The sequence below is a fragment of the Kineosporiaceae bacterium genome (assembly GCA_016713225.1).
Classification (GTDB): domain Bacteria; phylum Actinomycetota; class Actinomycetes; order Actinomycetales; family Kineosporiaceae; genus JADJPO01.
Genome location: JADJPO010000002.1, coordinates 807400 through 922742, shown reverse-complemented (window position 1 = coordinate 922742; position 115343 = coordinate 807400). Strand labels below are relative to the sequence as shown.

Here is a 115343-nt window from a genome sequence, read left to right as displayed (position 1 = left end):
TGTTCTCGCCCTTGACGATCGCCTCGTAGACCTTGACCCGGCCGACCACGTCGTCCGACTTGATGGTCAGCAGTTCCTGCAGCGCGTAGGAGGCGCCGTAGGCCTCGAGAGCCCACACCTCCATCTCGCCGAACCGCTGACCGCCGAACTGCGCCTTACCACCGAGCGGCTGCTGGGTGATCATCGAGTACGGGCCGGTCGAGCGAGCGTGGATCTTGTCATCCACCAGGTGGTGCAGCTTGAGGATGTACATGTAGCCCACGGACACCGGCATCGGGAACGGCTCACCGGTGCGGCCGTCGAACAACCGCGCCTTGCCGGTGCCGTCGACCAACCGGACCCCGTCACGGGTCTTGCGGCTGGAGTCGAGCAGGCCGACGATCTCCTCCTCCTCCACGCCGTCGAAGACCGGCGAGGCCACCCGGGTCCCGGGAGGGGCCTCGAGCATCTCGGCGGGCATGCCCTCGGACCAGGACGGCGAGCCCTCGACCTTCCAGCCCCGGCTGGCCACCCAGCCGAGGTGGGTCTCGAGAACCTGGCCGACGTTCATCCGGCTCGGCACCCCGAGCGGGTTGAGGACGACGTCCACCGCGGTGCCGTCCTCGAGGAACGGCATGTCCTCGACGGGCAGGATCTTGGAGATGACGCCCTTGTTGCCGTGGCGACCGGCGAGCTTGTCGCCGTCCGTGATCTTGCGCTTCTGGGCGACGTAGACCCGCACCAACTGGTTCACGCCGGGGGGCAGCTCGTCGCCCTCGTCGCGGTCGAAGACCTTGACGCCGATGACCGTGCCCGACTCGCCGTGCGGCACCTTCAGCGAGGTGTCGCGCACCTCGCGCGCCTTCTCACCGAAGATCGCGCGCAGCAACCGCTCCTCCGGGGTCAGCTCGGTCTCACCCTTCGGGGTGACCTTGCCGACCAGGATGTCGCCGGTGACGACCTCGGCACCGATGCGGATGATGCCCCGCTCGTCGAGGTCGGCCAGCACCTCCTCGGCGACGTTCGGGATGTCGCGGGTGATCTCCTCCGGGCCCAGCTTGGTGTCGCGGGCGTCGACCTCGTGCTCCTCGATGTGGATCGAGGAGAGGACGTCGTCCTGCACCAGACGCTGGGAGAGGATGATCGCGTCCTCGTAGTTGTGGCCCTCCCACGACATGAACGCGACCAGCAGGTTCTTGCCGAGTGCCATCTCGCCCTTGTCGGTCGAGGGACCGTCGGCGAGCGGCGTACCGATCTCGACCCGCATGCCCTCGTCGACCAGCACACGCTGGTTGTAGGAGGTGCCCTGGTTCGAGCGGCGGAACTTGGCGATGCGGTAGGTCGAGTGGGTGCCGTCGTCGTTCATCACGCTGACGGCGTCCGCGGAGACCTCGCTGACCACACCGGGCAGGGTGGCGACCACGACGTCACCGGCGTCGACGGCGGCACGGAACTCCATGCCGGTCCCGACCAGTGGGGCCTCGGCCATCACCAGCGGAACCGCCTGGCGCTGCATGTTGGAGCCCATCAGCGCACGGTTGGCGTCGTCGTGCTCCAGGAAGGGGATCATCGCGGTGGCGACGGACACCATCTGGCGCGCTGCGACGTCCATGTAGTCGACGTCGACGGCGGGCACGTACTCGACCTCGCCGCCCTTGGCGCGCACCAGCACGCGCTCCTCGGCGAACCGCCCGTCAGCTCCCAGCGGCGCGTTGGCCTGGGCGATGACGTGCTCGTCCTCCTCGTCGGCGGTCAGGTAGGCCACCTCGTCGGTGACCAGGTCGCCGTCGACGCGGCGGTACGGGGTCTCGACGAAGCCGAACGGGTTGATCCGCGCGTAGCTGGCCAACGAACCGATCAGGCCGATGTTCGGGCCTTCCGGGGTTTCGATGGGGCACATCCGGCCGTAGTGCGAGGTGTGCACGTCGCGCACCTCGAAGCCGGCGCGCTCGCGGGACAGACCACCCGGACCCAGCGCCGACAGGCGGCGCTTGTGGGTCAGACCCGCCAACGGGTTGGTCTGGTCCATGAACTGCGACAGCTGGCTGGTGCCGAAGAACTCCTTGATGGAGGCGACGACGGGCCGGATGTTGATCAGGGTCTGCGGCGTGATCGCCTCGACGTCCTGGGTGGTCATGCGCTCGCGGACGACGCGCTCCATGCGCGACAGACCGGTGCGGACCTGGTTCTGGATCAGCTCGCCGACCGTGCGCAGTCGCCGGTTGCCGAAGTGGTCGATGTCGTCGACCTCGACCCGGATGTCGACGCTCTCGCCGCCACGGGTACCCGGCATGGTGGTGCTGCCGGCGTGCAGCGAGACCAGGAAGCGGATCGTCTTGACGACGTCCTCGAGGGTCAGCGTGCCGGCCGACAGCGGCTGCTCCAGCCCCAGCTTCTTGTTGATCTTGTAGCGACCGACCTTGGCCAGGTCGTACCGCTTGGGGTTGAAGTAGAGGTTGTCGAGCAGGTTCTGCGCGGCCTCACGCGTCGGCGGCTCGCCCGGGCGCAGCTTGCGGTAGATGTCGAGCAGCGCCTCGTCGGTGCCGGCGGTGTGGTCCTTCTCGAGCGTGGCGCGCATCGACTCGACGTCGCCGAACTCCTCGAGGATCTGCGCCTCGGACCAGCCGAGCGCCTTGAGCAGCACGGTGACCGACTGCTTGCGCTTGCGGTCGATGCGGACGCCGACCATGTCGCGCTTGTCGATCTCGAACTCGAGCCAGGCGCCCCGCGACGGAATGATCTTGGTGGTGTAGACGTCCTTGTCGGAGGTCTTGTCGGCGGTGCGCTCGAAGTAGACACCCGGGGAGCGGACCAGCTGCGAGACGACGACACGCTCGGTGCCGTTGATCACGAACGTGCCGCGATCGGTCATCAGCGGGAAGTCACCCATGAACACCGTCTGGCTCTTGATCTCGCCAGTGGTGGTGTTCATGAACTCGGCCGTCACGAAGAGCGGGGCCGAGTAGGTCATGTCCCGCTCCTTGCACTCGTCGATCGAGTACTTGGGCGGCTCGAACCGGTGGTCCCGGAACGACAACGACATCGACCCGGAGTAGTCCTCGATCGGGGAGATCTCCTCGAAGATCTCCTCCAGACCCGAGGTACTCGGGACGTCCTGCCGGCCCTGCTCGAGGGCGGCGGCGACGCGGTCCTGCCATTTGGCATTGCCGAGAAGCCAATCGAAGCTCTCGGTCTGCAGCGCGAGGAGGTTCGGGACCTCCAGCGGCTCGCGGATCTTTGCGAAGGAGATACGGCCTGAGGCCGTGCGGACGGAGGAAAGCGACGCTGTGCGCGAGGCGGCCAAGAGGGGTCCTTCCACGGGCCTGCGAACGTTACCGGCGCACGCCTGACGCCCCGAGGCAAATCCACGGGTCGTCAATGGTGAGCGCAAAAAGGCAGGGTAGCCCGCTTCAGGATCGTTGTCCAAACGGCGCTATCAGATGACCACCGGGCCCGCACCTCGCCGCGCCGAAACCCGCGGATCGGATCCCCGATGGCCACGCTGAGACTCTCGCGCGCTCACCAGACCCTTCGAGCATGGCTCTGCACCCGGGCTCCGTCAAGATGTTCACCCCATCCAGATGCACGTGACCTGCATCAACAGCGGATGAATCACGCATCCCTGACATCCCGGCGGGCACACAGAAGGGGCGGTCCGAACCCTGGAACAGGGTCCGAACCGCCCCTTCGGCGTGATCAGAGCGAGATCAGAGCGAGATCAGAGCGAGTCACTTGACCGAGACGGTGGCGCCGGCGCCCTCGAGGGCAGCCTTGGCCTTCTCGGCGGCTTCCTTGGTGACCTTCTCCAGGACGGGCTTGGGGGCGCTGTCCACGAGATCCTTGGCCTCCTTCAGGCCGAGCGAGGACACCAGGGCGCGCACCTCCTTGATGACCTGGATCTTCTTGTCACCGGCAGCCTCGAGGACGACGTCGAACTCGTCCTTCTCCTCGGCGGCCTCGGCGCCACCCGCGCCACCGCCGGCGGCGGGGGCAGCGGCCACGGCCACGGGGGCGGCGGCGGAGACCTCGAAGGTGTCCTCGAACTTCTTCACGAACTCGCTCAGCTCGATCAGCGTCATCTCCTTGAACGCGTCGAGCAGGTCGTCGGTGCTGAGCTTCGCCATGGTTGGCGTGTCCTTCCGTTGTCGATCACGCGGCTGGGGCGATCCCGCCCGCGTTGTGGGTGGGCGGGGCGATCAGCCCTCTGTGGTCTCCGCTGCAGCCTGGGCGGGCTCGGCCTGGTCGGCCGGCACGTCGTCCGCAGCAGCGGCTGGTGCGCTCTCTGCCTGCTTCTGGCGCAGGGCGTCCAGCACACGGGCAGCCTGCGACAGGGGGGCGTTGAACAGGTAGACGGCCTGGGTGAGCGAGGCCTTCATCGCGCCGGCCAGCTTGGCCAGCAGTACCTCGCGGGACTCCAGGTCGGCCAACGTGCGCACGTCGTCGGCCGTCAGTGCCCGGCCGTCGAGAAGCCCACCCTTGATCACCAGGGCGGGGTTGGTCTTGGCGAAGTCACGCAGCCCCTTGGCCGCCTCCACCGGGTCACCGGTGACGAAGGCGACGGCCGTCGGGCCGGCGAGCTGCCCGTCGAAGGCAGAGACTCCCGCCTCCTTGGCCGCGATGGCGGTGAGCGTGTTCTTCACCACGGTGTACGTGGCGTGGCCGCCGATGCTCTTGCGGAGCTGGCTGAGCTGCGCCACGGACAGCCCGCGGTACTCGGTCAGCACGGCGGCGTTGGAGGCACGGAACCTCTCCGTGATCTCGGCCACCGTTGCGGCCTTGTCGGGCCTGGCCATGGCACTCCTTCCAGGATGTGCCGGTCGATCCCGTCCGAGAAACACGAACGCCCCGGCGCAGGGGCGCACGGGGCGTCAGGGCGGTGCGCACCTTCACGGACGCACACTGAGCCCATCGACTCGTTCACACCTGCGCAGGTCGCCCGCCTCGGCGGGACCTTCGATCACCCCGGGTTGGGGCAATGACCGGCGGTCTTCGGCACCCACCAGAGTAGGTGCCCGCGCGCCGTCCGACAAAATCGAACCCGCTCATGCTCCGCGGGTGACCGCCCATGCTCCGTGGGTGGACTGATTTCGGCCCGCTGAGGCCAAAGACTCGGTCACCCGCGGAGCATGGGCGGGTTGGGTTGGAGTGTCACGAGCCGTCGGGCGCTCGGCGACGACGATGCCCGGCGTCGCGTCGCGGGGAGCGCCCGGGCATCCCACCGCGGCCGGCGCCGAGCAGGCTCTGACCACCAAGGGCGAGACGGTCTCGGACGCCGCGGCGCGCCGTCCGACGTCGACATCGGTCGCACGTGTCCGCTCGCAAACAGCTCATGCTCCGCGGGTGACCGAGTCTCGGCCCTCGAGGGGCCGAAATCGGTGCACCCACGGAGCATGAGCGGTCACCCGCGGAGCATGAGCGGGTTTGGGGCTGGGTTTTGAGGCTGGGTTTGGTCAGGCGTCAGCGGAGGGGTCGTCGGAGTCCAGGCCGCGGGTCTTGTTGACGTCGACCGGGATGCCGGGGCCCATCGTGGTGGCGATGGTGCCCTTCTGCAGGTAGCGACCCTTGGCGGCCGACGGCTTGAGCCGCAGCACCTCGTCGAGCGCAGCGGCGTAGTTCTGCACCAGCGCGGTGTCGCTGAACGAGGACTTGCCGATGATGAAGTGCAGGTTGGCGTGCTTGTCGACCCGGAACTCGATCTTGCCGCCCTTGATCTCCTCGACGGCCTTGGCGACGTCCATGGTCACGGTGCCGGTCTTGGGGTTGGGCATCAGGCCACGCGGGCCGAGGATCTTACCCAGGCGGCCCACCTTGCCCATCAGGTCGGGGGTGGCGACCACGGAGTCGAAGTCGAGCCACCCGCCCTGGATCTTCTCCAGCAGGTCGTCGGACCCGACGTAGTCGGCGCCGGCCGCCTCGGCCTGCGCGGCACGCTCACCGGTGGCGAAGACCAGGACCCGGGCGGTCTTGCCGGTGCCGTGCGGCAGGTTGACGGTGCCGCGCACCATCTGGTCGGCCTTGCGGGGGTCGACCCCGAGACGGAAGGCGACCTCGACGGTGGCGTCGTACTTCGTGGTGGACGTCGCCTTCGCGAGGCGGACGGCCTCGAGCGGGGCGTAGAGCTTGTCGCGGTCGATCTTCTCGGCCGCGGAACGGTAGGCCTTGCTGCGCTTCATGGTGCTGCTCCCTCTCGGAGTCGTGGTCTGCGGGCCGCGCTCGGCCCTGCCACTGGGTATGGATGGAACGATGAAACGAGGGTGAGCGAACTCAGCCCTCGACGGTGATTCCCATCGATCGAGCGGTGCCGGCGATGATCTTCGCGGCCTGCTCGACGTCGTGGGCGTTGAGGTCCTCGAGCTTGGTCTGAGCGATCTCACGGACCTGCGCCTGGGTCAGCTTGCCGACCTTCTTGGTGTGCGGCTCGCCCGAACCCTTGGCCACACCGGCGGCCTTCTTGATCAGCTCGGAGGCCGGCGGGGTCTTGGTGATGAAGGTGAAGGAGCGGTCTTCGTAGACCGTGATCTCCACCGGGATGACCTGGCCACGCTGCGCCTCGGTCTTGGCGTTGTACTGCTTGCAGAACTCCATGATGTTGACGCCGTGCTGGCCCAGCGCGGGGCCGATCGGCGGCGCCGGCGTGGCTGCACCGGCATTGATCTGCAGCTTGATGTAGCCGGCGATCTTCTTCTTGGGGGGCATGGTTCTCCGGGTCCTTACGTGAACGGGACGATCTGGGCAGGTCAGCTCAGATCTTGGCCACCTGGTTGAACGACAGCTCGACCGGGGTCTCCCGGCCGAAGATCGAGACCAGCACCTTGAGCTTCTGTGCGTCCGGGTTGATCTCGGAGATGGTGGCCGGGAGGGTCTCGAACGGACCCTCCATGACGGTGACCGATTCGCCGACCTCGAAGTCGACGACCTTGACCTCGGCCTTGGTCGGCTTGGTGACGCCGTCCAGCTTCTGCAGCGTGGGCGCCAACATCGAGAAGACCTCGTCGAGACTCAGCGGCACCGGCTGGTGCGTGTGCCCGACGAAGCCGGTGACCCCGGGGGTGTGCCGGACGGCGCCCCACGACTCATCGGTCAGGTCGATGCGCACCAGCACGTACCCGGGGATGCGGACCCGACGCACCAGCTTGCGCTGGCCGTTCTTGATCTCGGTGACCTCTTCCATGGGCACCTCGACCTGGAAGATGTAGTCCTCCATGTTGAGGCTGGTGATCCGGTTCTCCAGGTTGGCCTTCACCCGGTTCTCGTACCCGGCGTAGGAGTGGATCACGTACCAGTCGCCGGGCAGGCTGCGCAGCTCGCTGCGGAACGCCGTGGCCGGGTCGACCTCTTCCTCGGCAACCTCGGCAACCTCGGCGGCCTCGGCAACCTCGTCGGCCGCTGCGGTCACGTCGGCCTCGTCGGTGACGTCCACCTCGCCGACCTCGGCCTCGGCCGGCGCCGCGGCAGCTGCCTCGGTCTCGTCCTCGGCGCCTGCCACGGCCACGTCGGCAGACAGGTCGGAGTCGATCTGCTCGTCTTCGACCTCGGGGTACTGCGACTTCTGCTCGGACACGCTCTTCCCTACTCCTCGAGATATTGCTCGGCCGACCGGCACCGGGTGAGACCCCGACTCGGCGCCACCGGGGCGGAACTCAGTCGCTGAAGACCCACAACACGAGCTTGCCCATCCCGAAGTCGATCGCGGAGACGAAAGCCATCACCGCGATCACGAAGATCAGGACAACCCAGGTGTAGGTCAGCAGCTCGTTGCGGGTGGGCCGCACGACCTTCTTCAGCTCGGCGACGACCTGGCGCAGGAACAACCGCAACCCGCCCTTGCGTCGAGGCGTGGGAGCGGATTCCGTGCTGCTTCTGGTACTGGTCGTCACGATCTCACCCGGTCTGGAGACGGTTGCTGTCGGTCCGACGTGCCCACGGTGCGGGTACGCCGTCCCTTCGCGGCCAGGCCACGAAGATGGATCGCAGGGCAGGAGGGACTCGAACCCCCAACCGCCGGTTTTGGAGACCGGAGCGCTGCCAGTTGCGCCACTGCCCTGTGCGGCTGCTCCCCCGCCCTACCGAGCCATCTCGCAGACCCGATCGGGCCGTACGAGGCAGGCGTCAGTATGGCGGTTCGCAACCACCGCGATGGAGTGTACGCGTGCCGAGACGGTGGGTCGAACCGGTAACCGGGCGACCACTGATCGCGGCGGACTGCGCTGGACTCTGGCGGACTGCGGCGGACCCTGTCCGACTGTGCCAGCATCGCCCGATGCGATTCACGGCTCTGCCCGCCCCTCTGCCCCGCGGCGTCCGGTCGGCACGCCCTCAGGACTACGACCGGATCGCGCCGCTGCTCGACGCCTGGTGGGGTCGCCCGATCCTGGAGGCGCTCCCCCGGCTGTTCCTCGACCACTTCCACGCCAGCAGTCTGGTCGCCGAGCATCCGGACGGCGCGCTGCGCGGCTTCCTGATCGGATTCGCCTCGCCGTCCCAGCCGGCCGAGGCCTATATCCACTTCGTGGGCATCGCGCCGTCCGAGCGCGGCAGCGGGCTGGGGCGAGTCCTCTACGAGACCTTCTTCGAGGCGGCCCGGACGGCGGGCCGCACCATGGTCAGTGCAGTCACCTCACCGGTCAACACACCGTCGATCGCCTTCCACGCCGCTCTGGGGTTCGAGGTGAGTTCCCCGGTGGCCGGCTACAACGGTCCCGGCCACGACCTGGTGACCTTTCGCCGCCGGCTGTGATCATCGCCCGGTGGACGAGGCCGTCCACCGACCGGTGGACGGCACGACCGCCCGCCGGTTGATGCCCCGCAGGTCGGTCTGCGTGAGACTCGACCTCATGGGAACAGCGATCACCGTCCGAGGACTGGTGAAGACCTACTCCGGAGTCCGCGCGGTGGACGACCTCGACCTCGAGGTGATGGAGGGCGAGATCTTCGCCCTGCTCGGGCCGAACGGCGCCGGGAAGACCACCACCGTGGAGATCCTCGAGGGCTACCGGCGGCGCGACGGCGGCACCGTCAGCGTGCTCGGCGAGGATCCTCAGCACGCGGGACGCGACTGGCGCGGTCGGATCGGCATCGTGCTGCAGACCAGCCAGGAGAGCGCCGAACTGACCGTCGTCGAGATCGTCCGGCACTTCGCCGGGTACTACCCCGACTCTCGCGACCCCGATCAGGTGATCGACGCGGTCGGCCTGACCACCAAGCGCAACGCGAGGATGCGAACCCTGTCCGGTGGACAGCGCCGCCGACTCGACGTGGCCCTCGGCATCGTGGGCTCGCCTCGGTTGCTGTTCCTCGACGAGCCGACGACCGGCTTCGACCCGCAGGCCCGACGCTCGTTCTGGGATCTCATCGACGGCCTGCGTGACGGGGGAACCACCATCCTGCTCACCACCCACTACCTGGACGAGGCCGAGTACCTGGCCGACCGGGTGGGAGTGATCAACTCGGGTCGACTGCTCGCGGTCGACACCCCCGAGCGGCTCGGCGGGCCGGCTGCCCAGGTGCCCCAGGTGCAGTGGCTGGACCGGGACGGCGTCCCGCACCGCGAACAGACCGAGACCCCCACCGCTCTGGTTGCCCGTCTGGCGGACCAGTTCGGCGGCGAGGTGCCCTCGCTGCAGGTCGTGCGGCCCAGCCTCGAAGAGGTCTACCTGTCCATGATCGAGAAGTCGGAGGTGGCCCGATGAGTACCCCGTCCGTCACGGCATCCTCGCTCCCCGCGACCCTGCCGGTGGGTCTGGCCCGCACCGTGATCGAACTGCGTCAGTTCTTCCGCGAGCGCGACAGCATGGTCTTCACCTTCGCGTTCCCGGTGATCATGCTGTTCATCTTCGGTTCGGTGTTCTCGGGCTCCGAAGTCGCCCCTGGCGTCGACTTCACGCAGTACTTCGCAGCCGGAATGATCGCCTCGGGCGTGGTGCTGTCGAGCTTTCAGTCGTTGGCCATCGGCATCGCCATCGAGCGCGACGACGGCACGCTCAAGCGGTTGCGGGGCACCCCGATGCCTGCGGCGTCCTATTTCCTGGGCAAGATCGGCCTGGTGCTGGTCACCAGCGTGGTGCAGACCGCCGTCCTGCTGGTCGTGGGTGCGCTGCTGTTCGGACTGGATCTGCCGAACACGGCCGAACTCTGGGGGCGGTTCGCCTGGATCTTCCTGCTCGGCACAACCTCCGGCACGGTGCTCGGCATCGCCTATTCCAGTGTCCCCCGCTCGGCCCGCAGCGCCGGGGCCGTGGTCTCCCCCGTGGTGATCGTGCTGCAGTTCATCTCCGGCGTCTTCTTCGTGCTCGGCGACATGCCCTCCTGGATGGTCAACCTGAGTTCGATCTTCCCGTTGCGATGGCTGGCACAGGGCATGCGCTCGGTGTTCCTGCCACCGTCCTTCGAGCAGGCCGAAGTGGGTGGCTCGTGGATGCTCGGCCAGACCGCGGCCGTGCTGGGGGCCTGGACCGTGATAGGTCTGCTGTTGTGTCTGTGGACCTTCCGATGGGCTCGACGCGGTGACCGCTGAGCTCGACGCGAGTGCCGGGCCCGAGGGTCCCCGGACGCGAGTGAGTGCCGGCCCCGAGGGTCCGCTGGCCCGGGCCGACGGGATGTGGGCGAGCACCATCACCGGGTGGCACTACGCCATGTGGGGCATCACCGCGCTGGGCATCCTCACCGCGCTCACCCTGGACGAGGTGTCCCGGGGCGAGCGCCTGACGGCCGGGGTGACGTTCCTCGTCCTGCTGGCCCTGTACGTGATCGAGATCCAGCGGGTGCCGTGGTCCGAGCGCGAGGCAGCGTGGGCCTATCTCACGGCGGCCGTGATCGGGCTGGGGGTGGCCTGCGCGATCCATCCCACGTTCACGCTGCTGCTGTTCATCGTGTACCCACAGGCCTGGCTGTTCACCCGCACCCTGCGTCAGGGCGCCGTCGTGACCGCGTTGCTGACCGGTTCGGCCCTGTTCGGCATGCTCGAGGGCTATGGGTTCACCTGGGCCAACGCCCGCGCCCTGGCCCCTCAGATGCTGGTCTCGATGGGCTTCAGCCTGCTGCTCGGCTGGTGGATCTCGCGGATCATCGAGCAGTCCCACGATCGCGCCGCGCTGATCGCCGAACTCGACCGCACTCGGGTTGCGCTGGCCGAGGCCAACCACCAGGAAGGTATCGCCCAGGAGCGGGCGCGGATGGCAGGCGAGATCCACGACACCCTGGCGCAGGGGTTCACCAGCGTCGTGATGCTCGCGCAGGCCGCGGCCGCCCGGCCGCAGATCCCGGACGCCGTCCGGGAACGGCTGACCGCGATCGAGGACGTCGCGCGGGCGAACCTGGCCGAGGCGCGGGCGCTGGTCGCCGCGTTCTCACCCGCCGACCTGGACGGCGCTGGCCTGGCGGACGCCGTCCAACGGCTCGCCCGGCGATTCGAGCGCGAGACCGCGACCCCGGTGACCGTCGAGGTCACCGACGCCGTCGACGGTCTGATGCCGAGCACGCAGGTGGTGCTGCTGCGCGCCGTTCAGGAGGGGCTGGCCAACGTGCGCCGGCATGCAGCGGCGCACCAGGTCAGCGTGCGTCTGACCCGGAGCGAGAGCGAGCCGGGTACGCGGGGCGGGCGAGTGGGCATCGAGGTCCGCGACGATGGTGCGGGGTTCGACCCGACCTGCGCCGCAGGCGGTTTCGGTCTGGCGATGATGCGCCGCCGGGTGCACGAGGCCGGCGGCGAGGTCGAGCTGACGAGCGCGCTCGGCCGGGGAACCGTTCTGCGCGCGTGGGTTCCCTTCGGCGAGCAGGAAGAGTCGTGATCACTGTTCTGGTGGTCGACGACCACCCTGTGGTGCGGTCCGGTCTGGTGGGCATGCTCGACGTCGAGGACGACCTGGTCGTGGTCGGTGAGGCGGGAGACGGCGAGGAGGCCGTGATCCGCGTGGGCGAGCTGAATCCGGACGTCGTGCTGATGGACCTGCGGATGCCCCGACTGGACGGTGCCGCGGCCACGGCCCGCATCATCGCGGCCCACCCCCGCACCCGGGTGCTGGTGTTGACCACGTACGACACCGACGCCGACATCGTGCGCGCCGTGGAGGCCGGGGCCACCGGCTATCTGCTCAAGGACACCCCACGCACCGATCTGGTGGACGCCGTCCGCGCCGCGGCCCGCGGTGAGACGGTGCTGGCGCCCCCCGTGGCCGCCCGGCTGGTGTCGCGGATGCGCACTCCCGCAACGGATCTGTTGACCGAGCGGGAGGTGCAGGTACTCGCCGCAGTCGCGCGGGGCCTGTCCAATCCCGAGATCGGGCGCCGGCTGCACATCGGTGAGGCCACGGTGAAGACTCACCTGCTCAGGGTGTTCACCAAACTCGAGGTGGACGACCGGACCCGCGCGGTCACCGTGGCGATGGAGCGCGGCATCCTGCCGCCACCCACGGTCGGCTGACCGGCTCCGAAGCGCACCAGGCCGAGGCGCGCGAGCGCGTCGTCCACGTCAGGGGCCGTGCCGGTGGTGCGGGCCAGGGTGCGGCCCCACCTGACGGCGTCCTGACGCCATGCCTTGACGAAGGCCGGCAGATCGAGCTCCCACTGATGGCGGTGCTGCATCAGGGTGTGCCGAGCCACCGTGACGCAGTCCAGGGCCTTCTGCCGGTCGGCCAACCGGGCCCGCGAGCCGGCCGCAGGCGCCTGCATCAACTGCGACTCCACCGCGTGCAGGAAGCGCCGCCGCACATTGAGGTAGTCGGCCCAGTACCCCGAACTGGACGCCGCACTGAGTGGTTTGCGCCGGTGGAGCAGGGCGAACAAGCCCTCGCCCAGGAGATCCCCGAACTCCTGCACCCGGGCATGGTCGGGATCGGCGAAGGGATCGAACGCGCGTTGCCGCAGCGTCCCCCCGAGGGCCAGCCCGCGCTCACGGCGCACCAGGAGATCGGCGAAGAAGAGCCAGTCCTCGTTGTACACCGTCGGGAAGTGCGGCAGCCGTTCGTCAACCCTCAGCAGCAGACCCCCGGCCCCGACGAACGTGCCCTGTCGCCCCCCGGCGAGCCGGTGGGCATGACAGGCCACGGAGTTGTCCGGGAAGTCATCGAAGGCCCACCCGATGGCACCCGGCCCGCCGCGTTCGGCCAGACGACGGCGCGATGCGCGCAACACCGAGTCCGGTGGCGCGCTGACGTCGTCGTCCATGAACAGGATCTGCCCCCAGCCCAACAGGACCGCCAGCCGGAGGCCGAGGTTGCGCTTGAGCCCGGTGTCACGAGTGCCGGAACCGCCGGTGTCGATGCGGTCGGTGGCCAACGCCGGCATGCCGTCCGGGCGCCGGTCGGGGAGGTCCACCGCGACGATGCGCTCGGCCGGCAGGCGGCGCCGGGCGATGCGGTGCACCTCGGCCGCCGCGCTGGCCCGGCTGCTCAACACCACCAGGGTGGCCTCGTGCAACCGGGCCACCTCGATGGCCGCCACGATGGACCGTGACGCCCGCGCGGCCGGCACCACCACGGCGTCCAGGGCGGGGGTGGACTGGCCGGCGGAACCACCCGACCGGGGCAGGAGCACCCGGTGATCGGCGATGTGACCTGCGGTCATGGTGCGGTGGACTCCTGGGTATCGGGTGAGTGCTGGGCGAGTGTCGGGTGAGTGCCGAGCTGGGGACGGGACGTCGAGCGGGTGCTGCTCAGCCGGGCGAGGGACTGTGCCGCAACACGTGCATCGGTCGGGTGAGGTCGGGGGTCAGGGTCTCGAGCCCGTCGCGGCCCTGGAACACGGGCACGTAGCTGAGCAGCCAGAACCGTTCCGGGTCGACCAGAGCGGACAGGTATTCCTCATTGCGCACCCGCATCAGCGGATCGGTGAAGGCCCGCACGGCACCGTAGGTACCTCGGCTGAAGATGCCCGAGCAGATCGTGACCGTGGTGGTCAGGTTCATCTCGTTGGGCAACCGGGCGATGAGGGCGACGTCGTACTCGAGCATCGGGTGCCCGTCGAGGCTGCGGCGGTGCTCGCCGGTCAGGCCGTCGAGCAGGAACCGTGGCGGATGGGCCTCACGCCGGCGCCCGTGGTAGTCGAACTCGCCGGCGTCGTTGGAGGTCACCACGTACTGCCGGTCGTACTCCGGGTCGCCACCATCGACCGTCTCGACGAACACCGGCAGGTCCAGACGGCGGCGGTAATAGGCCAAGGCCTCGGAGTAGGGCCGCGCGCCGCGCGGGTCGTCCCCGCGAACGTCATCGCCGCCGCCGAGGATCACCACGTGCGCAGCGAAGGTCTCGGCCGTGACCTCGTCCCCGCGGACGAAGGCGACGTCACTGGTCGGATTGTCGGCGCGGATCTGCCCGTAGGCCTCGATCAGGGCATCCATGTCGGCATGACGCAACGAGGCGATGTGGTTCGGGTGCCAGGGGCTGGTGTACTGCGAGTTGATCTCGTGCGGCGGCAGGATCGAGCTGATGATGCGGATCGGCTGTCCGTCGGGGAAATGCCAGAACGAGCGCGATCGCTCGGCCACCCGTTGGGCACTCATGGCGGCCGCCCGCAGCTCGAGCAGCTCCTCGAGCAGGACGACGCGGCGCTGCTCCTCGTCGGCGGTGAGCTGGTCGTGAGGCAGCAGCCGAGCCCGGTGGCCGTCGAGCGAACGGACGGTGGCGAAGAACTGCGCGTAGGAGTGGAGCCGCTCCTCGGGGGGAACGGTGTCGGTACCGGTGTTCTCCCAGGAGGAGACCAACGGTGCGCTGGCCCCGAGGGCGTCGGCCAGTTGCCGTTGAGTGACGGTCACCCCGGGCCAGGCCGTGGTGCGCAGGGTGCGCAGGCGCTCGGCGAGGCGCCCGCGCGCAGAGATCGCCAGGCGCGTCCGGGCCGAAGCCGAGTCGATCATGATTCGATCAGCTCCCCTCGGGTGTTCACTCGCATCGACTGATGTGAACTGAAGTTACTGATGACACGACCATACCCTGTCCGGGACACCGCAGGCATGCACCTCTGAACCTGGTCCAGATTGATGGTCGAGGAACCTTGCGTCAGGAGGATGAGAGAGCTTTACTGAAGTTCAGTCACAAGCACTGATGCGCACTTGTATTCATCATTGGTCACCGCCCCAGCGGTATCGGCGTCCTCACTGGCGGCTTCCGCCACCAGCCCGACGTCTCTCACACCGTCGGCGACGCGCATCCAGCGTGCCGCCCTCCCCGGGGAGGTTTCGCGATGGTCACCATGGCGATCCACACCGCACCGCTTCTACGCTCCGCCCTGGCCGACGTCCTGCCCCAAGCTGCCGGCGTCATCATCGTGATCTTCCTGATCCTGGCCCTCGGCTTCGTGATCACCGCGTATACCGAGGCCGCCTCGCGTCGGATCAGGCCCAGGATCGTCCTGACCCGGGAGCGCCCCGAGGGCGACCTGGGTGCAGCGGTGATGCCGTTCCTCTTACTGGCACTCCTGGTGGCCATCGCGGTGGTCATGGATCGCGGGCTCTGAACCATCGGCTGCCCTTCCCCCGAATCGGAGCGCCGGGCAGTGTCGTCTGGGGAACGGCTGCCCGGCGCTCCTCGTTGTGGCGCAAGGCTTTTCCGCTGGACGCCAGAGCGTAGCCCGGCTCCGGTTTGGTTCCTGACGGGTTTCGCCGCTACCCTGCGTCACCATCTGCGGATCACCGCCTTCGGCGCGGTCCGACGCGCAGAAGTTGAGATCCTTCGAACGCAGGAGTCCTCATGCCGGGAGCCGCAGGGTCGCACACCGCTGTCGGGCGAATCCGACTCTCCCCCGATTCTCCGGCCCTCGGCAGCGCCTGGCGACAATCGTCCTTCTGCAGCATGGGGAATTGTGTTCGCGTTCGGCGCGAGGGCGACGACGTGATCGTGGGTGACTCGAAGGACCCTCACGGCCCTCAGCTGCGGTACACCAGCGACGAGTGGGTCGCGTTCGTCGCCGGCGTCAAGGCAGCCGAGTTCGACCTCTGATCACGCCTCGGGTTCTGACTCCACCGCACGCCAGGCACGCATGATGTCGCCGATGATCGCGCGGGAACGCGAGGTGTCGAGTGCACGCTGGGTCAACGACGCGAAGGCCTGCCGGTAGCTGGCCACCTGAGCGTCCTGTTCAACGAGCAGTTCCCCCCAGAGACCCTCGACGAACACCACGTCACGCTGATTGGCGTGCTCAAAGACCTGAATCACGAAGGAGCCCCACAGGCCAGGGTGGATCCCCGCCGTGAACGGCAGCACCTGGATCATGACATTGGGCCGAGCTGCAGCGTCGAGAAGAGCCCGGCACTGTTCGATCATCACCTGCGGTGTACTCACCACTCGACGCAGCGCCGCCTCGTCGATGATGAAGTGAAAGCGCTTCTCCTCACGCGGCAAGAGCAAGGCCGACCGCTGCATCCGTGCTGCAACACGTTCTCGCAGCACCGAGTCCGGCAGCCTCTCGGCGAACTGCGCATCGAAGAACGTCGCGGAGGCATAGGCCTCGGTCTGCAAGAGCCCCGGAATCACCAGGGCATCGAATTCCTCCACCCGGCTGGCGGCCATCTCGAGGCCGAAGAACATGGGCGCCGTCTCGGGTAGGCCGCTGAACTCGGTCCACCATCCGGGCTCTCGGCTGGCCCGGGTCGCCGCGATCAGCTCGCGGGTTTCCTCCTCGGACAACTCGTACACGGCGCAGAGCGACCGAACGTCACCGATCTGCAGGCCGCGCAACCCTCGTTCGAGCCGAGAGAGCTTCGCCGCTGAGACACCGACCCGGGCGGCGACCTCGACCGCCGTCAACCCCACCCGCTCGCGATGAGCGCGCAACAGGCTGCCGACCTCGCGGCGTTGGGCGGTCGGACCGATCTCGCTCATGCAGCCCTCCGTGAGCCGGTGCCCGAATCCCGCGAAACGAGCCGAGTGTCTGGCAATTGCCACCCTATTGCACTTGTCATCCATCTCTTGCCTGCGGGACGATATCGGTGTAACGCGACATCGACGAGCAGAGGCAATCTGCTCGACAACGTTGGCAGGTCAACGGGTCGAGATGCCGCCGCACACGGGGAGGGGGGCCTGCCGATCAGCTGACCAGACGCGCCACCGCCTCGGGCACCACCACAGCTCGCACCACGGTAGGCCGGGGATCGCCCCTCCGATCCCCACATCCCATTCATCGATTCACAGCTGACGCGCTCAGCGGACGACGACCTCACCGAGGCCGCAAACGTCACTGAGCGGGCGCTGCAACGCCCGCTCAGCTGTGAGTCATCGCCGGAGAGACGAGGGGATCACAATGCGTGATGGTACTCCTGAGACAGCTGCAGTTCCATCGATAGGCAGCGCTTTTCACCTGACGTCGGGTGAACCCGCTGACGACGACCACCCTCCCCAACGCCACCCGTCACCCCTGGCCGGTGGCCTCGGTGCCCCCGCACCACGGCCCCTGCGCACCCACGCTCTGACGACGTTGTTCGTCGTCCCGCTGCGTGACCTGGGCCTGGTCGCCGACTCCGCCGTGGCGCTGACCGTCACGATGTTCACGCTGATGCTGCTGATCGCGGCGGTCGCGGCCTTCAGGGTCTTCAGCGACTTCATGTACCGGCGTAACCGTCCGCTGGTCTTCGCGATCACCGCCGAGCCCACGACGGAGCACCGCAAGAGCACGACAACTCCACTGCTGCAAGCGATTCTGCTGCTGATGGCGCTGGCGGTCATCGCGGCCATGATCGGGGTGTCATCCCCCTCGACCTGACGGGCGGAGTCGGCAGCAGCGGGTCGGGGTCCCGCCGGGCCGACTCGGCCCGGCGGGCACTCCGCTCGCCCGCCGCGCCCCGACACGAAGCACGGCGGCCGGGCTGGCAGACTCGGTACATGGAGGGGATGATCCGAACCGTCGAGTCCCTGCCGAAGGCTCACCTGCACCTGCACTTCACCGGCAGCATGCGCTCACGGACTCTGAGCGAGCTCGCGGACAAGCACGGGATCCGCCTGCCGGAGACCCTGCGGGAACACCACCTGGTGCGGCTGACCGCCGACGAACGGGGATGGTTCCGGTTCCAGCGGCTGTACGACGCCGCTCGCGCCTGCGTCCGCGATGCCGACGACATGCGCCGCATCGTGATCGAGGCCGCGCAGGACGACGCCGCCGAGGGTTCGGGCTGGCTGGAGATGCAGGTCGACCCGACGTCCTACGCCCCCTTCGTGGGCGGATTGACGCCGGCCCTCGAGATCGTGCTGGACGCCGCGCGCGAAGCCAGCCGGACGACGTCCTGCCAGGTCGCGATCGTCGTGGCCGCCAGCCGCATCCGTCACCCGCTCGACGCTCGCACCCTGGCCCGCCTGGCCGCCCGGTACGCCGGTGAGGGCGCGGGCCAGGTGGTCGGGTTCGGGCTGAGCAACGACGAGCGCCGCGGCGACACCGCCGAGTTCGCCGCCGCCTTCCGCATCGCCACCCGGGCCGGGTTGGTCAGCGTGCCCCACAGCGGTGAGCTGCTCGGCCCGGCTCAGGTGCAGACCACCCTGGACACCCTGCGACCGGGTCGGCTGGGGCACGGGGTTCGTTCGGCCGAGGACGCCGCGGTACTCGCCCGCGTGGTCGAGGCGGGCATCACCCTGGAGGTCTGCCCGGCCAGCAACGTGGCACTGGGGGTGTACCACGACGACGCCGACGTGCCACTGCGTTCGCTGCTGGACGCCGGAGCGCGGGTGGCGCTCGGCGCGGACGACCCGCTGCTGTTCGGGTCACGGCTGGCGGAGCAGTACACCGCGGCCCGCGGCGTCCACCACCTGAACGACGAGGCCCTGGCTCAGCTCGCCCGGTACTCCATCGAGGGGTCCACGGCACCGCCGGACGTCACCAAACGCCTGCTGACCGGCGTCGACGACTGGCTGGCGGGCCGACCGGCCGCAGCGACCGGCCCGGCGACGTCCTGACTCAGAGGGCGCAGCCCACCAGAACCGGCTCGGGCACCAGGATGACACCGAAGGCGTCCCGGACGCCGTCGCGCACATCGCGCGCCAGCGCCAGCACGTCGTCGGCGGTGGCCTCGCCCCGGTTGGTCAGGGCGAGGGTGTGCTTGGTCGACAGTGAGGCCGAACCGGGCAGTCCGAAACCCTTGCCGAAACCGGCGTGCTCGATCAGCCAGGCCGCACTCACCTTGACCTGGCCCTGCCCACCCTCGACCGGCCAGCGAGGAGCGTGATCGGGCAAACGAGCCGCCACCGTCTGATCCAGGATCGGATTGGTGAAGAAGCTGCCGGCACTCCAGGTGTCGTGGTCGGCGGCGTCGAGCACCATGCCCTTGCCGCGGCGCAACGCGAGCACCGCCTCGCGCACCGTCTCGAGAGGCGCGCGAGCGCCCACCTCGATGCCCAGGGTGCGCGCCAGCTCCGCGTAGCGCACCGGCGCCGACAAGGCCCCGAGCCGCCATTGAAAGGTGACCTCGAGCACGACGTAGCGTGGCCCGCCCCGGAACCGCTCCTCCTTGAACCGGGAATGCCGATAGGCGAACTCGCAGTCCGCCGCGGCCACCGTGCGGACCCGGTTCTGCTGCCGGTCCCAGGTGCGCACCGACGCGATGGTCTCGGAGACGTCCTGACCGTAGGCGCCGACGTTCTGGATCGGGGTGGCGCCGGTCGAACCCGGAATCCCCGACAGGGCCTCGACCCCCGACCAGCCCGAGCGGACGGCGAGCGCCACCACGTCGTCCCAGTTCTCACCGGCCGCGATCCGCACCGTGGCACCGGAGCAGGCGTCACGGGACTCGAGATCGATGCCTCGGGAACGGACGTGGACCACGGTGCCGGGGAAGTCCCGGTCGCCGACCACCAGGTTCGATCCACCGCCGAGGATCAGGAGATCATGACCCGCGGCGTCGGCGGCGCTGACCGCGTCGATCACCGCATCGGTGGTCTGTGCGCTGACGTAGGACACGGCTCGACCACCCACACGAAGGGTGGTCAGGTCGGCCAAACGGACGGTCACCTGGGAAACCTATCCTCGTTGTCAGCGTTCGATGTCGACGGCACGCGCAGCACCGGCACATACCAGGCTGAGAACCGCGGCCAGGCTCACCCCGAGCATCGCCCGGACGATCCCGACACGATCGGCCAACGTGCCCAACACAGGCGGCCCGGCGAGGAAGGCGACGTACCCGATCGATGAGACCACGCTGACCCGAGCGGCCGATCGCGCCGGATCATCGGAGGCCGCGCTGATGCCCACCGGGAACCCCAGAGCAGCGCCGACTCCCCAGCCGAACACGGCCAGCCCGGCCAACACCAGCGGCACGGCGTTACGGGCACCGAGCCCCGCAGTGGGGTCCGCCCACTGCGCGCCCAGCACGTAGACGACGAGCGCGACCAGCACCAGAGCAGCCCCCGACCGCACCACCCGCACCCGGCCGAACCGGGCCAGCACCACCGGGCCGGCGAGCCGGGAGACCGTCATCGCGGTGAGGAACAACCCCAACCCGACGGCGCCGGCGGCATGGGGTACGCCGTACCCGTCGACCAGCCCGAGCGCGATCCAGTCGTTGGCCGAGCCCTCGGCCAGGGCCATGCCGAGCATCATCAACCCCACCAGCACGGTGCGTGGCTCGCGCCAGGCCGCCAAGGCCCCCGAACCGGTCGGGGTCTGACCGGTCTCTGGCTTCGACACCGGCAGGAAGTACCGGGTGGCGATCACGATGGCCACCAGCGACATCGCCGCCGCCACGGCGAGGTGCACCGACAACGCGAGCTGCAACGCGGCCGCGGCCGCCCCGGTGAGCGCGCCGGCCACGGTGCCCAGGCTGAAGCCGGCGTGGAACCAGGGCATGATCGCGCGTTCGACCCGGCGTTCGACCTCGGCACCCTCGACGTTCATCGCGACGTCCCACATGCCCACGCCCACGCCGTAGGCGAACAGGGCCGGCACCAGGGTGCTCACCCCGCCCAGCCGGCCGGTTCCGGCCACGCCGACCAGCACCATGGCGCCGGTGCTCAGCGCAGCACAACCCAGCACCGTCGGCGCCGGGCTGAACCGGTGCACCACGGGGCCGGACAGGGGCAGGGCGAGGACCGAGCCGACCGACAGCGACAGCATGATCACCCCGAGCCGCCCGGGCGTCACCTGCAGCGCGTCCCGGACGGCGGGCAGGCGGGCGAGCCAGTTCGCCATCAGGAAGCCGCTGACGGCGAACACCACGGACACACCCACGACGGAGGACCGCCGATACCTCGTGGCAGGCTTGCGAGAATCCGTCACGAGAGCCGGACGACCGCCTGGGCCTTGCCGAGCACCCGTTCGCCGAGGCAGACCACGACCAGGTCGACCCGCACTGTCTGGGCCGACTCGTCCCGGGAGGCCACCGTGCCCGTGACCGTGACGGCGGCCCCCACCCCGTCGTCCGGCACGACGACCGGGTTGGTGAACCGGGTGCCGTAGTCGAGCACCGCACCGGGATCGCCGCACCAGTCGCTGACCAGCCGGACGGCGGTCGCCATGGTGAGCATGCCGTGGGCGATCACGTCGGGCAGGCCGACCTCGGTGGCCACCCGCGGATTCCAGTGGATCGGGTTGAAGTCACCACTGGCACCGGCGTAGCGCACCAGGTCGGCACGCTGCAGCGGGAAGGTCCGCTCGGGCAGCACGTCGCCGACCTGCACGGTGGCGAAGCGCGGCCGCTCACTCACCGCGCACCACCAGCATGGACGTGACCGTGGCCACCGCGTCACCGGCCTCGTCGGCGATCTCGACCCGGGTGGTCACCATGCCGTGCCCCCCGGCCGAGCGCACCATGTCGACGTGCAAGGTCGGCACCAGCCGGTCGCCGGCCACGATCGGGCGGTGGTGGCGGAACTTCTCCTCACCGTGAACCACCCGGCTGAAGTCGATCCCGGACGCCGGGTCGGCCACGTACTGGGCCTCACAGCGTTGGGCGACGATCACCGCGAAGGTCGGCGGCGCCACGACGTCCGGGTGGCCCAGGGCGCGGGCGGCGTCCGGGTCGAGGTGGGCCGGGTCGTTGCTGCCGATCGCCGCGGCGAACTCGGCGATCTTCTGCCGACCCACCTCGTACACGGACGAGGGGGGATAGACCTTCTTCGCGAAGGAGGTGTCCAGGGCCATCCGACGTTTCTACCTCATGCGCGGGCCGGCGCGTGGCCCGCACCCCGCCTCAGCCCATGCCGCCGATCTGGCCACCCGTGACCGGGATGGTCACCCCGGTGACGTAGTCGGCATCGGGCGAGACCAGGAACGCGGTGACGTTGGCGATGTCCTCCGGCTGGCCGAGGCGGCCCATCGACACCAGCGAGAGCGCGGCATGACGCGCGGCCTCGGGGATGCCCAGCCCGGTCTCGGCGTGCGAGTCCGAGCCGTGGGCGGCGGTCAGCCGGGTCTCGACGAAGCCCGGGGCGACCGCGTTGACGTTGATGTGGAACGGGCCGAGCTCGCGGGCCAGGGTCTTGGTGACCGACATGATCGCGCCCTTGGCGGCGGTGTAGTTCCACTGCCCCGGGTTGCCGGTGAACGCCACCACCGAGGAGGTGTTGACGATCTTGCGGTTGTGGGACGGCGCACCGTACTGCTCGATCTCGGCCTTGGCGACGTGGCGCAGGTGCGGGATGGCGGCCTGGGTCGCGTTGAACGCCGTGCGCAGGTTGGCGTTGATGACGACGTCGAGCGTCTCCTCGTCCATCTGGTGAAAGATCTTGTCGCGCGTGGTGCCGGCGTTGTTCACCAGGATGTCGAGCTTGCCGAAGGCGTCGACGCAGGCGTTCACCAACGTGTCGGCATCGGCGCGGATGGCACAGTTGCCCACCACGGCGATCGCCTTGTGCCCACCCGCGATGATCTCTCGAGCCACCTCGTCGGCCACGTGGCCGTCGATGTCGTTGACCGCCACGGAGGCCCCGTCACGGGCCAGCCGCAGGGCTGTGGCGCGGCCGATACCGCGGCCGGCCCCGGTCACGATCGCCACCCGGTCGTCGAGTCGTCCCATGGAATCTCCTTCGATCGCCTGGTCGAGACGTCCCACGACGGTCACCGCCGCAGGTCCGGATGCGACTTTCTCATCGAGACCGGCCCGTTACCAGGGACCTGCGCCAAACGTGCCAACGGCCGCCCCCAATGGTGGGACGGCCGTGGGAAGCGTCGGTGAACGGCGCTCAGCGGGTCTCGCGGTGCGCGACGTGCTTGCCGCAACGGGGGCAGAACTTCGCCAGCTCCATGCGGTCGGGATCGTTGCGCCGGTTCTTCTTGGTGATGTAGTTCCGCTCCTTGCACTCCGTGCAGGCCAGGGTGATCTTGGGGCGGACATCCTGCGACTTGCTGGCCACGGTGTACTGCCTTCTCTCGAGCTTCTGGGAACGGTGCGGGCGAAACGATGGGGCTGGTAGCGGAGGCGGGACTTGAACCCACGACACAGCGATTATGAGCCGCTTGCTCTACCGTCTGAGCTACTCCGCCCTCTGGCCGACCGACCGGCCCAGGGGCCGGAGTAGACCGGAGAGCCCCGATAGGGAATCGAACCCTAGACCTTCTCCTTACCATGGAGACGCTCTGCCGACTGAGCTATCGGGGCCTACTGCAGGTCGCTGACCGACGAACCGGGCAGCGGTTGACCAGGGTACACGGGCACGGCGCGCCTCACGAAATCGCGTTCTCCCGAGCCCGCCACGGCCGGCGGATCGCCCCGGCTCGGCCGCAGGATCGGCGGGTGCAGCGCCGTGGCCGGACCGGCTCGGAACAGCTGCGCCGGACGCCCCGCGCCCGCCGAGGCCGTCCGTTCGGCGACCGGCTCCAGGAACCCCGGCGCACCGGTGGCCTTGCGGTGGAAGTTGCGGGCGTCGAGCTCGGAGCCCCAGACCAGGTCGTAGACCCGGCGCAGCTGGGCCACGGTGAACCGGGGTGGACAGAACCTCGCCGCCAGGGTGGTGTACTCCAGCTTGGCCCGTACCCGCTCGACCCCGTCGGCCAGGATGCGGCCGTGGTCGAACGCCAGTCGCTGCGGGTCGGCCAGGAGCGGCGCCACCGGGACGAAGGCCGTCTGGTCGGCGTCGCCGCCGGGCCGGGGTTCGGGCAGATCGGGAACCAGGGCCACGTAGGCCGCGGAGACCACGCGCAGGCGGGGGTCACGGTCCGGGTCGCCGTAACAGGCCAGCTGCTCGAGGTGCGCCTGGGCTCGCGGTGGGCCCGCCGTGGCCAGGTCCAACCCGGTCTCCTCCGCGAGCTCGCGTCGGGCAGCGTCGTCCAGCGACTCGTGCGGCTGCACGAAACCGCCCGGCAAGGCGAGCCAGCCGGCCTGCGGCGCTTCGCCGCGTCGCACCAGCAGCGCCTGCAGCGCGTCGTCCCGCACCGTGAGCACCACCAGATCGACGGCGACCGCGAAGGCCGGGTACTGCGTCGCGTCATACGCCGGGACCATCCGGGTGACCCCTTTCTCGTCGACTTGACGATAACAGGATGATTATTTATCGTCATTCTGACGAGAATCTCTGGAGGACCTCATGGCCGACATCACCCGCCGCCTCGGCTGGCGCCACCTGCGCGGAACCCCCACCGCCCATGTCGTGCACCTGCGCCGAGGCCGAACCGTTCACGCCGGGACCGGGCAGGCGTTCTGGTTCCGAAGCCTCACCGCCTCGCTCAGTGAGATCCCGGTCGACGACCGCGAGTTGTCGACGGTCTTTCACGCCCGCACCGCCGACCTGCAGGACCTGACCGTGCAGGCCTCCGTGGGCTACCGGTTCGCCGATCCCGAGCTGGCCGCCACCCGCATCGACTTCGGCATCCACCCGGACACCGGTCTGTGGCGGGCCACACCCCTGGATCAGGTGGCCCTGCTGCTCACCGAACTCGCGCAGCACCACGGTGCAGCCCTGATGGCCGGCCAGACCCTCGGGCACGTGCTGGCCGGCGGGGTCGAGGGGGTGCGCACCCGGATCGAGCAGGGGCTGCAGGCCGAGCCCCGGCTGAGCGGGATCGGCATCGAGATCGTCGGCGTCCGGGTGATCGCCGTGCGCCCCGAACCGGCCATGGAACGAGCTCTGCAGGCCCCCGCTCGGGAGGCCGCCCAGACCGAGTCCGACCGGGCCACCTTCGAACGCCGCGCCCTGGCCGTGGAACGCGAACGGGCGATCAGCGAGAACGAGTTGCAGTCCCGGATCGAACTGGCGCGCCGCGAGGAACAGCTGGTGGCCCAGCAGGGCACCAACGCCCGGCGCGAGGCCACCGAGGCGGCTGCGGCGGCACGGATCCAGGCCGAGGCGGCCGCCGAGCGCGACCGGATCACCGGCCAGGCGAGCGCCGATCGGGTGCGGTTGCTGGGCGAGGCCGAGGCGGACGCCGTCCGCGCCGGACTGGATGCCCACCGCGACGTCGAACCACGAATCCTGGCCGCCCTGGCCCTGCAACAGCTGGCCGGCCACCTGCCCGAGATCGGCTCGATCACCCTCACCCCCGACCTCGTCAGCGGTGGGCTGTCCCGGCTGCTGGCCGGAGCAGCGGTGGCCTCGTGAGGAGTGAGCCGGCGGGCACCCTGGCGCCCCGGGTGGTCGTCGTGCACCGCCGTACCGAGCTGGACGACCTGATCGATCGCCACGCCACCCGGGGTCAGATGGAGTTCTTCCTGCGCGAGCGCGGCCGTGATCTGGCCGAGGTGCAACGCCGCCACGATGCCCTGATGCAGGCCCGGCGCCGGGTGAGCGCCGCCGTCCCGGTCGACTGGCGTCACGGCGAGGTCGAACGTGCCGATCTCGACCGGTTCCGGTTCGACGCGGGCGACATCGTGGTGGCCCTGGGCCAGGACGGATTGGTGGCCAACGTCGCCAAGTACCTCGACGGGCAGCCGGTGCTCGGCGTGGACGCCGACCCGGGGCGCGGCGTCGGCGTCCTGGTGCGCCACCTCGCCGGGCAGGTTGCCGCCGCGCTGGCCGACCTCGCCGCCGGGCGGGCCGTCGTTCAGCGGCGCACGATGGTCAGCGCCCTGCTGGACGACGGGCAACGGCTCACCGCGCTGAACGAGATCTACCTGGGTGATGCCGGGCACCAGAGCGCTCGCTACGACCTGGCCCTGCCCGATGGCCGCCTCGAGAGCCAGTCCTCCTCGGGCGTGATCGTGGGAACCGGCACGGGTGCCACCGGGTGGTTGGCCTCACTGCGCCACGACCGCGGCCATCAGGGGGACCCACCCACCCCCGAGCAGCACCGGCTGGCCTGGTTCGTCCGCGAGGCCTGGCCGTCACCCACCAGCGGAACCCGCTGCACCGCAGGGCATCTGATGGCCGATGAACAACTCGAGGTGATCGTGCGCTCCGACCGCCTGGTGGTCTTCGGGGATGGCCTGGAGCGCGACCACCTGAACGCCACCTGGGGTCAGCAGGTCACGCTGCGCCGAGCCGAGCAGGTGTTGCACCTCGTGGTGCCGTCAGCCTGATCCGCCCAGGGTGTCGGGTCGGAGCAGGTCAGAGCGCGTCCGATCCGGTCAGAGCTGGTCAGAGCTGGTCAGAGCACGTCGGTGCAGGTCAGTGGAACAACCGCAACTCGTCCAGGCCGATCCCCACCACATCACGTTCGACCAGTTCGATCCGACGGCCCGCCACGATCCGGAACAGTCCGGGTGCATCGACCCGAAGCCAGCCCACGGGTTCGGCGCCCGGATCGCCCAGGCAGACCTGCGCCGAGTCCAGGCCTCGGTCGGCGGCGTCCGTCAGGGTCACGTCGACCGCGGGGGTGCCGCGAGCGATCGACCGCTCGACCAACAGGGTCAGGGCATCGGACAGTCCGGGGGCGGCATAGGCATTCGGGATGCCCAGGGCGTCCCGGATGTCGCTGCCGTGGATCCACAGGCCCAGCACGATCGGCGCCACCGCCGGCGAGCCGACCGCCAGATCATGGGCCTGTTTCAGTTCGGCCAACAGCGCATCGAGTGACCAGCGGCGACGTTCGTCGACATCGCGCTGGTTCTGCTCGGCGGTGAAGGTACGGCCCGACTCACCCGAGGCCAGGGCCATCAGGATCGCCGAGCAGTGGGCCACGATGTCGCGCACCGACCACTCGTCGCAGACGGTGGTGCGGTCGAAATCGGAGCCGATGGTGCGGTCGAGCAAGGGCAACAGCACCTCGCGCTCGGCCTGGAGCAGCCGGGCATGGATCTCGCTCACGTGATCGAGGCTACCCGCGGGTCGGGCCGCGTGGTTCATACTCGCGGCGTGAGTGAGGTTCTCGGCCCGCGCGGGGTGCTGGGCGACGGATGCCCGTGCGGCAGCGGCGACCTGTTCGCCGTCTGCTGTGGGCCGGTACTGGACGGCGCGCGCCCGGCTCGAACCGCCGAGGAGCTGATGCGCTCGCGGTACACCGCCTTCGCCGTCGGGGACGTCGGACACCTGGTGCGCAGCTGGCACCCGCGCACCCGCCCCGGCGAGGTGGAGACGAGCGATCGGTCGTGGACCCGGCTCGAGATCGTGCGCACCGAGGCGGGTGGCGCCGAGGACGACGAGGGTGTGGTGGAGTTTCGTGCCCATTACGCCCATCCCACCCACCCATCCCACGGTCGGTGCCGCCTGGGCAACCCGGGGGCGGGGTGCAGCACGAGGTGAGTCGCTTCGTCCGTCGCGGTGGACGGTGGGTGTACCTGGACGCCGCGACCTGACGAACCGAGGGTGCCGCGGGGCTCGACGCGCGGCGTCCGGCACCGCTTGGATGGCCCGATGAAGGTCACCGTGCTGGGTGCCGGGTCGTGGGGCACCACCGTGGCGTCGCTGCTGGCGCTGAAGAACGAGACCACGCTGTGGGCGCGCAGCGCCGAGGCAGCCCACGAGATCACCACCGCCCACGCCAACACCCGTTACCTGGCCGGCTACCCGCTGCCGGAGTCGCTGCGAGCCACGGCCGATCTGGCGCAGGCCGTCGCCGAGGCGGATGTGCTGTTCGTCGGGGTGCCGACCCACGGCTTCCGGGCGGCGATCGAGGCGGCCGCACCGCACGTGCGGCCGTGGATCCCGGTGGTCAGCCTGTCCAAGGGGTTCGAGCAGGGCAGCCTGCTGCGGATGACCGAGGTGATCACCGAGCTGATGCCCGGCCACCCCGCCGGCGTGCTGTCCGGGCCGAACCTGGCCAAGGAGATCATGTCCGGCGCGGCCGCGGCCAGCGTGATCGCCACCCCCGACCTGGGCGTGGCCCAGCAGCTGCAGCGGATCCTGCAGTCGGCGCGGTTCCGGGTGTACACCAACCACGACGTGATCGGCTGCGAGGTGGGCGGGGCACTCAAGAACGTGGTGGCCATCGCCACCGGCATCGCCCAGGGACTCAGCGCCGGCGACAACACCCGCTCCGCGGTGATCACGCGCGGGCTGGCCGAGCTGAGCCGGCTCGGGGTGGCCATGGGAGGCGAACCGGCCACCTTCGCCGGGTTGGCGGGCATGGGCGACCTGATCGCCACCTGCGTCAGCCCGCAGAGCCGAAACCGTTACGTGGGTGAGCAATTGGGGCTGGGCCGTGAGCTGGCCGAGATCCTGGACGAGATGCACATGGTGGCCGAGGGTGTGAAGACCGCGGTCACGGTGCACGAACTCGCCGCCCGGCATCAGGTCGCGATGCCGATCAGCGAGGAGATCTATCGGGTGGTCTCGGGCCAGATCCGCCCCGCCATGGCCTATCGCGGGTTGCTGCGCTCGGGCCACGAGTCCGACCCGGGCTGAGCGCTCACTGGGCGCTCACTGGGCACTTCACCCGGCAGCCACCCGGCGACGCTGACCGCGCAGTGCCAGCGCCGTCGCTGCGCCGACGAGCACCGCCAGGACGACGGTGCGCTGCCGCCAGCCGTCCGCGCTGACCCCGGCGTCCATGACCCCGCCCCGACTGCCCGCGGACATCACCGAGCCGATGCTGCCCGCCGACATCATCGAGGCGGCGCTGCCGGCACTGGCCACGCCGAACACCGACCCTGCCGAACCGATCGAGAAGATCGAGGCGAAGCTGCCGACCGACCCGATGCTGAGCAGTGAGTCGCGGCTGGCGATGCACAGCACCGAGTTGTGTGAGGCGAGCGACCATGACCTGGGCATGCCACCAGCCTGCCACGCATGCGCTCAACCCGGCTGCCGACGGCGGTGTGACCTCAACTGCGGCTGAGGATCTCGGTCAGCTCGGCATCCGACAGCGGAATCGGGTTGGCCTTCATACTGCTGGCCTGCTGGGACGCCGCGACCACCGCGGGGAGGTCGGCCTGCGACAACCCGAAGCTGGTCAGGGACGGCACACCCAGCGCCGCGATCAGGTCGCGCAGCCAGTCCTCGCCATCGACCGCGCGTGCCTCGGGCCGGCCGGTGAGCAGCACCGCGAGTTCGTCGAACCGGCCGGCCGCCGGATGGTTCGGTGCCCGGTCGGCCAGGGCTGCACGGTTCGTCTCCAGAGTGGCGGCGAGCAGTGCGGCGCAGAGGGCGCCGTGGGGGGCGCGCAACCGGCCCCCGAGCACCCCGGCCAGCCCGTGCACCGCCCCCAACCCGGCATTGGCCAGACACAGCCCGCCGGCCAGACTGGCCAGGGCGAGGTCGTCCCGGCGGTCGGGATCGTCGTCCAGGCCCTGGGTGACGGCGGCCCGCAACGAACGCGCCGAGCGGACGATCCCGTCGCGGGCCAGCGCATCGGTGACCGGGTTCGCCCGCACCGACAGGAACGGTTCGATCAGTTGCGCCAACGCATCCAGGCCACTCGCCGCGAGGGTGGCCGGCGGGGACCCGATCAGCAGGTCCGGGTCGACGATGGCCAGGCGCGCGAGCATCAGCGGACTGCGCAGACTCACCTTGACCTCGCCGGCGGCCAGCACGGCGTTGCGCGTGACCTCCGACCCCGTTCCGGCCGTGGTGGGGACGGCGATCCAGGGCAGCGCCGGTCGGGTGAGGGGTTCGCCGCGGCCGATGACCTCCAGGTGGTCCATCGGGTCGCTGTCGTTGCCGGCCAGGATCGCGACTGCCTTGGCGACGTCCAGCGCGCTGCCACCCCCGAAGCCCAGGACGCCGTCACACCCGTTGGCGCGCAAGGTTTTCAGGGCCTCCCGCACGATGTCGACCGAGGGCTCCTCGGTCACGGCGAACGAGGTGACAGCCACGCCCGCGGCCTGCAGGGCAGCACGGATCGGCGCGGCTCGCTCGGTGCTGCGTCCGGTGACCAGCAGCGCATGCCGGACGCCGAGCCCGGCCAGCGCCGGGGCCGACTGCGTGGCGCGGCCCCGGCCGAACCGGAGGTCGGCGACCATCGCGAGGTCGAAGCTGCTGCCCACCGGCTCACCAGCCTGCGTCGTCCGGGGAACGATTGATCAACTTCGCACTGGATCGGGGCCGGGCCATCATCGGGGCCACGGTGTCGCGCCAGGTCGCGTAGTGGGCGGTCTGCTTGTGGTCGGCGGCGGCCCGCTCGTCGCGGTAGATCTCGACGAGCACGACGTGGCCCGGATCGTCGCGGTCGGTCAGCACGTCGAAACGGACCACGCCCGGCTCCCCACGGCTGGCGGTGGCGTTGAGCTCGGTGGCGGCCAGGAAGTCCTCGACCCGGTCGGGGACGACCGCGACGTCGACGTGAACGATCAGCAGGCTGTGAGCAGAGCCGGTCATGGCGCCAGTATCGACCCCGAGCCGCGCTCCGGACAGGACACCCACCTCCGTGATCATGCAATCCGCGCACAAAACGTGCACGGATTGCATGATCACCGCGTGGGGGTGTGGGGGCGGGGCGAGCGGAGATAGACCACGAGGGCGGCGACCACGAGCACGGCGGCGGCGGTGAGCAGCGCCGTGCTCACGCCGTCCATGAAGGCCTGGCGGGCGACCTCGGCGACCTGCCGGCCGGTCTCGCCGAGGCGGGCGATCATCGGTGACTGGGTGAACGCGATCGAACCGGTGACCCGCTCGGCGGCCTCGGGCGGCAGCTGAGTCACCACGCCGGCCACGCCGTCGCGGTAGGTGTTGGTGATCGCGCTGCCCAGCACGGCGATGCCCAGAGCGGACCCGAGCTCACGGGCGGTGTCGTTGACCGCCGAGGCCACGCCCTGCTTGGCCGGCGGCAGAGCTTCGGTGATCGCGGTGGTGGCGGGGGTTCCGGCCAGCCCCATGCCGGCGCCGAAGATCAGCAGTCCGGTGACGAACTGGGTGTAGTTCAGCTCGACGTCCAGCATGGCGATCACCACGAAGCCGACTGCCATCAGCAGCAGGCCGAGCGGCCCGACCCGCCGAAACCCGACGCGCTGGGCGAGCCGCGGGGCGGTGCGTGCCAGCGGAACCATCACCAGCGGCAACGGCAACAACCGCAACGCGGCCTGCAGTGGCGAGAGCCCGACCACGAACTGCAGGTATTGCAGGGCGGCGAAGAAGAACCCGAACGCGGCGAAGAACTGCACCGTGATCGACAGCGAGCCGGCGCTGAACCCGCGCAGCGCGAACAGCCGTGGGTCGAGCATCGGACGCTCGAGGTGTCGTTCCCAGACCACGAAGGCGACCCCGGCGAGCAGGCCCGCGATCAGCGCGATCAGCGTCATCGGGTCGGTCCAGCCCTGGTCGGGGCCTTCGATGACCCCGAACACCACCCCACCCACGGCCAGCAGCGACAGCAGCGAACCCACCAGGTCCAGCGGGGGTGCGTCCGCGTCCCGCGAGGCCGGTACCACGGCCAGGGTGCCGAGCAACCCCAGGACGGCGAGGACGACGTTGAGTGCGAAGAAGGAGTTCCAGCCGAAGTACTCGAGCAGCAGGCCCGCCCCGAACAGACCCAGGACGGCGCCACCGCCGGCCACGCCGACCCAGACGCCGATGGCCCGAGGACGTTCGTGCTCGGGGAACGAGGTGGTGATCACCGACAGCGTGGTGGGCATGATGCCGGCCGCCCCGACGCCCATCGCGGCCCGCAGGATGATCAGCAGCATGGGGTCGCTCGTCAGCGTGGCGAGGCCCGCAGCAGTACCGAAGGTGGCCAATCCGGCGAGCAGGATTCCCTTGCGGCCGAACCGGTCCCCCAGCGCGCCCGCGAAGAGCAGGAGACCGGCGAAGACCACGGTGTAGGCATCGACGATCCAGGTGAGCTCGGTCTGGGTGGCGGCGGTGTCGCGCGCCAGGCTGGGCAGGGCCACGTTGAGGCCACTGACCGCCGAGACCACGGTCATCAGCGAGAGCGCCATGACGACGAGCACGAGGCGGGTCCGGCGCGGGGACAACACCCCGGACGCCGGGTCGTTCGGTCGGGACGGGTGGACGAGGGTGGGCGGCATGAGTGCCTCCGTCACAGGGGAACAGTGGTGGACGCGGGTAATTCCCCGCATGGGGAATAGTCATTCGCCATGCGCTGAAATGTCAAGAGTGGCCCGGCGCGTTACCGTCGAGGGATGTGCCGCAACATCCGAACCCTGCACAACTTCGAGCCCCCGGCCACCTCACAGGAGGTGCTGGCAGCGGCCACCCAGTACGTACGCAAGGTGGCCGGCACCACCAAGCCGGCACGCGACAACCAGGCGGTCTTCGACGAGGCCATCGCCGCCGTGGCCGCGGCGACCCAGCAGTTGCTGGACAGCCTGGTCGCCCACGGCGCCCCCAAGGACCGCGAGGTCGAGGCGACCAAGGCACGGGCGCGAGCGGCCCAGCGCTACGCGACCGGCTGAGTCGAGCTCACTTCGGCGGCAGGCCACCGACGTAGCCCACACCCTGGGCGACCCAGTCGCGCAGGGTGTCGTCGTCGTCCAGGCCGGCCGGGTCGATGCTCAGCCAGCCGTTCATCGCCCGGCCGCGCATGGCGAACCGCTGCGCGTGGGGGCGCTCGGTGAGGGCCTCGACCTGGGCCGGGTCGATACGCAGCAGCAGTCCCCCGTCGCTGGCGGCGGCCACGGCCATGTGCCCGTCGAGCATGAATCCCAGGCCACCGAACATGCGCTGCTCGGTCAGTCGGACGCCGTCCGGCGCCAGCTCGTGGAGCACCATCCGCAGCCGGTCGGCGAGTTCAGGGTCGAAGGCCATGACCGAGTTTGACACGTGGCGGCAGGCAGCGCCGGCAGCGTCAGTGGCTCCTCAGCGGCTGACGCTGCCCATCCGGACCACTTCGAAGGCGTTGCCCGGCACCTGTTTCAGGGCGCCGAGCTGGTCGTCGTCCCAGCGGCGATCGGGCGCACCCGACACGTACCAGCTCGAGCCGTTGTCGGCGACGATCATGCCGTAGGTCTTCAACGCCTGCAGCACCACCCGAGCCTGCTTCGGGTAGCTCGAGATGTCGAAGCTCGCCTTCAACCGCACCCGCATCCCCATCGGCGGCAGGCTGGTGTCGGTGCGGCTGCTGGCGGCGTGCCGTGCTGGAGCGACGTAGCCGGCGCGGGTGGCCGAGACCGTGAACCTCAGCGCATGCCGGATCTGCCCCGAGGCCACCTCGTCGTACCGCACCAGGCCGGGCAGGATCGGCAGCCCGGCGGCGTCCGCACTGGTCCAGCCCGCCGGGCGAGAAGCGTTGCTGCGCAAGTCGAACACCGCTCCCGACCCGGCGGTCCACGACGTCCCGCCGGCGACCGGGTGGGCATCGAAGAGCTCATAGAGCCGCCAGGCATCCCGGTCGACGACGATGACGTGACGGTCGCCGTCGGCGGCGGCACCACCCTCGATCGGGGCGTTCGGTGGAATCGGGTACGGCCCGGGGTCGCTCTCGTCTGCGTACTCGAAGCGGACCGGAACCTTCTTCTGCGTGCCGGAGACGACCACGTAGGGGATGCCGAAGGGTCCACCGTTCCAGTTCGCCCCGAAGTCGGGGTGCAGGTGGCCGGTGGCGCCGATGGCCGCGATCAGGGTGGCCGAGGCGGGATCGACCGGGGCATCGGCGACGGGTGTGTTCCAGGGGTTGTCGGCCGGGAACAGCCGGCGCCCGGCCAGGCTCGCTCCGGCACCCAGACCCACGGCCCCAGCCGGTGCGGACGGCGGCCTCGTGCGCGACGGCGTGGCCACCCCGCTGCGGGACGGCGTGGCCGTGCCGACAGCCGATCCGGACGCCGAGCCGGAAGGTGCGGGCGAGGTCGAGTTCGGCGCGCTCGGCGCGGGCGCGGTCGCTGCGATGGACGGGCTGGGCGCGGGCGGGCTCGGGGTGAGCGTGGCGTCCGGGCCGCTGCAAGCGACCAGGGCGAGCAGCAGCGCTGGGCCCAGCACCGAAGCCGGACCTGAACCCGATCGGAGGACGGTTCGCGACATGCCCGGCACCGTATCGGGGCGCTCTGGCAGACTCCCGCCCATGACGGACGGATCGGGGCCCGTCCCGGGGATCACGCTGCTGGAGGAGATCGGCCACGGCGGGTTCGCCACCGTGTACCGGGCTCACCAGCACTCGGTGGACCGGCTGGTCGCGGTGAAGATCGACAACCGTCGACTGGTCGATCCGACCGACCGGCGCCGGTTCGTCCGCGAGGCGACGTCCGCCGGGCGACTCTCGTCCCACCCCAACATCCTCACCCTGTACGACTGCGGCACCACGGACGACGGCCGGCCCTACCTGGTGATGGAGTACTGCCCCGACGGCAGCTACTGGTCGATCTGTGCCCGTCACGGACCTCGGCCGACGCAGGAGGTGGCCGACGTCGGCGCCGCCATCGCCGATGCGCTCGCGGCCGCCCACGCCCAGGGCATCCTGCACCGGGACATCAAGCCGGCCAACCTGCTGCTGAACCAGTACGGCTCGGTGCTGCTGTCGGACTTCGGCCTCGCCACGTTGCCGCGTGGCGAACCCGGGCACTCGGTGACACTCGAGGCCCTGACCCCCGACTACGCGCCACCGGAGGCCTTTCACTACGTCGAGCCCTCGGCAGCGGCCGACATCTACTCGCTCGGCTGCACGTTGTACGCCCTGCTCTGCGGGCGGGCGCCCCGGGCGGACAGCTCGGGCCGCTCGCCCTCGATCCCGGTACTGCTCGCGCAGCACCCGATGCCCCTCGCCCCCGTGGGGGTTCCGGGCTCGTCCGCACTGATGGACGTGATCTGGCGGGCGACCGCTTACGAGCCGGCGCAACGGTTCGCCTCGGCGGCCGACCTGCGCGACGCACTGCGATCGGTGAGCGCCGGAGGGCCTGCCCCGGTCCCGGCCCCGGCCCCGGCCTCCGGCGCCGGCCCGGTCCCCGCCATCAGCCCGGCGATCGCGCAGACCGACTGGACGACGGGTCCCGGCGTGCAGCCCTCGCCCGCGGCCGTCGTCCCGGGCCAACGCCGCGCTCTGACCGTGGGCCTGGTCGGGCTGGCCGTGCTGCTGGTGGCGGGCGTCGGCTGGTGGGGGCTGAGACGTTCCGCGGGCGCCGGGACCAACACCGCCGCCGCGCCATCCGCCGCGCCATCCGCCGCGCCGTCCGCCGCCTCGAACCAGGCCGTGGCTCCGGTGGTGAGCGGCACCGCATCCGCGCCGACGGCGAGGTCCTCGACGGCAGCCTCGGCACCGACGACCAGGGGTGCCACCGCCCGACCCAGCCCACGGGCGACCCGGGCCACACCGGCGAGTTCCCCACCGCCACGAACCCGGACCACGACTGCCGGTGGCGGTGGCGGTGGCGGTGGCGCCCAGTGCTACGCCGGTCTGGTGAACATCAGCGGGATCCAGACCGCACGCGGCGCCCCCTGCGCCGAACCGCACTACTGGGAGGTCTATGCCCGAGGCATCCTCAGTGCCACCACGGCGAGCGTCGACCTGGACGTCGTCATGGCCGACCCCCGGGTCGCCGCCACCTGCTCGGCAGCGGCCCTGCAGCGCTACCTGGGCGGGGCCTCCCCCGGTGGGTTCGACCGCGAGGTGCTGCCGCCGACCGAGGCCTCGTTCGCCGCCGGCTCCAAGGGATTCACCTGCTTGGCCGCGCGCTCGGGCGCCGGCGAGGTGACCGGCTCGCTGCGCCAGGGGTGAGTGGTGAGCACCGGGGCAGGCAAGCCCACGGTGATGACGTGATGAGACTCGCCTCATTCGGCGGTGAACCGAACCCGACGCAGACCACTCTCACACACCGAGGCCGGATCGATCGGCCCACCGACAACCACCGATCCACCGAGGAGACCCACATGAACCCCGTCCGCCGCAGCCGCAGCCGCGCGGTCGTCGTCCTGGGACTGGCCGCCACCCTCACTGGCGCCCTGTCGGCCTGTGGCACCTCGGACCCGGTGCAGTTCGGGGCGGCACAGCCGGTCGGCGCGACGGCCACGAACGGCGCCGTGGGCGGCAGTGCGTCGAGTCCCGCGGGCGGCAGCGCTCCGAGTGGCACCAGCGCCCTGATCTCGGGCGACATCGACGAGGAGACGGCCGCGCGCATCGCGACGGCGTTTCCGGCCTTCCCGCCGGTCGTGATCCCGGACGTCACGGCGCTCACCGGAGCCTCGAAGAAGTTCACCTCGGCGCTGGCCACCCTGACCACGCCCACATCCGGGGTCACGGTGAGCGGCGCCCGCTGCGACACCACCGGCAAGGTGGTCAACCGGGGCAGCCTCACCGAGATCAACAACGGTGACGGGTCGGGCACCTTCCGGGACGGCTCGCTCGAGGTCACGAATTCCGGCGACGGGTCCGGGGTCTACCGGAACGGGGCGTTGCAGATCACCGTTGCTGCGGATGGCTCGGGTGCCCTCAGCGACGGGTCGCTGCAGATCGCCATCGCGACCGACGGCTCGGGGGTGTACTCCGACGGCGCCTTCGAGATCACGCTGGACGGCAAGGGTGCCGGCACCCTGAGCGACGGATCACTGCAGATCGCCGTGGCCGGTGACGGGTCGGGCACCTACTCCGACGGCTCGCTGCAGGAGACCAACAACGGCGACGGCACGGGCACGTTCTCGGACGGTGCGCTGCACGTGATCAACAGGGGTGACGGCACCGCGAGCTTCGAGGACGGCGCGGACTCCGGCGTGGTGCGCATGGCGCCGTTGCCGCCGGTGCCCGATCTGGGCAAGTTCCCGCCGGTGCGTTCGCTCACCCCGGTGGGCAAGGCCTGCGGCACGTTGATCCGGCTGAACAGTGAGGTGTTGTTCGACTTCGACAAGGCCACGTTGCGTCCGGCCGCCGACAAGATCATGGACCAGTTGGCCGGTGCGTTGAAGGGTGTGAACTCGCAGGTGCGCATCGAGGGTCACACCGACGCCAAGGGGGACGACGCCTACAACCAGGACCTGTCCGAGCGTCGCGCCGAGGCCGTGGTCACCGCGCTGAAGCAGCGATCGGTGACTGGTGCCCTGGAGGCCGCGGGCTTCGGCGAGGGCCGTCCGATTGCCCCGAACACCAAGGGCGGCAAGGACTACCCCGCGGGGCGGCAGCTGAACCGACGCGTCGAGATCGTGATTCCCGCCGGGTCGTGAGGGGACGGCGCGCGAGCACTGGCCTGACGCTCAATTGGTCACGGGCAGGGGATGGTAACTCTTCTCCGATCGGGGGCACTGCCCTCGGGTTGAGGTCACTGTCCTCGGGTTGAGGTCACTGAGTGCCCAGCACAACAGGGCAACAGTGGCCCACCGGGGCAACAGTGACTGCCGGGTGCGCATGTACAGACCCCAGTCAGCACTCTCCGTGATCGCCTGAACTCGATGTCCTAATGTCTCAATCATTGGGACATTCAGGCGTCTCAGGGCCGCCTCCGGCCCGGTGATCGTCGTTTGGAATCCGGATTCGGCACCAAGACCCAGGAATGTGGATTCCAAATGATGATCATGTGTGGTGGTTGGAGTGCCTCAGATCAGGGTGCTCAGGTCGGCATCGGGGCCGAGAAGCTCGAGGCCGACGTCCAGTTCGGCGCGGACCTCCTCGATGGTGCCGTCGTGGCCCAGCACCTCGGGGATGTCGTTGCTGATCGCCAGCTGCTCGAGCATGTCGTAGGCCTCGCCCAGCGTCGAAGCGCCCAGCGCGAAGGCCCAGCCCAACGTGTTCCGGGCGCTGGTCGAGGGATCGAACTCGTCCCAGGGGTCGCTCACCCGGCCGATCCAATCATGGGTCTAGAACCTTCGTGTCATGGCCGGTACGACCGCGGTCGCGGGAGAACTGAGGTGTCGACGAAACACCCCACCACCTCACTCAGGAGATTCCGATGAAGCGCACCGCCCTCGTGACCGCAGCAGCTGCCATCGCGGCCGTCCCCGCCGTCCTCGGGGTCGCCGCCCACGCCACGGTCAACCAACCGACCCCCACCATGGCCCCCGCAGCAGCCACCGTGGTGACCACCGCCGAGCCCGGCGACGACTCCTCGGACCGTTCGAGCTCGACCCCCACCGCCAGCCCCACCTCGCACTCGATGACCGAGACCCACCACCGGTCGACGTCCACCCTCGAGGCGAATCACCGCTCGACCCACAGCTCGATCCACGCCACGGACGACCACGGCCGCGGCACCGAGATCGGCAACGACTCCGGCGGTCACGGTGGCCATGGCCGCAAGGGCAACTCCGGCAAGGGGTGAGCGCGAGCGCCCATCCACGCGCTCCGCGTCCCGCACGAGCAGAATGTGCACGAATTGCATGATCACCAAGAGGTTGTGTTCAGCGCTGAGACGCGGTGATCAGGGACTGCAGTCGAGCGCCCGGCTCGACACCGAGTTCGCGTAGGGCGATGTCGCGGTACGTGAGGTAGGCGCGTCGAGCTTCCACCAGATTGCCCTCGCACAAGTGGGCCTCGACCAGGGCACTCTGGGCGCTCTCACGCAAGGGACCGGCAGCCACCGCAGCGGTGGCCGCCAAGACCGCCTCGGCGCCGCGACCGCGGACGGACAGCTGGCGCGACAACGCCTCCAGCGCATGCAGCAGCAGCTGACGCTGGTGCTCCCGCTCGAACAGCGCCCAGTCGTCGTACCAACCGGGGAACAGCTCCACATGGTCGGCGTGCCAGGGGAAGACATCCAGATCGCCGGGACGAGGACGCCCGGCCACCAGCCGCTCGGCCCAGGCCCCCAGGACGTCGACGTCCACCACCGTGGTGGGACGCAACCACAGGCAGACCTTGTCGCACTCGATCACGTCGATCTCGCTGCCCTTGAGTCGCCACAGGGCCGATCGCAGGTTGCCCGCCGCCCGGACGTCGTCCACCAGCGGCCACAGCGTGCCGGCCACTCGGCGACGTTCCACCGGGCCACGACTGAGACTGACGAAGGCGAGCAGTCGTTTGCTGCCCTCGGGGACGTCGAACCGACGACCGGCAACGGTGACGCTGGGCCCGGCGAACAGGTTCACGTACGTCTGGTCGGCCGAGCGGGTTTCGGCGGACAACAGGACACTCGGATGGCTGGCCATGGGCGACCCCCAATCGCTCACGTGCGCCGGTCTGCGCGGACGTCTGTGGCGAGTTGGAGGACGTTCGGCACTCCGGTGATACGCACGATCTCATGAAGGTTCGGCGGACGCAGGGTCAGTCGGCGCCGCGGCGCCGTCCAGGCCGGCCCCTGACAGACCGGCCCCTGACAGGAACTCCCTCACACGGTGGAGTACCTGATCCGGTTCGAGGTGCCGGCTCCGTTCGACCCCCTCGCGGTCCGCGGAGAGATTCGTCGACACCAGAGCCCATCGCTGCCCGCCGGGACCGTCGTCCACGGTGATCACACACAAGGCCGCCGGCTGCCATTCCATGGCACCAGGTCACGCCGGACACCGTCACCGCACTGTCGCCGGAGGCCGGTTGCCGTGCGGGGAGACGAGGGCTCGGACGTCGTGACGGTGAGGTGACGCTCGCCGGGTGAGAGTCGCCGCAGATCCGCCGCACACGGACCAGCCGAGGGAGTGAGCCATGACGGTCACGCCGACCTACCCAGGCGTGTACATCCGGGAGATCCCCAGCGGGAGCCGGACCATCACCGGGGTCGCCACATCGATCACCGCGTTCATCGGCACCGCACGTCGCGGCCCGGTGAACGACCCGGTGCCCATCGCGGGCTTCGGCGACTTCGAGCGCACCTTCGGCGGGCTGTGGCGTGACAGCGGCCTCGGCTACGCCGTCCGGGACTTCTTCACCAACGGCGGCAGCTCCGCGCTGGTCGTACGGGTGGTGCACACGGCCGACGCGGACAATGCGACCCAGGACGTCGGTGCCCGCTCGGCCACCCTGACCCTGCCCACGGGCTCGGGAACCCTCACCCTGATCGCCTCGGGTCCGGGTGCCTGGGCCAACACCCTCGAGGTCGAGGTGAGCCACCCGACCGGCGCCGACGCCGACGACATCGCCCGCGCCCAGGGGGTGAACGCCACCGACCTGTTCACCCTCGAGGTCCGCGACGGCCCCGGCCCCGAGGCGCCGACCGAGACCTTCCGCAATGTCACCCTGGTCGATGGCCCGGCTCGACTCGACCTGGTGCTGGCGGCCTCGAACCTGGTGCGGGTCAACGGAGTCCTCCCCACCGGCCGCCCTACCGAAGGCCTGCACGCCGTGGCCCATCTGGTCGTCGGCGGCCTGCACCTGCTGGCCACCGACGCCACGGTGTGGGATCCCGGGTTCACCGCCCAGGTGGTGCATCCGGATCCGCTGGCGCTGGCGACCATCGACGAGGCGGCCCGTCAGCACGTCACGGTCGAGGATCTGTTCGACCTCACCGTGACCCCGACCGGTGGCACCGCCGTGACCCACCACTTCCTGACCGTGGTTCCCGGCCCGAACCGGGTGGACGCCGTCCTGGCGACCTCGCCGCTGGCACACATCGTCGGACCACTGCCGGAGGCTCGCCCCGACGAGGCCGACCAGACCGTGCTGGACGCCGCGATCGTGACCGGCCTGGACGGCACCGCCCCGACGGCCACCGACTACGTCGGCAACGAGGCGGCCAAGACCGGCATGTACGCCCTGCTCCACGCGGACCTGTTCAACCTCCTCTGCATCCCGCCGATCACCCCCGCGGGTGATCTGCCGGACGCCGTGTGGGCCGAGGCAGCCGCCTTCTGCACCGATCGCCGGGCGTTCCTGATCGTCGATCCCCCCGGCGCCCAGACCGCCACCACCGTGGCCGCCTGGATAACCGGGGCAGGCGGCCTGACCGGGTCGAGCATGCGCAACGCCGCCGTGTACTTCCCTCGGATCCGGCGGCCCGATCCGCTACGCGGGGGCTCGACGGCGACCTTCGCCGCCTGCGGTGCCGTGGCCGGCACGTACGCGCGTACCGACGGCGCTCGCGGGGTGTGGAAGGCACCCGCCGGCACCGAGGCTGGTTTGGCCGGTGCCGTGGGACTGCACGTGTCGCTGACCGATGACGAGAACGGCGCCCTGAATCCCCTGGGAATCAACTGTTTACGGACGTTCCGGGGTATGGGATCGGTGGTCTGGGGTGCCCGGACGCTGCGTGGCTCGGACGTACTCTCGGATGAGTACAAGTACGTTCCGGTGCGCCGGCTCGCCCTGTTCCTGGAGGAGACCCTCTTCCGCAGCACGCAGTGGGTCGTCTTCGAGCCGAACGACGAGCCGTTGTGGGCGCAGATCCGGCTGTCGGTCAACGCGTTCATGCAGAGTCTGTTCCGCCAGGGGGCGTTCCAGGGCATCACACCCAAGGACGCCTACTTCGTCCTGTGCGACCGCGACACCACGACGCAGTACGACATCGATCGCGGCATCGTCAACGTGGTGGTCGGGTTCGCCCCACTCAAGCCGGCGGAGTTCGTCGTCATCGGCATCCAGCAGAAGACCGCGTCCGCGAGCGCCTGAGCGGGCACCCAGGCCTGAGCGGGTCCAGAAGAAGAGGTGGGGAAGAGATGTCCGAGTTCACGGTCAACGCGACGCGGTTCGACCCGTACAAGAACTTCAAGTTCCGGTTGAAGTGGGACGGCATCTACGTCGCCGGCGTGAGCAAGGCGGGAAAGCTGTTGCGCAAGACCGAGGTCGTCACCCATCGCAGCGGCGGCGACCCGAGCAGCAGCCGCAAGTCGCCGGGCCGCACCGAGTACGACGCCATCACGCTCGAACGCGGCGTGACCCACTCGGTCACCTTCGAGCAGTGGGCCAACAAGGTGTGGAACTACGGCTCCGGGCTCGGGGCCGAGACCTCGCTGCAGGACTTCCGCAAGGACATCATCCTCGAGGTCTACAACGAGGCCGGACAGCTCGCGATCGCCTACAAGATCTATCGCTGCTGGGTGTCGGAGTTCCAGGCGCTGCCCGACCTCGACGCCAACGCCAACGCGGTGGCGATTCAGAGCATCAAGCTCGAGAACGAAGGCTGGGAGCGCGATTACGAAGTCGGCGAGCCGAGCGAGCCGACCTTCGTGGAGCCGTGAGCCCCGCCGCCACCCTGGGCGATGCGGCACTGTTGCTCACCGCCTGGGAGCACGCCGAGTCGGTGCCGGCGTGCGCCGTGGGCGCCGTCCTGCTGCACCGGGTGGGCCTGGTCGACGACCTGGCCGGGGCACTGGACCTGCCACTGTCGACGGCGACGGCGCTGCTGGCGCGGCTGTACCGCGACACCTTCGGCGCGACGGACCAGGCGCTGGCCCGCTGCCCCGACTGTGGACTGCAGCTCGAGGTGGACCTGCCGCTGGACCAGCTGGGCGCCCTGCCGAGCACCCCCCAGCAGGCGAGCCTGGCCGGGCCGGACGGCACCACGATGGTGGTGCGCTGCCCGACCACCCGCGACCTGCTCGAGGCGGCCCGATCGGACGATCCGGCCGCAGCCGTCTCGGCCCGATGCGTCCAGACGCAGGACGGCGGGTCCCTCGACCCGGCGGCCCTGGACGCCCAGCAGCTCGAGGCGATCGAGGCGACTGCCGAACGACTCGCGGGGGCGGCGGCCGCCGTCCTGAGCTCGCTCTGCCCCGAGTGCGGCGGGCAGGTGCGGGCGGACGTCGACATCGCGGCCCTGCTGTGGCAACGCGTGCGGAGCGAGGTGCCGGCCGTCCTGGCCGAGGTGGCCGAACTCGCGGCCGCCTACGGCTGGAGCGAGACCGACGTGTTGGCGATGAGCGCGATGCGTCGCGGGGTGTACCTCGAGCTGGCCCGGGGCGGATCATGAGCGACTTCTTCGCCCGCCTCGCCGGGCGTGCCGTGGGCGCCCCCAGCGCACTCACCGCCCGAGCGCCGCATCGGTTCGAGAGTGCCCGGGGCACCTCCCCTCGCGGCGTGACGGCGGCGTTTCTGGAAGCAGTGGTCGAGTCCGTCGCCCCGGCGCTCGAGGACACCGCCCGTCGCGCGCCCACGCGGGACGTACTCCGCGAGCGCCGGGCGATGGCGCAGGAGCCGAGAAGCCGGCCACGCTCATCGAAGACCCGGGAGACCGTGCCGCAACCGCCTGGGCTGCCCGAGGCGGGTCTCGCGAAACCCGGTGGCACCGAAGCGGTTCATGCCACACCAGCGCCGATGACGGTTCGTGACGTCCGACCGACCCTTGCCAACGCGACACCCCCCTCACCCGGCCCCGCGGGAGCCGGCGGCGATGGCGTGACACCGCCCGCCGCGTCGCGGGCACCAACACCGGCTCACGGCAACGACTCTGCGTCCTCTCGTGCCCGCAGCGCCGCGGGACACCCGGACAGCACAGACGGTCGGCGACTGCTCACCGAGGCGATCACGACCATCGATCCCACGCCCCCGCGGGCGGCGCCCGCCCGCCGAGCCTCGGACGACGACGCGCCCCGCCCGAGCGCCGGCGTCGCCGTCCCGGATCTGAGCGAGCTCGTGGCACAGCACGTGCTGCCGGCGCTGCTCGCCCGGGGCCTGACAGGTACGCGCGACCAGGTGCAGGTGGTGCTGGACGATCACTCCACCTCGGAGAGCGGGCCACGGATCTCGACCGGGGCGGACCCGAGCACCGTCAGCGTGAGCGCATCGCCGGCCCGGATCGAGGTCACACCGGAGGAGGCATCCACCGGGCACCGCGACCAGGGACGCGGGGTACGGGCAGGATCGTCGGATCACCACGGCATCGGTCCTCGGCGGCGTGAGCCGGCGCCGCCCACGGTCACGGTGAACATCGACCGCGTCGTCGTGGCCCGGCCCTCTCCCGCACCCCGGCCCGTCCCGCCGCCTCCCGCTCCCCGCGTCCGGGCACGGACGCCGTCCGATCATGCCGCCTATCTCGCGCGGCGCCGGGAGGGACGATGAGCAACAGCCTGGCCATCGCGGCGGTCACCTCGACGGTGCGCTATGTCCTCGAACGCTCCTTGCAGGCAACCCATCTCGGCCCGGTCGGCGGCGCTCGGGTCACGACGTTGCGGCCCGGAGACCTGGGCGATGCGGACCTGGCCGGTCCGGCCGGGATCAACGTCTTCTGCTACCTGGCGACGCCCAACCACGCCTGGAATCTCGACGATCTGCCGACCCGGCGCAGTAACGGGTCGCTCGCCTCGCGCCCGGTCGCCGCCGTCGACCTGCACTACCTGCTCACGTGTTACGGGCAGGAGGAGAGCCTGGACGCCCAGCGCTTGCTGGGCCGGGCCATCGTGGCCCTGAAATCGACCTCGGTGCTGACCCGCGACGTGGTGGTCGATGCGATGACGCATTTCGGCGCGCAGAGCGAGACCTCCTTCCTCACCGAAGCCGACCTGGCCGACGAGGTCGAGCTGGTCAAACTCTCACCCGTTCCGCTGTCGCTGGAGGAGATGTCGAAGCTGTGGGGAGTGCTCGATGCGCCCTACCAGCTGTCGCTGACCTACCTGGCGACCGTCGTGCTGATCTCGGCCTCGGCGCTGCCCACGGTGGCGCTGCCGGTGCAGGCTCGTGGCTTCACGGTCGGGCCGGTCCAGCCGCCCCGGATCGCTGCGGTGGCCACCGATCCGGCTCATCAGAACGTGACGGTGGGCGCCGAGCTGGTGGTGACGGGCAGCGGCCTGGTGCCCTCGACCGCCGCGTCGGTGCGCGTCGGCATCGGTCCGGCCGAACTCGCCCCGGCCTCGGACGCCACCGCGTCGCAGTTGCGGGTGACGGTCGACGACACGGTGCCCGCCGGTGTGCACGGGGTCGACGTGCGACACCGGTCGGTTCCCGGCCCCGCCGGTTCACCCCCGCCGCGCAGCACCGCGGCGTCGAACCGGCTTCCGGTCGTCGTCCACCCCACGGTGTCGATCGGCGCGATCGACCCGGCCACGGTCACCTTGCCGGTCACGCCCGCCCTGCAACCCGGGCAGGAGGTCAGCGTGCTGCTCACCCGGCTGGTCGCGGCCGACCCGGACGACCCGAACGAGCTCACGGTGCTGCTGCCGCCGCTCACGGCGGGATCGGCTGCGGTGCATGCCATCACGTTGCGCCGGGCGGACCTCGCCCTGGGCACCTGGCTGGTTCGAGTGCAGGTGGACGGCGTCCAGAGCGTTCCCGGTCTCGTCGACGGGGTGTACGCGACCCCCGCACTGACCCTGGCCTGAGGCCGCGCCGTGCCCGACACGCACCCCGACCCGAACCCGGCGGCCGAGGCCGAACCACCGGCACCACCCCAGAGCGTCCTGCTCGCCGAACTCGACGTGACGCGCTGTCTGGTTCGCGGCGAGGACGCCACTGCCGCGACGTCCCGGCTCGAGCAGGCACGGATGGCCGCTCCCGACCCGACTCCCCTGGACCGGATCGCCGCCGGGTTCGGGCTGAGTGAGTTCGAGCGGTCCGTGCTGCTGCTCGCCGCCGGCCCCGAACTGGTGGGCCAGTGCGCCGCCGAGCTCGCCGCGGCCTCGGGCAGTGCGCACCTGACCTTCGCCCTCGCGTTGCGGGTTCTGCCGCAGGCCCATTGGAGCGCCCTCACCCCGGTGGCGCCACTACGCCGCTGGCGCCTGGTCCAGCTGCTCGACCCGACCTCACCCTCGCGCAGCCCGATCGTCGTCGACGAACGGGTGCTGCACGAACTGCTCGGCGTCGGCTATCTCGATCCCGAGGTGGCCGCTCTCGCCCAACACACCGAACCGCTGCGTGTCCCGGCGGCCTCGTTGATCGATGCCGCCGCGACGCTGGCGACGTGTTGGCAGGCCGGGCACCAGACGGTGCTCGTCGGCGTCCAGCCCGCCAACCTCGAACCTGTCGCCGCATCGGCCGCACGGGCCGTCGACCGTGCGCTGTGGATCCTGGCTCCGGAGGACCTCCCCCGCGAACCGCCCGAGCGTGAACGCCTGCTGCGGCTCCTGGAACGAGAATCGGTGCTCTCCAGGGCGGCCTGGGCGTTCGACCTGCGCGATACGTCGGGTGCCGGCCAGGACGGCGCCGCGTGGGCGCTGCGGGCCATGACCTCGCTCGATGCCCCGACCGTTGCCCTGGCCGGACCCGGGACAGCGCTGCCGACAGCGGCGACCCGCGTCACGGTGCCGCGGTTGCCGGTACCCGAGCGGGTCGAGGTGATGACCGCCCTGCTGAACCATCACGGCGTGGCCTTGCGGCACGGGAGCGACTCCGCGCTGCGCTGGGGGTCGGTCTCGGTGCACATCGACACGGTGCGCTCGGCCGCTCGGGCCTTCGATCTGTCCGTGACCGACCTCGAGGCAACCACCACCGAGGCAGCACACGGCGGCGACCTGTGGGTGGCCTGCCGCGAACGCGCTCGGCGTCGGTTCGACGGCCTGGCCCGGCTCGTGACCCCGCACCACCAGTGGGACGACCTCGTGTTGCCGCCGGCACAGCTGGCCCAACTACACGGCCTGGTCGACTCGGTGCGTCACCGGACCATGGTGAACGACACCTGGGGCTTCGCCGTCCGTCACGGCCGCGGGCTGGGGACGGCGGCTCTGTTCGCCGGGGCCAGTGGTACCGGAAAGACGCTGGCGGCCGAGGTGGTCGCCGGCGAGCTGGGGCTCGACCTGCTGGTGGTCGACCTGAGCCAGGTGGTGAACAAGTACGTCGGCGAGACCGAGAAGAACCTCGCGCGGGTGTTCGAGGCGGCTGAGGACAGTGGCGCCGTGCTGCTGTTCGACGAGGCGGATGCGTTGTTCGGCAAGCGAACCGAGGTGCGCGACAGCCATGACCGCTACGCCAACCTCGAGGTGGGCTACCTGCTGCAGCGGGTGGAGTCGTTCCGCGGGTTGGCGATCCTGACGACGAACGCCCGCAACGCCCTGGACTCGGCGTTCCTGCGACGGCTGCGCGTCATCGTCCCGTTCCCCTACCCGGACGCCGCGGCCCGCACCGAACTCTGGCGCCGAGCGTTCCCGGCACAGACCCCCACGGCCGACCTGGACCCGGCGGCGCTGGCGGCGATCGACCTGGCCGGCGGTGGGATCGCGGCCGCGGCACTGACCGCCGCATACCTGGGAGCCGCGCGGGGTGAGGTCACCCCCGAGGACGTCGCTGCGGCCACCGCGTGGGAACTCGCCAAGAACGGCCGGACGTCGACAAACCACACACGAATGCCGTCATAGCCGACGTGCCTGGTGACACCGGGTGGCCGGAGCATTCGAGTCTGTCTCGCACCACGGGATCGCCCGGCGAGATCGATCGTGGAGGAGGCTGAGGAGGGCGCCTCACCGAGTGGGCACAGGAGCATCGCTTCTGTTCGGCGGATTCATGGCGCACTATTCGCCCACTCGATTCGTTGGGAGGACGAACACCCGGCTGCGGTGTGTGGTCACGATGGCCTGCATCGCCATCCATCTATGGGCATCCTGCCGACTTATGCAGCCGACCTGCGGCTGCGTACCGCAGCATCACTGCCCCGGTCGAGATCCCTGTCAGGCTGGCCGGAACTCAGCCGCCAACTTGCGCGAAGCATCAGCAAGGATCTGCCCGAAAGGCTTTAGTTTAGGGGCGACCTGCAGGGCTCGGATATCCCAGCCGGCCACCACCAAGTCTTCGAGATCCTCCCATTTGGTCGCCGCCAAACGATCGAGACGCGTCACCAAGACACGGCGCTCGAGGTATCTATCTACCTCGGCTTTTGTTGTCAGCCCCCGCGCATGTGCCCAAGCTGTGTACAACGCCCGGTCAGCGTCGATTTCCTCTTGACTGGCGTCAATCAGCGGTTCATATGTACCTGTTGCCGCCAGAACAAACACTGGAGCCACGATGTTTGCGGCACGTAGGTCCCTCACCACAATGGCCAGAGCTTCGGCCACGTGATCCGCGCAGAAGGAGCACGGGGTTCGGTTGATTGCCAGCGCCACTTGCCCTACCGGTGCACCCGGCGGCGCCTGAACGATCGCGTCGATCGCCTCCTGCCACATCGGCCCATCGACGAGAATCCATTCAGCGTGATCTGGTGGATCTGCTCCCCTACTCCGCGAAACAGTGCCGAGCATGCGACCGTCGACTGAGATCGCCGCGACGGTTGCCCGGCCCTGCTCCTCGAACTGATCGGGATCGGGCGCCGGGCCTACACTGAACACCGTCGTGAACGGAATCATCCCGGTATCTGGCGCAGAGGCTGATGCCGATATCTCGAGATCCATCGACTCTTCATCCGGAACAGACACCCCTAGATCGTGGAGGCCGCTGCTGCGGTTTGCTTCGAGGATCGCGGCGATCGTAGTTGCGACCTCCTTGGGCGTCTCGAAGTCCCGACTTATCAAGAGCTGCTCGACGAGTCGTAAGGCTTGTTGTTTGATCGCCTCCGGCGGGAGACCTTCAGGAATTCGATTGGCATCGGCATCGCTCGTCACCGTCTGCTCGGCGGCGGGAGCGATAGGGCTGTCGTCAGTTGTCACACCAGTCACGGCGTCCAGTGCGGCGCGTCCCAGCTTCAGGGCTTGTTCGATCAGCCAGTCGATGGCCGCCTCGACCACGCCGCGGATACTCAGGATGATCTCGGCGATCTTGTTTGGCACGTTGCCGATCCCGATCAGGGCGGCCAGGAAGCCGATGCCGACCGGAACCGCTTCGGCCAGACCGCGTTCGATCAGTTGCGCCCCGGGTGTGACGTCGCCGCGGGCGATGGAGGCGATGGTCGAGACCACGGTGTCGATGATCTGCAGGATCTCGTTGATCCACTCGATGGTGGCCTGGACGCCCTGGTAGAAGGCAATGCACCCGTTGACGATCGACATGATGAACGTCGGATCGAGGAAGGTCAGCAACTTGATCGTCCCCTGGACGATGAGGGTCTCGAGGATCCAGGTGGTCGCCATCTCGAGGATCGTCGTCCAGAGCGTGCTGAGCTGGTCTTGCACCCGCTCCCAGATCGCCACCAGCCCGCGCTCCTCGACGTCCCGGATGAAGTCCCAGACCCCGCCCAGGGTGTCCAGTGCCTCGCGGATCTGAGCGACCTTCTCCTCGCCGAGGTGCTCGCCCAACTTGCGCCACAGGAACTCCGCCGACAGCCCCAGCACGTCCAGCACCAGTTGCAGGATGGAGGGCAGCGACAGGTCCTGGGGGATGGTGACACCCAGCTTGCCCAGACCGTGGAACAGCCACCCGACCAGGCCCTCGACCAGATACCCGCCGATGCCGTCGAAGAAGGACATGAAGCCCTGTTTGAGGGCCAGCACCAGGTTCTGCAGGAACCCGATCGGGTCGTTGCGAATGTCCTCGATCGCCGACATGGTCTCGGAGATCACGTGCTGCAACAGCTCGACCGGGAAGCCCATCAGCCGCAGCACGAGCTCGACGACGACACCGATCACCACGGTGACGAACCGAAGGATCCGCGCCAGCGGGTCACCGAACAGGGCCACCACGCGCTCGAACGCGGCAAACGGATCGAGCAGGTCCTCCAACGAGAGGGTGTCCCACAACCCGATGAACGTGGCGGTGATGAGCTCGGCGGTGATGCCGAGCTCGGTCATCGCCGAGCTGATCCGCGCCGCGGCATCCGGAATGACGCCGCTGGACGACAGCTCCTGATAGATCGCCTCGCCCCCCGGCAGCAGGGTGATGAACCCGGCGATGAGCGTCTCGGGGGTGAGGAGCACCGGCTCGAGCGTGAACGGGTTGTACCCGATGATCACCGAGATCATCCGGAACCCCGGGATGTCGTAGGCGTGCTCGCTGAGCATGCCCAGCAACGAGTTCTTGACCAGCGCGAGCACCTTCGCCAGGACGGATCCGGCGAACGCTCCGATGCCGGCCACCAGGCCCAGCTCCCGCTGCACCAATCCCGGCAGGGTCTCGGGCAGCGAGGCGAGGTTCTCCGGCTGAATCGCCTCCCACGCGTCGGCGAACAGCATGGTGGCCTGCTCGAGCAGCTGAAGGAACGTGGCGAGCTGCTCGTCGAGCCAGGCCGCCGTCGTCTCGAGGGTGCCGCGTTCGCGCATCTGCTCCAGCGCGGCGTCCTCGCCGACCAGGTGCATGAAGTCGGCCAGGATGTCGACGGTGTCCGCCTCGACGTCCACGCCGCGCAACGGGTCGTGATGGAAGATCTTCGTGGCCAGCGACCACACCGGGCCGAGCGCCCCGTCGCCGGTGAGCAGCGGCTCGACCAGATCGACGACCGCGTCGCGCACGATGGCGATGATCCGGTCGGCGAGGTCGGTGACGAACCGCCGGACGTCGGCCAGGATGCCGTCGACGACGCCCTGCAGGATCGCGAAGTTGCCCTCGACGCCGCCGGCCAGACTGAGCCGGCTCCAGGCGTCGTCCACGTCGGCCGTGATCCGGCTCAGGGTGAGGCCGTACCGCGCCAGGCTGTCGGTCACCTCGGTGACCACGGAGTCGAAGGCGTTCAGGGTGTTCAGTACGGCGCCGACGGCGGCCCCGAACGGGCCGTAGGCCAGCAGCTCGTCGAGCACCGCCTGCCAGTCCGTGCGCACCGGCGCGCTGGTGAGCGGGTCGACGCCGATCACCTGGGTGAGCATCGTGTACCCGGGGATCGAGCGCACCAGATCGCGGATCTGGTCCTGGACCCACGCCGGGACGAGGTCGTCGACACTGATGCTCGGCAGCGAGGGCAGGGTGATGCCGTCGAGCAGATCGCGGTGAATCGTGGCGCGATGGGCGGCGAGCGCACCCAGGTCGGCGAACATCGCCACGTGCGCCGCCTCGTGCGCCATCAGCCGGGTGTCATGGGCGGACTCCCCCTGGCCCAGCACGATCGTCGAGCCGGCGGTGAACGCGCGTGCCTGCACACTCGCCGCCGCCACCGCGGCGTTCGGGCCAGAGAGCACGCGGGCGCTTGCCAGGTCGACGCCCAGGTGCGGCTCGATCCGCGACCGCACGGACGGCGGCAGCGGCGTGCCACCCCAGGGTGCGCCCAACACCCGGTTCACGGCCGGTGGCACGCCCTGCGGAAAGGGGCCACCGGACGGTTCCGCGGTGCCCACAGCCGAGGGTGGCATCGTGCGAACCACCTCGTGGGCAATGGTTTCGGCGTTCTGCTCGGCGACGTCCGTGGGCGCACTCACCGCCTCGGCACGCATCGGCCGCGGGCCGGGTACGGCAGGTCGGACGGCGACCCGACCGACGTCGTGCCGCGCGTCCACTCCTGCCTCGGTAACGGCCCGCTCACCCCGGGCGGGTGACTCACGCTGCGCGGACGCCGGGCGGCGGGTCGGTTGCCGATGGGCCGGCGCCCGCGCCTCGGCGTCCGACTCTCGCTCCCGGACACGCTGCCCGGCCGCGCCCCGCGCCATGACTAGAGTCGACCGCTCGAGACCACGACCTCGACGGTCGACGCCGGTGCCAACGACGTCCCTGGCTCGGGCACGGTGCGAATCACGATTCCCTTGCGGACCAAGGGATCTGGCGCCGTCACCACGGATACCCTGAAACCGGCCGTCTCCAGTTCGCGCTGCGCCACGGCGGCAGTGCGTCCCACGACCGGAGGCACGTCCCGGCGCTGCCGCTCCACGACCCGTTGCAGGCGGAACCACTGCAGGAACTGTCCGCCGGCGACGGTGTCGTCGGTCGGCAGATCGATCAGCGTGCGCTGTGAGGCATTGACCACGACGGTGTTCGCGTGACAGTTCACGTGCCACCGGGGGTTCTTCTGAGCCACGATGGCCCAGCCCTCCAGCACGAACCAGCCCGTGATCGTCTTCAGGCCCATCGGCTCGAGGAGCTCGAACAGGACCTGCGTCAGCCACGTAGAGGTGCCCTCCTGAGGTGTCCAGATGATGCTGTCGCGGCTGACGTCGAGCGTTGCGTCGAGCGTGACCCGTTGCGTGCCCAGCGGAACGGGCCACTTCCAGGCATCACCGTCGGCACCGATCGGCCAGGGCAGGTCGAGCTCGACCCGAACCACCGGCTTGCCCTGCACGGTGTCGGGCACCACGGGACCATCCAGGACCACCTGGATCCCCGTGGCCAGTTCGTTGGCCCCGATCGTGTCATCGTTCTCGAACGTCGTGGGGTTGGGGGTACGGAACACCAACCGATGGATGTTCAGCCCCTCGGTGAGATTCGACCCCCCGCCGCCCGGTGGGTCGAGCTGGGCCGTCACGCGGATCGATGCCTCGCCGGCACCGTCCAGCAGCAGGTCGAGGGCCGCGGTCCCGGCCTCGTCGAACTCCTGCGGCTGCCACCAGAACGAGGCCACGCCGTCCGGGCCGGTGGGCACCGCGTCGTCCACGCCCGGCCTGCCCTCCAGCGAGTCCGGGGTCGGCTCCCCCTCGACGGCACCGGCCACGCGCCCCGACTCGGGCTTGGCGATGACCAACACCTTCTCGACCGGCCCGCATCCGTCGTCCAGCACCACCCGCACCGGCCGGGGAACCACCGTGCCGCGCTCCCGAACCACCTGGCCGTCCCCGCCCAGCAAGCGCAGCTCTCGCCGGTCGATGATCGCCTCGAGCGCCTGCTGCACGGTGCGGGTCCCGGCGAACCGGGCGCAGTCCGGCGGCTGCCAGGCGACCTGGCTCGCGATGCTCAACCGCCCCGTGAAGACCACTGGAGCATCGATCGGCTGGTCGTGGTCATCCAGGCGCCGAGCCGTGACCCGTTGTGTCGCAGGGTTGGGCCGGACCGGCGTGCCGGGAGCCAACATCCAGCGGACGTCGGCGACCCCGGCGGCGTCGGTGCCCACCACGAGCACGGACGGACCCCCTGGCGCCGGGGTCCTGGATTCGGCGGAGAGCACTCCCCCGTGGCTTGCCGTGAACTGCACTCGGGCACCCACCACGGGTCGGCCGCCGGAGCGCACCGCCACGCGCAGCGGCTCGGGTAGCGGGTCGCCGGGCATCGCCTCCTGACCATCACCGCCGACCTCGTCGATCGCCACCAGTTCGGTCAGTGCGGGGAACAGCAGCCGGCAATCGGATTCCAGCGACCAGGTGCCACCCGAGCGGCTGAGAATCGCCAGCGGCGTGAGGTGGTGCTGCGGGCCGACCGGCGGTTGCGGCAGCGGGACCGGTGGCACGTCCGCCGTGGTGGGCCATTCGATCGTGCCGCTCAGTGCGGTCAGCCCGTAGACCTCGCGCACGGTGCGCGCCGGGATCAGCCAGTGGTCGCCAGTTCGGAGCGTGCCACCGGCAGGGAAGGCCACCTGGATGCCGTCCTCGAGGTCGACTGCGGCGGCGCCGATCGGGATCGGGCCGCCCTCCCAGCGACGCACGATCGGATGGCTGCCCAGCTCGGCCTCCTCGGCAGGGGCCACCGGAGGCGTGCCCAGCCAGGTGATGGGCAGGTCGGCTCCGGTCGGAGCTGCGGTGTGGGCCAGGAAGCCCGGCAGCCCACGCAGCTCGCGATCGGCACTGGTCACCTCGACGAGCTGGCCCTCGCGGAAGGACAGCTCGTCGTCCCGACCGAGCCGGTCGAGGGTCAGGACGGCAGTGGCGCCGTCGAGCGTCAGCTCCGCGATCCCCGCGACCACGCTGCCGTTGTCCCGAGAGAACAGGAACGTGCCGGTTTGCGGCCGCGGCGCGGTCGGGTCCGGCTCGTCGTGCACCTGCACCCGGTAGAGCTGGTTCTCGAGTCGCTGGTAGCCACCGGTGGCACTGATCTCACACGGGTTGGCCTCGTCCTCCGGCTCGGCGAGTGAGGCAACCAGCCGGCGCGCCGTGCGCCCGGCGGCGGCCAGGGCGTGCAGATCCGAGCAACGGACGGCGTTGTTCGCGATGGGCTCGAGCCGCACCTGCCAAACGGTCTGAGAGCGGGTCGTGGTGTCGGGTCCGCCGAGCGCCGACTCCAACAGCAGTGGATCGTCGTCGAAGGTGACCTGCCGCTGCCAGACGTCGAGATAGGCGGCGTAGCGGCCATCGGTCGACGGCTCGGCGAGCCCGCCGGTGCGCTCGGCCTCGCTGATCGGGGGCAGGTACGGCTGCCGCGCCAACGGCCAGCCGCCGGCCGGTGCGCCGTCGCTCTCGGCGAGGACGCCGTCCACGGAGTACCGGCCCGGGGTGAGGCGCAGCGCCGTCCAGGCCTCGTCCCGGAAGCGCCACCGGTTCGCGGCGGTCGCGCTCGGCCCGACGATGGCGAACGGCCCCGGCTCGTCGCCGGACGGGGCCGGCCCGCCGCTGCGCCCGACGATGTCGCGGGTACGCACCTCGTCGTGATGCGTGGTGATGTCGGCCTGCTCGTTGACGTCGGCGTCCAGCAGCACCCTGCCCTGTTGCAGCAGCACCGCCCGGTAGTGGTCAGCGGCATCGAACGTCCTGCGCGAGAAGTCCCCGTGCATCGTCAACTCCCTCCTACGGCGACCGGCGCGCGAACGCCGAGCTCCAGTCCGACGGGCACGTACGCGTCCAGCAGGCGGGCAGCGGCGCGCACTCGTACCGGGCGCCCGAGGTGGTGGTGTACACCCATCTCCGCACCGCCCTCGCCCCCCTCGGCGATCTCGGCCGGGCAGCCCGGATCGAGCGCCAGATAGGACGGCGAGCCCCGGTCGATCGAGACGTAGCCGGGGCGAGTGAGGGGATCGGCCGTCGGGGTCGGGCTGCAGCGATAGCGTCGCGGCACCCGGGACGACCTGGGAGCGAACGAGTAGCGCAGACAGCCGACCTGGCGGTTCTCGACGACGACCCGGCCGTCCAAGATCGCGTTGGAGCCCTCCAGCGTGCGGACGAGCACCTGTCCGAGCACCGTCGATCCCTGCACCGACAACGCCAGGGCGGCACCCGCCACGGCAAGAGCCCTGGGGTCCACCGAGCCGGCATCGACGGTCGAGTCCTCCACGTACAGGCTCGCCGGCTCCCGACCGAACAGGATCGGGCCGCACTGGGATCGGAGCACGCGCACCATCAGGGCGGCATCACTTCCGGTGCCCCCGAATTCGCCGCCCCGGCCGTCCTCGATCCGGACGGCGCCGGCAACCGTGCAGCCGCTGAGGGTCAGCGATCCGAGATCGCCGGCGCGCACCACCACGTCGCCCTCGATGACGAGACCGTCGAGGACGACGCTGCTACCGCCCGCACCTGTCAGGCTGAGGTTGCCCCGCAGTCGGGGCCGCACACCGCTGGCGTCGTAGACCCCCGGAACCGGGTCGCGGGTCTCACCGGGAGCCACCACCAGCGAACGCCAGGTGGCTGCCACCAGCACCAGCCGGGTCGCGGCCGGCACACTGGCCGCGACGTCGGCCGGGTCGGCGGCGTCCGCGGGATATCGAGCGCTGTCGCCGATCGAGATCACGTAGGTGGCCCCGGGCGCGGGATCGTCGGCGGCCCAGCCACTCTCGGCGGTCTGCACCGCCGCCGCGACGCTGCCGACCACCGGGGCGACGGCACCCTCGGCGATGACCGCGACCTGCTTGGTCACACCCGGGCCGCCGTGCAGCGGATCGCCTCGATAGGGGTCACCGTCCAGGGCCGCCTGGTGGGTCGCCGTCCGGTCGTACGCGCCGGCCCCGACGTCGGCGACCCCGCCGTAGCTGTGCCGAACCTGCAGGGTGTCCGGCTCGGCGGGAAGGCCGTCCCGGAAGGGGTGGATCCGGCCGGTGACGGCGTCCACCATCACCTGCCATCCGTCCAGTGGTGCGCCACCCGCGGCGCGAGCGAGGTTCTCCAGCCCGCAGACCCGCACCCGCAGCGGGTCGAGGCCGTCGCCGACGGCGGTGTCGACGCGGATCGCGATCGGCAGCGCCGAGGTCGACCCGCGCGCCTGGGTCGATCCGGGCTCGGCGGTCCGGGCTGCGGTCAGCAGGGTGAGCAACCGGCGCGGGCGCAACGGCACCGGCAGGCTCGACTCCTGCGCGAGCCGCTCGATGGACTCCTCGCGGACCGGCGCTGCGAACAGGGGCGTCGCCAGGCCCAGCGGGTGCACCGTCCAGCCCTCGCCCGCTGCAGCCGGCGAGGTGGCAGGCGACCAGCCCAGGTCGTAGACCTGCTGGGGAAACAGGAACGCACCGATGTTCGGGATGCCGTAACGCCCACGGCCCGAAGCGATCCGACGGACCTCGACGGTGTGGGCGAGCGTGTCCAGGGCACCCTGGGCGACCTCGCTCGCGCCGAGTTCGAGCGGGCCACCGGTGGCGATCGGGGTGCGCAGCGAGGCGGTGGCGGGCCGATCGGTGCGGACATGGTTGACCTGGGCCGTGGTCGCCAGCAACCGGAAGAACTCGACCGCTTTCGCCGGCCAGCCGGCGGTGTCGCGGGCGACCTGTTCGACGACGGCGACGGTGCCCTTGCGGCGCCGGTAGGCGACCGTGTTGGCGACGAACCCGCGCCGACTCAGCACCCCCGGCAGCTCCGGCGGCAGGTCGAGCACACCGACCAGATCGGCGAGATAGGGCACCACCCACTCGGGGCAGGTCTCGATGAACCACGACGCGTACAGCGTGTCGAGGTCACGCTCGAGGATCTCGAGTTCCCCGCCGACGGCATCGGCCAGGGCCGCGAGCAACCCGCCGAGTTGCTCGTCGCGAGCACGGACGTGCCCGGGCAACCGGTCGAACAGGCGGTCGGACAGGCGGTCGGACCCAGTGGCGGTCACGGTGTCATCTCCCCGATCTCGACGGCCCCGGCGGCCAGGGCGAGCAACTGCGCCGGCAACACCGCGCCGTCCCACCGGCCCGGCAGCGCACCCACCACGTCAAGTCCCTCGGCGTCCGGGGGCAGGACCGGTTGGGCCGGTGGAGGATCGGCCAGCCGGAACAGCCGGGGCACGGTGCACGCGGCCACGCCGGCCACCGAGCGGACGGCCAGCAGCACCGCCGCACTACTGACCGGCGCGGCGAAGGCCCGTACCGGCGCACCGAACGCGGCGCTCATCGCCAGCTGGACGGCGTCCAGCACCGCAGGGCGCTCGTAGGCCGGATCGTGGGCGACCTCGACGCGTGCCCCGAACCACAGGGTCTGCCCGGCGCGGACCTCGAGCAGCGTGCCGGGGTCGCGGGCCAGATCCAGCGCCGTGTGCAGATCGTTGACGAGATCGGTACTCGGCACGGTGGCCGATGCCCCGAGCACGCTCACCAGCACGCGGTACGACCGCCCGTCCCAGAGCAGATCGGCGCGGGCCGGGCCGACCCCGGCGTAGCCGCGCGCGAAGTCCTCGTGGTCGGCCACCGACACGGCCCGGTCGAGGGTCCGGATGCGCAGCGGCGCGTTGACCCGCGCCTCCTGCAGCGTCTCGGCCGGTGCCCAGTCGGTGGCCGCAGCCGGATTCGTCACGTCCCGGATGCCCAGCGGCCGACGCACCAGCAAGCTGACCGACCGCGCCGCGACCGCGCCGTCCTCGCCGATGCCCACCCGATGGTCGGCGACGATGTTCTCGATCCCGGTGGCGGGCCGGGTGCCGTGCACGCCGTCGCCCAGCACGATGCGCGTTCCCCCACCCTCCTCCTGTCGCAGCACGTAGACCCGGTCGGTCGGGCCGGCGGTGAGCAGGTCGTCGACCTCGGTCCACTGCACCCCGTCCACGCGCACCACGAGCTCGGCCCGCGCCCCGTGGGGGGTGCTCGCCCGGACGAAGGTCAACGGTGCGCGGCGTGGCCGGTACACCGGGAACGCGGTGCGGCCGTCACCACTGCCGAGCACCTGGTGCACCGTCTCGCCGTGGGTGGCGGTGGCGATGTTGCCCCGCACCAGCAGGCCCTGCCGGGACAGGGCCGGCAACGGCTCGCGCACGACCAGGGTCATGGTCGCGGTGTCCCCGATGGGCGTGCAGCTGACGACCTCCGCGCCCGCCACGATCGGGACGGCGGGGGTGCTCGCGGTGGCGGCACCGCTCTCGGTGGGGGCCAGGTCGCCGACCAGCAGGACCCGGCGACCCGCCGGCAACGGCGGATCGGTCGCCGCGATGTCGACGGAGGTGCCCGACAGCGGCGCGACGTCCGGCTGTTCCGTCGCGGGCAGCTCCAGGCTCACGGCATGGACGACGGCGCGCCGCCGGTCGAACCTTGCGAGCTCCGTCTTGGCCTCCTCGGTCCCGTCGAGCACCAGGGTGGTGCGGGTGATCGGACCGTTGAGGGCGTACTTCGCCGCGCCATCCGCCTCGACCGTCATCACCTCGTAGGGCACCCGAAGGCCGGGCTGGTCGAGCACCAGCCAGCTGTTCTCCAGCAGGGCCGGATGGTCGCCATCGACCTCCACCGGGTTGCCGACCTCGAAGCCGGTCCACCTGAGCGTCGCATCGGTCTCGGAGGTCTTCTCCGAGCCGACCGGTGCCGTGTCGTCGTGTACCAACAGGTTGGGATCCGGGGCGTTCCACCCGAACAGCCGCAGACGTTCCCGGAAGGCCAGCACCTGGACGACGGTCCACGGCCCCGGCACGAACACCCCGGCGGGCGGAGCGGCCTGGTCGTCGGCGATGCCGGCCGACACGTCCCCCGTGGTGGCCAGAATGGGGCCGTCCAGCACCAGCTGGGTCCAGCCCGGGTGTCCGTCCGCATCGGGCACGACAGCCGTCACGGTGTGCCCCGACCGCGTGGGGGACCCGAACGCGAGCGCGGCCACGGGCGAGCCGGCGAACCCCCGCTCACGCGCCACGAGCACCAGGTCACCGGGACGCGTCGTGACCGGCCCGCGCACCCAGAGCCAGTCCTGACCGAACTCGATCGTCTGGGGCCGGGCGTCGACGGCCGGGATGTCGTTCCACACTCCGCGGGCCTCGAGATCGGCGCCGGTCTCGAAGGTCTGCGGCAGCTGCCCCGGCCCGGGGATCGACTGCACCGGCGTCCCCGCCGGCACGATGACGACCTCGGGTGGGTCCCCCGCCGTCTCCACGGTGAAGGCGAGATCGACCTGCGCCGCCACCCCCGGACGCAACTCGTACCCGAGGGTGCGAGCCAGCTCGCGCACCGAGGCTCGGTGCACGGCTGTCCGCAGGAACCCTTCCGTGGCGATCCGCTCGGAGTAGAACGAGACCGTGTCGGCGACCACCGCCCACGCGTCGAGCAGCGCGATGGCCGGCTCGCCGGTGGCACCTCGGGCCAGGCTGCGCAGAGCGAGGTCACGCCCGGGGGCCGCCAGCCGCTCGCGCATCCGGGCCAGGGCCTGGGCATGCGCAGACACCTGACGCCGCAACGTGTTCCGGCCCGGCGGGTTGGCCATCGCGTCAACGGCTTCCTCCTGGGCATCGGGTAGGCCGTCGGGCATCGGCTCGCTCATCGGCCACCCCCGATCACGAGGTCGACCCGGCCGGCGTCCGGGTTGTTCGGATCGCTGTCGCACTGCAGCACCTCGCGGCTGCCGACCCGGATCACCCCTGCCGCCAGGTTGACCGCGGTGGCGGACGGCGGGTCCGCCAGCCGCGCGAAGCCGGTGACGTCCACCCACGCCACGCCGGGCACGGCCATCGCCGTGGCCACCACGTCACTGACGTAGAGCGGTTGACCGAAGGTGAACCGGTCGGGATGGAACAGGCCGGTGGCACCGCCGGGCAACGGGCGGGCCGACAGGACCTCGAGCAGCGCCCGCTCGACATCCGCTGCGAGATACCCGGCGGCAGGACACACGAACAGGCCCACCAGCAGCGGCACGAAGACCGGCTGGGTCACCTCGACGTCCACGCCGGCCATCCGCCGCACCTCGAGCAGACTCGCCACGGCCGGCCCGACGGCGTCGTCCCCGGCACCGGAGGCGAGGGCGTCGACGGTGACCTCGTGCACGTACCACGAGCCGGCCCAGCGACGGCGGTCGACGCTGCGCTGTACCCCGGGCACCGTCTCGGCGACCGCGGCGTAGTCGTCGGTGGTGACCGCCCGGAGCTGGGTGCGGAACGCGAACGGGGCCAGTTGCCGCACCTGGTCCAGGCCCTCCGGATCGGTGCCGCCCTGGGCGGGCAACGGGTTCCACACGGTGAGCACCGCCCCGGAGTCGACCGCGGGCGCGCCGTCCGGCCGGGTCAGCCAGGTGGTGAGTCGCCCGGACCCGACGTTGCCGGCGCTGCCGCCCCCGAGTCGGTAGTGCGCGGAGAACACCGGCTGCCGGCCGGGTGAACGACCGGTGACGCCATCGCCGAACCGCAGGCGGGCCACGCCGTCCGGCTCCGGCTCGACGACGACGTGGGCATCGAACCTGCTGCTGCCGATCAGGTCGGGCACCGGCGTCCAGCGCCGTTCGCCGTCGTCCAGGGTCAGGGCCGCACCAGCTGACCGCGGATCGGGTGTTGCCAGGGCGCCGGCCCCGGCGGAGGGCAACGGATCGGCAGGGTCGACGAAGGCCAGGCCGGTGCGCGCGAGCCGGGGACGGTACGGAGCGCCCGAGGCGGCCGACTCAGGCTCGGCCGGCAACGGTTCACCGGACACGCTCGCCCCGTGGTCGGCGAGCACGACATTGGCCAGCGCGACGGCGCGCACCTGCGCCGTGCCGTCCGCGGCGGGCTCGCTGACCCGCAATGGCCCCGGCAGCGCGTCGTCGCGGTGCCAGGTCACCTCGACGATGTCGACCTCGGATCGCAGCAGGTCGCGGTGGACGACGGGGTCCCGATCCAGCCGCACCGCGTACCGCACCGCGGGGTCGCCGGCCGCGACCGGACCGCCGGCCGGGTTGCCCGGCCCGGGCGAGGGCAGGTCGGCGAGCACGAGCACGTGGCCGGCCAGCATCCCCAGGGTGCCCTGACCGGCCGGGACGGCCAGGAAGGCCGAGGTGGTGCCGGACGGCAGCACGTGGTCGGGGTCCTGCCAGGAATCCAACGGCACCTGGTTGCGCTGCGGGGTGAGGCGGGCATCGGCGACCGTCTCGAACACGGCGCCACCCCCACCGTGTACCTCGACCGGCTGGGGCGCGAACCCGGCGGGCACGGCATCGGCCACCGCCGCCCCGGCACCCAGCAGCGTCGGGATGTCGGTGGTCAGCGCGAGCCAGACCCGCGCCGAACACCCCTCGTGCACCACGTAGTCGAGCAGCCGAGCGTGCCGGCGCACCGAGGTCCGCTGCCGGGCGGTGCCCAGGTAGGCCTCGACAGCGACGGCGTCCTGCCAGTAGGCGAGACGGTCGCCGAGGGCGGCGAACAGCTCCGCGAGCATGATGGCCGGGTCGGCGGGGTTGCGGTCGCTCCAGCGCGGCATCAGCGTCGAGAGTCGATCGACCAACCGCGCCCGCAAGGCCTCGTAGTCGCGGGCCAGGTAGTCCTGCAGCGGCGACCCGGACAGCGCCACCGCCGCCGGGGTGGGCGCACAGCAGTCGAGGTGGCTCGGGCAGTCGATCGTGAAACTGAACGGCATGCTCGACAGCGGCTCGTCGAAGCCGTCGGGCACGCCCTCTCCCCCGGCGCCCAGCAGGCGCAGCAGGTAGGTCGACCAGTCACCACTCGACGACGTGCGCACCACCAGCACGCGCCGACGGACTGCGGCACCCTGTGGCAGCGCGCCGTCCACGAGGTCGGTGTCGAACTCCTCGACGCCGGCGGGCAGCGGCCCCGGGGGGCTTCCCGCCTCACCCGCGACGGCCAGCGCCGGGTAGGCCCAGACGACGCGCACCGGGTTGATCGTCGGGTCGGTGCGCACCCCACCGACGATGCTCACCCGCGTGGCGTCGAGGTCGGCCGGCACCGCGTCGTTGAGCAGGTGGACCAGCAGGGTGCGTTGCACGGGCGCCCGCGGCACGAAGCGCTCGCTGCCCGGGTAGTTGCCGATCACCTCGACGAAGTCGATCCCGTCGATGCCCGGTTCGCCCTCGACCTGCACCCGGCGCGCCTCACGGTCGATGTCGGCGCCGGTGAGCAGCGGGCCGAGCACCGGCCCGCTCACGGCGAGGCTCCGGCCACGCCGCTGGACCCCGGCCCGCCGGAGACCTGGACGATGCGACGTGGCTCGTCGGCCGGCGCCCGCAGCGGGACGTAGCCGACGGTGACGTCCAGCCGTGACTCGTTCGCCGTGACCACGACCTCCTCGACACGCAGCAGGTCGCCCAGGAAGCGTTGCAGCGCAGCATGAACCAACGATCTGGTGGCCTGGGCGAGTTCATCCCCACCGGGAGCGAAAACCAGGGCGTCCACCCCGCTGCCGTAGTCCGGGCGCATCACGCGTTCGCCGGGCCGCGTGAACAGCACATGTTCGATCAGGCCGCGCAGGTAGGCCTCCTCGTCGGCCAGGGCGGTGCGGCCGCGGCCGTCGAGCGCCAGCGGCGTGGCGAGGTGAAAGCGGGCAGCCGATCCGGCATCCAGGCTCATGACGCCTTCACCCGCACCTGGGTCGCGGTCACCTGCAGCGGTACCCCGGTCGGGGTGCAGGTGGCGCTGCCGGTCTGGACCACGAGCGGCTGGCCCGAGGAGGTGACCCGCACCGTGCCCGCGGTCCACATCGCGGTGACGCAGGGGCCGCCACTGTTCGGCGGGAACGGGCAGGCCGAGATGGTCCACGGCGCCGAGAGCGAGACCGCTGATGCACCGCTGAGTTTCACGCGTGGGTTGGGGGTCGTCGGCGAGGCCTGCCCACCGTGGGTGCACAACACGGTGGCGCCCTGCTGCACCAGGGTGCCGGCCATCACGTCACCTCCAGGGCACCGTTGTTGATCGATACCGAGGCGGCGCTGAGCACGACCTTTGACGACCCCATGCTCAGTTCGATGCCCGAGGACGTGCAGGCGATCGTCATGGGCACCGAGACCGCGGGCGAGCCGACCTCGATGGTGAGTCCGCCACCGCCGGGCAGGTCGTCGAGGGTGACCGAGATCGCGTCGGTCTCGAGGATCTTCGTGGTCGGCAGTCCGTTGCCCGGCGCCTCGCCCTGCCCCCAGAAGCAGCCCGCCAGGATCGGGTACTCGGGGTCGCCGCCCTCGAATTCGACCCACACGTTGGCCCCGACCGGCGGGACGGCGAAGAAGCCGACCTTGTTGCCGGCGTACGGAACGCAGGCCTCGGCCCAGCTCATACGCCCGTCCCCCAGCACGGCCGGCACCGACACCTGCACCCGGCCGCGGGTCATCGGGTCGAGGTTGCCGACGACGGTGCCGCGATACTTGCCGTAGAAGGTGGTCACACGATCACCGCCGGCACGGTGGAGCCGTAGCCCTCGCGGGCGATGACGAACTTCTGGGTGTAGCTGCCGGGCGCCAGGTCGTGGACGACGCTGCGCACGTACCACAGCCCGTCGTAGGTCCAGCCCGCCCCGCGCAGCCCGACCAACCCCCGGGGGCGCAGCACCGAGCCGTAGCGCGCACCGTCGACCTCGCCCTCGCCGACCACGGCGTCCGCGCTGGCATCGACGCCGGCCTGGGCACGGGCCATGGCACCGGTGGTGCCGACCCCGCTCTCGCGAAGCGCGCGGGTGGCCGGTGGGGTGATGCTCGACAACGGGATCGCGGCCAGGGGCGGGCGCAGACTGGCGCGGGACTGCACCGGAACGGCCTGGCCGCTGCTGGGATCCTGCACCGAACCGGCCACCTGCACCGGGCCGACGGCATCGGTCGTGAAGGTCGGCGCCGTCAACACGGTGGACTGTGCCCCCAGCGCCACCGACAGGGCGGGTTGGGGCGCACCGACCCGCACCGGCGGCCCCCAGTAGAAGGTGCTCAGTCCGGGCACCGGACCGGGGATCACATAGGCGACATGCCCGTTGCGATCCGCGAGGGCGACCAGGTGACGCAGATCGGTCGTGTGCTGGGTGGGGATGCGCTCGGTCGGCAGCGGCTGGTCCAACGTCGTCGGTGGGATCGCCATCGGCAGGATGCCCTGCGCGGCATAGGGTCCCAGGATCGCCAAGACCTGGAGGTAGTCGTTCAACGCCGGGTACTCGGCGTCCTTCTCCTCCTGGTCGAGCAGGTAGGAGACGTCCTCGCCCTTCACCTCCATGGTCGCCGGGTTCCGGCCGTCGCCCGGCGTCAGTTCGCTGCCGGTGACGATGCCGTCCATCAGCACGGTGGGCACCGCGCCCAGCGTGACCAGCAGGACGACGCGTACCCCCATCGCGAACGTCGGATCGGCGACCAGCGGCGAGTCCAGCGCGGCCAACGGGCCGGAGCGGCCGGCGTCCAGCACGATGCTGAACGCCGAACGCTCGGAGTCGGTTTCGGTGATCGTGACCGATTGCACCCGGCTGACCAGGGGCTCCGGCACGGGCAGCGGCACGGTGCGGCCGGCGAGCACGGTGAGGGTGAGACTCGAGATCGCCATCTCACGCCTCCGGGACACCGATGATGATCACGGCGCCCTCGTGGCCCGGCCCGATCAGGGCGTCGGGGTCGAGGGCGGCGTTCGCGTCACAGATCCGCCACCACGCCTGAGGGTCGCCGAGGTAACGATGGGCGAGCAGGTCGGCGCGATCGTCGGCACGCACCCGGTGCCAGGCCAGGGGGGCGGCGTCCCGGGCCTCACGCAGCGGGCGCGCCAGCAGGTAGGTGACCTCGCGCTGCCCCCCGGCGCCGTCCGGGATGATTGTCGAGGCGGTGGGCAGACCGTCGTAGCGGCTGCGGCCGGCCATCTCAGGCCCCCGCCAGATCGGCCACGGCACCGAGGGCACCACTGACGCCGCCGACGACCGCGAGGGTTTCGTGCACCACCTGGTGCACCAGGAACATGGCGTAGCCGGGGTCGGTGACCGGCAGGTCGTCGTAGGTCAGCACGGTCGCCGAGATCGCCACCGAGGCACGGATCGGCACGAGGGCCGGCGAGAACGCCTGCTCGGTGATCTCCAGGCTGTCCAGCGAGATCGGGACGGTGCGCCCCGGACCCCACACCAGCACGATCAGCGGCCCCTCGGGCGGCAGGATCTCGATGGTGCCCGCCAGCAGCAGCGCCGTGTTGGCGATGACCAGGGCGCTGCTCGGGTAGAGCAGCATCTCGAGCGCCGACAACTGTGGCGCGATGCCCGAGACCGAGGCGATCGGGTCGCCGGCCTCGAGCCGGTCGGTGGCGTCGATCTCGACCGTCATGCTGATCTTCTCGACCGGGGCACCCCAGATGCGGTGGACATCCCCCGGGGCGGACGAACCGCCCTCGCGCGGCGACAGGCTGCGGGTGAGCTGGTCGGGGTTGTAGTCGAACACCACGATGCGCGACAGCGGATTCCGTGGGTCGACCGCGACGATGGCTCCGCGCAGCGTGCGCGGTGACCCCGGGAAGCTGCCCATGCGGTGCACCCTCCCCGGGGAGCGTCACCGCACTGTCACGCCCACGAAACCATGATCACCGTCTGGAATCCGGATTCAGCACGAGAACCCCGGTAAGTGAATTCCAGACGATGATCATGTGGGTGGTGCAGAATTCACGCCGCACCACCTCGCCACCCGCCGCCCAGGAGCACTCATGGCGTTGTCCCTCGCCGGTTCGCTACGGCTCGATCGACGAGCATGGGTGCTGTTGGGGCAGAGCCTCTACGTCACCCTGGTCTCGATCGTCACCTCGACGTTCGTGGGGTTGGCCACCCGGGGTGGGTGGCTGCTCTGGGCGGCCGTCCCGCTCGGCGTGGTGCTGGTGGCGGCGATGGCCTGGCTGCCACCCCGCGCCCAGGTGGTGGGCTGGGCAGCGGTGACCGGGTGGCTGCTCGCCTCGGTCTATCTCGGCCACGGCTCGATCGAATACGTCGCGCTGGTGGTCGTGCTGGCACTCTCGGCGGCCGGGGTGTTCATCTCACCCTGGTTCCTGGTGGCGGTCTGGACCGTGCACCCACTGTGGGATCTGATCCCGCGCGACCTGCCCGCGGCGATGCACGACCTGCCGCACGCTTGTCTGATCTACGACCTGATCGTCGCCGCCTACCTGTTCCGACGTACCCGCCGGGGGTTCTTCCCGGTGATCGGGGCCGAGCCCGGGGTCAGCGCCGGCTGGCGGGCGAGCACGCCGGGCGGTGGGGTGCTGCGCACCGGCATGGCCGGGGCCGCGGTGCTGGTCACGGCCCTGGTCGCCCTGGTCACTGCCGCGGCGCCCAGCGGCGGGGCCGCGGTGCTGGTCGCCCTGCCGCTGGCAGTGGCGGTCATCGCGGCGCTGGCGAGGCTGCCCCGGCCGGCGCAACCGGCGGCCTGGGCGTTGGTCACCGGCTGGGTGGGCATGACCTACGCGCACTCCGGTGCGGCGCTCGAGATCGCCCTGTTCCTGGTGATCGTCGTCCTGGCGGTGCTCGGGGTCGTGGGCTCACAGGCCTATCTGGCGCTGGCCTGGGGGCTGCACGCGCTGTGGAATCTCGCCCCGCACGCCCACGCCGCGACGTCCGGCAGCTTCATGAGCCACTGGACCCACAGCCCCTGGGCCGGGGTGGTGTTCGAGGGCACGGTGGCGCTCTACCTGCTGCGTTCGGTGATCCGGTCACCCCACCTGGACTGGTAACACCACACCGAGCAGGTCTCCCCATCGCCGAGCCTGCTCATTATCGTTGACAACGATCGCCCGACTCGGGGTCAGCGGTGCGGGAGGTGACCATGGACCAGGCCACGCTCAACGCTCCGGCGCTCCCTCGCCACAGCGGCACTCGGGCCGAGTTCCCGTCCCTGGCAGCCGATCCCGACGTGGTCTACCTCGACAGCGCCGCGACCACCCAGACCCCCCGGCGCGTGATCGACGCGGTCGCCGCCCACCTGGCCGACCGGACGGCGAATCCCGGCCGTGGCGGGTACCCGTGGGCCACCCGTGCATCACGGCTGATCGCCGAGGTGCGCTCCCGGACGGCGGCGTTCATCGGCGCCGAACACCCGGAGGAGGTGGTCTTCACCGCGGGTGCGACCGCGAGCCTGAACGCCGTCGCGCAGGGCTGGGGCGCCGCGGTACTGCGGGAGGGCGACGAGATCCTCTACAACCCGATCGACCACTCCTCGCTCGTGCTGCCCTGGGTGGCGCTGCGCCAGGAACTCGCCGCCCGAGGGACCCGGATCAGTCTGGTCCCCTACGACGTGACCCCTACCGGCGAGGCCGACACGGCCGACATCCGGCGCAAGCTGTCCCCGCGCACCCGCCTCATCGTGACCAGCCACGTCCACGGGGTGTTCGGCGCCCGCACCACCCTGCGGGAACTGCGCGGTCACCTCGACGACTCGGTGCACCTGCTGTTCGACTGCAGTCAGAGCGTCGGCCACGTGCCGGTGGACGTCACCGAACTCGGCGCCGACTTCGCCACCTTCTCGGGTCACAAGATGTTCGCGCTGCCGGGCACGGGGGTGCTCTATTGCCGTCGCCGGGTGCACGGTGCGTTGGCACCCTTCCTGCCGGGAGGGGGCCCCGGTGTCCGGCTCGACCGGGACGCCGCGACCGGTGAGCCCACGGTGCGCCGGTTGGCGATGCCGGCTGCCTGGGAGAACGGCACCCCGAACACCCCCGGAATCGTGGCTCTCGGCGAGGCGATCGCCTTCATCGAGGATCACGGGCTGGACCGGATCGGGGACCAGGTCACGGCGTTGACCCTGCGCCTGATCGCCGGGTTGCGGGCGCTGCCGCGGGTGGAACTGTTGCCCGGCGTCGCCTTCGCGAGCTGCCGGGTGGGGTACGGGATCGTGTCCTTCACGGTGCGCGGCGAGCGGGCCGACGACGTCGGGTTCGCGCTCAGCGCTCTGGGCTTCTTCGTCCGCACCGGGCAACACTGCCTGTCCGGCGATCAGTTTCGTGACTCGGTACGAGTCGGGCTGCACCTCTACACCACCCCCGAGGACGTCGATCGCTTCCTCGGCGCGCTGCGGGACATTCTCGAGGGAGGCGGATAGCCATGACCACTCACCCCGATCACCCGGATCACCCGGAGGAGGCCGAACCGCTGGAGCGGTACGACCGCGCCGAGGCCTCGGCGGTGCTGGCGCGCCTGGCCCAGCCCGGGCTGTTCGCCCCCCGCGGCGAGCCGATGCCGGAGGCCCTCCTGGGTCCGCAGCGCACGGTGCGCTACCGGATGACCGCACTGCCGACCGACCCGGACTCGCCGCTGGCCGCGATGCGGGTCCGCTACCGCGAGAAGTTCATGCAGCCCTGTCCGCTCGAGGCGGTCACCTTCGCCACCCACCACGTGGTGTGGGACGACAGCGACGGGGTGCCGAACGTGGCCCACGTCGGGCCGAGCGGGCTCGGCCCGGTCGTGCCGATCGTGGCACGCGAGGCAACCCTGGCGTTGTGGCGTGCGCTGGCCGCCAACGAGCGACTCGACCGCGACATCGCGGCGCTCGGCGCTGCGGACCGTGAGGTGCTGTCCGGGACGACGACCGATCGGGAACCGTTGGAGATCCTGCGGATCGGGGTGGAGGCGACCAGCCGAACCCTGGTGCAGCACGCCTATCTGGCCGACCAGACCCCCCACCGCACCGCCGCCGACTTCGCCCGCGCGATGCTCGACAGCGGGGTGTTCACCGTCGTGGCGAGCACCTGGTACTGGGAGTTGCAGGCCGCCACCTTGCGCCGCGGCATGATCCCGGTGTCCTTCGCTCCCAGCACGGATGGCGCGCTGCGGTACACCAGCGAGTCCGTCGCCCTGCTGCGGGCGATGAAGGACCGCACCGTCGCCACGGCGCACGAGGTGATGCGCCGGGCGATCGAGGTCGAGGGCATGACCCCGGCGCAGGCAGTACAGAAGTACCACTACGAGGACGACGTGATCGCCAAGCAGTACGCCCTGCTGCCCGAATCGGAGCAACCGCGCTGCCTCGGCACGATGGCCACCACGGTCGGCGGTGCCCGGTACAGCGCACTTCCCGATGTGGCGCAGGCGCTGGTGACGACCTTCGTGCGCCTGCTCGATCGGGTCGAGCTGTCGGACACCGGCGAGGAGTACCCGTTGTCGATCGAGGTCGACCCCGGGCTCGGGTTGCAGACCAAGGTGTTCCACGTACCCGACATGAACTGCTCACACTGCAAGATGAGCATCACCGGGCTGCTGACCTCGCTGGGGATCACCGTGCTGGAGATCAACCTGGAGACCAAGCGCGTCGTGGTCGACCTGCCCTCGATCGACCTGCGTGACCAGGCGTTCGGCGCGATCCGTTCGGCCGGCTACACCGTCGTCGCACCGGGACGGACATGACGGGCCTGCCACCGCGGATCCACCCTGACGTCGATGCGTTCCTGGCGGACGGCGATGCGGTCGCCGAGCTGCTGAGCGAGGTCGGCTCACCACTCAACGTGGTCTTTCCCGACCTGCTGCGCGAGAACGTCACCGCGTTTCGGCGGGTGCTCACCGAGCACGGCCTACGGCATCGGATCTGCTTCGCGCACAAGGCGAATCAGTCCCGCCTCCTGGTGGCGGCGGCCGCCGCCGAGGGCATTGCCGTGGACGTCGCCTCGCCCGGCGAGTGGGCCAATGCCCGGGCCGCCGGGGTCGAGGTGGGCGACCTGATCGTGACCGGTCCCAAGGGGCCGGCGTTCCTGGAGTTCCTGGTCTCGGCCGGGGCCGTGGTGATCGTGGACAACCCTTGGGAGCTCGACCAGCTCATCCGACTGGTCCGGCGGCGAGTGCTGCCCGCTGGCACCGACGCCTCGGGTGGGGAGGCTCGGGTCCGGATCCTCGTACGGATCTCGGGTTTCGCCGCTCGAGGGCCGCACGCCACCCCGACTCGGGTCAGTCGGTTCGGCATCCCGGTGGACGCCGTCGACGCGTTGCTGGAGGCCGTCCACGCGGCTCGAGAGGTGATCGACCTGCTGGGCGTGGCGTTCCATGTGGACTCCAATGCCGTGTCGGACAAGGTGACGGCGATCGACACCTGCCTGGAGATCGTCGAACGCGCCTGGCACCGAGGGCTGTCGCCCCGGGTGCTCGACCTCGGCGGCGGATTCGGCCAGGTGCACCTCGAGAATCCGCAGGCCTACGAGGACTACTCCCTGGCGGTTCGCCGCGGCCTGATCGGTGCCGGCCCCCCGATGACCTGGGACGGAAACCAGTTCGGGTACCGGATCGAGCCGGGCGGCGCGGTGACGGGCACACCGACGTTTCACCGCTATGCCAACGCAGTGCCGGGACCACGGTTCCTGGCGGACATCCTCACTGCATCGCTACCTGGGCACCACGGGCGCACGGTGTCAGAGGTGTTGCGGGACAACCTGATCGAGGTCTGGATCGAGCCCGGTCGCGCACTGGTCGACCAGGCCGGGGTGACCCTGACGACGGTGCAGTTCACCACCATCGCCGCGGATGGCAGCCGCTTGGTGCACCTGGACCTCAGCCGCGACAAGATCTGCCCCGCCGATCAGGAGGTCCTGGTCGATCCCCTGGTGATCCCTCGAACAACCGGCACCGGCCGTACCGGATCGGCGCCCGTCGGGGTGTTCTTCGCCGGATGTCTGTGTCTCGAACGCGACATGGTGTACCAACATCTGACGTTGCTCGACCGGCTGCCGGAGCCCGGGGACATCATCGCCTTCGTCAACACCGCGGCGTATCAGATGGACCTGTCCGCCAGCGAGGCGTTGCTGCACCCCCGGCCGGCCCGGGTCGGGGTGTTTCGCGAGGGCAGCCGGTTCGTCTCGCGCTCGGAGTCGACCCCCGCCGAGGTGGCCTGATGCTCTACAACCATGTCACCGAGCTGATCGGCAACACCCCGCTGCTGCGACTCGACCCGCAGGTGCACGGCATCCCCGGGCTGGAGCTGTACGCCAAGCTGGAATACCTCAACCCGTTCGGCTCGGTGAAGGACCGGATCGCCTGGGGCATGATTCGTGATCACGTGACCGACCTGGTGGCGGGCGGAAAGACCCTGATCGAGGCGTCGAGCGGCAACACCGCCAAGGCGCTGCAGGTGCTCGCGTCGGTGCACGGTCTCGACCTGAAGGTGCTGACCAACCGGGTCAAGGTCGGTGAGGTCCGCGACGTCCTGCTGTTACTCGGCACCGATCTCGAGGAACTGCCCGGGCTGTCGGAGTGTCCCGACCCGACAGTTCCGAACGACGTGTTCTCGACCATCGCCACGATCATCGCGAGTGAACCGGGGCGGTACTTCCACACCTCGCAGTACACCAACCCCGACAACGTGACCACCCACCAGGACACCACCGGCCGCGAGATCGCCGCTGACATCGGTGGGATCGACCTGCTCGTCGGCGGGCTCGGCACCACCGGGTCGACTCGGGGCACCGCCACTCAGCTGAAGATGCTCAACCCGGCGATGCAGACCATCGGCGTGGTGTCGACCACGGAGGACTTCATTCCCGGCATCCGATCGGAGGCCGAGATGTGGGAGGTGGGCCTGTTCGAACCGGGGTTCTACGACCAGATCGTCGCCATCCGCTCGACCGAGGCCATCGACGCCACGCTCGATCTGGTACGCCGTCACGGTCTGCTCGTCGGCCCGACCAGCGGCGCAGCGTATGCGGCGCTGCGAGAACACCTGCGCTGCAACCCGATTCCGGAGGGTGCCGGGTGCAGTGCGGTGATGATCGTCTGCGATCGGATCGAGTGGTACCTGTCCTACCTGCGCTCGCGACGTCCGGAGTTGTTCGGGCAGAAGCCTCGCGCCCGGCCCGCCGACCTGACCGAGGCCGAGGTGGCGTCGGCACCCGTGGTGAGGGTGGACGAGTTGACCTCGTGGCTGGGTGATCCCGACGTGGTCCGGGTCGACACCCGGGGCGCGATGGCCTACCGCATCGGCCACGTGCCCGGGGCGATCAACCTGCGTGATGATCTGTTGGAGGACCTGCTGACTCAGGGAAGCCCGTTCCCGGCGTCGTCCCGGCTGGTGTTCATCTGCCCGATCGGTGAGTACTCACGACGGATCGCGGCCTTCCTCACCCAGCGGGGCCATCGCGCGTACTCGTTGGACGGCGGCATCGTCGCCTGGCGTGACGCCGGCCACGCTTTGGAGACGGGGACACGATGAGCCGAAACCGCTAGGGCACCAACAACATCGCGGCCATCGAGGCAGACATCAGACACTCGCAGGCCAGCGGCCACACCGGGGCCATGAACACCGTGGCGCAGTTTCGGGACGCGTGGTCACCCCGCAGGTCACGCCACGCCGCACGGCTGGTTCGGACGGCCCGCCAGGCCACGAAGGCCAGCGCCCAGCCGAGCAGGGCGGCCAGGACGCCGGTGAGGGTGATCCCCGACGGGGCCGCCGCAGCATCGGGCATGGCCATGCCGGGCATGTCGTGCATCCCGGCCATGTCGTGCCCGGCGGAGCCGGCGGCCGTGCTCGGCGTCACCATGAGCAGCATCGCCACACTGCCGACCACCAGATGAGCGTGGGCCAGGACACCGCGCAGCCGATCGTCGCGGACATGGCCCCGCAGCGTGAGAACACCGAGCGCCACCAGCGCGCCGAAGGCGAACTGCCAGATCGTGACCGGCAACGGCAGCGCCCACGAGGGCACGAACATGCCCGCCATCCCGACCCCCATGACCAGGTGTGCCACGTCGACCAGCACGTTGGTCGGCACCCCAGCGGCAGCAGAGATCACCAGCCGGGCGGCGCAGTAGACGGCGATCACCAGCATCGAGGCGGCGACGGCCACGGACATGGCGTCCACCTCCGAGCCGACCGCGGGAACAGGACGTGGGTGTCGCAGGGCCAGATGTGTCGGTGAGGGTGAGGAGTGGACGCTTCAGCGTAACCAAGGGGGCAGACACGGATCAACGGGTCGTCAGGGTCTAGAACCTTCGTGTCATGGTCGGTACTACCGCGGTCACGGGAGAACTGAGGTGTCGAAGCAGCACCCACCTCACGCAGGAGATTCCGATGAAGCGCACCGCACTCTTGGCCGCAGCCGCCGCCCTCGCCGCCGTCCCCGCCATCCTGGGGGTTGCCGGAAACGACACCTTCAGCCAGCGGCTGCCCGCCGTGATCCCGGCCGGGGCGTCCGTGGTCCCCACCGCCTCACCCAGCGACGACTCCTCGGCCCGGCCGAGCTCGGCCCCCACGTCGAGCCCCAGCTCACACTCGGCCACCTCCACGATCGACGACCACGGACGGCGCGGCGCCACCGGCGGTGGCCACGGCTCGGACGACGGCGCGACCCACAGCCGGTCGAGTTCCACCCACGAGGCAACCCACCGCTCGACCAAGAGCTCGACCAAGAGCTCCGGCTCGACCCGTAGCTCCAGCTCGACCCACAGCTCGACCCGCGCCACGATCGACGACCACGGCAGCGGCACCGAGACCGGTGACGACTCCGGCGGCCACGGTGGCAACTCCGGCAAGGGCAACTCGGGCAAGGGCAACTCCGGCAAGGGCAGCTCGGGCAAGGGGTGAGCAGCGCCCTGGACCGCCGTCAGCGCGGGTCGAGCATCACCACCGGGATCACGCGAGACGTCTTGGCCTCGTAGTCGGCGAACCCTGGGTAGCGTCGCTTCTGCTCCTGCCAGACCGGCTCGCGTTCCGCCTCGTCCAGAACCCGCGCCGTCACCTCGACGGTCCGGTCACCGACCTCGATCGTGGTGTCGGGGTGGGCGATCAGGTTGTGATACCAGCCGGGATGGGAGTCTGCGCCCGCCTTGGAGGCGAAGACCGCATAGCCGGCCCCCACCGCGAGGTACATCATCGGACTGATCCGGGGGAGGCCGCTCTTGGCGCCCACCGTGTGCAGCAGGAGCAGCGGCGCGCCCTCGAACTGCCCCCCGACCGCGCCACCGTTCGCTCGGAACTCCTCGATGATCTGCGTGTTCCAGTCCGTCATGGACGCAACGTACTGCGCGTCGGGCTCACGAACTCGTGACGACCGGCGTTGCATGGGCACGGGACGCCGGTGACGGCGTCCGAAGCGGCGGAGGCGACGTGGTGCGTGAGGTCGGGCAACGGTCTGGTCGGCGAGGTCGACGAGTGGGTAGAGCTGGGGCTCCCTCCCGGTCGGTGCCGGCCCAGTACGTCGCGCTGGCCCTGACGTGGGGGACGAGCTTTCTGTTCATCAAGATCGGCTTGGAGGGACTGTCGCCGGGTCAGGTCGTGCTCGCACGGCTGGTGGCGGGTGCCCTCGCCCTGGCGGCGATCTGCGCCGCAGCACGTCAGCCGTTGCCACGGGACCCCGTGGTGTGGGGTCACTTGCTGGTCGTGGCGGCACTGTTGTGCACGTTCCCGTTCCTGGTGTTCGCCTGGGCCGAGCAGTACGTGTCATCGGGTCTGGCGAGCATCCTGAATGCGACGACTCCCCTGATGACCACGGTGGTGGCGCTGGTCGCGCTGCCGCAGGAGCGTCCGACCCGAACCCGGCTCGCCGGGCTGTTGGTGGGGTTCGCGGGCGTCGTCCTGGTCCTGGCGCCCTGGCGGGCCGAATCACCCCCGGCCGGGTCCGCGCCGTCCGGCGAGATGGTGCTGTGGGCGCAGGTGGCGTGCCTGGCAGCGACTGCGAGCTATGGAATCGCGTTCGTGTACCTCCGGCGGTTCGTGTCTCCCCGGGGTCTGGCCGCGATCCCGGTGGCCACGGTGCAGATCGGGCTGGCGGCGCTGCTGATGCTCGCGCTGAGCCCGGTGCTGGCTCGGCAGCCGGTCGACCTGTCGTGGCGGGTGGTGTGGGCGATGGCGGCACTCGGTGTCCTGGGGACCGGGCTCGCCTACGTGTGGAACACCAACGTCGTCGCCGGCTGGGGCGCGACGAACGCCTCGACGGTGACGTATCTGACTCCGCTGGTCGGGGTGCTCGCGGGGATGGTCGTGCTCGCCGAACGGGTCCGCTGGAACCAGCCCGTCGGAGCGCTGATCGTGATCGCGGGTATCGCCGTCAGCCAGGGCCGCCTGACCGAGGTCACCCGCGGCAGAAGCCTGGCGACCACGGCGGCGCAGCGGCGCGAATGACGGCCACGCGAAACGGCCCCCGATCTGCATCGCTGCAGCTCAGGGGCCGTTTTCGTGCGGTGTGGCGGGTGTAGGGTTCGAACCTACGTAGGCTGAGCCGGCAGATTTACAGTCTGCTCCCTTTGGCCACTCGGGCAACCCGCCGTGCTCGGCCGCCAGATACGGTTCACGACCCTGGCGAGAGGGTCGGGAGCGTGCCTGACGACGTCGCGGATGGAAGGATAGCAAGTCATACGCCCCACCCGTGCATCGGTTACGGCGCCCACCGCGGCACCTGCACCGATGCCCGCCCGCACCTCCGGGTGCCCGTCAGGAAGGACCGCGCCGTGGCCGGCGACAGCTCGTTCGACGTCGTGAGCAAGGTGGACCGTCAGGAGGTCGACAACGCCCTGAACCAGGCCGCCAAGGAGATCTCCCAGCGCTACGACTTCAAGGGTGTCGGCGCCTCCATCGAATGGAGCGGCGAGACGATCCTGATGAAGGCGAACAGTGAGGACCGGGTCAAGGCCGTCCTCGACGTGTTCGAGAACAAGATGATCAAGCGAGGCGTCTCGCTGAAGTTCCTCGACGCCGGTGAGCCCAAGGCGTCCGGCAAGGAGTACCGCCTCGAGGCCACCCTCAAGCAGGGCCTCGACCAGGAGAACGCCAAGAAGATCGCCAAGCTGATCCGCGACGAGGGCGCCAAGGGCATCAAGGCCTCGATCACCGGGGACGAACTGCGGGTGTCGAGCAAGAGCCGCGACGACCTGCAAGCCGTGATCGCGTTGCTCAAGAACGCCGACCTGGAGGTCGCGCTGCAGTTCGTCAACTACCGATGAGCGACATCGACGTCCGGCACAACCTGGACGCCCAGCGCTACGAGGGCTACGTGGACGACGTCCTGGCCGGCTTCGCCGCCTACACCCTCAGCGACGCGCTGATCGCCTTCGACCACACCGAGGTGGACGCCGCGCACGAGGGCAAGGGGGTCGGCTCGGCCATCGCACAGTTCGCCCTGGACGACGTCCGGTCGATCGGCGAGCGCCAGGTGGTGCCGGTCTGCCCCTTCATCCGGCGCTGGATCGAACGCCACCCGGACTACGCCTCGGTGGTCTACCCGCCGGCCCGGATCGACTGAGTTCGCCCTCCTTGGGGCGTGTCAGACCAGCGCTGAGATGTCATGGGCCGCAACGTCTCTGACGGCCCGCAGATGTGATCGCAGGGCGATCGAACCCTCGGGGGTGGCGGCCAGCCAGGTGCGCGCGCGGCGTCCGACCCGACCCTTCTCGACGGCGACATACCCGGCCTGCTCGAGCAGGGCGACCTGCTTGGACAGCACCGAGTCGCTCACCTGGACGCCGTCGCGCACCAGCGCGAACTCGACCCGCTCACGGCCATCGATCGCGGCCAGGACCGACAGGCGCACCCCATGGCAGAGCAGTTCGTCCAGCTGATGACGCGGGTGATCACCCATGCCCCGACCTTGACACAGGCTTTCCACACATGAAAGCACCTGCGGAAAGTGATTGTCCGTGTCAGCGCGTGATGATGGGAATCACGATGTTGCCGATCACGCCGAATCCGATCAGGCCGTAGACGACGACCATCACGCCGGTCGCCGGCCAGCCCAACGCGCGCGCCAGCGCCCGCAAGCCGGTGGGTGACCAGATCGGCGCGTCCGGCAGCGGCACCGTGCCACGGTTCAGGAAGAACCCCACCACGCCCAGGCCGAGGAAGCCCACGATGACCCCGCCCAGATAGAGCGTGCGCTCGCCCCCGGCCAGCGCCACGGTCGCCGCGACCACGAAGCCCACCCCGAACAGCACCAGGCCGGTCAGGATGCCGCGGGCCCGGCCAGGCTCCAACGGCACCGGCGGCATCCTGGCCGGAAGGCCGGGGCGCGCGCTCACAGCGGACGCCCGGCCATCTGCTCCAGGCGCGCGATCCGCTGATCCATCGGCGGATGGGTACTGAACAACGATGACAGCCCTCCCCCGCGGAACGGATTGGCGATCATCAGATGGCTGGAGTTCACCAGGCCTCGCTCGGGTCGCAGGGGCAGTTGCTGAGTGCCGATCGCCAGCTTGCGCAGCGCCGAGGCCAACGCCAACGGATCACCGGTGAGCTTCGATCCGTCCTCGTCCGCGTCGTACTCGCGGGTGCGGCTCACGGCCATCTGGATCACCCCGGCTGCCAGCGGCCCGAGGATCATCAAAGCCATGGCGGCGAACGGGTTTGCCCGCTCACCGTCGTCCCGCGAACCACCGAAGAAGTAGGCGAAGTTGGCCAGGAACGTGATGGTACTGGCCAGCGCACCGGCCACCGACGAGGTGAGGATGTCGCGGTTGTAGACGTGCATCAGTTCATGGCCCAGGACGCCGCGCAGTTCGCGCTCGTCGAGGATGTCGAGGATGCCCTCGGTGCAGCAGACGGCGGCGTTGGCCGGGTTGCGTCCGGTCGCGAAGGCGTTCGGGGCCTGCGTCGGGGAGATGTACAGCGCGGGCATGGGCTGGCGGGCGGCGGTGGAGAGCTCACGCACGATGCGGTAGATCTGCGGCGCCTCGGCCTCGCTCACCGGCCGAGCGCGCATCGACCGCAGCGCCAGCTTGCTGGAGTTCCAGTACGAGAACCCGTTCATCGCCAGGGCGATGAAGAACGCGATGATCAGTCCGGTGCGGCTGCCGATCAGATAGCCGCAGAACATGACGAAGGCCGACATGCCACCCAGGAGCAGGGCGGTCTTCAGCCCGTTGTAGTGGCGGTGTCCCATCAGATCTACTCCCTGGTCGTCCCATTACTGCTGCGCTGGTCCCAACGATGCCGGATCGGCCCCTGTTCCGGGGGGCTTCCCGCGACGGCAGGCGCTGTCGCTGACCATCGTGACGCTCCGTCGCCGTCGCCGTCCGGGTGCGCCGGATCACGCTCATCCCCGACGAGTGCAATGTGACATCGCGCTCGCCAGACGAGCGTGATGTCACATTGCGCTCATCAGGTGTGGGGGTGGGGTGGGGGTGGGGGTGGGGTCAGGGGGGTGGGGTGGGGGTGGGTGGGGTGGGTTAGAGGAGGCCGGTGCGGAGGAGGCCTGCCAGGAGTTGGGGGTGGACGGAGAGCAGGAGGCAGGCCAGGGCGCCGGCGGCGATGGCCAGGCCTTCGGCGGGGCGCACCTGCCAGGTGGGTACCGGGAGCGGTGTGCCGTCGTCCGAGGTGGCGGGGGCGGCGACCAGCAGGGCGGTCCAGCGCAGGTAGTAGGCCACGCCGAGCGCCACGTTGAGAGCCGCTGCGACGGCGAAGAACCAGGCGCCGGCGTCCACCAAAGGGCGCACGGCGAGCAGTTTGGCGATCAGGCCCATCACGCCGGGAGGCAGACCGGCCAGGCAGAGCAGCGCGAAGCCGAGTACCGCGGCGGCCACCGGCTCGCGGCGGGCCAGGCCGCGGTAGGAGTCCAGGGTGTGCTCCTCGGCGGCCACCACGTGCCGGGACAGCACCACCACCACGCCGAACGCCGCCAGGCTCGCCGCCACGTAGGCGGCCAGATACCCCACGGACGCCGCGACGACCGGCTGCGGGTTGCCTGCCGTGAGCAGTCCGAACGTGGCCCCGGGTGCCCCAGCCGCCAGCGGCAACAGCACCCAGCCCGCCTGAGCCACGGTTGACCAGGCCAGCAGCCGGACGGCGACGTGCTGGCGCAAGGCGAGGATGTTGCCCACCGTCATGGTCGCCACCGCGACGAAGCCGACCAACGGCGCCCACACGGCGCCCAGGGACGGCGCCCCGACCATCAGCAGCATCACCACGGCGGCCAGTCCGGCGATCTTCGAGACCGTGGACAGGAACGCGGCCACCGGCAACGGCGCTCCGGCGTAGGTGTCGGGCGTCCACAGGTGGAACGGCACCAGCGACAACTTGTAGCCGACCCCGGCCAGGGCGAACACGACACCCAGCACCGCGACCGCCCGAGCCGAACCGGGCACCGCGGGGTCCGACAGCGCGATCGAGATCTGTTGCAGGTACAGCGATCCGGTGGCCAGCAGCAACATGCCCGCACCGAGGGCGAGCAGCCCGAGCGAGACGATCGCGGTGTAGAGGAAGGTCAGCGCGCCCTGCGCGCCCGCCGCATCGCGGCGCAACCCGACCAGGCCGACCGCGGGCAACGTGGCCAGTTCGAGGGCGACCATCAGGCTCACCACGTCGCGCACGCCGGCCAATGCCAGCGCCCCGGTCACGGCGGTCAGGAACAGCACATGGTGCGCCGTCCGGTCGCGAGCGCCGCTGCCGTCGAGGGCGAGCAACAGCGTCACGAGCGCGGCGAGCACGACCACCGACTGCAGGGTGAGCGTCAAACCCGAACTCATCCAGGCACATTGGGACAGGCCGAGGGAGTCCTCGGTGCCCCCGCACAGGGTCGGCGTACGCTGCCCCAGCGCCACGGACGGCGAGCGCCACTGCCAGACCAGGAACCCACCGGCGGCGAGCAGGCCGAGCAGACTCACGCCGTCCAGCAGCGCCGTCAGCAGCCGACCGCCCCGCCACCCGGCGGGCGCCAGCGCATCGAGCAGCAGCACGAGCACCACAGCGACAACCGGTGCGATGACGACGGCCAGCAGATCCCAGCTGACGCCGACCCCGAGCGTGGGCTGGGCCGCGAGCCGGGCGGCGATCACGGTGTTCCTCCGAGCATCAGACGCACGGCCGGCCCGGTGACCTGCAACAGGATCGCCGGCAGCAGCCCGAGCGCGATCGTGGCGAGCACCAGCGGCGCCGCCACGGCCACCTCGTGCCCGGTGGCATCGCCGATGAACCGACCCGTGATCACGTCTGCGCCAACCCCGGGTGCGCCATCGGGCTCGGCAGCTTCGGCCGAGGGACCGGATCCGACCGGCCCGTGCCACAACTGACGCAACACCCGCAGCAGGTAGACCGCCGCGATCACGGTGCCGATCGCCGCCAACACCGCGGCCGGGCGCGAGATCACCCCGAGCGCCGAGTCGGCGCGCCATGCCCCGGCGATCGCCAGCAACTCTCCCCAGAACCCCGCCAGGCCGGGCAGGCCCAGCCCGGCCAGCGCCCCGAAGGCCAACAACCAGCCCAGCCGGGGCAGCCGGTCGCGCAGGTTGCGGTCGAGCAGGGCCAGTTCGGCGGTGTGGTGACGGTCCTTGACGGCGCCGACGACGAGGAACAGCAGGCCCGTGATCACCCCGTGCGCGACGTTGGCGAACAGTGCCCCCTGCAATCCCTCGGGCGTCATCGTGGCGACACCCAACAGCACGAACCCCATGTGTGCCACCGACGACAACGCGATCAGGCGTTTGAGGTCGCGCTCGACGAAGCAGGCCAACCCCGCCCACAGGATGCCCGCCACCCCGAACGCACCGAGCACCGGGGCGATCGCCCGCAGCCCCTCCGGCACCACCGGGACGACGACGCGCACCAACCCGTACGTACCCAGCTTGAGCAGCACCCCGGCCAGCAGCACCGATCCCCCGGTCGGGGCGATGGTGTGGGCCGGCGGCAGCCAGGTGTGCAGCGGGAACATCGGCGCCTTGACCGCCAGACCCAGCACCAGCAGGCAGGCGGCGATGGTCTGCACGCCCGAGTCCAGCCCCGCACCCCGGCGCTGCGCCAGCTCGACCAGGTCCGTGGTGCCCGAGCCGACGGCCACGAGCAGCAGGCCGAGCAGCATCAGCGCCGACCCGGTGACGGTGTAGAACACGAACCGGTTCGCGGCGTCCCGCCGGGCCGCCTCACCGCCCAGGCGCGGGGCGCCGGACGGCGGGTTCAAGGCCGGCTGGGTGTCATCCCCCCAGCGGGCGATGACGAACCACATCGGTACCAGCACGGTCTCGAAGGCGACGAAGAAGACCACCAGGTCGAGCGCCAGGAACGTGCCCAGTGCACCGCCCTCGACCGCCAGCACACACGCCACCAGGCCGCCCACCCGCCCTGCCGTCGGCTGCACCCGGATCAGGTGGGCACAGACCAGCAACGTGAGCACCGCGGTGAGCAGCACCAACGGCACCGAGATGCCGTCCAGGCCCAGATGCAGCCGGACGCCGAGCGCCGGGATCCAGTCCAGGTTCAGGTCCAGGCCCGGGCCACCCGGCCCGCCCACGCCGTGGCCGTCGAAGGGCGCGGCGGTCAGCGCCGCCGCGACGGCCAGGGCCAGCGTCACGGTGGCGCTCGCCGTCCCGATGAGCGCGGCGGTACGCGCCGCCAGACCCCGCACGACCAGCAGGGCCAGCGCACTCAGCAGCGGCACCAGCACCAGGGCGGCGAGTGACCAGGCCCCCACCACGTCGGCCGGCGTGCGGCTCATGACAGCACCACCCCCGCCAGCCCGAGCACGACGGCGCCGGCCACCGCCCACCCGACATACGAGGTCGCCATACCGTCCCCGAAGCGGCGCAACCCGAGCCCGGCCCAGCGCACCGCCACCACCAGCCCGCGCGGGTAGGCATCGACGACCTCCCGATCACCCGCACCGACCAGGCGGGCCAGCACCCGGTAGGGCCGCACCACGACCGCCTGCTGGACGTCGTCCAGCCGGTACCCGTCGCGCAGGAAGGCGCGCACACCGTCCGGCAAGGCCAGCGCGATGTCGGCGGTACCCAGGCGCGGCGCGGACAGCGCCCAGCCGATGCCGGCCAGCGACAGGATCGCGCCGGTGAAGGCGGTCAGCGGGTCGACGTGCGTGGCCGCCAGCAACGCCGGCGGGTGGATCAGCAGCAGGCCGAGCAGCGCGGTCGGCACGGCGAGCAACCACAGCGGCCAGATCATCGACGACGGCAGCGAGGGGTGCTCGGCGTGGTGCTCAGCGGCACCCTCGGCAGCGGGGCCGAGGGCCACCAGGGCGTAGGCCCGCGCCGCGTACAGGCCGGTGACCAGCGCGGTGAGCAAACCGCTGCCGAGCACCACCCAGGCGGGCCAGCCGGCGCCCTCGCGCGCGGCCTGCTCGGCGGCGGTGAGCACGGCCTCCTTCGACCAGAAGCCGCCCAGCGGCGGCACCCCCGCCAGCGCCGCCAGCCCCAGGCCGAACAATCCCGCCAACGCCGGGTGGCTGCGCTGCAGCCCGCCCATGCGCGTGAACAGGGTCGAGCCGGCCAGGTGCGTGACACACCCGGCGACCAGGAACAGCAGCGCCTTGAACCCGGCGTGCGTGAGCAGGTGGAAGATCCCCGGCCCGGTCGCGGTCCCCGACTGGGCCACGGCGACGCCGGCGAGCATGTACGCGACCTGGCTGATCGTCGACCAGGCCAGCAGCCGCTTCAGGTCGTCCTGCGCCAGCGCTGCCAGCGCCGCGCCGAGCATGGTGATCGAGGCGATCACCGCGGCGACCGTCAGGGCGCCGTCCGCGGCCAGGAACAGCGGCAGCAGCCGGGCCACCAGGAACACCCCGGCAGCGACCATGGTGGCAGCGTGGATCAGCGCCGAGACCGGCGTGGGGCCCTCCATGGCGTCCGGCAACCAGGTGTGCAACGGGAACTGGGCCGACTTGCCCGCCACCCCCATCAGCAACAGCAGGGCGGCGGCCGTCACGGTGCCGTTCGGCAGGGTGTCGGCCTGCTCGATCAGCCGGTGGATCGAGGTGGTGCCCGCCCCCGCGAGCAGGACGACGACCGCGATCAGCACACCCAGGTCGCCGACCCGGGTGACCAGGAACGCCTTGACCGCGGCAGCACGGGCGCTGGCCCGTTCGCTGTGGTGACCGACCAGCAGGTAGGAGCAGGCGCCCATCACCTCCCAGCCGATCACCAGCAGGATCAGGTCATCGGCGTGGACGACGAGCATCATCGCGGCGGTGAACAGGGACACCGCAGCGGCATAGGCGGGGTAGCGCGTCGGCGGCGCGTCGTGCTCCGTGCCCGAATGCTGGTCAGGGGCGAGATAGCCCACCGAGTAGACCTGCACGCAGAAGGCGACCAGCGCGACCGCCACCGCGACCAGCGCCGAGAGCTGATCGGCCCGCAGCTCCAGCGCGATCGTCGTGCTGCCCAGGTCGGCCGCACCCAGCAGCTTGATGCCGGTGACCACCTCGCCCGTGCCGCTGGTGAACACGCCATAGGCCTCGAGCCCGGCGGCGGCCAGGCCGGCCAGCGCGCCCATCCGGCCGGCCTCTGCGGCCCACAACGACGACCGACGCCCGAAGGCGATCCCGACGACGGCGAACGTCACCGGGATGAAGATGGTCAGCAGCACAGCGACAGTGGTCACGAGACGTCCTCGGTATTCCGGGGCGCCACGCTCGGGTGGTCGGTGTAGGTCGGTGAGGCCTCGCCCAGTTCGCGGACGACGGTCAGGTCGCTGGTGGCGCGGGCCCGGAACAGCAGCAGCACCACGGCCAGGGCCAGGCCGATCTCCGCGGCGGCGATGGTGATCAACATGATGGTGGCCACCTGACCGGACACCAGCGGGTCACCCATCCGGGCCGAGATCTCCGGCGCCCGGGCCGCCTGCGCGATCAGCCCGCCGGCCGGCAGGGCCGAGCCCAGCACCAACAGCACCCCGGCCGCGGCCAGCAGCAGTTCGGCACCGATGAGCACCAGGACGGCGTTGCGCCGGGCGAGGATGCCGTACACCCCGGCCCCGGCGAGCACGGCCACCAGCAGCACCGGGCCGGCGAGGTGGATCACGACGGACCACCCGGCCCACCCCGTGAGACGGCGATGGCGGCCACCAGAGCGGCCAGCAACAGCACCGACAGCAGCTCGAACGGCAGCACCCACCCGGTGAAGATCGCCTGGCCCAGCCCGGACGCCGTGCCGTCACCGGCCGGTACCTCCTGCGCGGTGCCGACCGCGGTGAGCAGGGTTCCGGCGATCAGGGCGGCCACGCTCACCCCCGCGACGGCGGCGACCACGCGTCGTGGCGGGGCGGCGTCCAGGTCCTTGCGCACCCCGATCGGGGCCCGGGTGAGCATCAGGGCGAACAACACCAGGACGACGACCGCCCCGACGTAGACCAGCAGCTGCACCAGCGCGACCACCTCGGCGGCCAAGGTCAGGTAGACCCCGGCCACGGCGCCGAGGGCCAGCACCAGCCACAGCGCGGCGTGCACCACCTGACGGCTGGTCACGGCGAGCACCGCAGCCCCCGCGGCGACCAGGGCGAAGACGACGAACACCACCTCGACGCCGCTCACGAGGATTCCTGCGGGGGTTGGGCCAGCGGCAGTCCGGTGGGCTCGGTCGCGACCACGGCCTCCTCGTCCACCGGCGGCGCCTCGACGGGGATGCGTCGGGCGGAGGCACCGATCTCCTTGGACTCCTCGGCGGCCTCGTCGAGCTGCTGCGGGGGCGGCACGCTGGCCAGCCAGCCCGAGAGCCGCTCCTTCTCGTGCAACAGGTCGGCGATGTCGAACTCGGCGTACTCGAACTCGGGTGCCCAGTAGAGCGCGTCGAACGGGCACGCCTCGATGCAGATGCCGCAGTACATGCACAGCGAGAAGTCGATCGCGAACCGATCGAGCACGTTGCGCTGGCGGGCGCGGCCGGCCCCGACGGCGGGCAGCGTCTCCTTGTGGGAGTCGATGTAGATGCACCAGTCGGGGCACTCCCGGGCGCACAGCATGCAGACGGTGCAGTTCTCCTGCACCAGGGCGATCACGCCGCGGCTGCGCGGCGGCAACGACGGGGGCACGTCGGGGTACTCGGCGGTGTGGGTCGGTTTGAGCAGGGTCGCGGCCGTGGTCGCCAGGCCACGCAGCAGGCCACCCCCGTACCCGGTGCCCCTGCTGCCCCGGGCTGGGTCGCCGGGCTGCTGCGCGCTCACGCGTGCATCCTGCCATCGCTACGGTGGCGGCGTGCAGCGTGAGAGTGCCTTCGATGTGATCGTGGTCGGTGGTGGGCACAACGGATTGGTGGCCGCCGGGCTGCTGGCGCGCGAGGGACTGTCGGTGTGCGTCTGTGAGGCGCGCGACATCGTGGGCGGCGCCGCGGTGAGCGAGCACCCCTTCGGGCCGGACTACACGGTGACCTCGCTGTCGTACGTGGTTTCGCTGCTGCCGCCCTCGCTGGTCTCGGCGTTGCAGCTCGAGCGGCACGGCTATCACGTCTTCCCGCAGGGTCCCTACGTGGCGCCGCGCCGCGACGGGCGCGCGCTGATCCTGTGGGACGACCCGCGTCGGCGGGCCGAGGCGATCGCCGCCTTCCACCCCGCGGACGCCGAGGCGTACGAACGCTGGGAACGCGACATGGGTCGCCTCGGCGCACTGCTGGGGCCGCTGCTGGGCGACATCCCCCCGGCCCTGGGCTCGCGGCGTCCGGGCGATCTGGCGCGGCAGGCGTGGCTGCTGCGCCGACTGGCGGGTATCGACACCCGCGCCGCGGTCGACCTGGCCCGGCTGGCGTCGTCCTCGATCGCCGACCTGGTCGAGCCGCGATTCGTCTCGGACGCCCTGCGCGGCGTGCTGTCGGTCTCTGGGGTGATCGGCACCTGGGCCGGCCCGCGCAGTCCGGGCACCGGGTACGTGATGCTCCACCACCATCTCGGCGGCGTCGAGGACGGCACCACCACGCCGCAGCACCAGACCCCTTCCGGCACCTGGGGTTTCCCGCGGGGCGGCATGGGCGGGGTGACCTCCGCACTGGCCGCCGCCGCGCGCTCGTTCGGTGCGCAGCTGCGCACCTCCAGCCCCGTCGCCCGGATCGAGGTGACCGACACCGGCGCCGGCCCACGTACCAGCGGGGTGATGCTCGACGACGGCACCCGGCTCACCGCACCCGTGGTGGTGACCACCGCTCACCCCCAGATCTCGTTCCTGCGGCTGGTCGACCGGGCGCACCTGCCGGCCGACTTCGTGGCCGACATCGAGGGTTGGCACTCGCGCAGCGGCACGGTGAAGGTGAACCTGGCCGTCGATCGACTGCCGACGTTCACCGCCCACCCCGAGTTCGATCCCCGGGTGTACGGCGGCACCATCGTGCTGGCCGAGAGCCTGGACGACGTCGAGGGCGCCTTCACCGATGCCGTCGCCGGCCGTGCCGCGCGGCTGCCGTTCGCCGATGTCTGCATTCCGTCGGTGCTCGACGACTCGTTGGCGCCGCCCGGTCAGCACGTGGTCTCGATGTTCACCCAGTGGGTGCCGCACACCTGGGCGGGGGCTGACGATCCCGCGGCCCACGAGGACGAGCTGGCGACCTACGCCGACCGCGTGGTGGCCCGAATGGACGCCGTGGCACCGGGTTTCGCCGACTCGGTGCTGCACCGCCAGGTGATCGGCCCTTGGCAGATGGAGCACGACTACCACCTGATCGGCGGCAACATCTTTCACGGCGAACTCACCGTCGGGCAGATGTTCCACGCCCGGCCGGCCGCCGGGTACGCCGACCTGCGCACCCCGGTGCGCGGGCTCTATCAGGCCGGGTCGGGAACCCACGGCGGCGGCGGGGTGACCGGTATCCCGGGGCGCAACGTCGTCCGGCAGATCCTGGCCGACCGGCGGCGGGAGCGGTGGCGCCGACGGCTGGGCCGGTCATGATGAGCCGGACCGACCGGTTCGAGCTGGTTCGGCTCAGTGCCACGGACGCCGGCGAGCTGCTCACCGTGCAGCGCAGCGCCTATGCCGATCAAGCCCGGCTGCACCAGGACCCGAACCTGCCACCGCTGACCCAGACCCTGCCGCAGGTGCTCGCCGAACTCGTCTCACCCGAGGTGGTGGCACTGGGCCTGCGCACCGCCGGTCGACTGGTCGCCGCCGTGCGGTTACGCACCCCGCCGGGCGCGCCGGAGGCGCTGCTCAGCCGGCTGGTCGTCGTCCCCGACCAGCAGGGTACCGGGCTCGGCACCCGCCTGTTGATCGCCGTGGAATCCGTTGCGCCCCAGCAGGTTCAACGCATCCTGCTGTTCACCGGCGAGCACAGCGCTACCAACCTGACGCTGTACACCCGCCACGGATACGTCGAGACCCATCGCACCGACGCCGGTGCCCCACCCCCCGCGCCGCCCTACCAGTTGGTGCACTTGGCCAAAACCCTGGGACGTGAACCGCGGTAACCCTTCGCCTGGCGTCCCCCACACCGTGCACGAATTGCATGAGCTCTCGGGGGGGGGGGGGGGGGGGGGGGGGGGGGGGGCCCCCCCCCGCGCCCCCGCCCCCCGCGGCGGGGGGCGCGGGGGGGGGGGGGGGCCCGGGGGGGGGCGGGCCGGGCCGGGGCCGGGGGGGGGGGGGGGGGCCCCGGGGGGCCCCCGCGCGGGCCGGGGCCGGGGGGGCGGCCCCCGGGGGGCGGCGCCGGGGCGGGGGCGGCCCCCCCCGGCCCGGGGGGGGCCCGGGGGGGCGGGGGGCCCCCGGGCCCGGGGCCCCCGGGGGGGCCCCCCCCGGGGGGGCCCCCCCCCCGGGCGGGCCGGCCCCGGCCGCCCCCCCCCCCCCGGCCCGGGCCCCCCCGCCCCCCCCCCCCCCCCCCCCCCCCCCGGCCGGGCGGCCCGCGGGCCCCCCCCCCGGGCCCGCCCCCCGGCCCCGGCCCCCCCGGCCCCCCCCCCCCGGCCGCGCCCCGGCCCCCCCCCCCGGGCCCCCCCCCCCCCCCCCCCCCCCCCCCCCCGCCCCCCCCCCCGCCGGCCGGCGGGGGGGGCCCGGCCCCCGCCCCCGGGCCCCGGGGGGGGCCGCGGGGCCCCCCCCGCCCCCGGGCCCGCCCGCCCCCCCCCCCCCCCCCCCCCCCCCCCCCCGCCCCGCGCCGGCCGCCCCCCCCCCCCCCCGCCCCCCCCCGGCGGGCCGCCCCCCCCCGCCCCCCCGGGCCGCCCGCCCCCCCCCCCCCGCCGCCGGCCCCCCCCCCCCGGCCCCCCCCGGCCCCCCGCGCCCCCCCCCGCGGCCCCCCCCCCGGCCCGGGCCCCCCGCCCCCCCGGGCCCCCCCGCCCCCCCCCCCCCCCCCCCCCCCCCCCCCCCCCCCCCCCCCCCCCCCCCCCCCCCCCCCCCCCCCCCCCCCCCCCCCCCCCCGCCGCCCCCCCCCCCCCCCCCCCCCCCCCCCCCCCCCCCCCCCCCCCCCCCCCCCCCCCCCCCCCCCCCCCCCCCCCCCCCCCCCCCCCCCCCCCCCCCCCCCCCCCCCCCCCCCCCCCCCCCCCCCCCCCCCCCCCCCCCCCCCCCCCCCCCCCCCCCCCCCCCCCCCCCCCCCCCCCCCCCCCCCCCCCCCCCCCCCCCCGCCCCCCCCCGCCCCCCCCCCCCCCCCCCCCCCCCCCCCCCCCCGCCCGCCCCCGCCCCCCCCCCCCCCCCCCCCCCCCCCCCCCCCCCCCCCCCCCCCCCCCCCCCCCCCCCCCCCCCCCCCCCCCCCCCCCCCCCCCCCCTCCCCCCACCAAGGTCAGAGCAGGCGACGGACGGCAGCGACGGCGCCGTGCAGGTAGCGGGTGATCAGAGCGCGCTCGGCCTCGTCGAGAACGGCGTCGAGCCGGGCGAGCTCGACGAACATCGGCATCAGGTACCCGAGCACCTCCTCGCGGCCCGAGGTGGTGATCACCACCTGAGTGCGGCGGCCATCCGTGGCGTGCGCCTGTCGACTGACGTGACCGCGCGCCTCCAGGCGATCGACGATGCCCGAGCCCGCCGCCGAGGTGACCCCGAGCTCGCGGGACAGGTCCACCGGGCCGAGCGGGTGCGGGTGCTCCATGAGCACTTCGAGGGCAGCCAGTTCCGAATGGCTCAGCTGGGCGCGGCGCGCCACGGCGGGCCCGACCTTCGCCCCCAGTTCCAGCAACTCGCGCAATGCGGTCAGCGACGAACTGTGCAGTCCGCCTGCCGCCACGAAGGCCTGATTCGACCCCTCGGCCACGCTGTCCCCGCTTGCCGGTGCCGGTGAGTCCGACCTAGGATCGCTCATCATGTGAGTGACCTCCTTAGCAACTTGCTGGTCACATCGTGACACACCGCCTGTGAACCTACCGAGGGATCGAGGGTCGACCGTGAGGATGACCACCGCACACATCCACCGCCGTCGTTCGTGGTGGGTGGCGCTGATCATGATCGTCATCGGCCTGGGCGCCATCGCCGGGCTGGGTGAGGCCGAACGCTCGCCCTCGCCCACCGACAACCGCCCGGTGGCCGCCGACAGCACGACGGCCCTCGAACTCCAGGGGACGCTGCCCCAGGGCGAGGGGTCGACCGCGATCGTGCTGTTCACGGCCGAGTCCGGCCGCCTGGCACCAGCGGCGGTCACCGAACTCACCCAGCAGATCACGGCTCGCCTGGCGACCTCGGCCGGCACCGGCACCGCGAGTGGCGGGAACGGCGGTGCCGCCGGCGGCCCGCCGCCGGTGACCGTGAGCCAGGACGGCACCGCGGCCCTCGCCGTCCTGCCGGTCTCGGGCACCGATGCCACCGAGAACATCGAGGTCATCAAGACCTTGCGCGCCGAACTGCGCGCCCAGGCCCCCGACGGGGTGAGCGTTCAGGTCACCGGACCGGCCGCCATCCAGGCCGACCTCGGTGCGGTGTTCGACGGCGCCGATGTGAACCTGCTGATCGCCACGGCCTCCGTGGTCGCCATCCTGCTGCTGATCACCTACCGCAGTCCCACGCTGTGGCTGATCCCGCTGATCGTGGTCGGGATCGCCGACCGGCTGGCCGCGGTGGCCGCGACCCACGTGCTGAAGACCTTCGACGTTGCCTGGGACGAGTCCACGATCGGCATCCTCTCGGTGCTGGTCTTCGGCGCCGGCACCGACTATGCCCTGCTGCTGATCTCGCGTTATCGCGACGAGCTACGCCTGACGCCGGACCGCTATGTCGCCATGACCGCTGCCGTGCGCCGGGCCGGCGAGGCCATCCTGTCCAGCGCGGTGACCGTGGTCCTGGGTGTGCTCACGCTGCTGTTGTCGGTCTTCCCCTCCACCCGCGGCCTCGGCCTGTCCAGCGCCGTGGGCATCGTCGTGGCCGCCGGCTTCGCGTTGATCGTGCTGCCGTGCGTGCTGGTGCTGTTCGGCCGCTGGGTGTTCTGGCCGCTGGTGCCCCACGTGGGCCAGGCCCAGCTCGTCGACACCCGCTCGGTGTGGCGCCGGGTCGGTGATCAGGTCGCCGCCCGGCCGCGCACCTTCGTCGCCGTCACCCTGGTGGTCTTGGCGGGCATGTCCCTGGGGCTCACCCAGGTCCGCACCGGGCTCTCGTTGTCGGACCAGTTCCTGCGCACCCCCGAGGCCATCACCGCCGCCGAGCGGCTCGGGCAGTCCTTCCCGGCCGGGAGCTCCGACCCCACCGTGGTGATCACCAAGAGCGACCCGAAGCAGGTGCTCGCCGCGGTCGAGGACGTGCCCGGGGTGGCCTCGGCCCGCACCTCGGTCACCGCCGGTGGCATCTCGCAGGTGGACGTCGTGCTGACCGCCGCCCCCGGCAGCGACGCCGCCGAGCAGTCGGTGCGTGACCTGCGCACCGCGCTGGCCGCCGTCCCCGAGAGCTACGTCGGCGGCACCGAGGCCGCGTCGCTCGACGAAGCCGCGGGGAACAGCCGCGACCGATTGGTGATCTTCCCGGTGATCCTGGCCCTGGTGGTCGGCGCACTGCTGGTGCTGCTGCGCTCGGTCACCGCCTCGGTGATCCTCGTGCTCACCGTGGTGGCCACGTACCTGGCCGCGCTGGGCGCCTCGTGGTGGCTGTTCACCGGGGTGTTCGGGTTCGAGGCCCTGGACGGCGGGGCACCGCTGACCACGTTCCTGTTCCTGGTCGCCCTCGGTGTGGACTACAACATCTTCCTGGTGACCCGGGCGCAGGAGGAGGCCGTCGCCCACGGATCCCGGGCGGGCATGCTGCGTGCCCTCACCGCGACCGGCGGGGTGATCACCAGTGCCGGCATCCTGCTCGCCGCCGTGTTCGCCGTCCTCGGGGTGCTGCCCCTGGTCGTGCTGGCCCAGATCGGCGTGATCATCTGCGTCGGTGTCCTGCTCGACACCCTGGTGGTACGCACCGTGTTGGTGCCGGCCATCGCCGTCGTGCTCGGCGACCGGTTCTGGTGGCCGCGTCGCCTCGCGGCACCGGCCACAGCGCTCGGTGGGCAGCCGGCAACCCCGGTGGGGTCAGACCCGCGGTGAGCCCAGCTGCGCCGCACGATCGGGCCGGGTAGCCACCTCGCGGGGGCGGTCGTAGGGCTGGCCGCCCCCGTGGTCCGTCGGCGCGGGCCGGGGGCGAACCAACGCGTCCAACTGGGCCAGCAGATGCTCGCGCGCCGCCAGAGTGGTCTGCAGCCCGGCGAGGCGGCAGACGTCGGTCACCCGCAGCAGGGCGACCAGGGCGCGCGCGGCGAGGTGGGCGTCGATGTCCGCCGGCAGGTGTCCGGACAGCACACCGTCCTCGACAGCGGCCTGGAACACCGCGATCTGATCCTGCAGCACGAACTCCAGCAGTGCCGCGAGCTCGGGGTGATCGGTGGCCTTGCTCGGGATCTCGCAGAAGGCGCGACGGATGCTCGGGAGCGGGTCGGCGACGTCCTGCAGCACCAACGCCACGAGCCGCTGGTAGGGATGCGGTATCGACGCAGCGATCGCTGCGCGCTCGGAGGCCGACTCCCGGGCGATCTGCCCCAGGGTGAGGACGGCGAGCTGGAACGAGTCCGGGAAGTAGTACAGAACCGAGGCCGGGCTCACCCCCGCTTCGGCCGCTATCTCACGGACGCGCAGGCCGACCAGCCCGTCACGCTCCAGTACGCGCTGTGTGGCAGCGAGCAATTGGGCACGACGGGGTTCTTGGCGTCTGGGACGCCCCATTGCCCTTCGCCTCCGCTTCGTGCAGGGCCGAACACGGACCGGATATTTAAGGAAACCCTAACCTGCTAACCCCGCGCCGCGACGGCGATTGCCGTGACCGCCAGTTGCAACAGGGCCAGCGGCACCAGCAGGCCCCACGCCAGACGCTGTAACTGATCGGCTCGCATCCGCGGCCAGGACACCCGCAGCCAGATCACGACCACGGCCACCGCGAACATCTTCAGCAGCATCCACACCGGGCCCAGCACCCCGTCGAAGGGGCCCCGCCACCCGCCCAGGAAGAGCACCGCGGTGAGCCCGCCGAGGAGCACGATCCCGGCGTACTCGGCCAGCAGGAACAGGGCGAACCGCAACCCGCCGTACTCGGTGTAGGGGCCGGCGACGATCTCCGAGTCGGCCACCGGGATGTCGAACGGTGGCCGCTGCAGTTCCGCCAGGCCCGCCACCACGAAGACGAAGCCCGCCGGCGCCTGCCACAGCAGCCACCAGGGGTGCCAGGCCTGGGCGATCGTCACCAGGTTCAGGGAGCCGGCGGCCAGCGCCACGCTGGCGGCGGCCAGCACCATGGGCAGCTCGTAGGCCAACAGCTGAGCAGCCGAACGCATCGCTCCGAGCAGGCCGTACTTGTTCGCACTGGACCACCCGGCCATCAGGGTGCCCAGCACCCCGACCGCGCTCGCGGCGAGCACGAACAGCAGCCCGGAGTCCAGATCGGCGGCCACCAGGGAGGGCGACAGCGGAATGGCGGCCAGGGCCACCAGGTACGGCACCAGGGCGACCGCGGGGGCGAGCCGGAACACCGCACGATCGGCGGCGGCGGGGACGATCGCCTCCTTCTGGGCGAACTTGACGCCGTCGGCGACGAGTTGCGCCCAGCCGTGGAACCCGCCGGCGTACATCGGGCCGAGCCGGCCCTGCATGTGTGCCATCACCTTGTGCTCGGCCTGACCCACGAGCAGGGGGAGCACCAGGAACGCGGCCACCACGCAGCCCGCTCGGACCAGCACCTCGACCAGGTCGTTCATCGGCCTGCCTCGTGCGGACCCCACACCGCCGGATCGGGCACGCCCGGAGGCCGCGTCGCGCGCCGGCTGGGCGCACCGCCCTCGCTCTCGCCCGGCTCCTTGGCGCCGGGCCAGGCCTTGCTCACCCGGGCGGCCAGGACGAAGGACTTGCGCAGCGGCGTCCCCTCGAAGCCGTCGGGCAGCAGCAGCGGTCGCAGACCCAGCGGGCTGCCGGCACCGGGATTGCCGGGTCCACCTGGTCCGCCTGATCCGCCCGAGCCAGGTGCCAGCTGACCGTCGACGAAGTCGTCGAAGACGACGCCGAACATCTCGAAGGTCTCACGCTCGTGCCAGGCCACCCCGGCCCACAGCCCGGTCAGTGAGGGCAGGCGGGGCGCCGCGGCGTCCACCCGGGTGCGCAGCAGCAGCCGTCGGGTGATCGCCCGGGAGTCGGCGACGTGGAGCACGATGTCGATCCCCGCCGGGTCGGCGTCCGGCTCGTCGACCGCCGACAGCCAGTCGAGAAAGTCGAGTTCCAGGACGCCGCGCGCCAGGTCGGCCGCCTCCACCCAGCGCTCGACCGGCACCTGGACGACGGGCGTGCCCGCACCGTCCAGCGTCACGGCCACCTCGGTGCCCAGGCCGGTGCCGAACACGTCCTGGACGGCGGCGGTCCGCAACGTGGTCATCGCGGCCGGTCCGAGGTCGACGCATCCGGCGCCTCGCGGGTCACCAGGGGGCGGGTGGCTGCGGTGGCGCTGATCGGCCGGCGAGAATGCGCCCGAGCCGCGTAGCGCTCGCTCAGGTTCTCGGCGGCGATCTTCTCCTGCAGCTTGATGATCCCTTGCAGCAGAGCCTCGGGCCGAGGTGGGCAACCGGGGACGAACACGTCCACCGGGATGATCTGCTCGACCCCCTTGGTGACGCAGTAGGAGTCCCAGTAGGGGCCGCCGGAATTGGAGCAGGCGCCGAAGCTGATCACGTACTTCGGTTCCGCCATCTGCTGGTAGAGCCGCCGGACGGCGGGCGCCATCTTGTCGGTGACCGTGCCACTGATCACCATCAGATCGGCCTGGCGAGGTCCGTGCGCGAACGGGATCACCCCGAGCCGGATGAAGTCGTGCCGGGCCATACTGCCGGCGATGAACTCGATGGCACAGCAGGCCAGGCCGAAGTTGAACACCCACAGGCTGTAGCGACGCCCCCAGTTGAGGACCAACCGCAACGGGTGTGGCGCGACCGCCTGGATCGGGCCGAGCGAGGGTCGGTAGAGCGCGGTGGTGTTCGTCGGGCCGGGGGGGCCGGCTGCCCCGGATGCGCTCACGGAGTCCACCGCAGGGCGCCACGGCGCCAGGCGTGCAGCAGGCCCACCGCGAGGATGCCGAGGAAGATCCCCATCTCGACCACCCCGGTCCACCCGAGGTCGGCGAGCACCACGGCCCACGGGAACAGGTAGACCGCGTCCACCGCGAACACCACGTAGAGGAAGGCGTACAGGTAGTAGCGGACCTGGGTTTGTGACCAGCCGCGGCCGACCGGGTCGACGCCGCTCTCGTACGTGGTGAGTTTCTCGACCGTGGGGGCGGAGGGCCGCAACAGGCGGTTGGCCATCATGCCGACGGCGAAGAACAGCACGCCACCGGCGGCCACCGCGCCGACCACCACCCACGAGGACCCACCGGTCATGGCACGACTGTAGTAGGCCGTCCCGGGCCGTCCAGGCAACGATCGGGACACGGGCCGCAGCGCTGTCGGTGGTGCCCAGTAACCTGCGGGCGTCCCGCCCGCTCTCTCGGAGGCTGTCCGTCATGCGCACGACCCGTTCGTTCCTCGTCCTGATGGCCGGTGTCGCTCTGGGCGTCACCGCCTGCGCCCCGCAGGACTCCGGCTCCACGTCGGCGTCCCCGGCGGCCTCCGGCGCCTCCACCAGCGCCAGTGCCTGCTCCAAGGAGACTCTGAAGCTGCACACCGCCGGCAAGCTGACCATCGGCACCGACAAGCCCGCCTACACGCCGTGGTTCGTCGACGACACCCCGAGCAACGGCAAGGGCTTCGAGTCGGCCGTGGCGTACGCCGTCGCCGACAAACTGGGTTTCGCCGCCACCGACGTCACCTGGACCGTGGCCAGCTTCAACAGCGTGATCGCCCCCGGTGCGAAGGCCTTCGACTTCGACATCAACCAGATCTCGATCACCGATGAGCGCAAGAAGAACATCGACTTCTCCACCGGGTACTACGACGTGACCCAGGCCGTGGTGACGGTCAAGGGCAGCAAGGCCGCGGCCGTCAAGACCGTGGCCGAGCTGAAGGGCCTGAAGCTGGGCGCGCAGACCGGCACCACGAGCTTCAAGGCGATCACCGAGGTCATCGCGCCGTCGGGCAAGCCGTCGGTCTTCAACTCCAACGACGACGCGAAGCTGGCCCTCGCCAACGGGCAGATCGACGCCCTGGTCGTCGACCTGCCGACCGGCCTGTTCCTGTCGGCCGTGGGCACCAAGGACGGCGGCATCGACAACGGGCTGTTGGTCGGCCAGCTGCCGAACTCGGGCTCGGCCACCGAGCAGTTCGGCCTGGCGCTCGACAAGGGCAGCCCGCTGACCAGCTGCGTGAGCCAGGCGGTCGACGCGCTGCGTGCCGACGGCACCCTGAAGAAGCTCGAGGCTCAGTGGCTGACCACCACGGCGGGCGCCCCGGTGCTGGGCTGAACCTGACGTGCCCGGTTCGACCTGGACCCCCTCGGCCCGGCAACGGGAGCGGGAGCGCTACTGGCGCTCCCGCACCCGGAGGTCGTGGCTGATCGCGCTGGCGAGCAGCGTCGTCCTGGTGGTGCTGCTCGGGTTCGGGATCGTCAACTCCCCGGGGTGGCCGCGGATCCAGGCGACGTTCTTCGACCCGCAGGTGGCGCTCGACTCGCTGCCCGACGTGATGGCCGGCATGTGGCTCAACGTGCGGGTCTGGCTGGCCGGCAGCGTGCTGATGATGGTCTTCGGGCTGATCATCGCCATCCTGCGGACGCTGCGCGGCCCGGTGTTCTGGCCGGTCCGGGCGTTGGCCACGGGCTACGTCGACCTGTTCCGCGGCATGCCGGTGATCATCGTGCTGTTCGTCATCGGGTTCGGCCTGCCGGGTTTGCGGCTGCAGGGCATCCCGACCGGCCCGGGCATCCTCGGCACCGTCGCGCTCACCCTGACCTACTCGGCCTACGTCGCCGAGGTCCTGCGCGCCGGGATCGAGTCGATCCACCCCAGCCAACGTGCGGCCGCCCGGTCGCTGGGGCTCAGCACCACCCAGACGCTGCGCCACGTCGTGCTGCCCCAGGCGGTACGACGCGTGGTGCCGCCGTTGCTCAACGACGTGATCAGCCTGCAGAAGGACGCCGGGCTGATCTCGGTGCTCGGTGCCCTCGACGCGCTGCGGTATGCCCAGATCGCCACCGCCGACGAGGCCAGCTTCACCCCGTATCTGGTGGCCGGGCTGCTCTTCGTGGCGATCTCGGTGCCGCTGACCCGCATCACCGATGCCCTGGCCCGGCGCCAGGGCTACACCTTTCAAGGAGGTCGACTGTGAGCGATCAGCCGACTCCCTCGACGACCGAACCCGCCGCCGCGGCGCCGCTGCTGTGCGCCCGCGGCGTCCGCAAGGCCTTCGGTCGCAACCTGGTGCTGAACGGCCTCGACCTGGACGTCGCGCCGCACGAGGTCGTCGTCCTGATCGGCGCCTCGGGGTCGGGCAAGTCGACCCTGCTGCGCTGCGTCGACCTGCTGGAGGAGGTCGACGACGGGGTGATCGAGCTGGAGGGTCGCGAGATCACCGACCCCCGGATCGACTCCGACGCCGTGCGTGCCCGGATGGGCATCGTGTTCCAGTCGTTCAACCTGTTCCCACACCTGTCCGTGCTCGACAACATCACGCTCGCGCCGACCCGGGTTCACGGCGTGCCGCTCGCCGAGGCGCGGACCCGCGCGATGGCGATGCTGGAGCGGGTCGACCTGGCCGACAAGGCCGCCGCGCACCCGGACGAGCTGTCCGGCGGACAGCAGCAACGCGTGGCGATCGCCCGGGCGCTGGTCAACGACCCCGTGCTGATGTTGTTCGACGAGGTCACCTCGGCCCTCGACCCGGAGCTGGTCGGGGAGGTGCTGACGCTGATCAGCGAGCTGAAGGCGGAGGGCATGACCATGGTGGTGGCCACCCACGAGATGGGCTTCGCCCGCGAGGTGGCCGACCGGGTGTGCTTCCTGCATGCCGGACACGTGCACGAGCAGGGAAGTGCGGCACAGGTGATGGGCGATCCTCAGCAGGAGCGCACTCAGCAGTTCCTGAGCCGGATCGTGGCAGCACATCGCTGGTGATTGTGACCAAGTCGACGGATGAACTGGCCCCGCGGAACGTTTCATGGAGTAGACGCCTACGATCGGGAGCGTCGCCACGCTTTCCGCACCACGGCAGAGCCGCACTCCAGCGCAGACAGGATCTGACCCCACGATGACCAAGACCATTGAACGCGTCGCTCGCGTGATCATCCGTTTCGCCGGTGACTCCGGCGACGGCATGCAACTCACCGGCGACCGGTTCACGGCCGAGACCGCTGCCCTGGGGAACGACCTGGCCACCCTGCCCAACTTCCCGGCGGAGATCCGCGCGCCGCAGGGCACCCTGCCGGGCGTGTCCAGCTTCCAGCTGCACTTCGCCGATCACGATGTGCTCACCCCGGGCGATGCCCCCGACGTGCTGGTGGCCATGAACCCGGCCGCGTTGCAGGCCAATCTGCGTGACCTGCCCCGGGCGGCGACGATCATCGTCAACTCCGACGACTTCACCAAGCGCAACCTGACCAAGGTCGGCTATGCCGTCAACCCCTTGGAGGACGGCAGCCTCGACTCGTTCAGCGTTCACTCGCTGCCCTTGACATCGATGACGGTCAAGGCACTGGAGTCGTTCGCGCTGACCCGTAAGGAGGCCGAGCGTGCCAAGAACATGTTCGCCCTCGGTCTGCTCTCGTGGCTCTACCATCGGCCCACCGAGGGCACCGAACGGTTCCTGACCGGCAAGTTCGGCGCCACGCCGGAACTGTTGGCCGCCAATCTGGCCGCCTTCCGGGCCGGGTGGGCCTACGGCGAGACCACCGAGGTGTTCGCGGTCCGGTACGAGGTGGGGCCTGCTCCCGCCGCGGCCGGCCGCTACCGCAACATCACCGGCAACACCGCCCTGGCCTACGGGCTGGCCACCGCCGCGCACCGCGCACGGTTGCCGTTGGTGCTCGGCTCGTACCCGATCACCCCGGCCTCCGACATCCTGCACGTGCTGGCCCGGCTGAAGCGGTTCGGCGTGACCACGATCCAGGCCGAGGACGAGATCGCCGGCGTCGGCGCAGCCCTCGGCGCGGCCTACGGCGGGGCGGTCGGGGTCACCACGACCTCCGGCCCCGGACTGGCGCTCAAGAGCGAGACCATCGGCCTGGCCGTCTCGCTCGAGCTACCGCTGATCATCGTCGACGTGCAGCGCGGCGGCCCCTCGACGGGGTTGCCCACCAAGACCGAGCAGGCCGACCTGCTGCAGGCGATGTTCGGGCGCAACGGCGAGGCCCCGGTTCCGGTGATCGCGCCCCGCTCGCCGGCGGACTGCTTCAACGCCGCCATCGAGGCGGTACGCGTCGCCACCACCTACCGCACCCCCGTGCTGTTGCTGTCCGACGGCTACCTGGCCAACGGCTCCGAACCGTGGCTGATCCCGGCGATCGAGGACCTGCCCGACCTGCAGGTCGAGTTCGCCACCGCTCCCAACGCCCAGTCCGGCGACGGCACCCCGGTGTTCCGGCCCTACGACCGCGACCCCGACACCCTGGCCCGGCCCTGGGTCCGTCCCGGCACGCCGGGTCTGGCGCATCGGATCGGCGGCATCGAGAAGGCCGACGGCACCGGCGACATCTCCTACGACCCCGACAACCACGACCTGATGACCCGGCTGCGTCAGGCCAAGGTGGACGGCGTCGAGGTGGCGCCGCTCGAGGTCGACGACCCGGACGGCGCGGCCGACGTCCTGGTCATCGGGTGGGGGTCGACCTACGGACCGATCGCCGCGGGAGCGACGCTGGCGCGCGAGAGCGGCGTCAGCGTGGCCACCGCGCACCTGCGCCACCTCAACCCGTTCCCGTCCAACACCGGTGACGTGCTGCGCCGCTACCGGCGGGTACTGGTGCCGGAGATGAACCTCGGCCAGCTCGCCCTGCTGCTGCGCGCCCGGTACCTGGTGGACGCCGTGGGGTACAACCGGGTGCGCGGCCTGCCCTTCACCTCGGCGGAGATCGCCGACGCCATCGTCAAGCTCGCCCAGGAGGGCGCACTGTGAGCACCCAGAACGGCACCGCCACCGTCCCGGCCACCCGCCCGGGCACGCTCCCGGGGACTCCGGTGAAGCTCACCAAGAAGGACTTCACCTCCGACTCCGAGGTGCGCTGGTGCCCCGGGTGTGGCGACTACGCGATCCTCGCCGCGGTGCAGTCCTTCCTGCCCGAACTGAACGTGCCGCGCGAGAACATCGCGTTCGTCAGCGGCATCGGCTGCTCGTCGCGGTTCCCCTACTACCTCGACACCTACGGCATGCACTCGATCCACGGCCGGGCGCCGGCGATCGCCACCGGGCTGGCGGTCTCGCGGCCCGACCTGTCGGTGTGGGTGGTGACCGGCGACGGTGATGCCCTCTCGATCGGCGGCAACCACCTGATCCACGCCATGCGGCGCAACGTGAACCTCACCATCCTGTTGTTCAACAACCAGATCTACGGCCTCACCAAGGGGCAGTACTCCCCCACCTCGCAGCCCGGTTCGGTGACCAAGTCGACGCCGTTGGGATCGGTCGACACCCCGTTCAACCCGGTCTCGTTGGCCCTGGGCGCCGAGGCCACCTTCGTCGCCCGCACGCTGGACTCCGACCGCAAGCACCTGACGTCGGTGCTGCGCGAGGCCGCCCTGCACCGGGGCACCTCGTTGGTGGAGATCTACCAGAACTGCCCGATCTTCCACGACGGCGCCTTCGACGTGCTCAAGGACGCCGACGAGTCGGCGAACCGGCTGATCCGCCTCGAGCACGGCCAACCGATCCGGTTCGGCCCTCCGGCAGAGGACGGCCTCGGCTCGCTGGGCGTCGTCCGGGGTGCCGGGTGCGGACTGTCGGTGGTGAACGTGGCCGAGGCAGGCACCGACGGGCTGCTGGTGCACGATGCCCACGCCGACGACCCGTCGGTGGCGTTCGCCCTGTCGCGGCTGGACGAACCGACGCTGCGCCACGTGCCCGTCGGGGTGTTCCGCTCGGTGGAGCGGCCGGCCTACGACGATGCGGTGCGGGCGCAGGTGAACGGCGCCGTCCAGACTGCCGGCGGCCCGGCGACGGACGACGACTGGTACGCGCTGCTGGCCGGCAAGGACACCTGGACGGTCGACTGAGCCGCGCTGGTCCGTCAACGGATCCGTCGGCTCAGACCGACGGGCCGGCCCCCGGGAACGCTCCGGCGTCCACCACGCCCAACACGGAGACCACGGTGGCGATCGCCTGGTCGAGCTGCGCGGTGGTGTGATCGCTGGACAGGAAGAACCGCAGCCGCGCCTCGCCGTCCGGCACCGCGGGATAGAGGATCGGGTTCGCATTGATCCCCTGGGCGGCCAGGGCCACGGCACACGCCATGGCCCGCTGTGAGGACCCCAGCATGATCGGGATGATGGGGGTGCCCCGCGACGGCCCGGTGTCCAGTCCGGCTTCGTGCGCCGCCGCGAGGAAGTAGGCGCTGTTGGCCCGCAGCCGGGCCAATCGCTCGGGTTCGGATTGGACCAGCTGGATCGCGGTCAACGCCGAGGCTGCGGTGGCCGGGGTCAGACCCGCCGCGTACAGGCTCATGCCGGGCGCGGACATCCGGCAGGCCTGGATGAACTCGTGGCTGCCCGCGACGTATCCGCCGTGGCTGGCCAGCGCCTTGGACAGGGTGCCCATCCAGATGTCCACGGCGTCGGGGGCCAAGCCGAAGTGCTCACGTACGCCCAGCCCGGTCTGGCCCAGGATCGCGAACGAGTGCGCCTCGTCGACCATGACCAGGGCCTCGTGCCGACGGCACACCTCGATCAGATCCGGCAGCGCACCGATGTCGCCGTCCATGCTGTAGACGCCCTCGAGGATCACCAAGGCGGTACCGAAATGGGGTCGCACCCGCGCCAGCAGCACGTCGAGGGCCACCGGATCGTTGTGCTTGAACTGCATCCGGCGGCTGTGCGACCACAGGGTCCCGGCGACGATGCTGTTGTGCACCAACGCATCACAGATCGCCACGTCGCCCTCACCGAGGACGAAGGAGATCACCGAGGCGTTGGTCAGGAATCCGCTGCCGACCGTCGTGGCGTCCTGGACGCCGAGGCTCTCGGCGATCGTGCGCTCCAGCTCGTCGTGCAAGCCGATGTTGCCCGAGACGATGCGGGTCGCCCCGCTGGTGGTGCCGTACCGGTCGATCGCGTCGTGGGAGGCGGCCAGCATCGCTGGATGGTCGGCCAGCCCCAGGTAGTTGTAGCTGGAGAAGTTGACCAGCTGCTGGCCGTCCAGGGTGATGGTCGCCCCGTTGACCCCCTCGTGCGAGCGGTAGTACGGACTGTGCAGGCCGACCGCCCCGACCCCGGCCGCCAAGGCGGCGTCCCGGTCGAGAGACTGGCGCACCTGGGGTAGGTCCTCCAGCCGATTGATCCGGCGCAGGCCCGACGATGTCGCAACCGACGGTGCCGAGGCGATCTCGGCGGAACCGGTCGACAGACGGGCCAGCAACGCGGCGGCCGTGGCCCGGGACTGCTCGCTCATGCGATTCCCATCCGGTCGAGCAACCGCGTGGCCAGACTGGTCACACCGCCGCCGCGGGTGAACTCCAATGCCGAGATCTCGAGATCGAGGGAGGTCGCGATCCGGGCCGACAACTCCACGGCCATCAGCGAGTCCAGCCCCAGTTCGGGCAGCGGGGTCTGCACGTCGACCGTGTCCGGTGGCACCCCGAGGACGGCGGCGATCTGCTCGCACAGCACGTAGCCGAAGACCTCGGTGCGTTGGTCGGCGGGCAACGCCGCCAATTCGGTGCGCAGTGCCCCGGCGGCGGACTCACCGGTGCCGGCGGACCGGACCAGTTCGTCATAGCGCAGCGTGGCCGCACTCGCCGGATGGGTCTGCCCCCAGCGAGCCCAGTCGAGACCGGCGACCGCCACCTGCACCGCGTCGAGCCCCAGGATCACCTCGAGGTACTCGCACGCCCGGTCCATGCCGAACGAGCGCAGCCCGAGCAGGGCGAGGTAACGGCTGACCTCGTCGGACGCCTCGGCCATACCCCCGCCCTCGAGTGCGCCCCAGTTCACCGCGACGCCCGGCAGACCCGCGGCACGACGTTGCCAGGCCAGGGTGTCCAGCACGGCGTTGGCTGCGGCGTACGCCGATTGCGGCACCGTGCCGGCCAGCGAGGTGACCGAGGAGTAGAGCACGAAGTGGTCGAGCTGCACCCCGGCCCGGTGCACCGCACGGTGCAGGTTCAGCGCACCGATCGCCTTGGGCTCCACCACCTCTCGAAGCGCTCCGAGGGTGAGGTCGGGGTAGGGCTCGTCGCGGATCACGCCCGCGGTGTGGAACACCCCTCGCAACGGGGCAGGCCCGGTGGCGAGCCGATCGATCAGCTGCTGGACGGCAAGCGGATCGGCCACATCGAGCCGCTCCTGCCGGATGTCCACCCCGGCCGCCCCGAGCACCGCCAGGGCCTGTTTCTGGGTGGCGGTGGTGGCCCCGCTGCGTCCGGCCAACACCAGGTGCCGAGCCCCCTTCCCGGCCAGCCAGCGTGCGGTCGCCAGGCCGAAGGCCCCGAAGCCACCGGTGATCAGATAGCGGGCGTCGGGGTCCACGAACACCTCGGGCGCCGGTGGCCGCACCGGCGGGGTCTCGGTCAGGTCGAGCACCATCCGGCCCACGTGCTCCGAACGCATCACCGCGGCGAGCGCCTCACCGGCCCGCGCGGCCGGTACCAGGTGCCCGGGCAGCGCGGCGTACGACCCGTCGTCGACTCGACGGGTGAGCTCGCCGAGGATCTCGCGGACCCGCTCGGGTCGTACCTTCGTCATCCGATCGAGGTCCATCGAGATGAAGCTGAGGTTCTTCTCGAAGGGCTTCAACGAGATCGCCCGGCCGGTGAACACCTCGGACTTGCCGACCTCGACGACTCGGCCGAACTCGGCCGCGACGTCGAGGTTGGCAGCCACGAACTCACCCGGGGCAGAACTGATCACGACGTCCACGCCGCGACCACCGGTGAGCCGGTGGACCTCCTCGACGAAGGACAGCGATCGGGAGTCGAGGACGTCGTCGGCCCCGTGCGCCAGGACGGCTGCCCGACGCTCTGGTGTGCCTGCGGTCGCGATCACCCGGGCACCGGCTGCCTTGGCGATCAGGGTGGCGGCCATGCCGACCCCACCGGCGGCGCCGTGCACGAGCACCGTCTCGCCCGGCTGGACACGCGCGGCGTCGTGGACGCAGAAGAAGGCCGTCATCAACGGGACGCCGGACCCGAAGTCCGCCGCCGTCCAGGACTTCGGCGCCGCGGCGTACACCAGCTCGGCCAGCGGCACGGTGAGGTAGCGCCGCGCCATACCCGCAGCACCGAACATCAGCACATCGCCGACCGCGACACCGTGCACCCCCGACCCGATCCGCTCGACCACCCCCATGCCGTGCATGCCGATCCCCATGCCGAAGTACGTCCCGGCCAGGTCGGTCTCACCCAGCATGCCCAGGGCCTTGAGGGCGTCCTTGTAGTTCAGTTCCAGGGCATCGATCCGCAGTTCGATCTCGCCGGCCTCCGGGGCACGCCGGCCCACCTGCCGCCAGCCCAGCTCGTCGAGCAGGTGGGACGACGGCACCTCGAGCGCGAAGTTCACCTCACGCCGCGCAGCGACGCCGGCCGGTCCGGCCGGGCCGGCAGTGTCGAGCCTGGTGCGGCGGGCGGCCAGGGTGCGTTGCACCTGTTGCCCCAGCCGCACCCCGTCGGCCCGCAGCACCACCTCGTCGATCTGGGGGGAATCCCCACGGCCCGAGGCGATCTCACGCAGCACCTCGGCGGTGCTGATGCTCCCGTCGAGGTCGATCAACCGCCAGTGCTGCGCCGGCTGCTCGTTGCGCAGCACCCGACGCGCACCGACCAGGGTGGCTCCGACCAGATCGCCGTCCCGGTCGCCCTGCACCATGACCGCGCCCCGCGTGAGGACCACGCCCTGCAGGTCCGGCACGGGTGATCCGGAGGCCGCGGCCTCGTCGAGGACGACCTGAACCGCCCGGGCCAGACCCGCGAGGGCAGCCGGGGCGGCGGTGAGCTCTCGCGTCGTCGCGTCGTCGACCTCGTCGCAGGTGCCGACGGCCGACAGCGCGATCACCGCGGGTCCGGTGGCAACCTCGGTGAGTTGGCGCAGCGCGGGGAGCACCGCATCGCGGACGTCGTCCGGGTGCGTATGGCGCTCCGGGTCGACCACGATCACCCGGCCGTCGGCGGCGAAGGCCAACCGGTCGGCCCAGTACTTGGCACCCTTGTCCAGAGCGAGCACGAGCAGCGCCGGGGTCACGGCCGCGGCAGCGGGCAGCTCCGGCAGCGGCACCTGGATCGGCTCGTACCAGAGGCCATCGAGCTCGGCCAGCGCGGACGGGCGCGGCGCGATCGGGCGGAACTGCACCCGAGCAAGCTCCATCACGACCTCACCGGCCGGCTCGGCGAGCACGATGTCGGCGACCAGGTCGGCCTCACCGGGCAGCGGCACCAGCCGGGTGACCCTGGCCTCGACGAGCGGCGGGACGGCGCGGAACTGGCGCACCCGGGCCACCGCCGCGGGAACCATCGCCTGCCGGTCGCCGTCCCCGACGGCCACCCACGAGGCGACACACTGCAACGCTGCATCCAGGACGCCGGGATGGACCTGGTGGCGACGGCCGTCGGCGAGCTCGGCATCGATCAGCGCGACCACCTGGTCCTGGCTGACCCGCGCCTCGACGATCCGGCGGAACTGCGGGCCGTAGGTCAGACCCGCCTGGTCGAGCAGGCGGTACAACTCCTCACCGGGGATGACCATCACCTCGGTGCCCTCGGGTGTCGAGCCGGTCGCGACCGGCACCGTGACCGGGACGGCGTCCCCGTCGACGATGCGACCGCGGGCGTGCATCGTCCAGGCCGTGCCATCGGCGGCGCGGGATCGCACGGTGAACCGGTTGGTGTCGCCGTCCACGCTGGTCCGCACCACCGGCGCCTCGTGGTCGCCGATCACCAGCGGGCTGACGAACCGGACGTCGCTGAGCATCGAGGTCGCGCGCCCGGTGAGCTCGCGGGCGGCCGACAGCGCGGCGTCCAGATAGGCGGCGCCGGGCAGCAGCCGCATACCGGCGACCACGTGGTCGTCGATCCACGGCAACGCGGCCACGCTGACCCCGATCTCCCACTCCGCGGCCGTGGCATCGGTGCGTTCGCCGGGAAGGGCCAACCGTTCGGGGTCGGGACGCAACTCACGGTCGACCCGCTCGTCGACCACCCAGAGGTCGACCCGCTGGAACTCGTGCGTCGGAAGGGGTTGCTGGCGAACGGGTCCCAGCAGGCCATCCGGTGGGTTCGCGGTCGACAACGCCCCCACCGAGTAGAGCTCGGCCAGCGTGGTGCGCACGCTCTCGACGTCGTCCCGGGTGCGGTTGAGCGTCGAGAACACGGCACCGGTCTCCCCGCGGCGCAGCAGGACCTCGCGGATGTTGCCGGACAGCACCGGGTGCGGGCCGACCTCGAGGAAGACCCGGTGGCCGTCCTCGATGAGGGCGCCGACGGCGTCGGCGAAACGCACCGAACGGCGCACATTGTCAGCCCAGTACCGCGGACCCCAGCCGTCCGAGTCGGCATCGACCCGTGCCCCGGTCACCGTGGAGTAGAGCGGCAGGGTGGGGCCGGCCGGGTTCAGCACCGCGAGCTCGGAACGCAACTCGGACAGGATCGGGTCCATCAGGTGCGAGTGGTAGGGAACCTCCACCCGCAGCGCCCGGGCGAACACCCCCTCGGCGGCCAGCTCCTGTTCCAGCTGTGCCAGCGGCGCGCTGTCACCGGCCAGGGTCACCCCGGTCGGGCTGTTCACCGCGGCGATCTCGACCCCGTCGAGGTCGCGGATGCGTGCCGCGGCCACGTCCTCGGCCAACCCGACGGCGAGCATGCCGCCGGTGCCGGCCTGCCGGGCCTGCAGCCGGCCCCGGTGATAGGAGACCGTGACGGCCTCACGCAGGCTGAGCATGCCGGACAGGTACGCCGCGCTCACCTCGCCGACGCTGTGCCCCACGATGGCGGACGGCTGCACACCGAACTCGGCCAACTGGGCCGCCAGGGCCACCTGCACCAGGAAGTTGCCGGCCTGGGCGATCGGGGTCGAGGTGACCTGGGACTGCTCCTCGGGCCGGAGCAGTTCGGTGATCAGCGAGTAGCCGGACAACTCGGTGAAGATCGCGTCGACCTTCTCGGCGGTGGCCCGGAACGTGCCCTCGGTGGTGAGCAGCGTGCGTGCCATGCCCCACCACTGCGGCCCCATGCCGGACAGGACGAACACCGGACCCGCGCCGTCCTGCAGGGTTCGCTGCGCGGCACGCTGAGCGCCGGCCGCGATCGCCCGGAGCTGGCCGAGCAGATCCTCGGCGTCGCGATAGGCGACCCCGGCGCGCACCGGCTGGTGCGCCCGGCGAACCCAGATCGCATCGGCCAGGGCATCCGCCGCGGCGGTCGACGGGTCGGCCACGATGATCTCGTCCAGCCTCGTCGCCACTGCGGCGGCGAAGGCACTCACCCCGGCCTCGTTGCGGCCGGACAACGGGAACACGCGCGCCATCGGCGATCGATCCCGTTGCAGCAGAGCATATGTGGACGGCGCAGCGTCGTCCCGGTCGCCGGCCACCAGCACCACGTGCGCATTCGTTCCGCCGTACCCGAAACCGTTGACCGAGGCCGCGGGCACGTCGTACCCCTCGGGGAACGGCTCGGCGGTCGCGGCCACCTGCAGCCCGTGCTCGGCGAACGGGATCGCCGGGTTCAGCTCCTGGAGCCAGCCCTGAGGGGCGATCTGACGGTGGAACAGGGTCAGCGCCGCCTTGATCACACTGGTGACCCCGGCCGCCGCCTCGAGGTGCCCGACCGAGGCCTTGATCGAACCCACGCGCACCGGTTCACGACGCCCCGGCGCCGTGCCGAGGGTCTGCCCGATCGCCGCCATCTCCAACGGGTCGCCGACCGCGGTGCCGGTGCCGTGGGCCTCGACGAAGCCGATCTGAGCGGGGTCGATCCCCGCCCGGGCGGTGACCTCACGGATCAGATCGGCCTGGGCCTGCGGGTTGGGCACCGTGATGCCCGTGGTCCGGCCGTCCTGATTCGACCCGGTCGCCTTCACGACGGCGTACACCCGGTCGCGGTCCTTGCGCGCAGCATCGAGCGGGCGCAGCACCAGGACGCCGGCACCCTCGCCCCGGGCGTACCCGTCGGCCGAGGCGTCGAAGGTCTTGCAGCGCCCGTCGGGGGCGAGGAAGCGACCTTTGCACATGGCCACGAAGGTCTCGGGGGTGAGCATCGCGTTGACCCCGCCGACGATCGCCATCTCGATCTCGCCGCGACTCAGGGCCGAGACGGCCTCGTGCAGCGCCACCAACGACGAGGAGCACGCCGTGTCGATCGTCATGCTCGGGCCGCGCAGGTCGAACACGAACGAGACCCGGTTCGACAGCATGGTGTACGTGCCACTGGTGGCGGTGTGACTGTTGATCGCCGCCCGGGCAGAACCGCTGTGGCGCAACATCTGGTTGTCCATGGTGAAGCCGCCGATGTACACGCCCACCGGCCGGCCCGCGACGGTACCCGCGTGACCCGCGTCGTCCAGGGCCTCGTGGGCCACCTCGAGCAACAGGCGCTGCTGCGGGTCCATGATCGAGGCTTCACGAGCGGAGATCCCGAAGAACTCGGGGTCGAACCGCTTGTAGTCGTCGGTGAGGAAACCCCCTCGGCGCGTGTACATCCGGCCCGGCACCTCGGGATCGGGGTCGTAGTACTTCTCCAGGCTCCAGCGATCCGGCGGGATGTCGACGATGCCGTCGCCCTTGTCGAGCAGGAAGCGCCACAGTTCCTGTGGTCCGTGCACCCCACCCGGAAGCCGGCAGCCGATCCCGACGATGGCCGCATCGACCATGAATTCCCACCCCTTGTGCCGTGAACGATCACTGGCGTGCCGAGGCATTTCTCAGCTCCGCGGTGGATACACCGCTGAGCACCGGGCCTCGGGGGCAGGCGCCGTATGTGATCTGAACCACAGGACTCCGGCGACCGTCCTCGACCGTCGTCAGCCCGCGGTCAACCGCACGTTGTCGATGTCCACGTACGACACCAGCCGCTGGTTGACCTTGGCGATCTCGATCCCCAGCGGCTGACCGGCCTGGTCGGCCGACGCCGTCCAGGTCACGGTCACGTCGGTGAACCGGCCACACGCCGGAGCCACCGTGACGTCCTGCGAGGCGACCCGGACCCCGCCGACCAGGATCGACAGCCGCGCGCCACCGAAGTCCTCCGGGGTCGAGCGGCATCCCACGGCCACGGTTAGCCGGTAGGTGGCCCCCGCCTGAACCGGCGCAGGGACCACCTGCCGGGCGGGCGTGGTGATCAGGCCGAACAGGGTCATGGCGGTCGGGCCGGCCAGCCCCTGGACATCGGAGCTGGGGTAGCGCGGCCAGCCGACGCCGAGGACGCCGGACGAACCGGTCCACCCCGGGGGTGAGGCACCCAGGATCTTGCCGAGCAAGGGGGCCTGCTGCTCGAAGTTCCCGTTGGAGAGGGTCACGGGGGTCGGCGCGGTGCTCACCTCGGCAGGCGTCGTCCCGGCCGGCGCCCCACCGCCGGAACCGGAGGTGGTACCCGGACCACCGGTCCCCCCGGGCGTCGGCGACGCGGCGCCGGCCGAGCGCGGGGTGGGCACCCCGGTGTCGTCGGTGCTGGTGGAGCGCGACGGGCGGGGCGTGGACGAGCTCGTCGGCGACGGTTCCGTCGGCGAGGGCGAGGGACTCGGCGTCGGCGTGGGGTCGGCCCGTCGCGTCGTCACGGTGGTGGGGCGGATCGTGATCTGCGGGTCGTCCGGCCGGGGCGTCAGCCCGTTGACGGCGGCAGCGACGACGACGACACCGACCCCGGCGGCGAGCGCGGACAGCCCGACGAGGGCACGGCGCCGCGGACGACGCGGCGCGGCCGATGCCCGCGGCGCCGTGGCGGCGGCGACCGCCTGGTGCTCGTACCACGCGCCCAGCCGGCGGAAGCCCTGGCGCAACTCGTCGTCCTCGTCAGCCACGCGTACCACCTCCGTCCTGCGGGAACAGAGGGGTCGGCAGGATCAACCGCGGCTGGCGCCGTTGTGTGTTGCCTACCACAACGCCTCCCCTGCCGAACCATCGATCTGCCCGCCGAGCTCGTTTCTGAGCCGACGACGACCGCGCGCGAGCTGGCTCTTGACCGTCTCCTCGGGCAGCTCGAGGGTGTCGGCGATCTGGCGCACCGACAGATCGAGCAGGTAGCGCAGCGTGAGGACGGCGCGATAGTGAATCGGCAATCGGCTCAGTGCCCGGTGGATGTCCACGATCTCGGGTGGCGGAGGCAGATCGGCGCTCGGCAGGCGACCGGCCAACCGCGTCAGGGCCGTCGCCTTGCGTCGCGCGCGTCGGATGGTGTTGAGCGAGAGGTTGTAGGTGACCCGGCGCACCCACCCCTCCGGATCCTCGTACTGCCGGATTCTCGGCCAGTGGCGGTGAGCTCGCTCGAAAGCCTCCTGCACGACATCCTCGGCCTCGGTGAGGTTCCCCAGGGTGACGGCCGCCGCCACCACGATGCGTCGGTAGGTGGCGGCGTAGAACTCCTCGAAGTCCACGCCTCCCCCCTCCCCGGTTCGCACGAGCTGACCGACCAGCCGTTGGCATGATGGCTGATCTCCGCGGCTCGGGGTGGCAAACCACGCCCATTGGTGACCGGGCGGGAGCGAGATCGACCGGAGCGCCGTGGCGTGATTCATGCCACACCGCACCAGTGCACCCGAAGCGGCGCACGGCGGTGTGTTCATGGCGCTCCTCATGTGTCACGTGGCCCGTGACACCTGGGGTCAGACCCCTTCCGTGCCACGCGACCCGGCACGGCGGACCATCACGATCGAGAGGCTGACGTGATCCCAGCCGGACCCGCGCGCCCCGCCGAACCGAGTCCTGCCCCGGACGGCGAGCTGCGCCCGAGCGACGGCGTGACCGGCCGGTGGTGGGTGGATCCGCCCACCACCACGGCTCCCTCCTCCGATGTACCCGGCGCCGTCGCCGAGATTCTGCGGGCTGCCCGAACCGAGGCGAACGAGGTGGTGCAGCGCGCCGAACGTCGCGCCACAGAGATCATCGAGGAAGCTCGGAGGCAGACGCTGCGCGAACTGCGCGAGGCCCGGTCCGAGGCACGCGCCCTGATCCGTGATGCGGCGGTCATCGCGCAGTCCCTGACCCATGCCCCGCAGCAGGAGATCGCGACGACCGCTCCGGCTGCTCCGGTCGCTCCGGCTGCTCCGGCTGCTCCGGCCAGGTCGGATGCCGCGCCACCACGACAGCGCAGCTGGGGTCGCTTCGTCCATCGGTACCGCTGGGCGACGATCACGATCTCCGTGATCCTGGCCGTGGTCGGCGTGCTGTGGGGACCCGGGGTGGTGGGCCTGCTCGCCAACGGCGGCTTCGACGTCCCGGGCTCGCAGTCCTTCGCCACCGACCGCTCCATCGGCACCACGATCGGGCGACCGACGCCGGACGTGATCGCGCTGTACTCCAGCTCGAAGTACACCGTGGACGATGCCCAGTTCCAGCGGGCGGTGTCCGCGGTCGTCTCGGGTGTCCCTCGCGCCGGCGTGCGCACCGTCACCAGTTACTGGACGACGAAGTCGGCGGCGCTGGTCTCCGCCGACCGCCGCTCCACGATCGTGGGTGTCTACCTCACCGGCGACGAGGACGCGCGGATCGCGACCTACCGGGCGATCTCCGACACCCTCGACATCGACCCCGCGGTCGCCACCACCCGACTCGGTGGGGTGACCGCGGGCGACGCACAGATCAGTGACCAGGTGTCGGCAGATCTCACCCGAGCCGAGACGCTGTCGGCTCCGTTGCTCGCCGTCCTGCTGCTGATCGTCTTCGGCGGTGTGGTCGCGGCCGGTCTGCCACTGATGGTGGGGGGCATCACCGTCGTCCTCGCGTTCGCGGTGCTGCGGCTGCTACTGCACGTGACCTCGATCTCGGTGTTCGCCGTCAACGTCGTCACGCTGCTCGGACTGGGCCTGGCGATCGACTACGCCCTGCTGATGGTGAACCGGTTCAGCGAAGAGCTGGCCGCCGGCCGGGACGTCCCGGCCGCCGTGGAACAGACCATGCGGACGGCGGGGCGGAGCATCGTCGTCTCGGCTGTCATCGTGAGCGTCTCGCTGTCCGGGCTGCTGTTCTTCCCCATGGTCTTCCTGCGGTCGATGGCCTATGGCGGTGTGGCCGTGGTCGCCCTGGCGGCGGTCGTGGCCACCACCCTGCTGCCGGCCACGCTCGGCGCCCTCGGTCACCGGGTGAACTCCCTGGCCCTGCCGTGGGCCCGGCGTCGGGCGGGGGCCGGCGCGAGGCGCGCCGAGGGCAGCGGGCTCTGGGCGCGCCTGGCGCACAGCGTGATGCGTCGTCCGGTGATCTACGTCCTGGCGGTCGGCACAGTGCTCACGCTGATGGCACTGCCGGTGCGCACCGTGACGTTCGGCGGCATCGACGCACGACAGTTGCCCTCGACGGCACCGGCCCGCCAGGTGTCGACGATCCTGGCCCGCGACTTTCCGCAGGTGCCCTCCGAGCCGATCCAGATCCTGCTCACCGGCGGCGGGGATGCCGCTGTGACCACCGTGAGTTCTGCCGTATCGGCGATGCCCGGTGTCACCGGGGTTCGTGCGGCCGGACGAACCGGCGAGACCACTCTGGTGAGCGTCACCTACCGAGGCGAAGCCGTCGATGAGACCGCTCGGGGCCTGGTCGATCGGATCCGCTCGCTCTCGCCGCCTGCCGGCACCCGTCTCGCCGTGGGCGGCTACAGCGCCCAGCAGGTCGATCTGCGTGCGAGCATCCGCGACGGTCTCTGGCGCATGGCGCTGCTGGTGATCGCGGTGACCTTCTTGTTGCTGTTCCTCGCCTTCGGCTCCCTCGTGGTTCCGCTCAAGGCGGTGCTGATCACGCTGGCGACGATCGTGGCCTCGCTCGGCATCGTCGTGCTGGTGTTCCAGCACGGCCATGGCGCCGACCTGCTCGACTTCGACCCGACCGGGAGTATCGAGCTGACCCAGCCGATCCTGGTGGCAGCGATCCTGTTCGGGCTGACGACGGACTACGAGATCTTCCTGCTGTCCCGCATCCGCGAGTACTGGGATCGCACCGGCGACAACACCAGGGCAGTGGCGGTGGGCCTGCAACGCACCGGGCCGATCATCACCAGCGCGGCGGCGCTGATCCTGGTCGTCATCACGGCGTTCTCCACATCGAAGATCATCTTCATCAAGCTCATCGGGGTCGGCATGGCGGTCTCGATCCTGCTGGACGCCACGGTGATGCGCGCCCTGCTGGTCCCGGCCACGATGCGTTTGCTGGGCCGGTGGAACTGGTGGGCGCCGGCGCCTCTGGCGCGGTGGTGGGAGCGTCACCGGCCGCCGTCCGAGGGGGACGGCGCGTTCGAGCCCGACACCTCATCGCGTCCGGACAACTCGGAAGTCGTCACTGCCGGCCACACGTAGAATCGTCGGATGAATCGACCCGGAACCCGCGAGCGAGAGGGCGTCGTCTTCGGCCTCGCCGCATACGGGCTCTGGGGAGCCTTCCCGCTGTACTTCGTCCTGCTGGAACGGTCCTCTCCGGTGGAGATCGTGCTGCACCGGGTGCTCTGGTCACTGCTGGTCTGCCTGATGGCGGTCGGTCTGTTGCGCCGGGGCCGCGAGCTGAGGGTCGCACTGCGGTCGGTGCACACCCTGATCCCGTTGACCGTGGCGGCGATCGTGCTGGCGCTCAACTGGGGCATCTACATCTACGCGGTGACCAGTGGCCAGGTGGTGCAGGCCAGCCTGGGGTACTTCGTGAACCCCCTGGTGACGGTGCTGCTCGGCGTCCTGGTGCTGCGCGAGCGGCTGCGGCCCGCCCAGTGGATCGCGGTCTCGATCGGCGCCGTCGCGGTCGGGGTACTCACGTTCGCCTACGGGCGGCTGCCGTGGATCGCCCTCACCCTGGCCTTCAGCTTCGGCACCTACGGCCTGATCAAGAACCGGGTGGGCGCCAGCCACAGCGCCCTGACCAGCCTGACCACCGAGACCCTCGTGCTGGCACCGCTGGCGGCAGGGGTGCTGGTCTGGCTCGAGCGCACAGGTCGGGGGCACTTCGCGGAGAACCCCCCGTGGCAGGGCCTGCTGCTGGCCAGCGCCGGCATCGCCACCGTGGTGCCACTGTTGCTGTTCGCCGCGGCGGCCCGGCGGGTACCGCTGTCGACCATGGGGCTGATGCAGTACCTGACCCCGGTGCTGCAACTGATGTGCGGCGTCCTACTGCTCGGCGAGTCGGTGCCACCCTCGCGCTGGGTCGGGTTCGGCCTGGTATGGCTGGCCCTGGCGGTGCTCTCGGTCGACTCGCTGCGCTCGGCCCAACAGCGCTCACGACTGGCCGCTCAGGCGGAGGCCGAACCGCTCGCCGCCTGAGGCTGCCAGGCCCGGCGGATCGCGGCGAGGTGCTGCTCGTAGAGCGCCCGCGCGGCTGCGCCACGCACCGGCCAGGCCCCGGTGATCTCCAACGAGACCAGGCCATGGACGCCGGCCCAGATGGACAGGGTGATCGTGACGACGTCGCCGCGCAGCAGACCAGCGTCCACCAGGGCCTGCACCAAACCGGCGAGAACCGAGATCGTCTCGTCGCCCATCAGGTCGGCGGCTGCCTGTCCGGCCGCCGACAGGGCGTCGTCCGCGACAGGTTCGACAGGTTCGACAGGTTCCACGGGTTCGGTGGGTTCGGTGGGTTCGATGGGCACGGCAGGTTCGGAGCCCTCGGCCAGTGCCCGGCCGCCGAACATGACGGCGTACAACGAGGGATGGGCCAGTGCCCACTGGCGGTAGGCATGGCCGAGCGCGGTCAGGTCCGCGAGCGGGTCGTCGGTGGTCGGGCATTCACGCTGCGCCTGCAGGAACCCGGCGCGCGCCTGGTTCACCACCGCCGAGACCAGGCCTGCCTTGTCGCCGAACATCGCGTAGATCGCGCTGGTCGAGGTGCCCGCCCCCGCGGCCAGGGGGCGCAGGGACAAGGCCTCGACGCCCCCGGCGGCCAAGGTCGCCGCCGCGTCGGAGATCAGCCGATGCGCCAGGTGCTCGTCGTAGACCTTGGGACGTGCCACTTGACAAGCATAACGTAACGTTGTTTTGTAACAGTGTCACGAAATGTAGCGCGGTCGGAGGTCCACCATGAGCGCCGTCCACCCCGGACGATTCACCGCCCCCGGCGACATCGACGTCACCGTCTTCCTGATCGGCATGCGGTTCAACCGGCTGCACCGCATCGACGCCTGGTGGCCGGTGGTGAGCGCGATGCCGCCGATGCTCCGCCACCTGGCCACCCACCCCGAGACCGGCATGCTCGGTCAGCACACGTGGTTCGGTCGCACGACGATCCTGCTGACGTACTGGCGCGACCCCCAGTCCCTGCAGGCCTTCGCCGCCGACACCGATGCACCCCATCTCGAGCCCTGGCGTCGTTTCATGCGCCAGGTCGGATCCTCGGGGACCGTGGGGGTCTGGCACGAGACCTATGTGGTGCCGGCCGGACACCACGAGACGATCTACAGCAACATGCCGGTCTTCGGCCTGGCCGCTGCAACACGGCACGTCCCCGTCGGGGCGGGCAGCAACACCGCACGGCAACGGTTGCACCTCGACCGGGCCACACCGGCCCCGAGTTCTGAGTAGTGTCGGTCGGTGGCGACGCCGCCACCGACCGAGTCTTCCCGGGGGATGTCCATGCACCGCAACGTCGTTCACCCACGCCGCCTCGCGCGGCGGCTGGCCGTGACCACCGTGGCCGCGGCCTCCGTCCTGACGCTGGCCGCCTGTTCTGGTTCCGACAACGCCGGCGGGCCGGGAACCGGTGGGGCGACGACGCCCGGCAACGCCTCGGCGAGCAAGGCAGCACCGCCCGCCCCCAGCCCCACCGAGCGCGTCGTCACCGTGGCCCCGCGATCGGGTGCCGCCGATCCCGCGTCCGACAAGGCCACCGACGTCGTGTCCCGCTTCTACAGCGCCTATCTGACTCGGCCCGGCAAGGCCACGGCGACCAACTTCGTCGAACCGGCACTGCTGAAGACGCTCTTCGCTCCCCCGCCGGATTACGACCGGGTGCTGTGCGCTCACGCCCTGCCGGACACCGCTGGGGTGAGCCAGGCGACGATGCGCGGCGCAACGGCCACCGTGCGGGTGACCACGGCACAACAGGGTTCCTCCCGCCCGCCGATCGTGGTGACCGTGCGGACGTCCGACCTGAGGATCACGAAGATCGTCTGCCCTGCCTGACCAGACTCAGAGCCCGAAGATCTCCGCCAGGTCGTACCTGACCGGACGGTCGACCTGGTCGTAGGTGCAGGACACCGGTTCGCGATCCGGACGCCACCGGCGGAACTGTGCCGTGTGCCGGAATCGGGCGCCTTCCATGTGACCGAAGGCGACCTCGACCACCAGTTCTGGGCGCACCGGTTCCCATGACAGATCCTTGCCCGCACTCCACCGGCTGACGGCGCCCGGCAGGCGGCCCTCGGTGTGGGCCTGGGCCTCGGCCCACTCGGCCCAGGGATGGCCGGCCGCCCCTGCCTCCCCGAGGGCGATCCGGTAGGGCGTGAGTTCCTCGACGAGCGCCGCCCGACGTGCCATGGAGAACGACGCCGACACCCCCACGTGTTGCAGGGCACCGTTCTCGTCGTAGAGCCCGAGCAGCAGCGAGCCGACGATCGGCCCGCTCTTGTGCCAGCGGA

Annotated in this window: 104 protein-coding genes and 4 tRNA genes (2 of these 108 only partly in view); 44 read left to right on the top strand and 64 right to left on the bottom strand. The window is 71.0% G+C overall.

Features of this window, described 5'->3' with window-relative positions; genetic code table 11:
* The 8 genes from rpoB to IPK24_10115 all read right to left on the bottom strand — a co-directional run.
* Positions 1-3283, bottom strand: the 5' portion of a protein-coding gene (rpoB, locus tag IPK24_10150) for a DNA-directed RNA polymerase subunit beta (protein MBK8075911.1). Its footprint begins 197 nt before the window's first position; 3283 of the gene's 3480 nt are visible here — the first part of the coding sequence; its start codon is at positions 3281-3283; its stop codon lies beyond the left edge, outside the window.
* A gap of 424 nt (positions 3284-3707) precedes the next feature.
* On the bottom strand, positions 3708-4103 hold the full coding sequence (gene rplL, locus IPK24_10145; GenBank protein MBK8075910.1) for a 50S ribosomal protein L7/L12: 396 nt from the start codon (positions 4101-4103) through the stop codon (positions 3708-3710).
* A 72-nt stretch (positions 4104-4175) separates the two neighbouring features.
* Positions 4176-4772, bottom strand: coding sequence for a 50S ribosomal protein L10 (gene rplJ / locus IPK24_10140; protein ID MBK8075909.1), 597 nt, complete (start codon positions 4770-4772; stop codon positions 4176-4178).
* Positions 4773-5429: 657 nt separating this feature from the next.
* A complete protein-coding gene (gene rplA, locus IPK24_10135; protein ID MBK8075908.1) occupies positions 5430-6152 on the bottom strand; it encodes a 50S ribosomal protein L1 in 723 nt (240 codons plus the stop codon).
* Positions 6153-6243: 91 nt separating this feature from the next.
* A complete protein-coding gene (gene rplK / locus IPK24_10130; GenBank protein ID MBK8075907.1) occupies positions 6244-6675 on the bottom strand; it encodes a 50S ribosomal protein L11 in 432 nt (143 codons plus the stop codon).
* Positions 6676-6721: 46 nt separating this feature from the next.
* The gene (gene nusG, locus IPK24_10125; protein ID MBK8075906.1) at positions 6722-7495 is read right to left on the bottom strand and encodes a transcription termination/antitermination protein NusG; all 774 of its coding nucleotides are present in this window, start codon (positions 7493-7495) and stop codon (positions 6722-6724) included.
* A gap of 124 nt (positions 7496-7619) precedes the next feature.
* The gene (secE, locus tag IPK24_10120; GenBank protein ID MBK8075905.1) at positions 7620-7859 is read right to left on the bottom strand and encodes a preprotein translocase subunit SecE; all 240 of its coding nucleotides are present in this window, start codon (positions 7857-7859) and stop codon (positions 7620-7622) included.
* Positions 7860-7950: 91 nt separating this feature from the next.
* Positions 7951-8023: transfer RNA gene (locus IPK24_10115), tRNA-Trp, on the bottom strand.
* A 216-nt stretch (positions 8024-8239) separates the two neighbouring features.
* Here IPK24_10115 and IPK24_10110 point away from each other — a divergent pair.
* The 5 genes from IPK24_10110 to IPK24_10090 all read left to right on the top strand — a co-directional run bounded on the left by IPK24_10110 (position 8240) and on the right by IPK24_10090 (position 12397).
* Positions 8240-8716, top strand: a complete 477-nt coding sequence (locus IPK24_10110) for a GNAT family N-acetyltransferase (GenBank protein MBK8075904.1) — start codon at positions 8240-8242, stop codon at positions 8714-8716.
* Between the two features lie 97 nt (positions 8717-8813).
* Positions 8814-9668: an ABC transporter ATP-binding protein gene (locus IPK24_10105; protein ID MBK8075903.1), complete on the top strand. Its 855-nt coding sequence runs from the start codon at positions 8814-8816 to the stop codon at positions 9666-9668.
* Positions 9665-10492 (top strand): ABC transporter permease, encoded by an 828-nt coding sequence (locus tag IPK24_10100; protein MBK8075902.1) that lies wholly within the window; start codon positions 9665-9667, stop codon positions 10490-10492. The genes IPK24_10105 and IPK24_10100 overlap by 4 nt, the downstream gene beginning before the upstream one ends.
* Complete coding sequence (locus IPK24_10095) at positions 10482-11765, top strand: sensor histidine kinase (protein ID MBK8075901.1); 1284 nt, start codon at positions 10482-10484, stop codon at positions 11763-11765. Before IPK24_10100 ends, IPK24_10095 begins: the two co-directional genes overlap by 11 nt.
* Entirely contained in the window at positions 11762-12397 is a 636-nt protein-coding gene (locus IPK24_10090; GenBank protein ID MBK8075900.1) for a response regulator transcription factor, read from the top strand. The genes IPK24_10095 and IPK24_10090 overlap by 4 nt, the downstream gene beginning before the upstream one ends.
* Here IPK24_10090 and IPK24_10085 read toward each other — a convergent pair.
* Together IPK24_10085 and IPK24_10080 are read right to left on the bottom strand one after the other, a co-directional pair.
* Positions 12295-13539 carry a hypothetical protein gene (locus tag IPK24_10085; protein ID MBK8075899.1) on the bottom strand — a complete coding sequence of 415 codons (1245 nt, stop codon included), beginning with the start codon at positions 13537-13539 and terminating at the stop codon, positions 12295-12297. The genes IPK24_10090 and IPK24_10085 overlap by 103 nt on opposite strands.
* 88 nt (positions 13540-13627) lie before the next feature.
* Positions 13628-14824, bottom strand: a complete 1197-nt coding sequence (locus IPK24_10080; protein ID MBK8075898.1) for a helix-turn-helix domain-containing protein — start codon at positions 14822-14824, stop codon at positions 13628-13630.
* A 326-nt stretch (positions 14825-15150) separates the two neighbouring features.
* On the opposite strand from IPK24_10080, the gene IPK24_10075 reads away from it, so the two are divergent.
* Together IPK24_10075 and IPK24_10070 are read left to right on the top strand one after the other, a co-directional pair.
* On the top strand, positions 15151-15423 hold the full coding sequence (locus IPK24_10075) for a hypothetical protein (protein MBK8075897.1): 273 nt from the start codon (positions 15151-15153) through the stop codon (positions 15421-15423).
* A 233-nt stretch (positions 15424-15656) separates the two neighbouring features.
* Positions 15657-15905, top strand: coding sequence for a DUF397 domain-containing protein (locus IPK24_10070; GenBank protein ID MBK8075896.1), 249 nt, complete (start codon positions 15657-15659; stop codon positions 15903-15905).
* Here the strand turns inward: IPK24_10070 and IPK24_10065 are convergent, their stop codons facing one another.
* A complete protein-coding gene (locus IPK24_10065) occupies positions 15906-16787 on the bottom strand; it encodes a helix-turn-helix domain-containing protein (GenBank protein ID MBK8075895.1) in 882 nt (293 codons plus the stop codon).
* Positions 16788-17379: 592 nt separating this feature from the next.
* On the opposite strand from IPK24_10065, the gene IPK24_10060 reads away from it, so the two are divergent.
* Together IPK24_10060 and IPK24_10055 are read left to right on the top strand one after the other, a co-directional pair.
* On the top strand, positions 17380-17664 hold the full coding sequence (locus IPK24_10060) for a hypothetical protein (protein ID MBK8075894.1): 285 nt from the start codon (positions 17380-17382) through the stop codon (positions 17662-17664).
* Between the two features lie 119 nt (positions 17665-17783).
* Positions 17784-18845, top strand: coding sequence for an adenosine deaminase (locus IPK24_10055; GenBank protein ID MBK8075893.1), 1062 nt, complete (start codon positions 17784-17786; stop codon positions 18843-18845).
* Position 18846: 1 nt separating this feature from the next.
* On the opposite strand, the gene IPK24_10050 is transcribed toward IPK24_10055, so the two are convergent.
* The 9 genes from IPK24_10050 to IPK24_10010 all read right to left on the bottom strand — a co-directional run bounded on the left by IPK24_10050 (position 18847) and on the right by IPK24_10010 (position 24322).
* Positions 18847-19896 (bottom strand): UDP-N-acetylmuramate dehydrogenase, encoded by a 1050-nt coding sequence (locus IPK24_10050; protein MBK8075892.1) that lies wholly within the window; start codon positions 19894-19896, stop codon positions 18847-18849.
* A 21-nt stretch (positions 19897-19917) separates the two neighbouring features.
* Positions 19918-21072, bottom strand: a complete 1155-nt coding sequence (locus tag IPK24_10045; protein MBK8075891.1) for an MFS transporter — start codon at positions 21070-21072, stop codon at positions 19918-19920.
* Positions 21073-21155: 83 nt separating this feature from the next.
* Positions 21156-21587, bottom strand: a complete 432-nt coding sequence (locus IPK24_10040) for a MaoC family dehydratase (GenBank protein ID MBK8075890.1) — start codon at positions 21585-21587, stop codon at positions 21156-21158.
* Positions 21580-22023: a MaoC family dehydratase N-terminal domain-containing protein gene (locus tag IPK24_10035; protein MBK8075889.1), complete on the bottom strand. Its 444-nt coding sequence runs from the start codon at positions 22021-22023 to the stop codon at positions 21580-21582. The genes IPK24_10040 and IPK24_10035 overlap by 8 nt, the downstream gene beginning before the upstream one ends.
* 49 nt (positions 22024-22072) lie before the next feature.
* Positions 22073-22897, bottom strand: coding sequence for a 3-oxoacyl-ACP reductase FabG (locus IPK24_10030; GenBank protein MBK8075888.1), 825 nt, complete (start codon positions 22895-22897; stop codon positions 22073-22075).
* Between the two features lie 166 nt (positions 22898-23063).
* Positions 23064-23234 (bottom strand): 50S ribosomal protein L33, encoded by a 171-nt coding sequence (gene rpmG, locus IPK24_10025; protein MBK8075887.1) that lies wholly within the window; start codon positions 23232-23234, stop codon positions 23064-23066.
* Positions 23235-23288: 54 nt separating this feature from the next.
* A tRNA-Met gene (locus tag IPK24_10020) sits at positions 23289-23364 on the bottom strand.
* A gap of 42 nt (positions 23365-23406) precedes the next feature.
* Positions 23407-23479 (bottom strand) — tRNA-Thr (locus IPK24_10015).
* A complete protein-coding gene (locus tag IPK24_10010) occupies positions 23480-24322 on the bottom strand; it encodes an NUDIX hydrolase (protein ID MBK8075886.1) in 843 nt (280 codons plus the stop codon). It abuts the tRNA gene before it with no gap.
* An 82-nt stretch (positions 24323-24404) separates the two neighbouring features.
* On the opposite strand from IPK24_10010, the gene IPK24_10005 reads away from it, so the two are divergent.
* Positions 24405-25415 (top strand): SPFH domain-containing protein, encoded by a 1011-nt coding sequence (locus tag IPK24_10005; GenBank protein ID MBK8075885.1) that lies wholly within the window; start codon positions 24405-24407, stop codon positions 25413-25415.
* A 98-nt stretch (positions 25416-25513) separates the two neighbouring features.
* Positions 25514-26332 (top strand): NAD(+)/NADH kinase, encoded by an 819-nt coding sequence (locus tag IPK24_10000; protein MBK8075884.1) that lies wholly within the window; start codon positions 25514-25516, stop codon positions 26330-26332.
* 88 nt (positions 26333-26420) lie between these two features.
* Here the strand turns inward: IPK24_10000 and IPK24_09995 are convergent, their stop codons facing one another.
* Positions 26421-27059, bottom strand: a complete 639-nt coding sequence (locus tag IPK24_09995; GenBank protein MBK8075883.1) for a maleylpyruvate isomerase family mycothiol-dependent enzyme — start codon at positions 27057-27059, stop codon at positions 26421-26423.
* Between IPK24_09995 and IPK24_09990 the strand changes: the two genes are divergently transcribed.
* Together IPK24_09990 and IPK24_09985 are read left to right on the top strand one after the other, a co-directional pair.
* Complete coding sequence (locus IPK24_09990; protein ID MBK8075882.1) at positions 27045-27494, top strand: SEC-C domain-containing protein; 450 nt, start codon at positions 27045-27047, stop codon at positions 27492-27494. The genes IPK24_09995 and IPK24_09990 overlap by 15 nt on opposite strands.
* A 111-nt stretch (positions 27495-27605) precedes the next feature.
* Complete coding sequence (locus tag IPK24_09985; protein ID MBK8075881.1) at positions 27606-28595, top strand: NAD(P)H-dependent glycerol-3-phosphate dehydrogenase; 990 nt, start codon at positions 27606-27608, stop codon at positions 28593-28595.
* A gap of 27 nt (positions 28596-28622) precedes the next feature.
* Here IPK24_09985 and IPK24_09980 read toward each other — a convergent pair whose 3' ends face one another.
* The 4 genes from IPK24_09980 to IPK24_09965 all read right to left on the bottom strand — a co-directional run bounded on the left by IPK24_09980 (position 28623) and on the right by IPK24_09965 (position 32152).
* Positions 28623-28961, bottom strand: coding sequence for a hypothetical protein (locus IPK24_09980; protein MBK8075880.1), 339 nt, complete (start codon positions 28959-28961; stop codon positions 28623-28625).
* Positions 28962-29014: 53 nt separating this feature from the next.
* Positions 29015-30151, bottom strand: a complete 1137-nt coding sequence (locus IPK24_09975) for an iron-containing alcohol dehydrogenase (GenBank protein ID MBK8075879.1) — start codon at positions 30149-30151, stop codon at positions 29015-29017.
* Positions 30152-30179: 28 nt separating this feature from the next.
* Positions 30180-30506: an antibiotic biosynthesis monooxygenase gene (locus IPK24_09970; protein ID MBK8075878.1), complete on the bottom strand. Its 327-nt coding sequence runs from the start codon at positions 30504-30506 to the stop codon at positions 30180-30182.
* Between the two features lie 92 nt (positions 30507-30598).
* Positions 30599-32152 (bottom strand): MFS transporter, encoded by a 1554-nt coding sequence (locus IPK24_09965; protein ID MBK8075877.1) that lies wholly within the window; start codon positions 32150-32152, stop codon positions 30599-30601.
* Positions 32153-32266: 114 nt separating this feature from the next.
* Here IPK24_09965 and IPK24_09960 point away from each other — a divergent pair, with 114 nt between their 5' ends.
* Complete coding sequence (locus tag IPK24_09960; protein MBK8075876.1) at positions 32267-32539, top strand: DUF2277 domain-containing protein; 273 nt, start codon at positions 32267-32269, stop codon at positions 32537-32539.
* A 7-nt stretch (positions 32540-32546) separates the two neighbouring features.
* On the opposite strand, the gene IPK24_09955 is transcribed toward IPK24_09960, so the two are convergent.
* Both IPK24_09955 and IPK24_09950 read right to left on the bottom strand, forming a co-directional pair.
* Positions 32547-32891: a TfoX/Sxy family protein gene (locus IPK24_09955; protein ID MBK8075875.1), complete on the bottom strand. Its 345-nt coding sequence runs from the start codon at positions 32889-32891 to the stop codon at positions 32547-32549.
* 51 nt (positions 32892-32942) lie between these two features.
* Positions 32943-34100 (bottom strand): hypothetical protein, encoded by a 1158-nt coding sequence (locus IPK24_09950; protein ID MBK8075874.1) that lies wholly within the window; start codon positions 34098-34100, stop codon positions 32943-32945.
* 40 nt (positions 34101-34140) lie between these two features.
* On the opposite strand from IPK24_09950, the gene IPK24_09945 reads away from it, so the two are divergent.
* Together IPK24_09945 and IPK24_09940 are read left to right on the top strand one after the other, a co-directional pair.
* Positions 34141-35787 carry a protein kinase gene (locus IPK24_09945; protein ID MBK8075873.1) on the top strand — a complete coding sequence of 549 codons (1647 nt, stop codon included), beginning with the start codon at positions 34141-34143 and terminating at the stop codon, positions 35785-35787.
* 152 nt (positions 35788-35939) lie between these two features.
* A complete protein-coding gene (locus tag IPK24_09940) occupies positions 35940-37223 on the top strand; it encodes an OmpA family protein (protein MBK8075872.1) in 1284 nt (427 codons plus the stop codon).
* Between the two features lie 369 nt (positions 37224-37592).
* Here the strand turns inward: IPK24_09940 and IPK24_09935 are convergent, their stop codons facing one another.
* Positions 37593-37832 carry a hypothetical protein gene (locus IPK24_09935; protein ID MBK8075871.1) on the bottom strand — a complete coding sequence of 80 codons (240 nt, stop codon included), beginning with the start codon at positions 37830-37832 and terminating at the stop codon, positions 37593-37595.
* A gap of 113 nt (positions 37833-37945) precedes the next feature.
* Between IPK24_09935 and IPK24_09930 the strand changes: the two genes are divergently transcribed.
* Positions 37946-38314, top strand: coding sequence for a hypothetical protein (locus tag IPK24_09930; protein MBK8075870.1), 369 nt, complete (start codon positions 37946-37948; stop codon positions 38312-38314).
* 79 nt (positions 38315-38393) lie between these two features.
* Here IPK24_09930 and IPK24_09925 read toward each other — a convergent pair whose 3' ends face one another.
* Positions 38394-39140: an SARP family transcriptional regulator gene (locus IPK24_09925; GenBank protein MBK8075869.1), complete on the bottom strand. Its 747-nt coding sequence runs from the start codon at positions 39138-39140 to the stop codon at positions 38394-38396.
* A 490-nt stretch (positions 39141-39630) separates the two neighbouring features.
* On the opposite strand from IPK24_09925, the gene IPK24_09920 reads away from it, so the two are divergent.
* The 6 genes from IPK24_09920 to IPK24_09895 are packed head-to-tail and all read left to right on the top strand — an operon-like array spanning position 39631 to position 47141.
* Positions 39631-41529, top strand: a complete 1899-nt coding sequence (locus IPK24_09920; protein MBK8075868.1) for a phage tail sheath subtilisin-like domain-containing protein — start codon at positions 39631-39633, stop codon at positions 41527-41529.
* A gap of 47 nt (positions 41530-41576) precedes the next feature.
* Complete coding sequence (locus IPK24_09915; GenBank protein ID MBK8075867.1) at positions 41577-42098, top strand: phage tail protein; 522 nt, start codon at positions 41577-41579, stop codon at positions 42096-42098.
* Positions 42095-42829 (top strand): hypothetical protein, encoded by a 735-nt coding sequence (locus IPK24_09910; protein ID MBK8075866.1) that lies wholly within the window; start codon positions 42095-42097, stop codon positions 42827-42829. Before IPK24_09915 ends, IPK24_09910 begins: the two co-directional genes overlap by 4 nt.
* Positions 42826-43917: a hypothetical protein gene (locus IPK24_09905; protein ID MBK8075865.1), complete on the top strand. Its 1092-nt coding sequence runs from the start codon at positions 42826-42828 to the stop codon at positions 43915-43917. The genes IPK24_09910 and IPK24_09905 overlap by 4 nt, the downstream gene beginning before the upstream one ends.
* The gene (locus tag IPK24_09900; GenBank protein ID MBK8075864.1) at positions 43914-45173 is read left to right on the top strand and encodes a DUF4255 domain-containing protein; all 1260 of its coding nucleotides are present in this window, start codon (positions 43914-43916) and stop codon (positions 45171-45173) included. Before IPK24_09905 ends, IPK24_09900 begins: the two co-directional genes overlap by 4 nt.
* Positions 45174-45182: 9 nt before the next feature.
* On the top strand, positions 45183-47141 hold the full coding sequence (locus tag IPK24_09895; protein ID MBK8075863.1) for an ATP-binding protein: 1959 nt from the start codon (positions 45183-45185) through the stop codon (positions 47139-47141).
* A gap of 309 nt (positions 47142-47450) precedes the next feature.
* Here the strand turns inward: IPK24_09895 and IPK24_09890 are convergent, their stop codons facing one another.
* Genes IPK24_09890 through IPK24_09840 form a run of 11 tightly spaced genes read right to left on the bottom strand, consistent with a single transcriptional unit; the run spans position 47451 to position 65027 of the window.
* On the bottom strand, positions 47451-51281 hold the full coding sequence (locus tag IPK24_09890; GenBank protein ID MBK8075862.1) for a DUF4157 domain-containing protein: 3831 nt from the start codon (positions 51279-51281) through the stop codon (positions 47451-47453).
* 2 nt (positions 51282-51283) lie between these two features.
* The gene (locus tag IPK24_09885) at positions 51284-54262 is read right to left on the bottom strand and encodes a PASTA domain-containing protein (GenBank protein MBK8075861.1); all 2979 of its coding nucleotides are present in this window, start codon (positions 54260-54262) and stop codon (positions 51284-51286) included.
* Positions 54263-54264: 2 nt separating this feature from the next.
* Positions 54265-56511 (bottom strand): hypothetical protein, encoded by a 2247-nt coding sequence (locus IPK24_09880; protein MBK8075860.1) that lies wholly within the window; start codon positions 56509-56511, stop codon positions 54265-54267.
* A complete protein-coding gene (locus IPK24_09875) occupies positions 56508-59126 on the bottom strand; it encodes a hypothetical protein (protein MBK8075859.1) in 2619 nt (872 codons plus the stop codon). The genes IPK24_09880 and IPK24_09875 overlap by 4 nt, the downstream gene beginning before the upstream one ends.
* The gene (locus IPK24_09870) at positions 59123-61708 is read right to left on the bottom strand and encodes a putative baseplate assembly protein (GenBank protein MBK8075858.1); all 2586 of its coding nucleotides are present in this window, start codon (positions 61706-61708) and stop codon (positions 59123-59125) included. Before IPK24_09870 ends, IPK24_09875 begins: the two co-directional genes overlap by 4 nt.
* Complete coding sequence (locus IPK24_09865; GenBank protein MBK8075857.1) at positions 61705-62130, bottom strand: GPW/gp25 family protein; 426 nt, start codon at positions 62128-62130, stop codon at positions 61705-61707. Before IPK24_09865 ends, IPK24_09870 begins: the two co-directional genes overlap by 4 nt.
* The gene (locus IPK24_09860; GenBank protein MBK8075856.1) at positions 62127-62444 is read right to left on the bottom strand and encodes a hypothetical protein; all 318 of its coding nucleotides are present in this window, start codon (positions 62442-62444) and stop codon (positions 62127-62129) included. The genes IPK24_09865 and IPK24_09860 overlap by 4 nt, the downstream gene beginning before the upstream one ends.
* Positions 62444-62938 carry a baseplate assembly protein gene (locus IPK24_09855; protein ID MBK8075855.1) on the bottom strand — a complete coding sequence of 165 codons (495 nt, stop codon included), beginning with the start codon at positions 62936-62938 and terminating at the stop codon, positions 62444-62446. The genes IPK24_09860 and IPK24_09855 overlap by 1 nt, the downstream gene beginning before the upstream one ends.
* The gene (locus IPK24_09850) at positions 62935-64071 is read right to left on the bottom strand and encodes a hypothetical protein (protein MBK8075854.1); all 1137 of its coding nucleotides are present in this window, start codon (positions 64069-64071) and stop codon (positions 62935-62937) included. The genes IPK24_09855 and IPK24_09850 overlap by 4 nt, the downstream gene beginning before the upstream one ends.
* A gap of 1 nt (position 64072) precedes the next feature.
* Complete coding sequence (locus IPK24_09845) at positions 64073-64378, bottom strand: hypothetical protein (protein ID MBK8075853.1); 306 nt, start codon at positions 64376-64378, stop codon at positions 64073-64075.
* A gap of 1 nt (position 64379) precedes the next feature.
* Complete coding sequence (locus IPK24_09840) at positions 64380-65027, bottom strand: hypothetical protein (protein ID MBK8075852.1); 648 nt, start codon at positions 65025-65027, stop codon at positions 64380-64382.
* Between the two features lie 175 nt (positions 65028-65202).
* Between IPK24_09840 and IPK24_09835 the strand changes: the two genes are divergently transcribed.
* From IPK24_09835 to IPK24_09815, 5 genes are all read left to right on the top strand, one after another.
* On the top strand, positions 65203-66219 hold the full coding sequence (locus tag IPK24_09835; protein ID MBK8075851.1) for a hypothetical protein: 1017 nt from the start codon (positions 65203-65205) through the stop codon (positions 66217-66219).
* Between the two features lie 92 nt (positions 66220-66311).
* A complete protein-coding gene (locus IPK24_09830; protein MBK8075850.1) occupies positions 66312-67583 on the top strand; it encodes an aminotransferase class V-fold PLP-dependent enzyme in 1272 nt (423 codons plus the stop codon).
* Positions 67584-67585: 2 nt separating this feature from the next.
* Positions 67586-68884 carry a cation transporter gene (locus IPK24_09825; GenBank protein ID MBK8075849.1) on the top strand — a complete coding sequence of 433 codons (1299 nt, stop codon included), beginning with the start codon at positions 67586-67588 and terminating at the stop codon, positions 68882-68884.
* Complete coding sequence (locus tag IPK24_09820) at positions 68881-70356, top strand: alanine racemase (GenBank protein MBK8075848.1); 1476 nt, start codon at positions 68881-68883, stop codon at positions 70354-70356. Before IPK24_09825 ends, IPK24_09820 begins: the two co-directional genes overlap by 4 nt.
* A complete protein-coding gene (locus IPK24_09815) occupies positions 70356-71669 on the top strand; it encodes a pyridoxal-phosphate dependent enzyme (GenBank protein ID MBK8075847.1) in 1314 nt (437 codons plus the stop codon). Before IPK24_09820 ends, IPK24_09815 begins: the two co-directional genes overlap by 1 nt.
* 10 nt (positions 71670-71679) lie before the next feature.
* On the opposite strand, the gene IPK24_09810 is transcribed toward IPK24_09815, so the two are convergent.
* Entirely contained in the window at positions 71680-72309 is a 630-nt protein-coding gene (locus IPK24_09810) for a DUF5134 domain-containing protein (protein ID MBK8075846.1), read from the bottom strand.
* A gap of 218 nt (positions 72310-72527) precedes the next feature.
* Here IPK24_09810 and IPK24_09805 point away from each other — a divergent pair, with 218 nt between their 5' ends.
* On the top strand, positions 72528-73040 hold the full coding sequence (locus IPK24_09805) for a hypothetical protein (GenBank protein MBK8075845.1): 513 nt from the start codon (positions 72528-72530) through the stop codon (positions 73038-73040).
* Between the two features lie 19 nt (positions 73041-73059).
* Here IPK24_09805 and IPK24_09800 read toward each other — a convergent pair whose 3' ends face one another.
* The gene (locus tag IPK24_09800) at positions 73060-73464 is read right to left on the bottom strand and encodes a nitroreductase family deazaflavin-dependent oxidoreductase (GenBank protein ID MBK8075844.1); all 405 of its coding nucleotides are present in this window, start codon (positions 73462-73464) and stop codon (positions 73060-73062) included.
* A 143-nt stretch (positions 73465-73607) separates the two neighbouring features.
* On the opposite strand from IPK24_09800, the gene IPK24_09795 reads away from it, so the two are divergent.
* Positions 73608-74576, top strand: coding sequence for a DMT family transporter (locus IPK24_09795; GenBank protein MBK8075843.1), 969 nt, complete (start codon positions 73608-73610; stop codon positions 74574-74576).
* Positions 74577-74638: 62 nt separating this feature from the next.
* Here IPK24_09795 and IPK24_09790 read toward each other — a convergent pair.
* Positions 74639-74720 (bottom strand) — tRNA-Tyr (locus IPK24_09790).
* 182 nt (positions 74721-74902) lie between these two features.
* Here IPK24_09790 and IPK24_09785 point away from each other — a divergent pair.
* Together IPK24_09785 and IPK24_09780 are read left to right on the top strand one after the other, a co-directional pair.
* Entirely contained in the window at positions 74903-75394 is a 492-nt protein-coding gene (locus IPK24_09785) for a YajQ family cyclic di-GMP-binding protein (GenBank protein ID MBK8075842.1), read from the top strand.
* Positions 75391-75693: an N-acetyltransferase gene (locus IPK24_09780; GenBank protein ID MBK8075841.1), complete on the top strand. Its 303-nt coding sequence runs from the start codon at positions 75391-75393 to the stop codon at positions 75691-75693. Before IPK24_09785 ends, IPK24_09780 begins: the two co-directional genes overlap by 4 nt.
* A gap of 21 nt (positions 75694-75714) precedes the next feature.
* Here the strand turns inward: IPK24_09780 and IPK24_09775 are convergent, their stop codons facing one another.
* The 9 genes from IPK24_09775 to IPK24_09735 all read right to left on the bottom strand — a co-directional run bounded on the left by IPK24_09775 (position 75715) and on the right by IPK24_09735 (position 84320).
* Positions 75715-76029, bottom strand: a complete 315-nt coding sequence (locus IPK24_09775; GenBank protein MBK8075840.1) for a transcriptional regulator — start codon at positions 76027-76029, stop codon at positions 75715-75717.
* Between the two features lie 61 nt (positions 76030-76090).
* Positions 76091-76426, bottom strand: a complete 336-nt coding sequence (locus IPK24_09770) for a hypothetical protein (protein ID MBK8075839.1) — start codon at positions 76424-76426, stop codon at positions 76091-76093.
* A gap of 35 nt (positions 76427-76461) precedes the next feature.
* Positions 76462-77325, bottom strand: a complete 864-nt coding sequence (gene htpX / locus IPK24_09765) for a zinc metalloprotease HtpX (GenBank protein MBK8075838.1) — start codon at positions 77323-77325, stop codon at positions 76462-76464.
* Between the two features lie 286 nt (positions 77326-77611).
* The gene (locus IPK24_09760) at positions 77612-79216 is read right to left on the bottom strand and encodes an NADH-quinone oxidoreductase subunit N (GenBank protein ID MBK8075837.1); all 1605 of its coding nucleotides are present in this window, start codon (positions 79214-79216) and stop codon (positions 77612-77614) included.
* On the bottom strand, positions 79213-80868 hold the full coding sequence (locus IPK24_09755) for an NADH-quinone oxidoreductase subunit M (protein MBK8075836.1): 1656 nt from the start codon (positions 80866-80868) through the stop codon (positions 79213-79215). The genes IPK24_09760 and IPK24_09755 overlap by 4 nt, the downstream gene beginning before the upstream one ends.
* Complete coding sequence (locus IPK24_09750; protein MBK8075835.1) at positions 80865-82763, bottom strand: NADH-quinone oxidoreductase subunit L; 1899 nt, start codon at positions 82761-82763, stop codon at positions 80865-80867. Before IPK24_09750 ends, IPK24_09755 begins: the two co-directional genes overlap by 4 nt.
* Positions 82760-83182, bottom strand: a complete 423-nt coding sequence (locus IPK24_09745) for an NADH-quinone oxidoreductase subunit K (GenBank protein ID MBK8075834.1) — start codon at positions 83180-83182, stop codon at positions 82760-82762. The genes IPK24_09750 and IPK24_09745 overlap by 4 nt, the downstream gene beginning before the upstream one ends.
* Positions 83179-83691: an NADH-quinone oxidoreductase subunit J gene (locus IPK24_09740; GenBank protein ID MBK8075833.1), complete on the bottom strand. Its 513-nt coding sequence runs from the start codon at positions 83689-83691 to the stop codon at positions 83179-83181. Before IPK24_09740 ends, IPK24_09745 begins: the two co-directional genes overlap by 4 nt.
* Complete coding sequence (locus IPK24_09735; GenBank protein MBK8075832.1) at positions 83688-84320, bottom strand: 4Fe-4S binding protein; 633 nt, start codon at positions 84318-84320, stop codon at positions 83688-83690. Before IPK24_09735 ends, IPK24_09740 begins: the two co-directional genes overlap by 4 nt.
* Before the next feature lie 31 nt (positions 84321-84351).
* Between IPK24_09735 and IPK24_09730 the strand changes: the two genes are divergently transcribed.
* Together IPK24_09730 and IPK24_09725 are read left to right on the top strand one after the other, a co-directional pair.
* Positions 84352-86028 (top strand): NAD(P)/FAD-dependent oxidoreductase, encoded by a 1677-nt coding sequence (locus IPK24_09730; GenBank protein MBK8075831.1) that lies wholly within the window; start codon positions 84352-84354, stop codon positions 86026-86028.
* Positions 86028-86543, top strand: coding sequence for a GNAT family N-acetyltransferase (locus IPK24_09725; GenBank protein MBK8075830.1), 516 nt, complete (start codon positions 86028-86030; stop codon positions 86541-86543). The genes IPK24_09730 and IPK24_09725 overlap by 1 nt, the downstream gene beginning before the upstream one ends.
* A 1292-nt stretch (positions 86544-87835) precedes the next feature.
* Here the strand turns inward: IPK24_09725 and IPK24_09720 are convergent.
* Entirely contained in the window at positions 87836-88351 is a 516-nt protein-coding gene (locus IPK24_09720; GenBank protein ID MBK8075829.1) for a winged helix-turn-helix transcriptional regulator, read from the bottom strand.
* Positions 88352-88439: 88 nt separating this feature from the next.
* On the opposite strand from IPK24_09720, the gene IPK24_09715 reads away from it, so the two are divergent.
* Positions 88440-90551: an MMPL family transporter gene (locus tag IPK24_09715; GenBank protein MBK8075828.1), complete on the top strand. Its 2112-nt coding sequence runs from the start codon at positions 88440-88442 to the stop codon at positions 90549-90551.
* On the opposite strand, the gene IPK24_09710 is transcribed toward IPK24_09715, so the two are convergent.
* The 5 genes from IPK24_09710 to IPK24_09690 all read right to left on the bottom strand — a co-directional run bounded on the left by IPK24_09710 (position 90537) and on the right by IPK24_09690 (position 93913).
* Complete coding sequence (locus IPK24_09710; GenBank protein MBK8075827.1) at positions 90537-91184, bottom strand: TetR/AcrR family transcriptional regulator; 648 nt, start codon at positions 91182-91184, stop codon at positions 90537-90539. The genes IPK24_09715 and IPK24_09710 overlap by 15 nt on opposite strands.
* A 104-nt stretch (positions 91185-91288) precedes the next feature.
* A complete protein-coding gene (gene nuoH / locus IPK24_09705; protein ID MBK8075826.1) occupies positions 91289-92248 on the bottom strand; it encodes an NADH-quinone oxidoreductase subunit NuoH in 960 nt (319 codons plus the stop codon).
* Positions 92245-92916, bottom strand: a complete 672-nt coding sequence (locus IPK24_09700; protein ID MBK8075825.1) for an NADH-quinone oxidoreductase subunit C — start codon at positions 92914-92916, stop codon at positions 92245-92247. The genes nuoH and IPK24_09700 overlap by 4 nt, the downstream gene beginning before the upstream one ends.
* Entirely contained in the window at positions 92913-93551 is a 639-nt protein-coding gene (locus tag IPK24_09695) for an NADH-quinone oxidoreductase subunit B (GenBank protein MBK8075824.1), read from the bottom strand. The genes IPK24_09700 and IPK24_09695 overlap by 4 nt, the downstream gene beginning before the upstream one ends.
* Positions 93548-93913, bottom strand: a complete 366-nt coding sequence (locus tag IPK24_09690) for an NADH-quinone oxidoreductase subunit A (protein MBK8075823.1) — start codon at positions 93911-93913, stop codon at positions 93548-93550. Before IPK24_09690 ends, IPK24_09695 begins: the two co-directional genes overlap by 4 nt.
* Positions 93914-94035: 122 nt before the next feature.
* Between IPK24_09690 and IPK24_09685 the strand changes: the two genes are divergently transcribed.
* From IPK24_09685 to IPK24_09665, 5 genes are all read left to right on the top strand, one after another.
* Positions 94036-94932, top strand: coding sequence for an amino acid ABC transporter substrate-binding protein (locus tag IPK24_09685; protein MBK8075822.1), 897 nt, complete (start codon positions 94036-94038; stop codon positions 94930-94932).
* 7 nt (positions 94933-94939) lie between these two features.
* A complete protein-coding gene (locus IPK24_09680) occupies positions 94940-95794 on the top strand; it encodes an amino acid ABC transporter permease (protein ID MBK8075821.1) in 855 nt (284 codons plus the stop codon).
* Positions 95791-96579 carry an amino acid ABC transporter ATP-binding protein gene (locus IPK24_09675; GenBank protein MBK8075820.1) on the top strand — a complete coding sequence of 263 codons (789 nt, stop codon included), beginning with the start codon at positions 95791-95793 and terminating at the stop codon, positions 96577-96579. Before IPK24_09680 ends, IPK24_09675 begins: the two co-directional genes overlap by 4 nt.
* Before the next feature lie 133 nt (positions 96580-96712).
* Positions 96713-98575 (top strand): 2-oxoacid:acceptor oxidoreductase subunit alpha, encoded by a 1863-nt coding sequence (locus IPK24_09670; GenBank protein MBK8075819.1) that lies wholly within the window; start codon positions 96713-96715, stop codon positions 98573-98575.
* Entirely contained in the window at positions 98572-99669 is a 1098-nt protein-coding gene (locus IPK24_09665) for a 2-oxoacid:ferredoxin oxidoreductase subunit beta (protein ID MBK8075818.1), read from the top strand. Before IPK24_09670 ends, IPK24_09665 begins: the two co-directional genes overlap by 4 nt.
* 31 nt (positions 99670-99700) lie before the next feature.
* Here IPK24_09665 and IPK24_09660 read toward each other — a convergent pair whose 3' ends face one another.
* From IPK24_09660 to IPK24_09645, 4 genes are all read right to left on the bottom strand, one after another.
* Positions 99701-101059, bottom strand: coding sequence for an aminotransferase class I/II-fold pyridoxal phosphate-dependent enzyme (locus IPK24_09660; GenBank protein MBK8075817.1), 1359 nt, complete (start codon positions 101057-101059; stop codon positions 99701-99703).
* The gene (locus IPK24_09655) at positions 101056-107463 is read right to left on the bottom strand and encodes an SDR family NAD(P)-dependent oxidoreductase (protein ID MBK8075816.1); all 6408 of its coding nucleotides are present in this window, start codon (positions 107461-107463) and stop codon (positions 101056-101058) included. Before IPK24_09655 ends, IPK24_09660 begins: the two co-directional genes overlap by 4 nt.
* A gap of 150 nt (positions 107464-107613) precedes the next feature.
* Entirely contained in the window at positions 107614-108609 is a 996-nt protein-coding gene (locus IPK24_09650; GenBank protein ID MBK8075815.1) for a hypothetical protein, read from the bottom strand.
* Positions 108610-108681: 72 nt separating this feature from the next.
* Positions 108682-109182 carry a SigE family RNA polymerase sigma factor gene (locus IPK24_09645; protein MBK8075814.1) on the bottom strand — a complete coding sequence of 167 codons (501 nt, stop codon included), beginning with the start codon at positions 109180-109182 and terminating at the stop codon, positions 108682-108684.
* A gap of 288 nt (positions 109183-109470) precedes the next feature.
* On the opposite strand from IPK24_09645, the gene IPK24_09640 reads away from it, so the two are divergent.
* Together IPK24_09640 and rarD are read left to right on the top strand one after the other, a co-directional pair.
* On the top strand, positions 109471-112086 hold the full coding sequence (locus IPK24_09640; protein MBK8075813.1) for an MMPL family transporter: 2616 nt from the start codon (positions 109471-109473) through the stop codon (positions 112084-112086).
* A 9-nt stretch (positions 112087-112095) separates the two neighbouring features.
* Complete coding sequence (rarD, locus tag IPK24_09635) at positions 112096-113034, top strand: EamA family transporter RarD (protein ID MBK8075812.1); 939 nt, start codon at positions 112096-112098, stop codon at positions 113032-113034.
* Here the strand turns inward: rarD and IPK24_09630 are convergent.
* Positions 113004-113720: a TetR/AcrR family transcriptional regulator gene (locus IPK24_09630; GenBank protein ID MBK8075811.1), complete on the bottom strand. Its 717-nt coding sequence runs from the start codon at positions 113718-113720 to the stop codon at positions 113004-113006. The genes rarD and IPK24_09630 overlap by 31 nt on opposite strands.
* Positions 113721-113787: 67 nt before the next feature.
* Here IPK24_09630 and IPK24_09625 point away from each other — a divergent pair, with 67 nt between their 5' ends.
* Positions 113788-114288, top strand: a complete 501-nt coding sequence (locus tag IPK24_09625; protein ID MBK8075810.1) for a DUF4188 domain-containing protein — start codon at positions 113788-113790, stop codon at positions 114286-114288.
* A gap of 51 nt (positions 114289-114339) precedes the next feature.
* On the top strand, positions 114340-114888 hold the full coding sequence (locus tag IPK24_09620) for a hypothetical protein (protein MBK8075809.1): 549 nt from the start codon (positions 114340-114342) through the stop codon (positions 114886-114888).
* Positions 114889-114894: 6 nt separating this feature from the next.
* Here IPK24_09620 and IPK24_09615 read toward each other — a convergent pair whose 3' ends face one another.
* On the bottom strand, positions 114895-115343 hold the 3' portion of the coding sequence (locus tag IPK24_09615; GenBank protein ID MBK8075808.1) for an ATP-dependent DNA ligase. It continues 634 nt past the right edge of the window; the window shows 449 of its 1083 coding nt (coding positions 635-1083); the start codon falls outside the window, past its right edge — the gene reads right to left on this strand; the stop codon is at positions 114895-114897.

Coding starts and splice junctions, on each gene's coding strand:
- IPK24_09820 (MBK8075848.1), top strand. CDS start 68,881: ATGACGGGCCTGCCACCGCGGATCCACCCTGACGTCGATGCGTTCCTG.
- rplJ (MBK8075909.1), bottom strand. CDS start 4,772: ATGGCCAGGCCCGACAAGGCCGCAACGGTGGCCGAGATCACGGAGAGG.
- IPK24_10110 (MBK8075904.1), top strand. CDS start 8,240: ATGCGATTCACGGCTCTGCCCGCCCCTCTGCCCCGCGGCGTCCGGTCG.
- IPK24_09875 (MBK8075859.1), bottom strand. CDS start 59,126: ATGAGCGAGCCGATGCCCGACGGCCTACCCGATGCCCAGGAGGAAGCC.
- IPK24_09720 (MBK8075829.1), bottom strand. CDS start 88,351: ATGAGCGATCCTAGGTCGGACTCACCGGCACCGGCAAGCGGGGACAGC.
- IPK24_10045 (MBK8075891.1), bottom strand. CDS start 21,072: ATGGCGAACTGGCTCGCCCGCCTGCCCGCCGTCCGGGACGCGCTGCAG.
- IPK24_09715 (MBK8075828.1), top strand. CDS start 88,440: ATGACCACCGCACACATCCACCGCCGTCGTTCGTGGTGGGTGGCGCTG.
- IPK24_09850 (MBK8075854.1), bottom strand. CDS start 64,071: ATGGCGATCTCGAGTCTCACCCTCACCGTGCTCGCCGGCCGCACCGTG.
- IPK24_09830 (MBK8075850.1), top strand. CDS start 66,312: ATGGACCAGGCCACGCTCAACGCTCCGGCGCTCCCTCGCCACAGCGGC.
- rplL (MBK8075910.1), bottom strand. CDS start 4,103: ATGGCGAAGCTCAGCACCGACGACCTGCTCGACGCGTTCAAGGAGATG.
- IPK24_09700 (MBK8075825.1), bottom strand. CDS start 92,916: ATGACCACGTTGCGGACCGCCGCCGTCCAGGACGTGTTCGGCACCGGC.
- IPK24_09950 (MBK8075874.1), bottom strand. CDS start 34,100: ATGTCGCGAACCGTCCTCCGATCGGGTTCAGGTCCGGCTTCGGTGCTG.
- htpX (MBK8075838.1), bottom strand. CDS start 77,325: ATGGGACACCGCCACTACAACGGGCTGAAGACCGCCCTGCTCCTGGGT.
- IPK24_09780 (MBK8075841.1), top strand. CDS start 75,391: ATGAGCGACATCGACGTCCGGCACAACCTGGACGCCCAGCGCTACGAG.
- IPK24_09685 (MBK8075822.1), top strand. CDS start 94,036: ATGCGCACGACCCGTTCGTTCCTCGTCCTGATGGCCGGTGTCGCTCTG.
- IPK24_09860 (MBK8075856.1), bottom strand. CDS start 62,444: ATGGCCGGCACCCTGGTGCAGCAGGGCGCCACCGTGTTGTGCACCCAC.
- IPK24_10070 (MBK8075896.1), top strand. CDS start 15,657: ATGCCGGGAGCCGCAGGGTCGCACACCGCTGTCGGGCGAATCCGACTC.
- IPK24_09625 (MBK8075810.1), top strand. CDS start 113,788: ATGAGCGCCGTCCACCCCGGACGATTCACCGCCCCCGGCGACATCGAC.
- IPK24_09920 (MBK8075868.1), top strand. CDS start 39,631: ATGACGGTCACGCCGACCTACCCAGGCGTGTACATCCGGGAGATCCCC.
- IPK24_09825 (MBK8075849.1), top strand. CDS start 67,586: ATGACCACTCACCCCGATCACCCGGATCACCCGGAGGAGGCCGAACCG.
- IPK24_10085 (MBK8075899.1), bottom strand. CDS start 13,539: ATGACCGCAGGTCACATCGCCGATCACCGGGTGCTCCTGCCCCGGTCG.
- IPK24_10010 (MBK8075886.1), bottom strand. CDS start 24,322: ATGGTCCCGGCGTATGACGCGACGCAGTACCCGGCCTTCGCGGTCGCC.
- IPK24_10065 (MBK8075895.1), bottom strand. CDS start 16,787: ATGAGCGAGATCGGTCCGACCGCCCAACGCCGCGAGGTCGGCAGCCTG.
- IPK24_09840 (MBK8075852.1), bottom strand. CDS start 65,027: ATGGGCAGCTTCCCGGGGTCACCGCGCACGCTGCGCGGAGCCATCGTC.
- IPK24_09930 (MBK8075870.1), top strand. CDS start 37,946: ATGAAGCGCACCGCCCTCGTGACCGCAGCAGCTGCCATCGCGGCCGTC.
- IPK24_09980 (MBK8075880.1), bottom strand. CDS start 28,961: ATGCCCAGGTCATGGTCGCTCGCCTCACACAACTCGGTGCTGTGCATC.
- IPK24_09865 (MBK8075857.1), bottom strand. CDS start 62,130: ATGAGCCTGGATGCCGGATCGGCTGCCCGCTTTCACCTCGCCACGCCG.
- IPK24_09670 (MBK8075819.1), top strand. CDS start 96,713: ATGACCAAGACCATTGAACGCGTCGCTCGCGTGATCATCCGTTTCGCC.
- IPK24_09660 (MBK8075817.1), bottom strand. CDS start 101,059: ATGAGCGAGCAGTCCCGGGCCACGGCCGCCGCGTTGCTGGCCCGTCTG.
- IPK24_09690 (MBK8075823.1), bottom strand. CDS start 93,913: ATGACCGGTGGGTCCTCGTGGGTGGTGGTCGGCGCGGTGGCCGCCGGT.
- IPK24_09775 (MBK8075840.1), bottom strand. CDS start 76,029: ATGGGTGATCACCCGCGTCATCAGCTGGACGAACTGCTCTGCCATGGG.
- IPK24_09940 (MBK8075872.1), top strand. CDS start 35,940: ATGAACCCCGTCCGCCGCAGCCGCAGCCGCGCGGTCGTCGTCCTGGGA.
- IPK24_09835 (MBK8075851.1), top strand. CDS start 65,203: ATGGCGTTGTCCCTCGCCGGTTCGCTACGGCTCGATCGACGAGCATGG.
- rplA (MBK8075908.1), bottom strand. CDS start 6,152: ATGAAGCGCAGCAAGGCCTACCGTTCCGCGGCCGAGAAGATCGACCGC.
- IPK24_09900 (MBK8075864.1), top strand. CDS start 43,914: ATGAGCAACAGCCTGGCCATCGCGGCGGTCACCTCGACGGTGCGCTAT.
- IPK24_09885 (MBK8075861.1), bottom strand. CDS start 54,262: ATGCACGGGGACTTCTCGCGCAGGACGTTCGATGCCGCTGACCACTAC.
- IPK24_09960 (MBK8075876.1), top strand. CDS start 32,267: ATGTGCCGCAACATCCGAACCCTGCACAACTTCGAGCCCCCGGCCACC.
- IPK24_09810 (MBK8075846.1), bottom strand. CDS start 72,309: ATGTCCGTGGCCGTCGCCGCCTCGATGCTGGTGATCGCCGTCTACTGC.
- IPK24_09985 (MBK8075881.1), top strand. CDS start 27,606: ATGAAGGTCACCGTGCTGGGTGCCGGGTCGTGGGGCACCACCGTGGCG.
- IPK24_09815 (MBK8075847.1), top strand. CDS start 70,356: ATGCTCTACAACCATGTCACCGAGCTGATCGGCAACACCCCGCTGCTG.
- IPK24_09620 (MBK8075809.1), top strand. CDS start 114,340: ATGCACCGCAACGTCGTTCACCCACGCCGCCTCGCGCGGCGGCTGGCC.
- IPK24_09800 (MBK8075844.1), bottom strand. CDS start 73,464: ATGACGGACTGGAACACGCAGATCATCGAGGAGTTCCGAGCGAACGGT.
- IPK24_09925 (MBK8075869.1), bottom strand. CDS start 39,140: ATGGCCAGCCATCCGAGTGTCCTGTTGTCCGCCGAAACCCGCTCGGCC.
- IPK24_10080 (MBK8075898.1), bottom strand. CDS start 14,824: ATGATCGACTCGGCTTCGGCCCGGACGCGCCTGGCGATCTCTGCGCGC.
- IPK24_09990 (MBK8075882.1), top strand. CDS start 27,045: ATGGATCTCGCTCACGTGATCGAGGCTACCCGCGGGTCGGGCCGCGTG.
- IPK24_09915 (MBK8075867.1), top strand. CDS start 41,577: ATGTCCGAGTTCACGGTCAACGCGACGCGGTTCGACCCGTACAAGAAC.
- IPK24_09955 (MBK8075875.1), bottom strand. CDS start 32,891: ATGGCCTTCGACCCTGAACTCGCCGACCGGCTGCGGATGGTGCTCCAC.
- IPK24_10030 (MBK8075888.1), bottom strand. CDS start 22,897: ATGGGACGACTCGACGACCGGGTGGCGATCGTGACCGGGGCCGGCCGC.
- IPK24_10055 (MBK8075893.1), top strand. CDS start 17,784: ATGGAGGGGATGATCCGAACCGTCGAGTCCCTGCCGAAGGCTCACCTG.
- IPK24_09945 (MBK8075873.1), top strand. CDS start 34,141: ATGACGGACGGATCGGGGCCCGTCCCGGGGATCACGCTGCTGGAGGAG.
- rarD (MBK8075812.1), top strand. CDS start 112,096: ATGAATCGACCCGGAACCCGCGAGCGAGAGGGCGTCGTCTTCGGCCTC.
- IPK24_10005 (MBK8075885.1), top strand. CDS start 24,405: ATGGCCGACATCACCCGCCGCCTCGGCTGGCGCCACCTGCGCGGAACC.
- IPK24_10035 (MBK8075889.1), bottom strand. CDS start 22,023: ATGGCCCTGGACACCTCCTTCGCGAAGAAGGTCTATCCCCCCTCGTCC.
- IPK24_10075 (MBK8075897.1), top strand. CDS start 15,151: ATGGTCACCATGGCGATCCACACCGCACCGCTTCTACGCTCCGCCCTG.
- nuoH (MBK8075826.1), bottom strand. CDS start 92,248: ATGAACGACCTGGTCGAGGTGCTGGTCCGAGCGGGCTGCGTGGTGGCC.
- IPK24_09655 (MBK8075816.1), bottom strand. CDS start 107,463: ATGGTCGATGCGGCCATCGTCGGGATCGGCTGCCGGCTTCCGGGTGGG.
- IPK24_09845 (MBK8075853.1), bottom strand. CDS start 64,378: ATGGCCGGCCGCAGCCGCTACGACGGTCTGCCCACCGCCTCGACAATC.
- IPK24_10000 (MBK8075884.1), top strand. CDS start 25,514: ATGGAGTTCTTCCTGCGCGAGCGCGGCCGTGATCTGGCCGAGGTGCAA.
- rplK (MBK8075907.1), bottom strand. CDS start 6,675: ATGCCCCCCAAGAAGAAGATCGCCGGCTACATCAAGCTGCAGATCAAT.
- IPK24_09725 (MBK8075830.1), top strand. CDS start 86,028: ATGAGCCGGACCGACCGGTTCGAGCTGGTTCGGCTCAGTGCCACGGAC.
- IPK24_09905 (MBK8075865.1), top strand. CDS start 42,826: ATGAGCGACTTCTTCGCCCGCCTCGCCGGGCGTGCCGTGGGCGCCCCC.
- IPK24_10105 (MBK8075903.1), top strand. CDS start 8,814: ATGGGAACAGCGATCACCGTCCGAGGACTGGTGAAGACCTACTCCGGA.
- IPK24_10100 (MBK8075902.1), top strand. CDS start 9,665: ATGAGTACCCCGTCCGTCACGGCATCCTCGCTCCCCGCGACCCTGCCG.
- IPK24_09755 (MBK8075836.1), bottom strand. CDS start 80,868: ATGAGCCGCACGCCGGCCGACGTGGTGGGGGCCTGGTCACTCGCCGCC.
- IPK24_09975 (MBK8075879.1), bottom strand. CDS start 30,151: ATGGTCGCCGACCTCCGGTTCGGCCGGGGCCGCGCCACGCAGTCGGCC.
- IPK24_09805 (MBK8075845.1), top strand. CDS start 72,528: ATGAAGCGCACCGCACTCTTGGCCGCAGCCGCCGCCCTCGCCGCCGTC.
- IPK24_09890 (MBK8075862.1), bottom strand. CDS start 51,281: ATGGCGCGGGGCGCGGCCGGGCAGCGTGTCCGGGAGCGAGAGTCGGAC.
- IPK24_09970 (MBK8075878.1), bottom strand. CDS start 30,506: ATGACCGGCTCTGCTCACAGCCTGCTGATCGTTCACGTCGACGTCGCG.
- IPK24_09965 (MBK8075877.1), bottom strand. CDS start 32,152: ATGCCGCCCACCCTCGTCCACCCGTCCCGACCGAACGACCCGGCGTCC.